Raw genomic sequence first — 115343 nt, forward strand, 5'->3', positions numbered from 1 at the left:
TCCACTAGTTCGCCACTTACGGTTACAGGTGAAAAAAGTAAACTTTCTCTATCATCTTCAATCATCTTGACAAATTGAGAATTTCCAGAAAGATAGGTTGATCTTCCATCTTTAAATTCACAAATATCTCCCGGTTGAAGAGAAAATATGTTTTCTCCTGCTTCTGGACAAACTTTTCCTATGTCTCTACAAAATTGTTCTTGAGTGACTGGAAACACAACTTGATTTAGCCAAGAAGATCCATCTATAAACTTGAAACCATTAGCACCAGGAGAAATTGCCTTTGGCTTAATCAAGCCAATCAGTTGGAGAATATGGCTATATCCCGGAAAAGGGAATGATAGGCTTTGATTGTATTGATACTCAGTTTCTAGCATAGGTTGCCAGCTCGCCAGTAAAAAATTTATTCTGGGATAGCGAGATTTGACAAAATTAATTGTTTTAGTATTGACTAATGAATCTACTTGATTCCAAAAAACTCCTGATGGATCGGCAAATAACATTCCATACTCAGGGACGCGATTCTCTGAGCGGGTTGCAATCAGAGTAGTCGAGCCAATTTTAACTTCATCAAAATCGCTTAAAGTGTAGATTTGAGAATATCCCAATTGCCGCAGACAAGTTTCTAATAGCTTATCTTTAGGAATTAAAACATCAACATTTTTGGGAAGATAAGCAAGAGAACGAATATCAAAGTGATCCAAATGCCGATGGGAAATGACTAACAAGTCAAACTCAGGAATTTGCTCGTGAATAACTTCTCGTCTGGGGCATATACTCGTTGTGACTTCACAAAATGGATCCCAAAGTACCGGATCCATCATTATTTTACAATCTTGTGTTTCTACAAATATGGAAGCATGACCAATCATGTGAATTTTCATAGTGTACCTCTAGGATTGAGTATTTTCCTTTGTTTGTAAACATCAATGACGACTGTTTGTTTTTACAAAAAAATGCAATATGTAGGCGCAATAGCTTAGTCCTAAGCCATTTGCCGAGCCATCAATTGAGCAAACAACCCTTCAACAGAAGCTAGCTCCGTAAAACTTCCTTGTTGTACAATCCTCCCTGCTTGGAGTACATAGATGCGATGAGCATTGCGGATTGTACTGAGTCGGTGAGCAATTACTATTCTCGTGACTTGCATCTTATCCAAACTTTCACTAACAATTGCTTGGGTTTTGTTGTCAAGAGCACTAGTCGCTTCATCAAATAGCAAAATGCGGGGTTTTAATACTAAAGCGCGAGCAATGAGCAACCGTTGTCGTTGTCCTCCCGAAAGATTACCACCTCCTTCACTAATCACAGTGTGCATTTCCATTGGCATAGCTGCTACATCGTCAGCAAAGCCAGACATTTGAGCTGCTTCCCAAGCTTCATCGAAGGTAATATTGGCACCACCAGCAATATTCTCAAAAATAGAACCTGAATTGAGCCGACCATTTTGCAAAACAACACCTAACTGTCGGCGCACTGCTTCTATATCTAACCCAGATAGGTCTTGACCATCGTAGTAGATGCTGCCACTTTCAGGAGTTTCAAACCCCAGTAACAATCGGAATATAGTTGATTTACCACTTCCAGATCCCCCTACAAGGGCAATAAACTCCCCTGGTTCTGCTGAGATACTCACGTCATCCAGTGTCAGTGGACCATCACTCCGGTAGCGAAACATAATATGGTCTACGACAATTTTGCCCATGAGTTTTCCCGGATCGGCTTTGCTCAAATCTACTTCCGGTATGGCTTGCAAAATTGGCTGGGTACGTTTCCAGTGAGGAGTAATTTGCACAATTTCAGTCACTACATTACTTAGATTTGTAGTTCCCCCAACAAATTGTTCAAAGGCGGCGTTAAAAGCGAGGAAAGTGCCGATGGTGATTACCATTGCTCCTGAAGTTTGAGCTTCTTTAAACTGGCTGATGGTCAGCCAAAAAAGGACTCCAGATGTGAATAAGGGCATCACCGTATTGAAAAGGGCAACAACGTCTTCTACTTGTTGTGTACTGAGTGTAAGCTTCAGTTGGCGAGTGTAGTTTTTACTCCAAGAAGCGAAGGCGCGTTCTTCGGCTCCAGCAATATGCAGTTTAGAAATCCCATTAATCATTTGTACTGTCTGGCCAAAAATATTTCCCTGCAATTCCAGCAGGGGGCGCACTCTACCAACGAGGAGGATACCAGAAATTATAGTGACAGCACCTGTTACTATAGCAACCGCAACTGCAAGTAGGGCTAATTTAAAGTTGTAGTTAAATAATTGCCCCAAATAAAACAATGCAAAGAAACTGGTAATCAGTTTGATGATAGTGTTAGCACTCAGTTCTCGACTGATTTCACCAACAGACGATGCTCGTGAGTGCAAATCGCCTGTCGTGTACTTGCGAAAAAAGGATACTGGTAAATTCAGCAGCCGATCCCACACTGCAACTTCCGTAGTAGTGGCTGCTGCTGTTTCAATTCGTAAAAGAGCAAATCCCTGTGCTAGCTGAAATAAAACTGTACCCAATGCAGCAACGAGTAGCCCTATTCCTATTTGCAGCAACAACCCGCGATTACTATCTGGAATTGCATTATCCATGATAATGGCGGTAGCTTGAGGCGTGAGCATCCCTAAAAGCGTGACGGCAATGCCAGTCAATAAGGTGAGTAGGATATCCAACCTACGTCCTTTGAGTGCAAACAGAAGTACATTATAAGTCTTGAGGACTCGATCGGGAAAAGATTGATAAAACATATAGGCTACGGGAGAGAGTGTCTCGGCTATAGGTTCATCTACTTTAATGCGGGTATGCTTAATTGGATCAAAGATTTCATAGCAATTAGTAGAAATTGGCAACAGTGCTACTGGTTGATTGTCCTTCTCAGTATAAGCAACTAAAGGACCACAATCCTTTTCCCACCATTCATCCCGCAACAGCACACGCCGCATCCGAATGCGAGAAGCTCGGACGATCGCTTCCAACGGTTCTTTGACCCGTTTGAGATTTTCTGAGCGTGCTGGAGGACAGATTTTCACCCCCAAAGCTCTTCCCACAGCACCAGCAGCCACTAATAAAGGTGTACCTTCTGTGAAAAAGTTTTCATCTTTGGAACTTAATGTTGATGCTAGCTCTCCTAACGCCTCAGATGTCATTTGACGATTGAGACGTTGGCGATCGCGCAACCGCATAATTTCTTCCTGCGCTTCTTGCCGATCTAAAAAATCAATACAGTGCAGGAGTTGAAGATGCATTTGAGACAACCCTGTCAGAAGATGACTTGAGTTCCAAAATTGGCTGGTTGTTTGAGCGGTTAGTTGAACCCCCTCAATGGCTTCTAGCCATGTTCTGTCAGTCAGAGGAAAATATCCGGTTGCAGTTGTCAGAGTCAATTCTTCAAACCCCAGAAAACAGACAGTCCCTTGCTGAATTTGTACCCAACAGGTAACCCCTGCTTCCGGCTGGAATCTTTGACCAAGCAGCAGAGACAATCGTGTTTCTCCCTCAGACTTAACCTCAATTGCTGGGATAGTAACGTGAGATAATACACTACTAAGTTGTAACAACCAAGCTTCTACCCAGGCGATCGCTCTCGAATCTGCACTAGCTATTAACTCCTGAAAACATTCTTGATGGACTTGTAGTAATTCAGTTTCCCCAATCGGCACAGCCAAGATCTGGTGTTTTTGATTAATATTATTAACAGCAGTGCCGAACAGTGCCTGTCCCTCACTAATACTAGATAAATAACGGCGAGTTCCTTCTATAACACCATCTTTAACTATCACGGCAAATAATGCCATAGAACCAGATTGGAGCACCCAAATTTTAGAGGGATCGTCCAGTAGTATCGGCTCATTACCTTGAAATATATAAGCTTGACCGCGTATTAAGATTTGGGATTTTGAGTTAGTTAATTGGTTATTTTTCCCTTTGTGCATCTTTATTCCTCCTCCAGGGCTTCCCCTTCTGTGCGGATTAATCGCGAGTACACTCCTTCAACTTGCCACAACTGTTGGTGAGTACCTCGTTGTACGACTTGACCTCGCTCTAGGACGATAATTTCATCACAGTCTCGAATCGTGCTTAATCGATGCGCCACAATTATGCAAGTGCATCCCCGCCGCCGGAGATTTTGGTCAATAATTCTTTCCGTCTCTGCATCTAAAGCACTAGTAGCTTCGTCCATGACAAGTATAGAGGGATTGTTCACCAAAGCGCGGGCTATTTCCATCCGTTGCCGTTGACCTCCACTTAAATTAGCAGCACCTTCCATGAGTTCTGCATCATATCCCCCATTCATTGAGAGGATGACATCATCAATCGCCGCATCCTGACAAGCCCGCTTCAAGTTTTTGTCAGATACAGTGTTATCCCAAAGAGTCAAATTCTCCCTAACTGTGCCACCAAACAACAAGATATCCTGTTCTACCATAGCCACAGAATTAGTCAGTCGTTGGTGAGGAATTTGTTCTCTAAGTTGACTATCAAAGAGAATTTTTCCCACCCAAGGTTGATAAAGTCCGCTTATCAGTTTGGCAATAGTGGACTTACCAGAGCCACTCCCACCTACCAAAGCGACTCGTTGTCCTGGTTTAAGTGAGAGATTAAAATTTTCTATCAAGGGAGGGTCTAAGCGGCTATAGCCAAATGTGAGGTTTTGTAACTCTATATATCCCTGCAATCTCGGCAAAGGAGTAGAGGAAGAAAGAAAATGAATATTTCTGTTGTTTCCATGACTATCACCTTTGTCTTCTGGTGTGCTGTTAACCAAGTTTTTCTGCTCTACTGATGTATCGGTTGGGTTGTCTAGTACATCATCAAGGCGAATCAAATTGCCCTCCAATTCTTGAAGAGTGCTACCGAAGTTGAGGAGACTACTTACAGGTGCTTCAAAACTTTTTACCAAACCTTGAAAAGCTACTAACATCCCGATACTCAGATACCCGTCCATAACCCGTAAACCACCGATCGCCAATAGCAACAAGGAAGAAATAGCTTCTAAGAGGGTGGGTAATATTGAGAATAATTGGTTAGTGACATCCATTTGTTGCTGGCTATTGATCGCCTTGGTATAATAACCAGACCACCGAGAAAAGAAATCTGATTCCAACCCTGATGCTTTGAGTGTTTCTATACTTTGGAGAGCAGCAATGGAAACGCCTTCAGCTTTACCAAAATCCAACATCAATCGTTGATTCAGATCGACACGCTGACGGGAAACCAAGCGCAAGGTGATGACGTTCACCACAGCTAAGCTGACGACAATCAAAGTTAGTAGCCAGTCATATTGAAACATAATCATGGCATAAAAAATTACCATGACAGCATCAATGATTGTTGTTGTCAACTGTCCTGAAAGCACATTAGCAACTTGGTCATTAAGACTCATGCGGCTAGTAATTTCTCCAGCAAATCGTTGGGCATAAAACCCAACTGGTAGACGCAGCATATGCCACAGAAAGCGACTGGACATCCCAACAGACAACTTAATTTTTAAGCGACGCAGGTAGCGCAACCGCAGTAGCGTTAGACACCCTTGGAGTACAGCCGCGATCGCCATTCCTACAAGTAGAGGATTTAGCCAGTCCAGCCTTTGCTCTACCAGGATTTCGTCTACAAATATTTGGCTGAATACTGGTACTGCCATTCCTACCAGAGTTAAGAAGAATCCAGCGACTATACAGTAAACTAAAGCACTTGTTGATCCCTGTAGGCGCTCCCACAAAGACCCCATCATACTAGGTTTACGTCCACCTTTTTTGAACTCTGTGCCTGGTTCCATCACCAGCACTACCCCAGTATAACCCTCGTCAAATTCCTGCAAAGACACACTACGGGGACCTGTAGCTGGATCGTTCAAATAAACCCTCTGTTTGCGAAATCCTTCCACTACTAAGAAGTGGTTAAAATCCCAAAAGATAATATAAGGAGGATGCAGCTGTTGTAGTTGCTCTAGTTCCTTTTTAAAACCCTTGGCCTGAAGACCATAATTTCTTGCAGCCTTCAACACGTTAGATGCCTTACTACCATCACGGGAAACACCACACTCTCGACGCAATTCTGGCAATGGAACAATTCGACCAAAGTAACCTAAAATAATTCCTAAAGCAGCAGCACCACATTCAACTGCCTCCATTTGCAGAAGAGTTGGTGTTTTTATCCGCTTGCTTCTGATAAACAGTAATTTTTGCAGGTACTGCCAAAAATTAATAGGTTGGACTAAGGCAGAATTAGTAAATACCACTGAAAGACCTCAAGATAGGTAGTACAAAAGTGATAGGAGCGCGTTCTTCCACCTGAACTCGCACAATGGTTGTCGTTCCAGAAGAGATTTTCATCTGTGGTCCAGTTGAAGAAGACCACTTGTAACCACTGAAAGTTGTAGAATCTTGTTCTATATCAGCGAAAACCTGTATTAATCCTTCTTGTTTTTGAGAAACTAGACCTTCCACAATTTCTGAATTACCCACGACACTAGCAGCAGCTTCTCTAGTGATGGGAAAAGGCGAGATATTTGTGACATCCCCAGTGATACCGCCGAAGCGTTCTCGCTTTACAGTACTAGGGGTAATTTGTAATTTCATTCCCGGTTGAATTTTCTTACCATCTCCAACTGGGAATAATGCAATACTAACTAGTTTGCTAGATGAAGTCTCTGCCTTGACACTTCCCAAACGGGTTCCAGTATCAATGACTTGCCCAGGAGCAATAGTAACTTCTAACACCTGTCCTGAGTACTGGCTGACGATCTTGCTGTTAGTACTTAACCGTTCTTCTATTTGAGCAATTTCTCGCTTGGCTTCTTGAATTTCTTTTTGTCGGTTAATTGTACTGCTTTGATCTTGTTCAGCTGAACTAGCTAATTTACTATCTAGTTCTTTAATCTGTGCTTGGTAGTTTTTAATTTCGTTGAGATTCTGAAAATATTTTTCTAATGTCTCTGTTTCCTGAACACCGAGTTTATCGAGTTGAGATTTGGCTTGATCGAGATTGGCGAGACTATCGAGATATTGCTGTCGTGCTTCTAACACTGTATCGTCAGAAACTGCTCCCTGCTGAAATAGTCTTTGGCGAACTTCCCATCTTTTTTTTAAGGTTGGAAGTAGCTCGTTCAAAGTCTTTAAGCGATTTTGGAGATTCTGGCGATCGCTTTTAATTGTCATCAATCCTTTCTCTCGCAAAATGGGAGTGAAATTCCTCAAATCTTGAAGAGTTCGCAATAGAAACTGGCGTTGTTCTTGAATAGTCTTTTTGTCTAAACTTTGTCGTTGATCTTGCAGTAAATTTACATCGCTATTCTGCTTTTCTAGTTGGGTTAATTTAGAACGCGATAGTTGCAACTGTTTGCGAAGATCGGCTTGTTCAAGCGTCGCTAGTATGTCTCCTTTCTTAACTCTATCTCCCGCCTTAACATTGAGGGCTAATATCTGACCGGCACTTGTTGACTGTAGTGGCACAACTTGGCGTGGATAAATCAATACTCCTTGTCCATCAATAGTAATAGGAATTTTACCATAAACACTCCAAATTACAGCCACCACTACTAAAGAGCTTAAAGAAGCCAAAGGCAACCAGCTTCTTGGACTAACTACCTGCATGAGTTGGTCTAGTCTTTCAGGAGAAGATAAACGTTCTACAGATTCTTGGCGAAATAGACGGCGCTTTTGCTCTAACATCGATATTCTCTTTATATATGTAAGTTAGCGGCTAATCAATAACGCTATTTTCTCTACCAGATTTTTCATGATAGTTCAATCAAAAAGGGTGCTGAGTTCAGCAATATCCAACATCCTTTTAGTTTTCAGCAGTACTTTTAATAAAGCTTTTTCATTCTGCACTAAAGTCATAACCGGCTGCTAAAATGATTGCTCGACGTTCTTCGAGATTAGATACATTTTCTACTTGGTCGAGAAATGTATCGTCAGTTTTCATTCTTGAGTAAAAAGCTTGAGCGTTTTCAATAGACATAACAATCTCCTTATTACAATTAAATTACAACTGCTATAAATATTTAAGCGAGATAAACAGGAAATTTCAATACACAATTATTAGATAGAACTCGCTGTTTTTTAGATTTAAAGTGTAATGTGTAAACTCAGTTAATTACCGTTCTCACTATTCTTTAATTTTTGAAAATTGCAAGATTCAGACCCCCGACTTCTTTAAGAAGTCGGGGGTCTATTTGTTCGCCAATAATTTAGGATTGCTACAGCACTCTTCCATCATTCTTATGAGAGAAGAATAAAACCAGAAACAATTATGCTTTTTAAGATAAATTACTCAAATCAAGCTATCTTGATTCGTTCTAGCATCCAATCAAATCTTTTTCCAGCTAATGTCATTTTATCTAAAATACCAAGATTCAACTCATCCTCATATTCAACATTTTTATCTAGTGATAGTCCTTGACTATAAACCCTTCGACCATATCCAATCTGACTTAGAATTTCTTGCAACCTATTAGAAATCAGCATAGCAATCACTCGATAGAAACGAGATGAAAATCCTAGATCTTGCTGTAATTTTACTGCTAATTGCTGTCGGGGAATTGACAAAGCTATTGAGTCTTCAATTGCCTTAACTGTTGTAGAGGGTAAGCGCCCATCAAGGAAAGGTGTTTCTCCTACTATTTCACCTTTCGATAATCTTGCTATTTCTCTACCGATGATTTCATTACCTTCAATAGCCGCAAAAGCACGAACTAAGGGATTACGTTCATCCTCAAAAACATACAAAGACATTTTTCCACCCAAGATAATATATAACGCATCTACAGAACCTGTTTCATAAATGACTACTTGATTAGCAGGAATTTTTTGGGGAACGCCACAAGCCATCATCCAGTCAATGTCACTATCATGTAGTTCTGCTAGAACGAATAGCATATCTTTCAAAGACTTACTTTGTGTAAGGTTACGCCTGCCCAACTGACTAATGATGCTTTGTAATCTGTCTAAAAACATAATTGCGATCGCTCGATAAAAGCGGGAAGAAAAACCAGCATCCTGTTGCAATTTTGTTGCCAATTTTTCTTGAGGAATCGACATGATTAATGATTTTTCTAAAGCCTTAATAGTAGTGACAGATGGACGAGTATTTACAAAAGGCACTTCTCCCACTACCTCACCTCTTGATAACCTATCAATCTCCCAACCTGAGTTGACACTACTATCAATAGCTGCAAAAGCCCGATTCAGAAGACTGTCACCGGATTGAGGAATGCTAACTGTCAACATCCCATCTAGTAATACATATAGAGAATCGACAGTTTTTCCTGATTGGATAAGTACGCTACCAGGCGTTAAATTTCTCTGATGACTATTAGCAACTATCCAATTAATATCGTTATTGCTCAATTCTTTTAACAAAACTTCTGTCATAATTCAATTATCCTCAGTTGTATTTATGTTGGACTGCAATAGACACCAAATCAAGAACAGGTAAACATACCAAACATTTATAGAACTCCTATCTTTTTCCTCCGTTCTCTCTGCGTACTCTGCGGTTCAAAAATCATTTATTTAACCACAGAGGCGCAGAGAACGCAGAGGTAAGAGGTGAGAAGGCTTGTTTAATCAGCAAGTTGAATCCTGGCTCTGCTAATTCTTCCAGCGTCAAATAAGATAATGCAATGAACATTTGGAGTTGGCGATCGGGATCTGTTAAATCATGAATATACTCTGTATGAAAGTGCTGCAAATTTATTGCAGCTGCCTTCACCAATGCTTGTAGAATTTTAAAAGCACCATTAGAAAGTGGAGGTTGACCCCGATAGTTTTGCAGTCTACCCCCCTCTCGGTAATCAGGAAAGGACTCCATGCCGATAAAATGTAAAAACCAATCGGCTCGATAATACCCTATGGCAGCTACAATACCCCTGTAGTCGGCAATAAGTTCGTCAAAGGCATTGTTTCGCATTGAGTTAAACAAGCGATGTGTGAAATAGTGGGTACATTCATGTTCCAGCCGAATTGTTACGGATAAATTTTGCCATACAGATTCCTTAAGACCAATTTCTTCGGCTGCAACATTGCTATAAGGGTTGTCGCTCAAAATAATGAATCTATCTTGATAGAGTTCTTTCTGTGGAGCTAGGCGTTGTAACTCCAACGCCCAATGACTCGCAGAGCAATGACTGGGATTTTGTAACTCCCATTGTTGGCGATACTGGCGAATTCTATCCCAGTTGTTGAATCCACTGACTATACAGGCTCCCATAGATGCAGGGACTGGTAGTGGTTCATTTCGCATTGTAAGAGCTTGTACCAGAGAAACAAAATCCTCACGGTTTCCAGCTAACAAAATCGGTATATTGCCAGCCAAGCTTGGATGTATTCTTAATTGGAGTTGCTCTGGTTGTTTCAAGACTAAACCAGTCGCCTCAACCATGTTATCGGCTAATACGCCCTTACGGGTAGCACGTCTATATGCCTGAGTCTTGCTAATACCCTCCTGGATGGGAAACTGAAATTGCACCAGTCGTTGCTTGAGGGCGGTAAATGCTCCGACAACTTTTGCTGCTGCAGCATATTCTTCCCAAGTAGCTAAATGAGCTTCAGGGGGTAAAGGCAATGTTATGGGATGGTTGAACTCGTGATGATGAAATACATTATGGTTGTATGCCAGTAACTCATCTATCTCTGAGGTATTAGCACCGTAGGAAGCAAGTATACCAGCACGAAATTGCTGTTGATTATTCATAGGTGATTAATTAAGCAATATCAGCAACTTGTTCAACAATTCTTTTGATAGCTTGGCTGATAGGATGATCGGGGTACTGCACAGAGAAAATATCTTTGCTGGCTAATTGTATCATATCTTCAGAGAAGGGCAAAATACCCGCTACGGGAGCGTTGTAGATACTCTCTACTTGTTGTTGCAAGTCAGCAAAATTTAAGCTTGGTAGTGCCTTATTAATCACTAGCAGCATTTTTGGGACTCGTAGCTTGCGAGCTACATCCACTGTGACAGCAGTTCCTTGAAAGTCTTGGTGGTCTGGACGAAGAATGACGATCAGAACATTAGAAATCCCAATGGAAACTAAAGTTTCTTCGTTCAAACCAGGATGAGTATCAATGAACAGATAGTCTAAGTTCAGACTACAGATGAGTTCTTGAAAGCCATCGTTGAGTCGAGCGACATCATATCCCTCACGTAAGATCCTAGCAATTTCACCAGCTTTAATACTAGAAGGAATTAAGTGAAGACTACCGTTGATTTTATTCGTATTCTCTTGTCTGCTTATAAGAGTATGAGTAACATCGTAAGCAGTATCTTTCATCTCACAACGTCCCCATAGGTAGTCATTGAGAGAATGTTCAATTTTGTCTTCCTTCAGACCAAAAATCACATGAACCCCAGGGGACTGGATGTCAGTATCAATAATAGCCACACGTTTGCCCTGTGCTACCATAATAGCCGCGACATTAGCAATAGTGTTTGATTTGCCAGTGCCACCACGGAATGAATGAACAGATATAATTTGTGCCATAATTAACCTCCTATTCAAAAATTAATCCTCGTTTGTTGTTTGCCAATCTCCCTACTCCCTACCCCCTACCCCCTATTTTCAAGACAGCGATCGCTCTGGAAATGTGAACTTTAACCAGCAATTCTCACTGATGAGAGGTAGCAAAACTTTGCCACTGGATAACCTTAAGTCAAACTGCATTTTTTTGTTGCCACTCTCAATTTCCACAAGTGTAGGTAAACTGTTAGATTTATCGTCATAGTTACTTCCATGTGTCCACACTCTCATTTCTTTTTCACTTTTGGTTGGTAGGCAAAAGATAGCATAACGCAGAGATGAGAGTACAGGAATATCCACAGTAGCGGCTTGGTGGTGTACTTCACCTTCGGCATACCCCAATAGCACCTCTGCGATCTTTGGTTGTCCACCAACAGTGATTGTGAAGACAGAATGCCCACCTTGTTGCTGGTCATCTCGCAGTTCTATAACCACACGGGAGGCAAAAGCGCCATAAAGTTTCATCACTACAGTTGCTCCTAGTGATAATAAGGCAATGCTCAATGCACTGATACGCGCCCAAGGATTTTGCCAGATGAACAGACCGTGAACAAACAAAATTCCTAAAAAAATGCTATATATGCCCACACTGAAAAACGGATGATTGAGGATCTTGAAGACCACTCCGGGCATAAGTTCACCTTTTTGCCGACTAGAAACCAATAGTAAAATTGGGAAAATACCACCAACAAGGGAGTTACCAAGTACGCCAGCAAAAGCGAGTATATTAGTGAATGATTGCGTACCAGCAAAGAATAGCCACTCAGTTAGCAAAAAGACTAAGACTAACGGGCTGATGGATAAAAAGAAGCGCCTCTGGTTCAGGAGATTCATCCAGGAGCGTGATATCTGACTCTTGCATTCAGGAGTCGTATTATTGAGTTCAACTTTCCAACTGGCTTCGTAGGCTAAGAGCATTGATGAAGTGATTTGCAGATATACACGATCGTGATTAGCTGACCGGATATCTAACATCAGGTGGGTATCCCATTGCCGTAGATCTGGAAATTGAGCCAATAACTCTTTAATCTCCCAATGCTCAGTAACTGCAATCTCTACATGATGGGTGTTACCTTTTAACTGAATATCTATCTGAAACTTTGGTTGAGCATCTACGATTCCCAAGTAGCTTATACCAATATAAAGAACACACGTAGAATTACCAGAGGGATGATGAAATATTAATGTTCCTCCCTGGCGAGGTAACATCAAAACAGGACGGTCTGGAGCAGGTAACCACTCCTTCGCTAAGTTGACTAAAAGACTTGAACTGCGGAGCCAAGCCATTCCCAAAAGCAGGGTAACTAAAACTGCTCCCAAGACTGAAACAATAGGACCAATTTGAAGAGCTAGTGGTTCTAAGGCAGTTCCTGACTGTCTAGCTAAAATTTGAGGTGCGATCGCTCCATTAACAACCAACACCCAGATGCAAAAAAGCAAAGTTAAAAAAGCAGTTCCCGCGACGCTACCCCAAATTAGAGACGAAGCGCTAGGGTCGCGGGGAAGTACAATTTTGGCACATTCCCCTACATAGACGTGTCCAAAGTAAAGCATGAGACTCACACCAAAAACCCTTTGTAATATCCAGGGTTGGAAAGGCTGACCATTGAGAAAGGGTAAGTTTACATATGAAAGGTTTTCTAACTGCATATGTCCCAATGCCAGCAGTAAAAGGATGAAAAGCAAACTCACATTGATTGCTGCTAGCAATACCAGCACCGCAACTGTAAAATTAAGGGATTTGCGCGAAAGTAGGTATAATCCAGCACCAAAAAATAATAGAGTCCAAAGTTCTGCTGGTATGTGGGTAAAGTTTGCCATCGTCGTTGACAAACCAATGTAACAAGCCAACGCTATGAAAAAAACCCGGATACCAACAGCGATCGAAAGTATGAATGAACCTGCTTCCCCTAAGTAATTAGATACTAACTGTTTGATAAAAGTATGACCATAGCGAAAGTCGCCACTACGACCAAAAGCTTCTGCCATGCAAGCCATAGTCAGACTGTTAATCACACCAACGATGAGTAAAAAGGCAACAGTGGCTAATGGTCCAATATCAACCACGGCAATGGGTAAGGCTAAGAAAGCTTGGGGTAGGCCAAGAGCAACTGTGAGTAAAGAGGCTAGCCAGAAAGGTGGTAAAGATTCAATTCTTTGTGATATTGCTGTCAACATCCAACGCAACTGTTCGATTAATGTGACGCTAGATGCAAAGATATTCAACAGCTGTGTTCTATACAGACGGGAGTAAGAGAATTGCACCGCTTTTTCATCCAAACCCAAAGTTGCCCGAATATTAGGCACTGCTTGATAGGTGAAAGTATACTTCCGTCCAAGAGCTTGGGCGATCGCAGCCTTCAGTCTGGGGTTCTCTGGCACTAGGAATGCCCACTGGCTAGCATGACGTTCCAGTTGCTGAATAGTAGGGTGCAGTAACGGCGTATTTCCTAAAGCAAAAGTTTCTAAGAAAGCCAAATCACGCTCGTTAGCAGATTGTTCTGTCAGAGAAAACTCTACACGCGATCGCGCTGCTATCTGGGCTGTTCGACTCTCGATTAAAAACAGTAGTGTGTTGGCTCGTCTGGCAGGTAAACCGACTAACACCTCCTCACGCGATATCAGTTCATCATCGGATGACATACTTATCACCTCCTGGCAGCTGTAATAGATTTAATCTTTCATTTAAGAACATTCAAAAATGAGGAGTAGGGAGTAGGGAGTGGGGAGTAGGGAAAGAGAAATTTTCATTGGTTCTGGTGTACGCAGTTCGTGATGGCTACTTATCTATCAACTGGGTAGATTCAAAGCCGAGCGCTCCTTAAGGGATTGTACTTGACTCTGCAATCGTTGGTAGTAATCCCTCTCACTTTCGCTAGCAGTTACTTGATTTTTTTGAATCTTTTGAATTTTTTTCTGTAACTTCTGAAAGTGTTCATTTCCTGTAATTTCCTCAACATATCTAGCTCTTTTCGTGTCGTCAATTTCAATGCGAAGTTCTTGCACTTGGATTTTCAGATTCTGATTTCGCATACTCACTTTTTTAGCCATATCTAAGTAGACACGAACTAATTGACCGATATCATCTTGGCTATTAGAGACTTTAACCAAGGAATTATGTGCTTCCTGATTAAAATCTTCATTTTCTAGTGCTTGTGCTGCTGCTGTCAGGGAGCGAATTGGTCGAGAAATTTTAGAACTTAGCAACAATGCAATAATTGCAGTAATTCCTCCCACAATAATTACACTACTAACATTGAACAATACGAGATGATTCAAAGGAACTTCAAACTGTTCTCTAGATTGACTTATTCCTAACACCCACGGCTCTATTTTCATGGGAGCAAAGCCCACAATCATTTGCTTTTTTCCAAAGTCAGAATAATAATTGGTATGACCTGTTTGCTTAGCTCTCACCATCACTTTCAACTCGGGAATATTTAAGCTTTTAATCGAAGCGAAATTATCTCCTCTATCAGATAATATCTGTTTATTTTTCTCTAGTGAGAGGGGGACAATAGTATTATATAAACGGGATTTATCGGGATGACTGACGATTACACCCTCCTTGTCAATGAGAAAAGCATAACTCTGATCAGCTAGTCTTAATGAATCAACTATCGTCCAAATACCTTGTCCTTTGATTTTGAGTACCATCACTCCTACAATTGCACCGCTTTCCGTTTTCACTGGAGAGGAAAAATACAATCCTGGTCGTCTGGTTGTTCTACCCATTAAGATGCTAGATACGTAAGCTCGTCCCTGAATGGCAGAACTGTAGTACTGGCGAAAGGTGTAGTTTTGACCAATGAATATAGGATCGGTGGCAGCAATACATTGACCTTTAATGTCTAAAATATAGGCAGCATCAAAATCTGGATTGGAACGGTAAATGTTTTCTAGAGTTTTTTCCAGTCTTGGACGTAAGCTTTTTCGTTGGTTAGGTGTGGTAGCAGACAGGAAATCCACTACATTGAGATCGCCACTAACTTGAATCACAAGATGTTGAATATCAACGATCAATTGATCGAGGCGACTAGCAGTACTAGTCGCTAGTAACTCTAGCTTACGGTATTCAGCCGTTTCCACACGATCTAAGCTCTCTCGCAGATTGTAATAAGCTGTAAAGCTCATCGGTATGAAAACTGCTGACATCAATGCTACGGAAATTTTAGTAGCGATCGGCCAAGCAGGTATGTAAAATAACCGATGGAGGTTTTTCATAGGTATAGATAGCCGTAACCTACTACTGGGGTAGCAGATTACGGACTTGAATAAAACTTTACCAAAATCACCTTGCACTTATAGCATTTCAATTAGTTAGTGAACGTTTCTACAGTTCGATCCGTTCCAAATATCAAAAATGTTCAAGTGGCAAAGGTGATACACAAGTGCAAGTAGCTCGATCTGGCACTATTGACATTAGATGATGCAATGTATAGCAGTCCTATTTGAGTTGTAAAAATTATTAACCACAAAGACGCAAAGAGCACGAAGAAAAGAGAGAAGTGAGAATTTTACAAATGATTTAGGATTGCTATATGTCATCTAACTGAAATTAGTACTTAATTAACCTCGTTATTTGTGGAATGGAAAGGTTTTAATAGGTCTTACTCCAACAAAACCGCGAAATTCGGGAGCTTGGCCTGGTTTACCACGGTATTCAAACTTTGGCTTTGCGCCACCAGCTATATCCTTTAAATCTTCTTCTGAAAACTCAACGGTGAACTCTTGATTGTTTTCTTGGGTATTGACGGACATGAATTTTTCTCCTTAGAATAGTTAGAAAGACAACAAAAGAAAGACAAAACAAAAGAAATAAACAAGAAGTTTGTTTGCTAGATTTTTGTTTCTTTTGCTTCGTTAATCTAATACTAATATCACTCCAAAAATAAGTAAATACGCTAAATAGAAGAACAAAAAATACTGTATTTTTACTGTGTGTTCTTTAGATACTTGATGAGAAATAGGAATTTGATATTCAATTAAGCTTTAGATAATGGTATTATTACTAATAGGACAATCTTATCTAATTTGTGATAAAGTATAAGTATTTGTAGTGGTGAGCATTGCCCACCCTACGTGTATTTCAAAAATCAAATAGGAGTGCTATAGCAATCCTAAATCATTTGTAAAATTCTCACTTCTCTCTTTTCTTCGTGCTCTTTGCGTCTTTGTGGTTAATAATTTTTACAACTCAAATAGGACTGCTATATGCAGGTTAGAATTCAATACTACTCGAATAAGCGGAAATTAGAACCCCGGTTTCTTAAAGAAACCGGGGTTCTGACACCTCAATTATCGTAATCCCTTGCAGTATTGTCACGGGTATTGAAATTAAAGCCAATTTCCTACCAAAACAAAAGTTGCCCAAAAATAAGGACGCTTTTCTTTTTTAAAGAGAGCTAATTGGGCTTTTTGAAGTGCTTTAGCTCTAGTCGCTCCTTTGTTTAATTCTTGGTACAAGTAATTCATGGTTTCACTAGTAGAAAAATCGTCTACTGACCATAAAGTTGCCACCGTACTTTCTGCGCCTGCTCTAACAGCAATTCCAGCTAATCCTAAAGCGGCTTGTCGATCGCCTGCAGCAGTTTCGCACGAACTCAGGACTAGTAATTCGATAGAATTAGAACCATTTGAGTTGTTTTTCTTTAGTAAGTCAACTAAATCTTCAATATTGAGCAATTTATCCCAAGTGAGAATAAAGGTTTTTTCGGGATTAGAACTAAATTGACTGTGAGTGGCCAAATGAACTACAGAAAAAGAAGCTGATTGCAGTTTATTTTGTAGATTGGTTTTGGTAAATTTACTATCCAGAAGTTGTTCACTCTTAGGTATCTCAACCTGGATGCGGGCTAATTCTTTCTTAACATTAGTCAATGGAGCAAATTCTTGACCTGCGACAGAGCGTTTTTCGCTCACTCCAGCCGCTAAAACCTTAATCTGTGAACTGCGTAGAGGTTTTGGTGCGACAAGTTGTAAACCAGGGACTAAAGCGATCGCATATTTCTCAACTAAATATTTCTGTTGTTGGGTATCATATAAAACTGCCATAGGAATGTTGCGTAAGGAACCATCTAGGACAAATACCAAAGTTTCTATGTTGCTGCTATTTAAATCAGCTTCTATAGGACGAATCAACCAATTGTATATCTGTTGGGATAAATGTTTAACTTGAGAAGTTCGAGTCACATTTGGTAGATCTTGTTGTAACTTAGTGACAGTACTTTCTAGCTGCTCCTGGGAGATGAGAGTTGCATAATAGCGAAGTTCTTCTTTCTGAGGCAACTTGAGAACAATCGCTAATTGGTTCTGCAGAATAATTGGATAGAGAATTGCTGTTGTTGAATCATCTTTATCAATAATTTGATCTATTGCAATTCTGGGTTTTAAACAGGCTTCTTGAAGAAAATTTTCTAGTTCTGCTAATTGTAAAGATTCAATCTTAATCCGGGCTTTTTGAAGACTATTGTTCTTTGTTAACCCAGAACTTCCCTGATTTTGCAAAAGCAATTCCACTAGTTGTCGATAGACAGGTTCGACTTTTTCTCGAAAGGAAAATTGCATCTGAGAATTAAGCGCATTCATCTCGCTCCGCAGAGATTGCAAGCTATCAGTAGCTGCATCATAAGCCGCGATCGCTCCTTTAATATCTCCTTGAGCTTTGAGGATATGTCCTAATTGCCATTGCCACTGATAGGCCACGTCTACTGCTTGGATTGCCTGAGCCTGAAAAAGTGCTTTTTGGGTAAGGGTTAGAGCTTGTGAAAACTGTTGGTTTTGTTCATAGAGCCAACCAAGATATCCAAAGGCATAAGATTCAGCACGCCGATCCCCAAGGCTTTTTGCTTGTTGAAGAGCTGTTGTTAACTCTTTGGCAATGTCATTCAAGTCAACAGTATTGATAGCAGAGTAGTGGTTGAGACAAACTAAACTTTCAGCAAAATTAATCCGAGCGGAAATTGTTGTTTGCGTGGTGGGTAAATCTTTGAGTTTCAACTCAATTTGAGGTACTAAACTCTGTGCTTTATCTAGCTCATTAATTTTGAGCAAAAGACTCAGGTGATTGAGTTGTGCTTGCACCCAATTCTCAACAGATGGAGATTGAGTTACTGCCTGCTGATAGAGTGAAACCGCTTGCTGATAAAACGAAATTTCTACACTATCTTTGGCTTGGTTACCACAACTTAAAGGACGTGAGTTTTGTGGATTGACTTTACCTTCTTGAATCTGTATTCTGTCACCTAGAGATCGTTGAGCATTCCCCAGGCTCAACAAAACAGCACTCTCGGTAGTTGGCGATGATAATTGGCGAGCGACTTGCAAACTTAAGTCTAAAACTTTTGTTGACAAATCTGGGTAATTAAGTTTTTGCAGAACATCACCAAGGCTACGCAAGCCATTAGCTTTAGTTAGGGAATTTGGTTTGGATTCAAGGGTTTGGAACCAAGAGTTTTGCAGTTTATATCTTTCATTGTCTTGGATTAATAGTCGGCAATCAGGCTGAGCAATGTTAAAGGCTTGTAATATCTGATGACAAGCTTTGAGATTCAATCCATTGGCTTGCAGGGCTTCAGCGACGTTAATCAAACTTTCAGTCTTGCCTTCCTCGTTTCCTGATTGTTTGTAAATATTAGCTGCTTTTTGCCAAATGTCTGCCGCTGCATCAAACTGTCCGGCTTCGTAGAGTTTTTTTCCTTCAATTGTTAATTTTGCAGCCTCTATTGCTAGTTCTTGTGCTGCTACTGGCTCAGGCAATAAAAGTGAGATTTTGACGAATAAAATTATACCTAATAAGATGAGGGAAATTGTTTTGAGCAGCTTTAATAACTTGCGGAGATTGCATTGCCAAGTCTTTTTCAACTTTAGTAAATGTTTAAGAACCATGGCACTCCCTTTGTTTTATCCCAAAACTATCAGATCCAGAAGTAGTAGAGGCGATTAAAATAACTTGTCCGTGCTCATCGAACCTCCAACCATTTGCCTCTACTAGGGGAGTGGTAGTTATGTCTGGAGATTGGTCTTGTTTTTCAGCAGCAATAGTGCTTCCATGAACAGCGATCGCTGGAATGCGTAACGCTTCTCCTGGCTGTGGAGGTAACCCGCCTCGTCCTGTAACAATAAATTGACTGTCTTGTTTATTTGTGGCAACTCTACCTACCGAACACCCTTGAGTAATTAGCCTACCAACATCGACTAGATTTATGGGCAAAGGGACTAACTCGCTGCTGATATCTGGATTTTCAATATTGATGACTATCTCGCCATTAAACTGGGGATTTTGTTGGGAAAAAGCGGTGATATCACTAAGTGGAGTTAGACTTTCGCGCTTTTTTAGACCAAAAATGCCCTGAGTACTAATTTTGATCAAACCACCTCTGCCTTCAAAAGCGTTAGCCGTAATATCGCTATTTTCCGAAGGAACGGCGACTAAAAAATTTGTGTTGATGTCAATATTACCACCATTGCCCCCTGCCTCCTGCTGTCCTGCTGTGGTTGAGATACCACTGTTATCCCGTAGCAATAGTATGTCTCGCACCTGCAATTGAATATTACCACCTTCACTACTAACTGTATCTGCCAATAAACGTGATCGCCCTTGGAGAGTTAGAGAGCCAGTTTGAATTCTCAAATCGCCAGCATCTCCTTGATCTTCACTGTTGACGGAAATTTCCGAGTTATTGGTAAGATTTATAAAGTTAGCAGCCTCTATTTCAATATTTCCACCTTTTCCTTGTCCTAAGGTATTAGCTGCGATCTCTCCTTGTGTTAGAGTTAGAGATCCTGCCTTAAGAATAATGTCGCCACCATTTCCAATTGCTGAGTCTGTGACTATAGTTGCTATGCCAGTATTAAAGTCTGTGTTGTTACCATCCACTATCACAGCACCCTTCACATCCACAGAGATATTTCCAGCATTTCCCCTACCTAAGGTAAAAGTATTCAAAACACCACTTTGTATTATTTTCAGCGACTCTGCTTTGAGATTAATGTTGCCACCATCTCCAATTGCTGACGATCTGACCACACTAAAGATACCACCATCAGCATTTATGGTTACAGCACCCCTAACATCCACAAAGATATTTCCACCATTGCCTCTTCCCAAAGTACTAGTATTCAATTCATTACCCTGTTCAAAAATGACGGACTCTGCCTTGATATTAATGTCGCCACTATTTCCAACTCCCGACGATCCCACTTGATTAGCGATACCACTGAAAAAGCCTCCGCCTTGTCCCTCAAGGATGACAGCACCTCTTACATCAATCAAGATGTTCCCACTATTTCCTCTTCCCGATAGAGTGGCATTTAACGCACTGCCCTGTCTTAGATTCAGGGATTCTGCTTTAATAATAATGTTGCCACTATTTCCAACTGCCGATAATCCCATTTGATTGCTAATTCTACTAGACAAGCCAACACTATTTGCCTTGTCTAAGGTAACAGCACCCCTTACATCAAGCAAGATGTTCCCACTATTTCCTTCTCCAAGAGTAGTAGCATCCAAAATACTTCCCCGTGTTAGAGTCAAGGACTCTGACTTGATATTAATGTCGCCACCATTTCCAACTGCCAAAGGTTGTACTAAATTGATAATTCCACTGGGAAGACCATTGCTACCCAAACCATCTAAGGTGACGGCACCACTTACATTCACAGAGATGTTGCCAGTATTTCCTTCTCCAAAGGTACGGGCACTCAAATCACTTCCCTCAGTCAAATTCAGTGAGCTTGCTTGAATATTAATATTGCCACTATTACCAGTAGCATCCTCACTGACTTGATTGATAACGCGGCTTGATTGAGTGAGGGATACGCCTTCTGTGGCATTTAAACTAATATCCCCTGCTGTGGTTTCTGGTGTTCCTAAACCTACTGCAATGCCAGCATTGAGAGAACTTCCTCCACTTATATCTATATTTTTGGCATGGAGAGCGATCGCGCCACCTCCATCAGCAGCAACATTAATAAAAGCCCCATTTGTCAGTGAAACATCGCCTCGCACGACTTGATTAGGAAATGTCAATGCGAGATTTGAGTCATCAACACTCAACCCTATCGTCCCTGGACTGGCGACACCTGCTAATTCCACTCGACCACCCAAAGCATTCAATCTCCCTGCATTGATGGCGATGTCCCCTCCCACTAATAGCAAGCTTTGTCCATTGGGAACTCTCAAACCAACTACAGGGTTGCTAGCGCTATCAACTCCAGCTGAAGCAATAGATCTGTTTTCGATTGACCCCGCACCAATTTGATTAAAAAACAAAGCAGAGGGATTGATTGTGAGTAAGGGCGGAGCTTCTGGGAAAGAGGCGCTGAAAAAGCCTTGCTCGCCAAACTGAATGGCATTCGCTGATGTAGCTATAAAAGAACCATTGACATCTAGACTGGCATTAGGTCCAAAGATAATTCCATTGGGATTGATGAGAAATAGGTTGGCATTGCCTAATACCCCCAGCTTTCCTAAAATCTGAGAACGATTCCTACCCGTCACCCGACTTAGAATGTTCTCAATTCCTGCTGGATTCGTAAAATAAACTGCGCGTCCTTCACCGACATTGAATTCTCGAAAACTGTGAAAAAGGTTGACCCCTCGCCGCGCTCCGCCTGCGATCGTCTCTAGAGGAGAACCATCCAAATTAGTTATCACACTGGAACTCTCGGTTCCTAGGGTATTGTCGGGGACAATATGACTTTGACTCTGGGCATAAGCACTTTTTACTGAGAGAATCATGATTGTTTCAAGCAGAGCTAACCAGATTACTAACTTAAACTTTTTCTTCCAATACCAATCGCCACTCATAGGGAACAAAATTTAGCTAAAGTCTGCTTCTGTTCATCCTATGACAACCAGAAAATTTCTTAGGTTAAGCTTAGGTAAACAACCCGAAGTTTCCTGGTAGAGCTATGACTTTCATAACTTAGTTTGCCAGATCGTTCTTCACGCTAGTAGGCGTTTAAAACCCATGGCACTCCCTTTGTTGTGTCCCAAAACTAGCAGATCCAGAAGTGGTAGCGGCGGTTAAAATAACTTGTCCGTGCTCATCGAACCTCCAACCATTTGCCTCTACTAGGGGAGTGGTAGTTATGTCTGGAGATTGGTCTTGTTTTTCCGCTACAAAAGTGCTTCCATGTACAGCGATCGCTGGAATGCGTAACGCTTCTCCTGGCTGTGGAGGTAACCCGCCTCGTCCTGTAACGATAAATTGACTTTCTTGTTTATCTGTGATGACTCTACCTACCGAACACCCTTGGGTAATTAGCCTACCAACATCGACTAGATTTGTGGGCAAAGCGACTAGCTCGTTGCTGATATCTGGATTTTCAATATTGATAACTATCTCGCCATCAAACTGGGGATTTTGTTGGGAAAAGGCGGTGATATCGCTGAGTGGAGTTAGACTTTCGCGCTTTTTTAGACCAAAAATGCCCTGAGTACTAATTCCGATCAAACCACCTCTGCCTTCAAAAGCGTTAGCCGTAATATCGCTATTTTCCGAAGGAACGGCGACTAAAAAGTTTGTGTTGATGTCAATATTACCACCATTGCCCCCTGCCCCCTGTTGTCCTGCTGTCGTAGAAATGCCACTCTTGTCGCTTAGCAGTAATATATCTCGCACTTGCAATTGAATATTACCACCTTCACTACTAACAGTATCTGCCAATAAACGCGATCGCCCTCGGAGAGTTAGGGAGCCTGTTGTAATTCCCAGTTCGCCTGCATTGCCTTGACCTTGGCTGTTCACTGAAATTTTAGCGTCATTGGTAAGATTTACAGAGTCAGAAGCCTCTATTTGGATATTTCCACCTTTTCCTTGTCCTAATGTGCTAGCTTGGATCCGCGCTCCATCACTAAGGATTAACTTAGAAGTAGGCATTGTTAAGTTAACCCTAATATTACCGCTATTCCCTTGTCCAGAGGTACTAGCACTCACAGTACCTTTCTGTGTTAGGGACAAGGACTCTGCCTTGACATTAATGTCGCCACCATTTCCGATAGCAGACGGTGCTACTTCAGTGTTGATTCCACTAGGAAAGCCATTGCTACCCTCACCATCCACTGTGATAGCACCCTTCACATCTACAAAGATATTCCCGCCATTTCCTTGTCCAAAGGTACTAGCAGTCAAACTACCTCCCTGTGTTAGGGACAAGGACTCTGCCTTGATATTAATGTCGCCACCATCTCCGACTGCCGACTCTGTCACTTGAGTGGCGATGAAACCACCAAAGCTATCGCTATTTTTACCGTCTACTGTAACAGCACCCTTCACATCCATAGAGATATTTCCGGCATTTCCTTTTCCAAAGATAGCGGTATTCAAAGTACCGTTCTGTTTTAAAGTTACGGAACCTGCTTTGATATTAATGTCACCACCATCTCCGATAGCCGACGGTAGTACTTGACTGGCGATTCTACTAGGATAGGTAACGCTGCTGCTATCTACACCTTCCAGGGTGAGGGCACCACTCACATTCACTAAAATATTCCCACTATCTCCTTTTCCAAGAGTACTGGTATTTACAAAACCGCCCTGTTTTAAAGTTAAGGATTCTGCTTTGATATTAATGTTACCACTATTGCCAATTGCTGACGGTGCTACTTCACTTCTAACTGCACTGACAAAGTCCTCGCCTTCTGCACCGTCTATGGTGACAGCACTCTTCACATCCACAGAGATATTCCCACTATTTCCTCTTCCCAAGGTAGCGGTACTCAAAAGACCTCTCCGTGTTAAAGTCAGGGATTCTGCCTTAATACTAATATCGCCACCATTTCCAACTGCTGATTCTTGAATTTGATTGGCGATTACACTATAATTGCCGCCTTTACCGTCTATTATGACAGCACCTTTCACATCAACCAAAATATTCCTACTATTTCCTTTTCCAAAAGTACTGGCAGTTACAGTACCACCCTGTGTTAAAGTTAGGGATTCTGCTTTGATATTAATATCGCCACCATTTCCAACTGCGAATGGTTGCACTAGACTCATGATTCTACTAGGAGAGCCATTGCTGTCTTCACCATCTATTGTGACAGTACCACTCACATCTACAAAGACATTCCCACTATTTCCTCTTCCCAGGGTACTAGCACTCACCAGACTTCCCCGTGTAAGAGTTAGGGACTCTGCTTTGATATTAATGTCGCCGCCATTTCCGATTGCCGATCTTTGAACTTGATTGATGATTCCACTAGGAAAGCCATTGCTGTCTTCACCATCTATTGTGACAGCACCACTCACATCTACAAAGACATTCCCACTATTTCCTCTTCCCAAAGTACGGGCGTTCAACTGGCTTCCTTCAGTTAAATTCAGTGAACCTGTTTGAAGATTGATATTCCCCGCATTGCCAGTAGCATCCTGACTGACTTGGTTGATAATACGGCTTGATTGACTGAGGGATATGGCTTGTGTAGCATTTAAGGTAACATCCCCTGCTTTTATTTCTGGTGTTCCCAAACCTGCTAATATGCCAGCATTTAGAGAACTGCCTCCAGAAAGATTAATGTTTTTGGCATGAAGAGCGATCGCGCCACCTCCATCAGCAGCAACATTAATAAAAGCCTTATTTGTCAGTGAAACATCGCCTCGCACGACTTGATTAGGAAATGTCAATGCGAGATTTGAGTCATTAAAACTCAACCCTATCGTCCCTGGACTAGCTGCACCTGCTAATTCCACTCGACCGCCCAAAGCATTTAATCCGCCTGAATTGAGTGCAATATCTCCTCCCACTAATAGCAAGCTTTGTCCATTAGGAACTCTCAATCCAAATACAGGGTTACCAGTGCTGTTAACTCCTGCTGAAGCAATAGATCTGTTTTCGATTGACCCCGCACCGACTTGATTAAAAAATAAAGCCGAGGGATTGATTGTGAGTAAGGGCGGAGTTTCTGGGAAAGAGGCGCTGAAAAAGCCTTGCTCGCCAAACTGAATGGCATTCGCTGATGTAACTACAAAAGAACCATTGACATCTAGACTGGCATTAGGTCCAAAGATAATTCCATTGGGATTGATGAGAAATAGGTTGGCATTGCCTAATACCCCTAGCTTTCCTAAAATCTGAGAACGATTCCTACCCGTCACCCGACTCAGAATGTTCTCAATTCCTGCTGGATTCGTGAAATAAACAGCGCGTCCTTCATCGACATTGAATTCTCGAAAACTATGGAAAAGATTGACACCTCTGTATGCACCTCCACTAATATTCTCTATAGGAAGACCATCCGAATTAGTTATAACTCTGGATGTCTCGGTTCCCAGGGTATTATCAGGAACAATATTACTCTGAGCTAAAGTACGTTCTACTGATGAAATCACAATTATGTCAAACAAAGTTAGGCAAATCGCTAATTTTGATTTTTTTCTGCAATGCCAACCGCTATAAGTCATGGTGCAAACTCAATCTTCATTAAAGCTAATTTTACATTTTAATGTCTACTTTTGATGATTTTATAGCAATAAGAAAAAATTTTAGGTTAATTTTAGGTAAACAACCTAGTTTGCTATATCTATCCCTGTTAAGGTAAAGGTTTTCCAACATATTAATAGGAGTTTTAGCCTTACACCTATTAAAATTCAAAAGCAAAAAAATAATTTTTGCGATCAATTTTAGGTCTAAGGGATAAGAACACAATGCAAGAATAAGCTTCCCGATTAGTACTTTCTTGGTACACCTTAACAGGGGTACTGAATGCCATTGAAGATTGTTCTACGCTAAAACACATTTAACTTGCATATTTTTAAGATTTGATAAAAAGCATCAAATTCTTCTCTCTCTTACTCTGCGCCCTCTGCGCCTCTGCGGTTTAATATGCAAATTAAATATGGAACAGCTTGCTAGATAAATTGAGCTTTTCTCCAAGCTTGAGGCGTAGTTTGATGATTCTGGCGAAACTGCCGGAAAAAATGCCCTTCATGTTGGTAGCCTACTGCCTCAGCAATCTGACTTACCGACAGGTTGCTTTCCCGGAGTAAAGTACGTGCTGCTAACATCCGGCGCTCGACAATCCAATGATTCACTGTTTTTCCTGTATGACGGCGTACCAGATTAGTTAAGTAAGCCGGACAGTAACCAACTGCTGTAGCTACATCACACAAGCTAATTGATTGATGATAACTTTCTTCAATAAAATTGAAGACTTGATTCAAAAGTGAGTCCAAAGGCAATATCGACAGAGGATATGCTGGTTCTGCTGTTTGAGTATCTGTAGATAGCTGATACTGCGAATTGTATGACTTCTGGGAGGAAGTCTGTTGTTGATTTTTTGGTAAAGCTAATGAGGAAGCCTGTTGTGACTTGATATGACAGATAAACAGATAACTATAGTTTTTGCCTTCGTACTCTACAGAGGTGACAGTGATCTCAACTGGTATACAATGACCTTCTTTTGTCTGATGTCGAGTCTCAAAGGATAAATAACGCTGCTTTTTAGCAGTGTTGCAGAAGGTTGACCAAACATTGATCAAGAAATCTAGGTTTAGGTCTTGTATACTCATAGATACCAACTCCTCATGAGAGTAATTAACCAAACGGCAAGCTGCATTGTTAACATATAAGAACTGTGCGTTTGGTTTTTGGTTTGGCTCTATCCAGAAAATTGGATCTGCTACACGATCCATCAAAAACTTAGTAAAGCGTAACTCTTCTTGTTGTAGTCGCAGTGTAACTTGAGAATTACTTTGCCTAGCAATACAGGTGCTAGAAACCATAGTTCAACCTCACTGTAAATTACGAGCTAAAGAGATTACAGCCATTTTCAGGAAAGAGACCACAGTCGTAGGGGCGCAAGGCATTGCGTCTTTACAGACGGTGTGGTTCATTTAGGTAAAAACTGCTGTAAATTGGTCAAATCTGGCCCAAAATCATACTTTGGGAAACATCAGCAAAATTCTGTTTATTACCTAGTTAACATAAAAGATTAACTTAGTTAATACAGCAGTCATGAATAAGGTTAATAAACCAAGGTTAAATTAAGTTTATGTCTTCAAAAAAATTTACAAATAAAGTTGGAATCCAATATTCTGATGATTTTTGACCTGAGTACTGAGTAAAACTAACAATCTCCTATCTTGCATAGCATATAGTCAAGCTGGAAGATGTTTTTAGAATGTATTTCGACTGAATAGAGTAAAAACTGTTTGTTTGTAATGTTTTTAGGTGGTAGCATAATATTTAAGACAATTTGTGATCCTCCTGTTTGAATAAAGTTAATACAAGAGTTAATCTGTAGGAAGTAACTTATGTATACTCTTGACCGTCGATGAATTTAGAAGAAGTCATAAAAACTATAGATAGTGTTATTCTCACCAACACGGGTCAGCATTTGAGAGATGTTGAGGCTGTTGTACTGCGAGGAGCTTGGCAAGCTAAAACTTATGAACAGATTGCAGAAACTTGTCAGTACAGCCTGGGTTACATCAAACAAGTAGCGGCTCCTAGACTTTGGAAGTTATTGTCAGAAGCCTTGGGAGAGGACATTAGTAAAACAAATTTTCGATTTATAATTGAGCGGCTGTGGGAAGGGCAACCAAAGAAAACGTTACCTTCCTCTGAATCGCTGAATTCTGTATCAGCAACAAGTATCAATAAGATTGATACAAGGCAATCTAGGGGTAGCAGCGATCGCTTAAGAAGCAGTCAGACAAAACTGCACCAAGATTGGGGTGAAGTACCGGAAATCAATATTTTCTACGGGCGCACTCAAGAACTCGCCATGTTAAAAAAATGGCTCGTAAATGACAGTTGCCGAGTAGTAGCAGTTGTGGGTATGGGGGGAATTGGCAAGACAACTCTGTCTGTACACTGCACTCGACAGATACAGCATGAGTTTGAGTTTGTGATTTGGCGAGATTTGCGAAGCACGCCATCAGTCAGCGAACTGTTGGCTGAACTAACCCGGTTTCTCTCACCTCAGTCAAACGACTATTTAATAGAAGAAGACATTGACGTTCAAATCTCTAATTTTATTAGTCTCTTACGCCGACATCGATGTCTAATCGTTCTAGATACAACAACGGGAATTCAGCAGAGTCATCATTTTTCCGGACATTATCGAGAAGGATATCAAAGTTACAGTAAGTTATTAAGACGATTAGGGCAAGAGTCTCATCGTAGCTGCTTGATGTGGATAGCTCGTGAGAAACCAAGAGAAATTGGTCTTATGGAAGGAGAAACTCGTCCAGTCCGCTCGTTATATCTCAAGGGGTTGGATTCACACGCTCAGGAAATCTTCAAAGAGAAGAATTTGTTAGATCCAAATAGTTGGGAAGACTTGATTCAACTTTATAGAGGTAATCCCTTAGCTTTAAAAATCGTTGCCAGTACGATTCAAGAATTGTTCGGTGGCAAGGTTTCTGCTTTTCTGAAACAAGAAACGATTGTTTTTGGCGAGCTGAACGATATTTTAGACGAACAGTTTGAGTACATATCGGCTCTAGAACAAGAAATTCTCTACTGGCTGGCGATTAAGTGTCAACCGATTTCCCTATCCCAATTGCGTGCAGAGATTTTAGCATCTGTGGCTCAAGCAGAATTAATCGAAGCCCTGGAATCACTTTTGAGGCGATCGCTGATTGAAAGAACTGTTGAAGAAGAAGAAGTGATATTTTCACTTCAGCAACCTGTAGTTTCTCAATACGTCCTCAACCAAATTTGTGAGCGCATTTGTACCGAGATTCGGGAATTCAGCAGAAATCAAAAAATTGAGAAAATTGAACTTTTGAGAACACTCGCCTTGGTTAACAAGACACAAACAAATAAAGAGATCTACGAAATGCAAGTCCGCTTAATTCTTAAACCCATTAAGAACCAATTATGTCATATTTTAAGAGATGAAAGTCTGATTGAGGAGCAGCTAACAAAAATTCTCTCATTTTTGCAAGGAAAAACTTCGCTAGTTGTCGGATATGCTAGAAGCAATATTGAAAGTTTGCTTTTAGAACTAAAATTGGAGCTAAGTAATATTAGCTATCGATAACAGGTAATCCCTTTTCCAAATCAAAATGTTGAAATATGAGCTACTGTATCAATCCCTGGTGTCTTTATCGCAAAAATCCCGACGATCAAGATTTTTGCCAGAACTGTGGCTCTAGCTTAATTATTAACGAGCGTTATCGTGTGATTAAGCCATTAAGAGAATTAAATCAAAATCACTATACAGAAATATTTGAAATAGATAACTTAGGAACAACAAAAGTTCTGAAAGTTTTGACCAGCAATCGCCACCGATTAGTTGAACTGTTTGAGCAAGAAGCTAGAATCCTTAAGCAGTTGAGACATCTAGGAGTTCCTCAAGTCGATACTTGTTTCTGTTTTTCTCTCAAAGATAGATGTAAACAATTGCATTGCTTAGTCATGGAGAAAATTCCAGGGCAAAATCTAGCTCATTGGTTAGAAGAAAATAGAAAATTATCTGAAGAATCAGCAATTGATTGGTTACTACAACTTGTTCAACTATTAGAAAAAATCCATAAAGAACAAATTTTACATCGAGATATTAAGCCATCCAATATCATGCTTCGTCCTGATGGGAAACTGGTTTTGATTGACTTTGGCACGGCGAGACAAGTGACTATGACTTATGTCGAAAAACTAGAATTAGGTGATATTACTCGAGTTTATTCTCTTGGATATACAGCACCAGAGCAAATTCAAGGTCAAGCCGGTTATCAGTCAGACTTTTTCGCTCTAGGACGTACTTTTGTGAATTTATTGACAGGTATACACCCCAATGATTTGCCGAAAAATCCTCAAAGCGATCGGTTAATTTGGCGAGATAAAGCACCTCATATTTCTACTGGTTTAGCAAATTTAATCGACGCTCTGATGATACCCGCGCCCCAAGAGCGACCTCTACAACCGCAGATAATTTTAGAGCAACTTAAGGTAAGCCGAAACCAAGACCTTCAGATTAATGAGTTAAGCGCAGGGAAAAAAGAGTCATTCTCGTCGAAAGCGAGAATTTTGGCTGCACGTGGCTCGATCAATACTTGGCGCAATCTTTATAAAGTAATTAGTGTGAGTTTAGCGATCGCCTTTTTTGTCATAGGGATTAGGTATCTGGGAATACTCCAACCCTTTGAGTTAAAAACTTTCGATCGCCTGATGGCGCTACGACCAATAGAACAACAAGATCCGCGTCTTTTGCTCGTAACTATCGATGAAGCTGACATTCAATATCAAAATCGGCTACAAATGCCTATTCGATGGTCTTTATCCGATCGAGCGCTTCTGCAACTTCTAGAAAAACTAGAGCAATATCAACCAAGAACTATAGGAATAGATATCTATCGTGATTTCCCCGTCAATCCTGAGTATCCCGATTTAGCAAATCGCCTGCGCTTCGACAGTCGCTTTTTTGCTGCTTGTAAAGTTCCTGCTCCTGAAGATGGTGTTCCAGATGGCATTCCCCAACCTCCAGAAGTGCCAAAATCCCGCTTGGGTTTTAGCGATTTTATTGCGGACGATGACGAAGTGGCTCGTCGCCATTTGTTACATTTAACTCTTCCCGTTACGTCTCCTTGTGCTGCAAAATATGCCTTAAGCCTCCAGTTAGCACTCCACTATTTAGATGCTCAAGGTATTAAATCACAAGTTACTGCTGATGGGCAACTACAAATTGGCAAAGTACTATTCAAGCAATTAACAACTCATATTAGTGGTTATCAAAACATAGATGCATCTGGTTATCAAATACTGCTTAATTATCGTTCTCTCCGCTCTCCTGTAGATATTGCCCAGCAAGTATCTCTTAGAGAAATTTTGGAGGATCGAGTTACCCCTGAATTAATCAACTTGGTCAAAGATCGCATAGTCATCATAGGCGTTTCTGCAGTCAGTGCTGTCGATCGCTGGAAAACCCCCTACAGTGCGACAGCAATCCCTAGTCGTAAAGAAATACCAGGAATGTTTGTGCAGGCTCAGGCGATCGCCCAAATTCTCAGCGCAGTTCTTGATGGGCGGTCTTTAATTTGGTGGTGGCCTAGTTGGCTAGAAGCCTTGTGGGTCTTTGGATGGTCATTGCTGGGGGGTATCCTTGCTTGGTGCATTCATCGTCCAGTATATCTGGGATTGGCAGTTGCAGTCGAACTTTCCCTTCTTTTCGGTATTTGCTGTATCATTTTAATCAATGCAGGATGGATACCACTAATTCCACCTGCATTAGCACTTATAATTGTCCCAGTAGTAGTTGTATACTTTAGTTCGACAGATCGCTCACCTTAATCTAGAAAATGCCAAAAATTTTAAGTTTTGAACTATGACTCAGAAAACATTGGCTAAGAAAAGATTACTTCTTACATTGATGAGCCTGAGGTACTTTGTTCCTTTGGCGATCCCTGGTCTGGCAAGTTTTTCTCTACCAATGCAAGCATCAGTTGTCAAATTAGTTACAAATTATCCCAACAGTCAGCAAAATCAGTCAGTGCAACAACCGCAATTACCTGATAATGGAGCACCTATTGGTCGCCGCAGAGGCGGTACTAGTCGCAATGATTGTCCAGCACTTAACATCCCTGTTACCGCGTTGGTTCCTGGTAAAGAAAAGTTGGATGATTTTCAAGACTCTGCATCTTTTTTGGCCTCAACTATTTCCAAACATCCAACCTTTTGGGTCTATATTCCAGAGCTACCAAACAATACTCGTAATGGAGAATTTCTTTTGCAAGATGAAGCCGGGGAAGATATCTACCGAACATTTTTAACACTACCTCCAACAGCAGCAGTAATCAGCATTAGCCTACCATCAAGTCCTAGCTATTCCCTAAAAATAGGTAAGAAATATCATTGGTATTTCAAAATCTATTGTGGAAAACAAGAAGCAAAAGCTAGATATTTTTATGTTGATGCCTGGATAGAAAGAGTCGCTTTGACACCGGAACTCGATCTCAAATTAAAGGTGGCAAAATCTCAGAAGTATCTAACTTATTTTGACCACAATATTTGGTATGACGCACTTACAAACTTGGGTGAACTACTTCGTACTAATTCACAAAATAAGAATCTAAAAACTGATTGGTTGAAATTTTTAAAATCTATTGATTTACAAGATATTGCTCAAGAACCTGTAACGATATTTAGTTGGGATAGAGGTTTGACTAGATAGCACATTGAACAGAATGCCAAGAACTACGAGGTGTTGTTTTTGGTGTATGTGCAACTAAAGATACCTCACCATTGCTGCTTTTCACCCATCCAGTTGCTTCAACGATCGTTTCTGGCAATGTAAATTTGGCGATACGCAAAGCGTCAAGTCTCCGGCTTACCACAGATGAAAAAGAGTTGGTTTGAGGCTCAGACTGGGGAGTTATCCAATCCACTTGCAAAGCATCAGCTATTAGGGGTTGGAAAGGACTACTCGCCATACCACCACGCTCCGTAACAACAAATGAACTGTTAGTTGGGTTACCCGCAGAATTGCAGCTTGTCGTAATCTGTTGTGATGCATCAACTAAATTTGTAGATAAAGCCACCAACCCACTACTGGGATCGGTATCAGGTTGATTGATTTCTACAAAACCATCTATCCCAAATTTAGAACTGGCAGTAATGTCTGTATCCCGATCTAGAAAAAGCCCTTGAGTGTAAAGGCGAATATTTCCGCCCCTTCCAGTAAAAGCATTAGCTGTAATATCACTATTGCCTAAGGAAACTAAGAACTTAGTATCAATATTTATATTGCCTCCATTCCCCCCTGTATTGTCAGTCCCTGCAGTAGCAGTTATGCTGCTGTTGTTACTTAGCAAAATACTTTGAGTCTTGAGAGTGATGTTTCCACCTTCACCGAACTTAGTCTCTGTTGTAATGGTTCCTTGGTTACTGAGACGCAGTTTGCTAGCCGTAACTTCTATGTTGCCAGCATTAGCCACTTGATTCCCTTGGATGCGAGAAAAAAAGCCACTATTAGAACCGTCATTGTCTATCAACTTCAAACCAAATTTCTCCAATCGAGTGATTAAAGTCGGATCGCTTCCAGAGATAGTCACAGTGTCAGTAGCATTGACTGTGATATTACCAGCATTCCCACTGCTAAAGCTACTGGTAACAAATTGTCCACCACCAGTCAGATCGAGGGTGTTGGTATTAACCTTAATATTGCCTCCAAAACCAGCACCCGTAGTTCTTGCGCTTAAAACGGCTCCTTTTGAGACTTGCAAGATAGGAGCTGTTACGCTAATATCACCACCTTGCCCTCCCGCTTCCCCTTCACTACTTGCAATCAATCCACTGATCAAATTGCCCGCAACTGGATTGACACCAGAAATGATAACGGACTCGGATGCATGGATTTGAATATTGCCTCCCTTCCCTTTTGCCAAAGTTCTGGACAATATTTCCGCACCATTGGTTAAAAATAAGGTTTTTGCCTTGATATTTATGGTGCCTCCATCGCCCGCTCCAAAAGTATCGCTAAAGATAAAGCTATTGTCAAAAGAGGCGGTATTTCGAGCTTCAATAATGACATTTCCAGCCATCGTTTGACCTACAGTGTCGGTTTCCAAACTTGAACCGTTGGTTAAGGATATGTTTCCTGTTTGAATATTGATATCACCAGCTTTGTTTGATGCTGCAATTCCTGCTTTAGCTTGGATAAAACTTTTTGCAATAGACTCAAAATTACTAACCCGTACAAAGACTCCTACCGTGTCTCCCTGTCCATAAATGTTGGCGCTCAATTTAGCACGATTATTTAAGGAAAGCGACTCGGCTTTAATATCTATACCGCCAGTACTGCCAACTGCTAGACGATCTACATCGCTGGTGATGGAACTATTATCGGCAATAGAAACGGACTCTCTAGCTTGAACAAACACTCCTGCAGTGCTTCCTTGACCATAGGTGTTGGTACTCAGGTTAGTGCTATCACTTAAGGACAGCGATCCAGTTTTGAGGTATATACCACCTGTATTGCCCACAGCTTGAGACGATGGTTTAAAGAAGCTCGTTGGGTCACCGACTTCATTCCAGATAAAGCTTCTTGCGATCGCCATCTTGCCAGTAGCATCAAGAGAAATATTTCCCGGTTGAGTACTAACTGAGTTTACACTAGCTGTTATGCTACTTCTTTGTAGATTCAGGTTGCGGGCTGCGATCGCAATACTACCACCATTCTGAGCTAAAACTTTTGCATCATCTGTCAGTGACACATCAGCTCGCTCCAAATTATCGGGAACAATGAAATGCAGATTCTTATTTTCAACAAGCCCTACTGTTCCATTGCTCGCCACACCTGCTAACTCGACGTTACCACCTTCTGCTTCCAAAATACCTCTATTTAAGTTCACATTCCCACCCAGTAGCAATAAACTTTCTCCCTGAGGAACTTTTAAACCTGCTGTCGATTGATTGATAATCGAACTTTGAGCCGCAATTTGATTGAATAAAATAGCAGAAGGTTGAACTGTCAGTAATGCAGGATTATTTGGCAAAGAAGCACTGAAAAAACCTTGATTGCCAAATGCGATCGCATTTGCAGTTGTTGCTACAAACGAACCACCTACATTCAAACTAGCTTTTGGTCTAAACACGATTCCGCTAGGATTAATCAAAAACAAGTTCGGATTAGAACCTCCAGTCGTAGCCAGAGACCCCATAATTTCAGAGCGATTTCCACCCGTTACCCGAACTAAAATATTCTCGATATTTGTGTTAGGGCTGATAAAATCAACTTTATCTCCTGCTTTAATGTTGAATTGCCTAAAGCTATGAAACAAGTTCTTACCTGCTTCTGTTCCTACAGTTACAGTATGGATATTACCTTGGGGTACGACAATGGAATTCTTGGGTAGAGTCCCATCTGGGATAATTTGAGTTTCTTGAGCATCAGTAGAGCCAGCACCAAGAGAACAACAGATGCTAAATCCGCTAACAATCCAAAAATGGAGAATATATCGTTTCATTCAGGTGGTTAGTGATTGCTAATTGCTAACAGCTAATTGCTAATTGCCATTAGCAATTCACAACTAACGATGAACTTTTAACATATCTTTATTAGAGTTTTAATTTTTACGCACAGCCTCCTACTATAATTTCATAACTGAGAAGATAATTCGTTTCATTCATTCCTAGAAACTGAAGTGGAGTCAAAGACGTGATATCTGTGATTGAAACTGTTTGACGATTAACAAATTGGGGTTCTCCTGAATTAATAGATTGAAAAAGAGAAAGGGTGAGTGAATTTTGCAAACATCTATCAATATTAAGTAGAGCCTGATTGCTAGAATTAAGATTATAGGGCCCGTTAGCGTTTATTTCATCAGCAACTCGCACGTACACAGAGATTGAAGAACCGTCTGCAGGAGGCGATAACCTCTCGATCGACTTCAAGCGTAATAAGCCGTTTGGTAGTACAATATCGGTTGAAGGGTTGCATATCGTGATATTCGGAAGTGTAGTGACTCGTAAAGTAGGTTTAACTTTCATATTAAAATATTCCGCTTACAAACTAAGAAAGTGTAGGTATGTTTAGGTAATTGCCGATAAATTGGCAATCGGCAAATAGTTAAAGCCACCCTGTATAAAAACAAAAATTCAAAAAATCATAGCCCGTGTTGGTATATCAAGTTAGTTTCAAACTTTTACGCAGCAATTCGACTAATTTTACAAAACTTGATGAATAAGGGCATTAGGGATTGGGAAATTGAGCATCCCCCTTGACCCCAATTTCTAATCTCCAGACCCCTACCTATGGCACAATAAAGACGGTAATAAGAAATATATAGATAGGGTAACAAGCGTGAGTCCAACTGCTCAAGCCACCGCAAGTGCGCGTCGTGTGGTATTTCCATTTACAGCAATTGTGGGTCAGGAAGAAATGAAACTGGCTCTGCTGTTGAACGTGATTGACCCGAAAATTGGCGGTGTCATGATTATGGGCGATCGCGGTACGGGAAAATCTACCACTATCCGGGCGCTGGCTGACTTGCTACCAGAAATTCCTGTCGTCGCCAATGACCCATTTAGCAGCCATCCCAGCGATCCCGATTTGATGAGCGATGAAGTTCGCCAACAGCTAGAGCAAGGGGCGGATATTCCCACATCTCGAAAAAAGGTGATAATGGTAGACTTGCCATTAGGAGCCACAGAAGACCGAGTTTGCGGCACTATTGACATCGAAAAAGCTTTATCAGAAGGTGTTAAAGCCTTTGAACCGGGATTGTTGGCAAAAGCCAATCGGGGTATCCTCTACGTAGATGAAGTGAACTTGCTAGATGACCACCTTGTAGATGTGCTTCTTGACTCTGCTGCAAGTGGTTGGAATACGGTAGAACGGGAAGGGATTTCTATTCGACATCCAGCGCGTTTTGTGCTAGTGGGTTCTGGTAACCCAGAAGAAGGTGAACTGCGTCCTCAACTCCTCGATCGCTTTGGTATGCATGCTGAGATTCATACAGTGAAAGAACCAGCCTTACGCGTGCAAATTGTTGAACAACGGGCAGAATTTGACCAAAATCCTCCGGCATTTTTGGAAAAGTACAAATCTCAGCAGGAAGAACTACAGCAAAAAATCGTCAATGCCCAACAGCTTTTACCAACTGTTACAATTGATTACGATTTACGAGTGAAAATCTCTGAAGTTTGTTCTGAACTGGATGTGGATGGATTGCGGGGCGATATAGTGACCAACCGCGCGGCTAAAGCAATAACCGCTTTTGAAAGGCGAAATGAAGTCACAGTTGATGATATTCGTCGCGTAATTACTTTGTGTTTGCGTCATAGATTGCGGAAAGACCCCTTGGAGTCCATTGATTCTGGCTACAAGGTAGAAAAAGCTTTTGGTCGCGTTTTTGGCGTAGAAATCCCTGAAGATACCGCACAAAAAAACGGTACGGGACAAAAAGTTAGAAGTTAGTCGTTTGTCATTGGTCATTTAATCAGTGACCAGTGACCAGTGACCAGTGACCAATAACAAATGACTTCTTATGAGATTTTGGCGCTTTTGGTTTAGTACGTTTATTTTATCGAGCCAGTACAACCCTCCTCGGTTTGTGGAGATGATGATGGTTTTGTTGGCGATCGCATTGCTAATAGTTTGGCAGATTACATTCGAGTCGCCATACATGATACTTGGCTGGAGTTTGGTAGTTGGAGCATCAATTTCTATATTGGTACGAGAAGCCATTGCTCCTACACCGGAGACACGCATTAATCAATTAGCAGCATTTTTATTTTTGATAATTAGTGGCTTTGGGTTTTTGTACGTTTTTCAAACTTTATAAATCAATCGCAAGTGAAAATGCACAGAACGCTAATCATATGCTTGCTAGAATCCGCCGTCTTTTAAGACAATTTTTTACTAAGTCCAGGACAATCAACAATGAGCCTCTTAATAAAGTGAGTTTGATTGTCATTATTTTAATCGATCTCTTTATCTTAATCAATGTTTTTACAGGGTTAGATGATATTAGTAGATGGCATATTAGTCCTTCGCAAGCTTACCCATGTTATTTTGAGTGGAACAATTACCGAACACAAACTGCTAAAGATAAAGAGTACGAAATTATTGAGTTGTCATTGGCTGACACAAACAATGCTCCATCATTTCAACGGAATTACCAGCAAATCCAAGAAGGACATTTAGGTAAAGTTACTGAACTTTGTTTGAACTATGCTGGGTATAAAGATAAAATTTACAACTCTGAAAATAGACAAACTATAAAAACTATTGACCAAAAACAAGCAAAAATAAGTACACTCGAACAAGCCAATCGTAACATTCGCGCTCAATATGACTCCACGCTTTTAGAAAAACTTGCAGGTCAACCTCGCTCTGAATCTATTAATTCAGTTGGTGCTGAAAAAGCCAAGCAGACTTTAGAGCAAAATACTAACAATATATCTACACTTGTCCGGGAAATTTCTAATTTAAAAAATCAACTGCTTGCCAAATCAGAAAGTGTTAATTTTATAAATTTTCTTAAAGATGAGGTAAAATTTAGCTTTGTTGAAAAAGGTTATCAACAAGCATCCTTTTGGTATCCAAGCATCCAATTGGCTTTTCAGTCTATCTTTCTCCTACCATTAATTCTCATCGCTTTATCAGTGCATAGATTTGCAGGAGCGAGAGGATACGGGCTAATTTCGTTAATTAGTTGGCATTTGTTAGTTATCTTTTTTATTCCACTGATTCTAAAAATCTTTGAATTTTTACAAATCGGTGCTATATTTAAATTTCTTTTTGATATCATTAGCGCTATTTTTGGAGGATTGCTTTTCCTTATCAGTTATGTTTATATCTTGCTGATTCCACTGATTGGTTTTGGGCTTATCAAAGTTCTCCAAAAGGTTATCTTTAATCCCAAAGTTCAAGCAGCTAATCGAGTCCAAAAATCTCGTTGTATCAAGTGTGCCAAAAAAATTCGTCATCATGACATTCACTGTTCGCATTGCGGTTACCATCAGTATACTGAATGTCCCAACTGTCATAATTTCACATACAAACATTTGCCGTACTGTAAAGAGTGCGGGTATGCTCAAAATTCCCCTCATTTGTAATCGCTCATCTCAAGCATCGGTACAGTAATCCCAAAAACCCGGTTTCTTGTAGTTTTTCCTATGAGATAACGAGCTTTGCATTGATATCTCCCCCGGTTGAAACACGGGGGATTCTACATGGATCTTCGTCCGTGGGCTAAAGCCACACTCCGTAACGTATTACGAAATGAATTCTTTAGACTTTGGAATAAATCATACCGATGCGGGGCTATCAAAGACCCTCTACCCACCTTGACTAAGACAAGTCCTAGCTGTGTGGCTACTTTCTTCATTATGTTTGCTGCCGCGTTGCAGTCAGCATTGATTAAAAAACCTTTTTTGGTTTTGTACAAACCGCGTTCAATTCTTTCTCCTGAAGGCTCCCATCCGTTGGGTTTCTCACCAAAAGTAGGTAGGAAATCATCATCTAGAAATGACGCTTTTGATGTATATGATTCTTCCGTAATTGTTAAAACGATTCCGTATTCAGAGCAAAGTTGTTTAAGGCGTTCAATCAATCTACCTGTTGGAATGGGTACAAAATTTTGATTGTTGCGTTTACCCATGTCAGAACCATTTTTCTGCCCTTCATTCCAACCAATAATAAGATTGCCAATGCCATCAGCAAGGCATCGATTAATAATGAATCTTGCTGCTTTATTGATGGCATCTCGCATCTGGTTATTGCGCTTGCGTTGAATCCTATCAAGGTTAGAATCCCAGTAGAAATCAGACTTACCCTGCTTATATTTGGCAACTAAACGGCAATAACCTTGGTTCATTGAACGTAACTTTCTACCATCAATAATTAAGCTTTGTCCCAGTGTTGAAACACCCGTTAGCCAATTATTACCACCGTGGTCAAAGCTCCATGCTTGTGTGTAATCAAGATTTGGATTAACTTCAATTACTTGTTTACCGTCATCAATTACCCAATCAATCCACAACTGACCGTAGCAAGGTCGCACTGTCACTTCCTTAACCCAATCCGAATCAATGAATTCTGGTAATGGTAAAGCAATTTCAGTTAACAAATGTGGTTTAGTTTCTCTACTGACAGATGGATAAAAACAACCATCTTTGTAGGTTAGTGCTTGTCGTGGGAACGTAACTGCTGCAAGTCCACCACTTTTTCTGTATTGTGGTAACGACGGTTTATCAACTTCACCTCTGTAATAAGCGTTAACCAAGGAGTTGTAAGAAGTGATTGACTCACCTACAGATTTCAATGTTTGCTGTGCGGCTTGTGCAGCCAAAGCTTTGTAATGTGGATTGTCTTTTAAGATTTTATCTAGTTCTGGATAAGTCGCAAAACATTTGTAAGTTTTCCACCCATGCCGCAATTCATCACCACGCCAATAAGTTGTAAAAGCATTACCCGACTCTTCCAGCCTTGAATAATGAGTTTGACGAACGTGATAAAGAGCACAATTAATCAAACTGTTAGCGTGTTGGCACTGGTCTAACCAAAATGCTTCTTCAATATCTGTAAACTTTGCTTTAACTGGTAAAGTTTTGTACACCTTGTCACGGGAGTCTTACACGTAGAAAAAGGGAAGCCTTCCAAGGCTGACAATCTCAACTACAGCACGAACAATCTCGTTATTAAGGCTTCCCTTTTTTTGGGGACAATGCGTCGTCATTACCTCTTTTTGTTTATTATATTAGTTACTACATATTATGTCAACATAAATCCGGGAAATGGCGAAACTCTCTAAAGAAGACTACGACTACCGAAGAACGGAGAATTCCGTGTCCTCAATCAATTATCCCGATCGTGTTTGTACCAAAACGTAGAAGACCCGTCTTGGTCACTGATGTCGCAAGAAGACTGCAAGAAATTATTTTTGAACTAGTGCAAGAACACAACTGGAGACTGATCGCATTAGAAATCCAACCTGACCACGTGCATATGTTTATCAATGCACCCACAGATGAAGCCCCGTCACAAATTGCACTCCGGGGTCAAAGGCAGAGCATCTCATCACCTAAGAAAAGAATTTCCTGACTTAAAAAAACTACCTGCTTTATGGACTCCGACCTACTTTGTAGCGTCAACAGGTCAAGTTAGCACAGAGGTAGTAAAAAAGTACATTGAAAATCAGCGTGGGAAATGAAACAACAGGTTAAAACCTGTTGAGTCGCGCTTCATCCCCTGGTTAAAAACACAGGGGTTCTCGCGCTCCCATGATGCTCTGATAGAAAGAAACCGGGTTTTTTGCTCCGTCACTGGTCACTGGTCACCAGTCACTGGTCACTGGTCACTGGTCACTGTTGGCCGACTTTTGTTACTTCCCTTGTCTGTCCCCCTGAGGGTGTGGAAATACAAACCGCCAACAGTCAGTAAAAACACAGTATATCCGAGAGCTTGTATAAAATAGAGATGTTGGGTATAGCCAAACAAAGCATTCAGAATCATTCCAGGAAACTGTTCATCAGGCAAGATATTGGAGGTATTCCAAACCATTGGTCCGAGAATACAAGAGTGGATTCTAGTAAACCGTTCGTAGTAAAAACACAAGCTTTCTGACGCACGATTGCTGAGGGAAAGGGTAGCAATAGCTTGGTCGAATTTGTCTAAGGCTGTTACAACTAATCCGGCAACAATCAACACCAATAAAATACCCATGACTTGAAAAAACTGCCGGATGTTGATTTTGATCCCCCATTTAAATAAAAGCACACCTATTGCAACTGCAACTGAGATCCCAGCAAGAGCACCAATAGCAGGCACTAGTCCTTGCTGAAAATTAGCAGCAACGAACAGAACAGTTTCAAAACCTTCGCGCACAACAGCAATAAATATCAGAGTAAAAACGCCCCAACCGGTGTTTGAGTTTTGTTTTAAAGCACCTGTGACTGCTCCTTCAACCTGAGCTTTCATGACTTTGGCTTGTTTCGTCATCCAAAGAAGCATCCAACTGAGCATGACAATTGCTAGGATGCTGAAAACTCCTTCTAGAAGTGGCTCCACTACAGATGAGTATTGGGGATTCAGGGCGCTAACGGCTTGGATAATCCAAGTGAACAGAACACCTATTAACGCACTAACTGCAATCCCAACACCAATTCCAGCATATACCCAAATGTTGAAACGGGATTGTTTAGCTTTTTTGAGCAAAGCTAGTACAATACCGACAACAAGAGCAGCTTCTACTCCTTCTCGGAGTGTAATGACAAAAGTAGGTATGGCAGCACTAAAATTCATTGTTATTCATTAATGGGCATTGGGCATGGGGCATGGGGCATTTGTCAATAGTCATGAGTCAATAATACTGTTTTTAGTGTTGACTTTGAACGATTGACTCTTAACTAATGCAATGCTTTTCAATCCAAAATCCAAAATCTAAAATCCAAAATCTAAAATCCAAAATCGATATGACTTATCGTTGTGCTCGATCGCTAGAACTATCAATCACTTTTTGGGAATTTTGCTCAATGGTTTTTACTAGCTTGGTGACATCATCAGGCGATTTCACAAGTTTAGTGGGTGGAATGGCAGAGGGCCAAACTGTGACTAGTTCAGTCATATTTGTTTCAATTGCTTTGTGTTCTTGGGGATGCTCTTTTGCCATTTGGCTAGAAATCCCTTTGTACAGTTCGTTGGCGTAGTTAACGAAGCCACGGGAGTCTTGATACTCAATGGCTGCAGAAATTTTTCCATCTGCAACTGCTGCACCATATTCTGAATTGGATGCATCTAACAACCCATTAATGACTTGTAGAACAAAGCGGGGTTGCGTGCGTTGTTCTGCGGGTAAAGCTGTGATCGCAGTATCAATAGACTGCATCGAAGAGGCAAAATCAGTTTTAACTTTGGCGTCTTTTGGTTTGGCTTTCACAAAGTCTTGCAGGCTGACCAAACTTGTTTTAAATTCTTTAACTTTGCGCTCGTTTAATTGGTCTTCTACATCCACATAAATCTCTTCAACTGGATGTCCGATATGAGGTTCTGCCTGTTTGGGTTCATTTTTATCTAACAGTTCTTTTGCTACCAAAAGATGCCCTTTCATCAATCCCAGCTTGGTCATGTAATCAACATCTTTTGCCTCACCCGTAAGTACTATTTCCTGAACAGTCACCTGGTCTTTAATTTGGTTGAATTGCTCTTGACTGATAACTTTTTTAGCGACTAAGTCTTCAGGGCTGGCGTAGGGGCGATTTGCTTGAATTTTATGTGATAGCGCGGGAACGCCTAGCTGTGCTTCAAACTTATCCAATTCTGAGAGGATAGCATTGTTGATGTTGATTTGCTTTTTGCCACCATGTCCGCTGTGACTGACTGCCTCTGTCTTTTGGGAACTCGTGTTAGTTGCTGGTGCAGGTGAATTTTCTGTGGTTTGTGTTGGTGTGCCGTCACAAGAACTTAATGTGACTATGGCGGCGGCGGCAACAGCTAAACATACGTATTTATATTGTCTCATTGAGTGCTCCTCTGAGGATGTTTTAGGGGGGTTGGCTCGGTCAGATCCCCGACTTTTTAGAGAAGTCGGGGATCTTAATAGCGCAAACTCATCTATGTAATCTCCCATAAATGAAACTTTTTATCAACTAGTTACTGAATTTTTATTCTTTATGTAAATTTAATACCATTCTTGTTGACAATTGAAGCAATTAAGTCATCTAGGGACTGGGGATTGGCGATTGGGAATTGATTTCCTAGTCCCCAGTCCCCAAGCCGCTATGTATTCTTCCCTATGACTTCAAACGATCCCATACAGCCGTTTTCTGCAATCCAATCTTGATGGGGGTGAAACATATACTTACCCGGATAGCGAAAGGAGAATTCCAAGATATGCCTTTCTGCTATGCCCATCGTAATAACATCAGTTTTCTCACTAGGAGTCAGGCTCATTCCAGATCGATAGACATCAAAGAAGTTGGCATGGAGATGGAACGTCACTGCGGGATCGAATTCAATAATGTTGAGAACATAGAGCCGAATTAACTGATTCTGGTAGATAGGGATAGGCGAATCCATGTAGTAGTGAGGCAAACCGTTGAAGGCGTAATACTCGTTACGGTTGTCATCATTCACGTCGTACCCAGCCATGACTAGTACAATCTCATCGGCTGGGGGGCGCTGTGTGGGTGGATCGATAATAAACATCCCGTACAGCCCTTTGGCAATATGACGGGTGACTGGTTCAATATGGCAATGATAAAGGTGAACGCCATAGGGTTCTGCATCGAATTCATAGATAGTTGCTGAACCATGACGAACTGGGCGAATACCATCCATATCCGCAGGGTGAGTACCGTGAAAATGCAAAGAGTGAGAATGCCCTGCTTGATTGTAGAATAAAACCCGGATGCGATCGCCTTGTTTTGCTCTGAGAGTCGGTCCTGGTATACGACCATTGAGATCCCAGATATTGAAAGAGACAGCATTATTGAGGCGAATGACAGAAGTATCTGCAGTTAACCGAAATTCTCGTATAGTGCGTCCATTTTCTTGCTTGAGAGTGCCGTAATCAAATTCCCGTACCATCTTCATAGGGTTAGCAACTTCAGCAGTTGCTTTTATCTCCAAGGGAGGTACTTTAACAGTGGACTTGCCTTGTACATTAAAGCTGTGCCATAGCAACCCTGCACCAGTTATACCAGCACCTGCCAATCCCATCTGTAGCAATCGACGGCGACTCCAGATTTTTTCTTTGTCTAAAACAAAATTATTGGGCATAGCATTAACGACAGTTAGCTGCAAGAACTTAAATCTAGAAAAATTGCTAATAATTTTCAACTAGAAATAACTTCTTATACTATCTTTATATAAATTAGTAATTATTGTCAATAAAGAGTCGTTACTCAGGAAGCGAGAACATGGCTATATCCCAGCATAGAGGCGCAAAGTTTTTCCCTTAAGTTGTACTTAAAGCTAACCTCACGCCTCCATCCGCTTAACAGTCTACTAATTCCGGTGTTTGGTTGAGAATTTGACTTTCAATTGAAATAAAATTTAGGTAAGCAGGAGAATCTAGATTTTCTGGTCGGAAAACAGCAAGGTTATGGCAGTTTTGAAATGCTAATTTTACTCCAAAATAACGCTCAACTGCTCCACGGATTGCATCTCCACCGATCATTCTTAATAATTGCGCCCTATGCTTTTCAGTGGGAGGTGCAACACAATGGTTAGCCCATTCTTCTCCTCTTGCTAGACGTTCTGCAAGACCTTCTATAATTTCCCAAGCATAAGGTAATGATTCCCTGATGGTGTCAACAAATTCTGCTTCATTGACTTTACCTACTTCGGCTTGAGCAACGAGATGCACGCTAACGTTCAGTGACATTTGATTTTCCTTACTAATATTTAGCGATCGAGTTCGATCAAATTTCTGTATAGAAGTATAATCATTTTTATTGAAGCCATTTACTAGATTGCAAGAAAAAGTAATATTTAGGCTTTTTTGGTTATTTCATGAAAATAGCTCTTCATTTATGAGTAGTGAGTGCACTTCCATAGAAAATATATTGCTTGTTAATTAATTTTGCAATGTATAATCAGGAAGTTCAAATCGCATACATCATAATAATTACTCAACCAAGCGTGAGGGAGTTTGATTGGCAAAGTTTCTGTCCATCAATTCTGTACGCGAGTTCGCCCGCACAGCGCGGAACATTCCAAATCGGCACAGCCCTACACCAAACGCCAAACGCATCAGCAACAACGTTGGCACCTCACGCACAGACTTGACGAAACCAGATCGCTCGGAGGATTTCTAGCTCAACTCATGGTGCTCAAGCATCCTCAACGGGTCAAAAGTCTAACGTTAATCGCTTCGGAACGCTTGGCTGAAACCGATCCGACAATGCCAGGGATCGATCCATCTGTCCTTGAATACCATGCGAAAGCCAGTGAACTGGATTGGGCAAACCGTGAGGCAGTGATTGAGTATCAGATTGGTGCGTGGCGATTGATTTCCGGTTCAGCCCATCCGTTTGATGAATCAGCGATCCGCGAATTAGCTGAAGCTGACTTCGATCGCACTCCTAATCTCATGACAACCTTTAATCATGCCTTGCTTCAAGGCGGAGAACAATGGGTTAACCGAACCCTTGCCTAGAATCCATTCTGGACGCTGATATTTTCATCAGACTTGACAAAATGACACTTAGTCTTCTCGCAAAAATTCCATTTTTATTGAGAATGAACAACGAACGAATCCGGGTTAGAAAAAACGTGAGTGATTACTCTCGCAAATGTTGAGAAAGATCCGGGTAATGGATAGCCGATGCCTTGGGGGGATGAAAGGGGGGTGTACCTCATGAGACTGAGAAAGGCTATATATCGATTTGGCTCGGCGAGTGGGATTGAATGACTTTAAATTATAGATAATGGAAATTTTATTTGTAAGGGAGGCAGTCATGTCAATGCAGTATCTTCTGTTGCTAAATTCTTCCATTATCCACGCTGCCTCGTGTGCGATCTCGCTTCATTTCATGCACAAAGTCAGATTTAGCAGCTAGAAAATCCTTCCTTTATAGCGGCGAACCTTGACTAGAAATAGCGTCTAAACGGTTCCACAAGAATACCCAGGATTTTATCAAGTTGAATAATAAAGTACTCAGTCAAATCAATTTTGACTAACTGGTTCTCTAACATTAAAAATTTCCAGTTTGTACCCGTTGAAACAGCACCATAAACAACTTGTTGTTCCTTTCCCTTACGGGTATTAAATATTTGCGCCGCCACCATTTGCGCTATACACTGTCCTAACCCAACTCGGATATCATTATCTTTTGCCTCTACTATAGTCAGCACCGGAGCTGTAATCAGTGATTGATTGGCTGTAGCACTAAGTATAAAGTCACACGCTCCTGTTAAACCTTTAGAATCATCTACATTAAAAGTATTACCTGAGAAGTAACCTAGTTGATTATTAAAAATACGTCGGACTTCTAGCAAAATTGGTGTAATAATCAATTCAGACCTAGCCTTTTCTGTACTAATGCTAGCAGCTAAGTCCAAAGTCTCATCAAGAGTTTGCCTGAGACGCTCTGATGGTTCAACAGGTGCGATCGCACTAAACAGATGGGGAATATCTTCAACTGTCAACTCCAGAGCGGAGACTGCTTGCTCAATGTTTTTAAAGTCACTATATGACATACATATTGGGCTTTGAGATGGGCAATACTGCCTATTTTAGTACAACTAACTGGTGCTGGAGGGGATTTTATTGCTTAAATGACACCTTGCGATACGGCTGTCTTCTGTTAAGCTTCGCTTATCGCCTGCTCTCTAACTAGCTACTTGGGTTATTACACTTTACTCGTTGCACTTGCTTTTTCTTTATCCCATTTTTCAATAACTTTCTTGTATATCGAGCTTTTTGTCCAGCACGGTCATGATAGTTAAACAATCGAGGGGCGTTAACTCTGAGATAAACAACATCTACTGTTTCATTATCATAACAAGCATCAAAGTCAACTGGGTTTGATTTTATTGTGGTAAAGCTGCCATTTATATAAATTACTCTACACCCTGCTGCTTGTAAATCCAACATTGCCATTTCTCAGCCATCTATTAACAGCCTGCGACGCCTATTGTAACCGAATCTTTCTTTAAACTCCTTCCATTCAACTCAATACACTCCTGGTGGTAAATTACCATTGTCATCAAATTCAGGAATCATTCACTCACACCTTAACAAATATATTAATTATCTGCTATTAAAGTAAATCTTTTAAAGAAACTACAAAACTGTGATATTGTGAAAAAACGATTCGGTTCTAGTGGGGGTCAGCCACTAGAGGTAACGGGGAAAGTTCGGTGCAAATCCGGCGCTGTCCCGCAGCTGTAATAAAGGTTTTCCTTTTTAGTCAGAACGCCCACCGATTGGTTAACTTCTATTGATGCTCATCTACGAGGTATAGATGAAAGTGCAACATATGATGTTTGTTTGTACCACTTGCGTTAGTGTATGGCAAGGTGGAAAGCGAGTTGGCGTAAGTGGTGGTGAAAAATTCTTACAGCGATTGCAGGAATTGTACTCTGATTGGGAATTACAGTCAGAGTTTGAAATTCAGCCTGTAGAATGTATGAGTGCTTGCAATCGCTCTTGTGTTATTTGTTTTGCAGCAAGTAGTAAATACACTTATCTTTTTGGTGATTTATCACCAGATTTGCCTCTTTCAGCAATACTGAGTGTGTTGGAGTGTGCCAGTAAGTATTACACTCATCCGCAGGGGTTGTTGCCTTGGGCAGAAAGACCGGAACCTCTCAAAAAAGCGATCTTGGCAAAAATTCCTCCGATTGCTATGATAACAATTATTATTTTACAAGTGGTCGCTTTCACATCGGCACCCTCAATTCTTCTATAGTTCGTTGATAAATGCACTGTAGGGATTTGTCTACGGTAAAACTTTGAAAGACCAATTTAGACGCATTGGTACTTAGTTACAGCCATTTTCAGGTAAATAGACCACAGTCGTAGGGGCGCAAGGCATTGCGCCCTTACAAACGGTGTGGTTCATTTAGATGAAAACATCTGTAATTTACCTATTCAGCACAGAGAGTGGCTTCTAAAATAGTTGAATCAATGAGGAGAGAAATAGATACCCTGCGTGTTCTCAGTTGGAGAATTCAACTTATTATGTCTATTGAAGTGACTTGGGGGATATTTTGTAAGAGCGAGTATGCGAGCGCACAAAGTTCTAAGCTAACGGCGATCGCCCTTGGCGCAAGCCGTACCTGGCTTATCGCAAGCTAACATACTATCATAAACTTTCCTAACTTCCAAACTCTCTTTCTTTCTTCGCGTACTTCGCGCCTTCGCGGTTCATATAATTAAAATGCCATTTTTAAAAACCTCAAAAAATCTCCCCATACCACTACTCCTCTTCTCCACATTACTCCTAACCCTCATTCTCGCCTTCCTACTCGATATAGCCCTAGGTTCAGTTCAAATCCCCCTCAATCAAGTCATCAGAATCCTACTAAGACAACAACCAGAAAAAAACACTTGGACTAACATCATTCTCAACTTTCGCTTACCCAAAGCATTGACTGCAACCCTTGCAGGTGCAGCATTAGGAGTCAGTGGCTTGCAAATGCAAACCTTATTTAGAAACCCCCTAGCAGGACCCTTCGTCCTAGGGATCAGTTCTGGAGCAAGTCTAGGAGTAGCATTAGTTGTCCTCACAGCTACCGCTACAGGTACACCAACATTATTAAAAGATTTAGGCATAATTGGCGACTTTGGTTTAGTTATATCAGCCAGTCTTGGTGCAGCATCAGTTTTAGGAATGATGTTAGTTGTTGCTCGCCGAGTCCGCGACACAATGACACTGTTGATTTTAGGCTTATTATTTGGCTACGCTACCAGTGCCATTGTTAGTATTTTACTAAACTTTAGCTCCCAAGAACGCATTCAAACTTACCTCATGTGGACTTTTGGCAGTTTTGCGGGTGTGACTTGGACACAAATGATTATTTTAGCGCCTGTCATACTTTTGGGTTTATTGATGGCGCTATTGCTGTCAAAACCACTCAATGCACTGTTACTTGGGGAGTCTTATGCGCGTAGTATGGGGTTAACAGTACAAAAAGCCAGATTTTCGATTATTACTAGTGCGTCTGTCTTGGCGGGAGCAATTACTGCTTTTTGCGGTCCGATCGCCTTTTTGGGTGTCGCGATTCCTCACCTATGTCGCAGTTTGTTTAACACTTCAGATCATCGCATCTTAATTCCGGCAGTTACGATGATGGGTGCTATCTTAGCATTAATTGCAGATTTGATTTCTCAACTTCCAGGGAGTCAAATCGTTCTACCGTTAAATGCTATTACCGCCTTAATAGGAACTCCTGTGGTCACCTGGGTCATTTTAAAACGCAATTCGCAAAAATCTTTTCCTACATGAGTGATGCAATTCTTACAACCCACAACCTGACTATTGGTTACAAAACATCGCGAAGAACGTTCCGAAACGTTGCATCCAATATTCACCTATCACTCCAAGCCGGAGAACTCGTTTGTTTACTCGGTCCCAACGGAGCGGGTAAGTCAACCTTACTGCGAACACTGGCTGGAATGCAACCCCCTATACAAGGTGAAGTGCGACTGTTCGGAGAAAATATTTATAAATTACCACCACAAGAATTAGCAAAAAGTCTCAGCTTGGTGCTAACCGAGAAGATAGATGTCGGAATGCTCTCAGCTTACACCTTTGTGTCTTTAGGACGCTATCCGTACACGGATTGGTGGGGAAAATTAACACCACAAGACGAAGAGATCGTCACTTGGGCAATAAAATCTGTAGGTGCAGTACACTTGATACAACGCCATGTTAGCGAACTTAGTGACGGAGAACGACAAAAAATTGCGATCGCACGTGCTTTAGCACAATCACCTATTGTCATGCTACTGGATGAACCAACAGCATTTTTAGATTTACCCAGACGTGTAGAGATTATGCAATTGCTGCGCCAGATTGCTTGGAAAAATCACCAAGCCATTCTTTTATCCACCCACGATCTCAATTTAGCTTTACGTTTAGCAGACAAAGTTTGGTTGTTAGCAAGCAATGGAACTTTGCATGTTGGCGCACCGGAAGACTTAGTTTTAAGTGGAGCATTTGCCGAAACTTTCCGCAGTGAAGGAGTGGAATTTGATATCGCTTCTGGAGAGTTTCATCTCAATTCACCAGTACGTGGTGTAGTTGATTTGGTAGGTGAGGGTATAGAAGCGATATGGACAAAACGCGCCTTGCAACGAGCCGGATTTTGCGTTCAGGCTAATAGTAATTTAGCACCAATTTGTGTGGAAGTCATATCCACAAAAGAACAAGTTGTTTGGCAGGTTATAAGTGATAATAAAAGACTTTTATATTATGATATACAAACACTTGTGAGAGTGCTTACTCACGAACAATCAAACCTTTATGCCTTCGTGGCTAATTCTCAGTAAAAATCATTTTTTCTTAAGAAGAGTCCCGCTTTTTTTCCTGTTTTTGCTTGTCATGTGAACTCAATGTCCTTCCACGGTCAATGTTGTTTTTTCGCTTTTTGGAAAATAACTTTGTAGATAGTTCAACATTAATCGTTTTGTTTCTGCTACCAAACGTTGCCGGAAGATTGGCTCTTGGCTGAGTGATAGCCATAGTAGTGTGCCAATCGTCTTCACCAATACAAAGGCGATCGCCTTATAATCAGCAGGGTTTAACTCTGAATAGCGTCGAGATAGGGAAGTTGCCAAATCCTCAATCAGTAGAGCATCAGCAGTGGTTTCGATCTCCTCTAGTTCTGGCATTGTACCCTGCACCTGCATGAAAATGGCGTGACAACCCGGATAATCAGTGAAAAATTGATCTGTAGCATCAATCATCCGATCCACGTAGGTTAGTAAGGACAGTTTTGTCATTTTAGCACTGTCTAGCTCCGCAAACCGTTGGTGGAGTACCTCCATGTAGCGTCTGGCTAACGCTTGCAAAATTGCCGTCTTGTCAGGGAAAAATTGGTAGAGCGATCCGATCGGTACTTTAGCGCGAGAGGCAATCGCATTGGTCGTGGTGGCGTTATAGCCCTCCGTAATAAACATTTGTTCCGCCACATCCAAAATCTGATTTACCCGTTTCTGGCTGCGGGCTTGTCGCGGTTGTCGCCTCATTCTAGACGAGTTTGATGAGCTTGCAGCCATTTTAGAAATCTCCCTTGACAAAACATGAGCATCACTCATATTTTATAAATATGAGCGATGCTCATATTTTAGCTTGTCAATATTACTCTTAAGACATTTTTAAGGAGAAAAGTTCCATGAGCCAAGATTTGCTGACCTTGCCCAGTCCCCAAGTTCCTGCGGCTCTAGAGGAATATAGTCAAGACCCACTGGGCTTTATGATCCGGTGTGCTCGTGAATTTGGAGAGATTGTCCCCTTTCAGTTTGAGGAGGAACTATTTTGCCTGCTCACCAACCCCGACCACATCACCGAAGTCCTCAAAGATCGTCTGTTGTTTGTCAAATTTCCTGATTTTATATCGAGCGTTTGATATCCAATTGTCTGATGCTCACGTCTTTGGAGATGAATGATGAGTTGTCTGTGTTTTATCCGGTACTTCTATATTTGGTTTCGTTTTTTGCGCTACAAGTTTTATCCCTGGACTACCTTAGCGACCACGCCGCTTAACCTGTTGATGGTGTCAGGTATTCAGCGCACCCACACCAAAATTCGCTATCTGAGCGCAATGAGCAAAATTGACTTTGCAAGTGTTTACGGATTGCTGAACGATTTGATTTGGTAAACAGGCAATTCCTATGAGTTGGTGAGGACATTATCCTTGCTAGTGATGAGGAATTCCTGTAATTGATGAATCCTGCTTACTTAATTTAGTTCTTCTTAATTCTCTGGAAATTTTTATCATGAAACTAATGAATATGTTTAAGGCTAATCAACCTTCAGACGCTGAAATTCAACAGCAAAATCATTTCCAAATGCTGCTGATTTTCAAGTCTTTTTTTGCTATGCTGGTTGGTGAAGAAAGCCTGCAATCAGTGGGTGAGATGTCTTCCGCTTTGGTTGAAACACGTGCGTTTGATTTAGCTGCACAGCATCTGAAGCGCAATTCTGACTGCGCTGCACTCATTCGCGATCGCTATATTCCCCCTGCTCACAACCTTGACAAATTACTTACTTATCCTCAAAATTCCTTAGGCTATATCTATGCTGCAACAATGAAAAAAGCAGGATTAGACCATAACTTACATATCGGTATGACCGCTGTATCAGATGCTCAGTATGTGGAATTACGACTGAGCCAAACCCACGATATCTGGCATATTGTGACTGGATTTGATACATCAGCGATTGGTGAAATTGGCTTGCAGGCGTTTCACCTACCTCAATTTCCTTATCCCTTAGCAACGATGTTGGTTGCGAATAGTTTGATGTCTAGTACACTACTAGCTCCTGAAGAGTTATCTCAATTGCTAGAAGCGATCGCACAGGGATGGCAAATGGGCAAAACAGCCAAGCCCTTGTTTGCTCAAAAATGGGAAGAGGTATGGGATAAGCCCCTCGCGCAATGGCAAGCGGAGGTAAACATTCAACCTATCCAGAATCGGTAATTTTTAACGAACCAAAAACTAGGGATCGCCCAAACACCTATTCTTCGATCCCTTTATATTTGCTCATGTTTTCCTGCATTTTCAGGGAAAGTTGGCAAACGGTTTTCACCGTAAAATTCTATCGGGAAAACTGTTGTGTTAAACCTCACAAAAGTAGCAGAAATGAAACCCATCAAAGCCAATCCAAGCAAACTGTATGAAAGAATTTCATCACTATTTCATTGTTTTTCTCTTAATCTTTAGCAGTGAACGTTAAAGGGGTATCCAGTCGCCATTGTTTACCCTTGTAAAACAACATCTGATAGACATGCAGACCGCCATATCGAAATGAGGCTTCAAACGATTGTAGATAAAGATACCACATCCGGAGAAATCGCTCGTCATAGGTTTGATCCAGTGACGCAATTTTGGCTCGATTGCTCATAAAATTATATGACCACCGCTTCATGGTTTCGGCATAGTGAGGCTTCAGGTTCTCACAATGGGCAATCGATAGTTTTGCAGCCCATAGTTCCTGGGTCAATTCATGAAGCTGTGGCGCATACCCACCTGGAAAAATATATTTATCCACCCAAGCTCCATTGCGTTCATTGCTCTGGGTAACGATCGTGTGCAGCAGTCCTACTCCATTCGGCGTTAACAGTTCGGATGTCTTTTGCATGAATGTACTAAAATTTCTTTTACCTACATGCTCAAACATACCGATGCTGACAAATTTATTGAACTGTCCTTGTACTTCTCGATAATCGGCAATGATGATTTTAATGCGATCGCTCAACCCTCTCTGCTCAATCAGTTCTTGCGCCAGCTTTGCTTGCTCCACACTCAACGTAACCCCTGTTCCTGAAATGCCATAGCGCTCAGCCGCATAGATTAGCATTCCACCCCAGCCACAGCCGATGTCAATCACGGATTCTCCGGGCTGCAACGCCAGTTTTCGGCAAATTAACTCATACTTTTGAAGTTGCATTTGTTCCAGGGAGTCGGCCTCTCGAAGACGATAGCCACAGGAATAGGTCATTGTGGGATCGAGAAAATGCCGATAAAAATCGTTGCCTAAATCGTAGTGATGCTGGACATTTTTGCGACTGTTTTGGATGAGAATGGGGAGTGTTCGCAGACGTTGAGTGATGACTTTGAGCGCAAGGGGGATTGTTACCTTATTACGAGCTTTGTTGGATACATTGCTGCGATACAACAATCCAATGAGTTCAACGAGATTATTGTTTTCTTCGTCCCACCAAGAGTCCATATACGCTTCACAAAACCCCAGTGCTCCAAACGTTAGAATGCGATTGTAGGTGTTGGGGTTGTGAATGTTCATACGGAGTGGCTCTTCAGAACTCGCCAAGCCAAAGTGGAATACTCTGCCCTCTGGGTTCGTGACCGTCAGATTTCCGGCTTCAATTAGACTAAAAAGCTGATAGAGATAGCGTTCTCCATTGGGTAGATTACTGAAGCGATCGCTCGAGGATAGTGCAAGAGAACCATTGCCCAATTTTGCGGTTGCGGGTTGAGCAAACGTATTTTCCTCAGACGTATCATGTCTCACCATAAGTTCAATTCCTTAAATTGAATGTCGAGTTTGTCGTCTTGCCGTTCGTAGCTAACCTCAATTTCTCTAGAAGTCGAATGGTGAGCCAAACAATATCCACTTCCCACCAGCGCCAACCAAACCGTGCTGATGATTGGAATGCATGATGATTGTTGTGCCAACCTTCGCCGAAGGTCAGCAATGCCACCCACCAGCAATTGGTAGAGCGATCGTCCACCTCATGGTTACGATAGCCAAACTTGTGACAGGCACTATTGACAAAGCAAGTGCTGTGAAACCCCACAAATAAGCGAACAAAGATTCCCCACACTACAAAGGGCATTCCGCCCAGTCCGTATAGTAAAACCGCCAGCGCGACTTGCAGAGCAATATAGTGCTTGTGGCAAAACTGATAAAACGGATCATCCGCAATGTCTTTGGTGAAGCGGCTGAGTTTTGTTCGATTCGGAACCTCGTGCATCAACCAGCTAATATGACTCCACCAAAACCCCAGAGTGGAGTCATGGGGATCGTCGGGGAGATCGGCGTATAAATGGTGCATCCGATGATAGCCCACCCAGCCTTTGACAGCACCCTGACCTGCTAAAGTGCCGCACAAAATAAAGAAGTACTCCAGCCATTTGGGAACTTTGAAACTGCGATGTGTGGCGAGCCGATGGAAACCAAGGGAAATCCCCAGTCCCACTGTCAGCCAGTGAAGAAATAGGGCAACTCCAACGGCTGACCAGCTAAAATTAGTAGGAAGAAATGCCAGTAATACTCCTAGATGCAGTGCCAGAGTGAATATAATCACATCCCAACGAGGACGAGGCGGATTTAACCGAATATCAATCATATTGTTTTTGTTTCGATAACTGAGTGGATTGCGGTTGAAATTCTGTCCACTCTTTGACAGACCTGTTCGTAACAAATGAAACTGCGTAGCATAATTTGAGGAGATGCCACGTAAACGATTCCTGCAATCAATTCAGCTTTCTTGACATCGGGCATAGCACTATATCGCCGCTCGAATTCAGGACGAGTGAGGCGAGCGCCACTTTCCAAAGATGGTATCCGCGAAGTAAAACTGGCTGGTGTCGTTGTTTGGGAGGGATGGTTGACCATAGTCGCGGTTATTTTTGCTGACAAGCTCCCATTGTATCGTGTAGATGGAGCGAGCCGATAAGTTTGGGGCTGATTAACCTCTAAAACTTGGTAATGACGCCTTTCGTCTGCCTTTTTGGGTAGCATTACAGGAAGTCGTTTTCACCTCAAAGTCGATACAGCCGAGCGCTTCCGGCGAGCAAGCTTTCTGAGGATGCACCGTACATTTTAATCGATAGTCATTGGTGAAATACTCACAACCTGCACAAGGAATTTGATGCAACATCTTGACATAATTTGTCCCTTTGCTCAAAGTTCGCCACACACTGCAAATCATGAAAAGTAAAATTGCCCAAGCAAAAAAGGCACAAAAGATTGTAGTCACGATTATTTATCCTCATCTTTCAAAAAAAGTGCCTGCAGCCAACTGCTTTTAACTACAGGCATGAGATAATACTTAGCTAATGTTGAATGAACTCAATTAAGGGTTAACCTCTTGACGCGATCGCCAAAAGTGCCAGATGAAACCCAAGAAAGCCAATGCACCCAAGAAGAACTGGATATCTGCCATTACCAAACGGTTTTCACCGTAAAATTCTATTGGGAAAACTGTTGTGTTAACCCCCACAAAAGCAGCAGAAATAAAACTCATCAAAGCCAATCCAAGCAAACTGTATGAAAGAATTTCATCACTATTGTCGATGGGGAAAATTTTTCGTACCCAACTAAAAGGCTGCACAACAATGTGCCATATGCCCCCTGCAACTAGGATTAACCCCACCCAAATGTGACCGCCAATCGCATCTTCTAAATTATCAACACTTGCCATTCCTAAAAGAGTCCAACTACCATCTTTCATGCCAATCAAATAACCAAAGATGGTTGCGGGGTCTAGAGTAGGATTACTAATCAGACGGACATCCCCCAAGTGAGTGTCATAAATTCCCCCAAAAAACATTGCTTTTAGAACGAGCAAAAAAGCACCAAAACCAAGAACAATTAAGTGATGTCCTAAGATTAAACTCAACTTTTTGGAATCGTTCCATTCATAATGGAATTTTGCAGCCCTTCCGCCAATATTATACAAAAGTGCCGAACCTCGAAAAACATGAAAAAGCCCTCCTGCGCCTAAAACAGCAGACGCAACCAAGTGCAAAATCCCAATGACAAAATAGGGATAAGTATCAACAACTTCCCCCCTGAAACCTACACCCCATCCCAGGGTTGCTAAATGGGGTAACAAAATGAGTCCCTGCTCGTACATTGGTACATTAGGGATAAATCGTGTCACTTCAGAGACGGTTATTGCACCCGCCCAAAACATAATCAAACCTGCGTGAGCAATATGAGCACCTAAAAGTTGTCCGGACAAATCAACGAGACGAGCATTGCCAACCAACCAAGGCAGATCGGTGTTTGCAGCGAAGGTTTTATCAGTAGAAATTGTCACAGTTAAACACCCTTTCGTTATCAAGAGGGAAAAAAGGTAGTGAATTCGGGGGACATATCCCCCAAATTCCTATTTACGACTCGCCACTGATGGCATTGAGTGACCTTTCTACTTGCTTAAAGTCAACGCCAATAGCTCGTAGTGCATGCCACAAATGACCTTGCAGGAAGAAAAAAGCCAAGAAGAAGTGGGCATTTGCCAACCAAGCTCTAGACGTATGCTCTGCTAAGGGTAATTTGATGGTGTCAGCAAAATACGGAGAAACTCCGAATTTGAGTTCTAAGATAGGTCCGTAAAATTCCACAGGATAGGCTAAGGTGTTAACCGCACAGAAGTAGGCAGCTACAAACCCGGCTAAAGCGATCGCACCCAAAGAATAGGACAGAATTGCTTCACCAGAGAAAATCAAAATCTTCTTAGCCCAAGGCAAAGGTTCTGTCAGAATATGCCAGACACCTCCAGCAATCAGAAACAAGCCTACATAAATATGACCACCAACTAAATCTTCCAAGTTGTTAACACTAGCAAAATGAGTTTGATAGCCGTAGATGGTGAATGGGTTGAGGGTGGGATTAGTGACTACTCGAACAGCGTGAATTGTTGAATCGTAAAGCCCGCCCCAAAACATAGCTTTCGCGACAAGCAATAAGGCACCTACTCCTAAGAAAAGGAGGTGATGTCCTAAGATAAAGCTAAGTTTTTTTGGCTCGTCCCATTCAAAGTGAAATTTACGAGCCTGTCCTCTTGCATCTCTCAAGCTTTTTGGACTTTTGAATGTATGGAATAGCGCTCCTGCACCAAGGACGGCAGACGAGATCAAATGTAAAGCTCCAATCACAAAATAGGGATAAGTATTTACAATCTCACCCCCTGCTCCCACGCCAAAGCCTAAAGTGGCTAAGTGGGGTAGCAAAATCAGCCCTTGTTCTCCCATTGGAATTTCAGGCTTGTAACGAGAAATTTCAAACCAGGTAAAAGCCCCAGCCCACAAAGTCGTCAGTGCTGCTTGCGCGATATGAGCGCCAAGAAATAAACCGGAGAGATTGGCAAAGCGAGCGTTTCCTGCCCACCAATCGTATTTAATACTGGAATCACCGTATGTCTGCATTTTGTAGCTTTTGCCTCCTTAGTCAAGACTATATACATGGAAGGAAATCATTCCTAGATCTGCGTTCTAGGAATGAGCAGATGCATGGATGAGAGTAACAAAAAATCTAAATGTTGCGGTACTGTTCTAATATCATGTTCGGCTAATGACTTATAAAATCATTAGCTTGTAGTTGCGCTTTAGCGCTAAAACGCAACTACAAACGTAGTATCAGTACTTATCCGAACATGATATAAATTGTTAACTAACAAGAGATTCTTAGTTTTCTAACAGTTTTGCGTCTCCGTATGTTCCCAAGTCGTTTCTCCAAAGACACGTTGTCAGCATTCTTTTACAGCGATTTTCAGATTAATAGAACACATGGAGTGGGGTGGGCGTCCTCGCCCGCTCTCTCGTCTAGAAAGGGCGGGGACGCTCGTACCACAAGAGCATAGTGTGGTTCTAGACCTTGAAAACTGCTGTAAAACGGGGTAACTGTAAAGAGTACAGCTAAGCAACGGGAATTGCATAGATGCCTTACAAAAACCCTTTTACACCTTTTTAGAGAGCGGTGGATAATCTCTTGAGTTTATTCAAACACTAATGAAAATAGTTATCAACTAATTTAGGTAAAATAATAAAGTAGGCAGCTTAATGCCATGCAAGATCCTTGACTTCTTTGAGGAGATTGCTGGCGATTCCAGGGTATAGCAACGATAAAATAACAACAAATAGACCAAAGGGAGTGTATATGGCAACCCAACTCGGTGAAACCAAATTAGTCAATGAACTGGTAATATCGTGGGAAGCGTTGCCCAAGGATTTTCAATTAGAGGATGAACCAGTGGAAAATACAGGTCAGCCGCTCTTGGCTGGTGCGTTGCGTGAAAGTTTAGAAATCAGTGGTTTCATCCAACCTCAGATGCTGATGGCTTCCAATTTTGGTCTGTGTGCCACAGTAAACGGACAAGTGATTGTGAAAGCACCAGATTGGGTTTATGTTCCCTCAGTCAATCAAGTCATAGGAGAGCGCAGAAGCTACACACCCAATTTAGAAGGGGATGTACCTGCGGTGGTGATGGAATTTTTATCTGAGACTCAGGGGGAAGAATATTCAGTAAAGAGAACCTATCCGCCGGGAAAATGGTTTTTTTACGAGCAAATTTTACAGGTTCCGGTGTATGTAATTTTTGACCCAGATGGCGGGTTGTTGGAATTTTATCAACTGGAAAATAGACGCTACGAATTGAAGCAACCAGATGAAAATGGTCGTCATTGGATTGATTCAGTCGGTTTATATTTAGGAACATGGCAAGGCACAAAAGAAGCCAGAACAGGTTATTGGTTGCGCTGGTGGGAGGGGACAGGAAATTTGTTACCTTGGGCAGTGGAAGTGATTGAACAAGAACGTCAACGCGCCGAACAAGAACAGCAACGCGCTGAACAAGAACGTCAACGCGCTGAACAAGAACAGCAACGCGCTGAACAAGAACATCAACGCGCCGAACAAGAACGTCAGCAAAAAGAACGGCTGATCGCTTATTTGCAATCTCAAGGCATTGACCCGAATAATTTGCCCACAGACTAAGGAGCAATGCGAAACTCAAGAATAAATTAGCTCAAAAACTTAGACAGTTTCGGTAACAATGGAAATTGCCAGATGGTTTCAAGGCAGAAATCACTAGCCCAAACTGTTGGCTAATGGCGATCGCATCAAGAGGTGGCAACGATAAAATAACAACAAATAAACCAAAGGGAGTGTTTATGGTGACCCAACTTGGTGAAACCAAATTAGTCAATGAACTGGTAATATCGTGGGAAGTGTTGCCTAAGGATTTTCAATTAGAGGATGAACCAGTGGAAAATACAGGTCAGCCGCTCTTGGCTGGTGCGTTGCGTGAAAGTTTAGAAATCAGTGGTTTCATCCAACCTCAGATGCTGATGGCTTCCAATTTTGGTCTGTGTGCCACAGTGAACGGGCAAGTGATTGTGAAAGCACCAGATTGGGTTTATGTTCCCTTTGTCAATCAAGTGATAGGAGAACGCAGAAGCTACACACCCAATTTAGAAGGGGATGTACCTGCGGTGGTGATAGAATTTTTATCGGAAACTCAGGGGGAAGAATATTCGGTAAAGCGAACCTATCCGCCGGGAAAATGGTTTTTTTACGAGCAAATTTTGCAGGTTCCGGTGTATGTGATTTTTGACCCAGATGGTGGGCTGTTGGAATATTATCAACTGGAAAATAGACGCTACGAATTGAAGCAACCAGATGAAAATGGTCGTCATTGGATTGATTCAGTCGGTTTATATTTGGGGACGTGGCAAGGAACAAAAGAAGCCAGAACAGGTTATTGGTTGCGATGGTGGGAGCGGACAGAAAATTTGTTACCTTGGGCAGTGGAAGTAATTGAACAAGAACGCCAACGCGCCGAACAAGAACGTCAGCAAAAAGAACGGCTAATCGCTTATTTGCAATCTCAAGGTATCGATCCGAATAATTTGCCCACAGACTAAACATCATTCAAATCCCCTACTTTTAAGTACGGGGATTAACTGGTCACTGGTTACTGGTCACTGGTCAAAAACTGGCGCTGTGTTGTGGCACATTCTCAGGCTCATTCCCCAGACAACTCGGCAAAGGCTTTGACACTCACTCACCTAAAGGTTATTACTGAGTACACTTGTCTTAACGGAATAGTATCGCTTAGGCTGCTGTCACCCACAACGCTCGCTATGAAAATCCCTCTTCCCTACTCCCTACTCCCCACTCCCGACTCTCTACTCCCTACTCCCTGTTTTCAGGGTAGTACAAACTGAATTTGATAGGTGTAAAGATTTCCAGAAGTGAAGAACTTGCTCTGCTACAAGCTGAGGTTGAAAGAAATGAAAGAAATGCTTCCCAAATGGGCATTTCCACAAGCGATCGCCCTCTTTCAAATAAGGTTGCCATCCGCATAGATCGTCAGTTTCTATAATGATGTCGTCTAAACTCCCACAGACCATTAAAGGAACTGGAACTGAACTTGGAGGTAAACTAAGTCTTTGAAATAGCGAGTGGGGTGAAAGTGAGGAATTCAAATCTTGCCTTAGGATTTTTGTTAGACGTTTATTGGTATCTTCTGTGTGGTAACCAAACAAATTATAAGCCATCGCTCTAAGAATTTGCTGGCGACTAGAAAATGGGCGATGAGCATAGTAATGTACTTGCCAATCAACAGCAACATCAACACCCACAGCTAATAGAGTAAGAGATTTTACTTTTTCAGGATATTGACGCGCATAAAGTAGTCCTAGCAATCCTCCCGTACTATGACCAATAAGATGTACGGGTTGAGTGCAGGATTGGAGATAATCATGCAACAACAGCACTGCAAATGAAAGTGGACTTGCTTCGTCTTGAGTTTGAGAGTAATCCCAACTAGCAATTGTCATTTGATGTGACAAATAAGATAGCAGTGGCTGAGAAAAGCATTGCAAACTAGGACTTGTATTTAACCAAACGACATCTGGCGATTGAAACATTAAATTTGCCTGCAAGTAAATTATTACAAGGATTGTTAGTAGTTAGTCGTTAGTTGTTGGTTGCTAGTTATTCCACTAACCAATAACCACTAACTACTAACCACTAACCATTACATACCAAACTCTTTTTTCAGTTGACCTACCCAATCTTTAATACGCTGGTCTGTCATGTTAGACTGGTTATCCTCATCAAGAGACAAACCGACAAATTTACCGTTTCGCAATGCTTTTGATTCATTGAAGTCATAGCCTTCGACAGACCAATATCCAACGGTAGTTCCACCACGTTCAGTAATTTTCTCTTCCAAAATACCTATTGCATCCTGAAAGTTATCGGCATACCCAATTTGATCGCCTGTTCCAAAATATGCTACTTTCTTACCACTGAAATCAATGTTATCTAACTGGGGAAAGTAACCTTCCCAATCACTTTGTAGTTCACCTATATCCCAAGTCGGACACCCGATGATTATGTATTGATATTCTTCAAACTCACTATCTTCTGTATCTGCAATGTTATGTACTGTGACAACACTTTTCCCACCAAATTCTTTCTGAATTGTTTCTGCTACATATTCAGTTTTACCTGTTGTAGAGCCAACAAATAGACCAATCTTTGACATAAATTGCTCCCAGATAACATGAAATGAAAATTTATAAAGACATACGTTGCGTCTTCAATCAAATTGATGCATCGCCCAGATGTTGCCGAATCTGTTCTGGAAGAACAGATTCGGTCAAAGCAGAGCTTAGTTGGGCAACAGAGCACGCTACGCGATCGCAGTTAAAACATTCAGGCTATTCAACACGAGATAGACGAAGATAGCTCCACCAATTCCACCAATCAAAAAGCCTGCGGTAAATTGACTCCATCCTTGAGTAGTTTGAAGAGCCTCTGGCATACTCGGAACTGTTTTCACTGAAGTGAATTGCGAGGCTGTTTGCATTTGCTCTTGATAAGAAGCAGTACCGTAAATCGATAAGCCAATAGTCAAAATCACAATCAGACCACATGCAGCTAACAAACCTATTAAATTAGCCGCCTCTGAATCCCGCAGTGGACCTAACTTTGCAAAAGGACCAATCAACCAGTAACCATGAGCCATACCAATTTCCAGCCCTCTTGATAGAGAAGACAATCCAGAACGGTAAATTGGCAAATTCTTCAGAAAATTCAAGGTTAAGTCAGAAGAATTGACTGGGGTTGCGAGATTGCCATCTTCAGGATTACCAGCGGGCTGAATCATATCACCATTTTGAAAATCAAAGCCTGCTTCTACTGCTCTTGCGTGAATGGCATGCCAAATATGACCGAAGAGGAACAATACTCCAAAAACAAAGTGGAACACTGCTAACCAACCACGAGGTGAGACATGGCCAGTTGAAGTGTCTAAAATTTTAAGTGAACCATAAAAAACTTCAGGATAGACCGTGTTGTTAACACTGATAAAATAAGCAGCCAAAAAAGCCATATATGCCACAGCACCAATGCTGTAGGATAAATAAGCTTCTCCTGAGAATAGGAGAATTTTTTGCGCCCAATCAAAGGGTTTGGTCAAAATGTGGAAGATACCGCCACTTATCAAGATTAAACTAACCCAAATGTGACCGCCAACCACATCTTCTAAGTTATTAACAGCTGCCATTCCTTCCGATCCCCAAGCACCAAAAAGGTAGCCAAAAATTTTAAATGGATTCAATGTTGGGTGAGCAATAACTCGCATATCCCCACCAACACCAGCCCCAGGATCGAAAAGCCCACCCCAAAACATTGCTTTGGCAACTAGAAGTAAAGCACCGACGCCCAGCAATGTCAGGTGAATCCCTAAAATTGTGGTCATTTTGTCCTTGTCTTTCCAGTCGTAGCCAAAGAAGCCAGCAAAGGTAGGATTATCTTGTAGCACTTCTGGTCCCAGCAGAGAATGATAAATTCCACCAGCACCTAGAACTGCTGAAGAGATAAGATGCATTACCCCAATAACTAGATAGGGATAGGTGTCTACAATCTGTCCGCTAGCCCCTACGCCTAAGCCTAATGTTGCTAAATGGGGTAACAAGATGAATCCTTGTTCGTACATTGGGAGGTCAGGATTATAACGAGACAACTCAAATAGTGTCATTGCTCCTGCCCACAACACTATTAAACCTGCATGAGCTACATGAGCACCTAATAATTTACCAGATAAGTTGACTAAGCGAAAATTGCCAGCCCACCAACCAACATTCGGTATTATTTCCTTGTAGGGGCTGTCAGCAGTTACTGCTGTCATTTGCTATTCTCCTTAAGAAACTTTTGCGTTACTTTAGTACTCAGAGTTGTGACTTTGACAATAAATTATGTCATTAAACTGGCTGTGGAATGACTGCATTTTTACTTAAGCGACCTTTGCGGAAATCAAATCCACGCGATCGCAGTGCATGCCAGATGTGACCTTGCAAAAAGAAAAAACCTAACCAAAAGTGTGTATTAGCTAACCAAGTCCTAGATGAAACAAAATCGGGAGCGATCGAGGAAAAGTAAGGCAAAATATTCTGTTTAATGACCAGTGCTGGTCCGTAAAAGACTTCGGGATAAACTGTTGTGTTGACTGAGACGAAGAATGTAGCAATAAAGCCCATTAACGCTAAAGCACCTAAACTGTAAGACAAGTAGGCTTCTCCAGACCAAACAAATAAAGAATGCGTCCAACCAAACGGTTTCGTTAATATGTGGAAAAGGCCCCCAAATATCAGCATTCCACCGACCCAAATATGACCGCCAACTACATCTTCTAAATTATCAACACTAGCTATCCAGTTTTTTCCAATAGCACCAACTAGATATCCAAAAATGACTGCTGGATTGAGTGTTGGATTGGTAATGACTCGTACATTTTCGATGTTTGGATCGTACAAGCCACCGTAGTACATTGCTTTAGCTACCAGAAGAAATGCTCCGAATCCCAGCAAAATCAAATGGATTCCAAGGATTGTGGTCATTTTGTTAGTATCAGCCCAGTTGTAGCCAAAAAGAGGAAACCGACCTTCGAGAATTTCTGGATCTCGTAGGGAGTGAAAGATACCTCCAAAACCTAGAAAAGCTGATGAAATGAGATGCAAAGCTCCAATGACAAAATATGGGTAAGTATTAACAACCGTACCACTCGCAGCCACACCCCAGCCCAGAGAGGCTAGGTGAGGTAGTAAAATCAAGCCTTGCTCGTACATTGGTTTTGCTGGATTAAAGTGAGCTAGCTCAAAAAAGGTCATAGCTCCTACCCATAAGACGATGAGACCAGAATGAGCGACGTGAGCGCCTAATAATTTTCCTGATAAATTTGTGAGTCTTGCATTCCCAGCCCACCAAGGATTGTCGGTGAGGTCTTGCTCCACCGACAGCGGACTTGTAGAGGTGATCGCCATTTTACCTGATTTACCTTTATTGAGAATTTAGTTCAACAACTATGAGTAACAGCTTACTATAAAATCTCTATTGATGAAAGATATTTTCAATAAGATTTTGGAGTAAGAGCGATTGACTCTCACCTTGTCTCAAAAATAAGATAGACTTTACTGAGAAGAACGAACTAGGAAAGCCATCTCAGAAGTCAGGTCGATACTTGCGGTACAAACGATAGAAATGGCAGAGGTTAGTCACTGTAAGTTAAATTCTATTAGTCTCTTACCTGAAAATGGCTCTAAACAAGTAAGTCGTTCATAATATGTAACATTAGAAGAACGCTTGAAACCACATAGTTTATTACGAAGATTCTACCAATTGCATCTCTGGCAATCAATTGGTAAGATATGATGTATGCAAGAAAACCCAAACTATAAATGTCTCACCTGCCCTAAAGCATAAATACGGGAAAAAGGTACATCTCAGTGACCTTAATTTCCCGCATGGTGAAGAGTGGCTCTTAGATTGTATTAGTACGCCGACCCTACTAGAAATTACCTGGGATAAATATGCTGTCTGGGTGCTATCCCTGGATTGACGATCGCAGCTAACTCTTCTTCAGACAACTTGCTTAGCTCAGTGTGCAGTTCTTCAACTGTGAAGTCATAGCCACGGTCTTTAGCAATTTTAATAAAAACTTCTGGCTCAGATGTGGCTTTGAGTCTTTCCTTTAATGCTCGATCTTGTTTGACGATACCCAAAAATCGGGTAGCATTGTTCTGTGTCATGACAGTCTATACCCTGTTTGAAATTTTATATTTCCTTGAGCCACACCCACACTTACCGCTTTGCGGAAGTCTGTGGAGTCGTCACTTGGATTGAACTACTAGCTGAAATGTGTATACTTTAATCTTTAACCAAAAAAGCGAATGTATGATTGATGCGTGACAAAAGTTCACCTATTTCCTGCAAGAGACCATTCTACCAGAAAAAATTTGGTTTCATTTTAGAAGTTCCTTAAAACCATTTATAGAAACGTAAAAATAGTACAGAATAAGCCAATAAAAACTTGTAACGAGGTGCATAAAATGAAACTGCGAGAATTATTAGCGAGTGTTGATAATGTTGTACTAACATCCGAGCATCCAGCCATGGATGCTGAGATTCAGGGCTTGAAAACAAATTCCCACGCTTGTGGTGCGGGAGATTTGTTTATTGGAATGCCAGGAACACGAGTTGATGGTGGAGATTTTTGGCCTAGTGCGATCGCCTCCGGTGCGGTAGCTGCGGTCATTTCATCCCAAGCCATACAAAAACATCCTCCCACGCCAGAATCTTGCGTTATCGCAGCCGAAGACATGATTAAAGCTTGTGCTCAGCTAGCCAGTACTTTTTATGATTATCCCGGACAAAAACTCAAACTTGTGGGTGTTACGGGTACAAATGGCAAAACCACAACGACTCACCTTATAGAACATTTCCTCAATCAAGCCAATTTGTCAACAGCTTTAATGGGTACACTATATACTCGTTGGAAGGATTTTTTACAAACTGCCGTTCACACAACACCTTTTGCTGTAGAACTGCAACAGCAGTTAGCTTCAGCTATAAATGCTGGAAACGATTATGGAGTGATGGAAGTCAGTTCTCACGCTCTAGCGCAGGGTCGAGTGATGGGTTGTCAGTTTGAAGTAGGAGTTTTTACTAATTTGACCCAAGACCATTTAGACTTCCATCGTGACATGGAAGATTACTTTGCTGCCAAAGCGTTATTATTTAGCCCTAATTATCTTAAAGGTCGAGGAGTCATTAATGCTGACGATTCTTACGGTCAGCGATTAATTGCATCACTCAATTCAGAACAGGTTTGGAGTTACAGTGTTAGCGATCGCAATGCAAACTTGTGGATGAGTGACCTGAACTACGAACCCAATGGAGTGAGCGGTACGCTGCATACACCAAAAGGCGAAGTCGCTTTTCGTTCACCACTTGTCGGTCAATTCAATTTAGAAAATTTATTAGCAGCAGTTGGAGCAGGTTTACACTTGGGGTTAGATTTACAATTAGTAGCATCGGCAATAACTGAGTTTCCTGGAGTCCCTGGAAGAATGGAAAGGGTGCAAATTAGTTCTCAGCAAGACATTAGCGTAATTGTTGATTATGCCCATACTCCAGATAGTTTGGAGAACTTGTTGAAAGCCTCACGTCCCTTCATCCCAGGTAAGATGATTTGCGTCTTTGGATGTGGGGGAGACCGCGATCGCACCAAGCGTCCGAAAATGGGTAGAATTGCTGCCGATCTATCTGATGTAGCAATAGTCACCTCAGATAATCCCCGAACTGAAGAGCCAGAAAAGATTTTACAGGATATTTTGGCAGGGATTCCAGAAACAGTTAATCCAATCGTCATAGGCGATCGCGCCACTGCTATCCGGACTGCTATTTTACAAGCAGAACCAGGTGATGGAGTTTTGCTTGCAGGTAAAGGTCATGAAGATTACCAAATTTTGGGAACGGAAAAAATTCACTTTGATGACAGAGAGCACGCACGCGATGCTTTAAAAGAAAGGATGATAAGGCATTAGAACAGAAAATGAAGGGGAGGAAATACTCTATCAAGGCATAATGGGAGCGCGAGAACCCCTGTGTTTTTAACCAGGGGATGAAGCGCGACACAACAGATTTTAACCTGTTGTTTCACGAACCACGCTGATTTTCAATATACTTTTTAACTATCATCATACTAACTTGACCTGTTGACGCTACAAAGTAGGTCGGAGTCCACAAAGCAGGTAGTTTTAAAAGTTCTGGAAATTCTTTTCTTAAGTGATGAGACGCTCGACCTTTCACCCCGGAGTGCAATTTGTGAAGGTGCTTCATCTGTAGGAGCATTGACAAACATATGTACATGGTCGGGTTGAATTTCTAATGCGATGAGTCTCCAGTTGTGTTCTTGTACCAATTCAAAAATAATTTCTTGCAGTCTTCTAGCCACATCAGTTACTAGAACAGGTTTTCGTCGCTTTGAGACAAATACAAAATGATCATTGATTGAAGACACAGAATTTTCGGTTCTTCGGTAATCGTGGTCTTCTTGAGAAAGTTTTGCCATTTCCCGGCTGTTGTTGACATTATATGTAGTATCTAAGATAATAAACAACGAAAGGTGATGACGACGCATTGTCCCCATATCAATGGGCAACCTTCAAACCTCCTGACTCATGGAGTGGTATTAGGTGATATCCTAAACAAGGTTGCCCATTGATCTACGTGTAAGACCCCCGCAAAAGTGTACAAAACTTTACCTGTTAAAGCCTGGTTTACAGATACTGAAGCAGCGTTTTGGATTGACCAGTGCAAACACGCTAACAGTTTGATTAATTGCGCTCTTTATCATGTTCGTCAAACTCATTATTCAAGACTTGAAGAGTCGGGTAACGCTTTCACGACTTATTGGCGTGGTGATGAATTGCGACATGGGTGGAAAACTTACAAATGTTTTACGACTTATCCAGAACTAGATAAAATTTTAAAAGACAATCCGCATTACAAGGCTCTTGCTGCACAAGCATCTCAGCAAACACTGAGAGCTGTCGGTGAGTCAATTACTTCTTACAATGGATTGGTTAGTGCTTACTATAAAGGTGAAGTTGATAGACCATCTTTACCAAAATATAGAAAAAGTGGCGGACTTGCATCAGTTACATTCCCACGTCAGGCACTGACTTATAAAGATGGTTGTTTTTACCCCTCAATTAGTAGAGAGACTAAGCCACATTTGTTAACTGAAATTGCGTTACCCTTACCAGAATTCATTGATTCGGATTGGGTTAAGGAAGTGACAGTGCGTCCTTGCTACGGTCAGTTGTGGATTGATTGGGTGATTGATGATGGCAAGCAAATAATTGAGATTAATCCGAATCTTGATTACACACAAGCTTGGAGTTTCGACCACGGTGGCAATAATTGGCTAACAGGTGTTTCAACACTGGGACAAAGCTTGATTGTTGATGGTAGAAAGTTACGTTCAATGAATCAAGGTTATTGTCGTCTTGTTGCCAAATATAAGCATGGTAAGTCTGATTTTTACTGGGATTCAAATCTCGATAGAATTCAACGCAAACGCAACAACCAGATGCGCGATGCCATTAACAAAGCTGCCCGATTCATTATTAATCGATGCCTTGCTGATCGTGTTGGAAATCTTATTATTGGTTGGAATGAAGGACAAAAAAATGGTTCTAACATGAACAAACGTGGGAACCAAAATTTTGTACCAATTCCGACTGGTAGACTTATTGAAAGATTAAAACAACTTTGTCCAGAGTCCGGAATTGTTTTAACCATTACTGAAGAGAGCTACACTTCCAAGAGTTCATTTCTGGATGATGATTTCCTACCGAAATACGGTGAAAAACCCGACGGATGGAAGCCTTCAGGAGAAAGAATTGAGCGTGGTCTTTACAAAACCAAGAAAGGTTTTTTAATCAATGCTGACTGCAATGGAGCAGCCAACATCATGAAGAAAGTAGCCACACAGCTAGGACTTGTCTTAGTCAAGGTGGGTAGAGGGTCTTTGATAGCCCCGCATCGGTATGATTTATTCTGCGATCTAAAGAACACATTTCGTACAAAGTTACGGAGTGTGGTTTTAGCCCACGGAGTCACATCCATGTAGAATCCCCCATGTTTCAACCGGGGGAGATATCAAACTTCATTCAGACTTGACAAAAGTGTCCTTACTTTACCTTAAACTTTATTGCTTTTGCCTTCAGTTCATCCTTAAAAGGCTTTACTCATGAATGTTTCTTTACCTCAGGATCTGTCTGTATATCAGTTGGCTTTAAGTGTGGAAGCACCTCCCCAACCACTGTCTCTGGGTCTTGGGACTTTACTATCAATGGTGAGGTCACAAATTGATTTGCTAATTGAACAACAGATTGCAGCTACATTATGGGTAAAGCTACCACCAGGAAAACTTTGGTACTCAGAAATTCAACGTTATTATCAGCAAGGAATATCTAATGCTATATCTATTAACAAAATTGAACTGACTGATAAAGAAGACGACACGGAGACAACCAATATTTTGGATCGAGTTTCCGCGTTTTCTGAATCTGTATCCTCGTATATTCAAGTAGAAAGCTTACCAAATAGCAAGCTGCGGCGAGAATACTTTGTCATGGTGTTATCACCAAAGTTCTGTAGCTTGATTTTAGCTTATAGACCTTTAAAAAGACGTAAAAATCTGACACCAGGAAAGGCGAACAGCCGAAAAAATTTTCTCTTACCTGCTATAACTTCTTTCGATGGAAAAGTCATTCAGCAAGTCTTAGATCGATTAAAACAATCAATAGTACCTCACTCGCCCTCACTAGTTTCTACCAATCTGATTTGTCCTCCAATTTCTGAGCCAAATCTCATCAATCAACTTTTGACAAAACAGATTCAGCATCAAGATAGAATGAACCGTCAAATAACAACAAAGCGTCTGATTAAAGTAAAACAACAAAATCGAAAACTTCATGAAACAGCGCAACTCAAAGATGAATGCTTGAGCCATGTTTGTCAAGAGTTGCGTACACCAATAACACATATGAAAACAGCTCTCTCGCTTTTAAATTCCCCCAATTTAAAAGTCCCCCAACGACAGCGTTATTTACAAATGCTCAATACTCAATGCGATCGCCAAAATGCTTTGATATGTGGTGTATTGGACTTAGTGCAGCTAGAACGCCAATTGGAAAGACTGCCACTAGAACCAGTACGCCTTGCAGAACTTGTACCTGGAGTCGTGAGTACTTATCAACCCATAGCTAAAGAAAAAGGTATTATGTTAGCCTACACTGTACCTACAGACATTCCACCTGTTTGGTGCGTTAGTGGTGGGTTGAGACAAATCGCAATTAACTTACTTTCCAACAGTATCAAGTTTACTCCCAACGGAGGAGAAGTTTGGGTGCGAGCACGAGTTCACAACGAGTCCGTTCAATTAGAATTTCGCGATACTGGTATTGGTATTGCCGAAAGTGAAATTTCTAAAATTTTTGACCGCTTTTACCGAGTCCGCTCAGTTGCCATAGACGATTCTAGTGGAGTTGGTTTAGGTTTAACAATGGTGCAACTGTTGCTATCGCGTAGCGGTGGCTCTATTTCTGTCAAAAGTAAGCTGTATGAAGGTTCTACTTTTACAGTGCAGTTTGCTATTGCTTCTGAAAACAATCAGTTAATAACTCCCATTGCCTGACAGGGGGAGCGAGGAGGATTCTGTTGACCATTAACTTCCAATGGCAGAAAGATGGTCAAGACCTCGCCATGACGGGGACGTTCGCGGACAATTAATTTGCCACCAATAGCTTGAAACAAATGCTTGGTTGCATAGAGGTTCAGACTAATTGTACCTGTTTCCGGTTGAAACATCAGCAGTTGACCGAGAGCTTTTCGGATCGGTGGAGTACATGGGGAGGTGGAAGTTTTATCATTATTTGCCATTAGGGGTAGGGGCAATAATTGCAACTTCAGTTGGTCGCCTGCGGGAATAACTTGCACTTGAATATGGCTACCTGCAGGTAAACTGCGGGTAAAGTTTTCCATTAACCCTGTCAGCACTCGATCTAACATATTGGGATTGCTGACCACCATTGGTAGTTCTTGAGGTAGAACAACATCCAAAGTTAAGTTTCTCCGGTCTGCTGCTTGTTGCCAACGGGGGATACTTTGCTGCAAGACTCGATCCAAAGACATTGCTGTCAGCTGGGCGTTAGTAGATTTTTCAGAAGCGGATGTTTCCAGTTCTGCTGCTCTAAACAATAACTCCATGCGATCGATTTGCTCGGTACATTCGCGATCGATAAGTTCTAAACGCTTGATAACGTTAGAAGGTAAATCGCGCTGTTTTAATAACAGACGCGTTATGGTGCGGATGGTTGTCAGTGGTGTACGGACTTCATGAGCAAATGCTTGCAACAATTCTACATCGCTACGGTGGCAAGGAGAAGGAGAGGGGGAAGCGGAGATAGGGGGAGGGGGAGAAACACTTTCTACCTGTTCTTGTGGTTCTGGTAAATGTGTTAGCAACAAGCGGCTAAACTCCATAACCGTGCGGTAGTCCGGCTGGCTTGGATAATATTTTTGTACTATTTCTTCTAAATCAGCAAACAAGTCAGGATTACTTAACATGACTCGCGCACCCAATGCTCGCCATGCTTGTTCGACAACTTCAGAATCAAATGAAAAACAAAAAGTTTTATTACCGTTTTTATATTCTGCTAAAACCAGCACTAGTCTAAAATTTTCTGTAAAAACTAAGCAAAACTGCTCTCCAGTGAGTGGATCTGCTTCTAGTAAAGGTAAAATAGTTTCCTGATAAGCAGTTTCATCTACTACAGCCATAGTAGCAGCCATTCCAAAGGGCATAAGAGCCAAAGGATTAAACGGCTTCGCTGTAAAAGTGACTCTCTGCAAGCTTTGAGCCAGTTTTGGTTCACTAAGTATGGGTGCAGGTCCTGATAAGACTAATCCTTGGCTAATTTCAGGGGAAATTGTTGCCAAACTCTTTAACAGCAGTTGTTCTGTCGCTGCTATGCTTACACGCCATTGCTGTTCGGCTTTGACAGATGAGCATTCAGTTGCACCGGGTTGACTGTTAACTAATATTTCGCTCAGACTCGGCAAGATCCATTGGTACACAAGTTTTCACCCCTTTCAAGAGCGACTGACACATTTGAGGACTGGCATTGACTATTACCTATGAGGTTATACTCATTTGTATATTGATGAAAGTCGTATAACCGAACAACTCAGGGGCAATTTCCAATCATTAGTCAATATTTCGTGACGACTCTACATACGTCCATTTTTTTGTCGTTAATCCTTCTATTAAACTTTGATTATGTTTGGTGATGCAATTATTCAACCTGAATTATTAGATAGTCAAGCCCAAAAACTTCCCAACGCCCGTCAGATTCTGAGTGTAAAAGAATTAAGTATTTTGAACGATCGCTCCAACACTGCTGGGCTGGTTCATTTAACTGGACATCTGACTATCCTCGGATGCAGTGGCTACCTCTGGGCAACAAACTCTTGCAATTGGTTAGTGGCGATACCAGCACTGGCTATTTATGGCTTTAGTATTGCGTCCATGTTTGCACCGATGCACGAAGGTGTTCACCGAACTGCTTTTGCTAACAATCGTTTGAATGAGGTTGTGGCTTGGTGTGCGGGAGTACTCTCTTTTTATAACAGCACTTTCTATCGGCACTACCACAAATGGCATCACCTTTATACTCGGGTTCCTGGCAAAGATCCGGAACTGACCGACCTCACACCACGCAACTGGGGTGAATATCTCTTGGTACTGAGTGGTTTACCTTGGTGGGTGGACAAAATACGCGGGCATTGTCGCGTTGCTCTAGGTCAACTTGACGATTGCCCATTTATACCAGTTGCTAACCGAGCCGAAGTCATTAGCTCCACCCGTTGGCAATTAGCTGTCTATGCAGCTGCGATCGCTCTCTCAGTCACATTCAAGCAACCTTGGTTTGTGCTTTATTGGCTGCTGCCACTAATTATAGGTCAACCTATTCTGCGTTTTATTTTACTGGGAGAACACACAAATTGCTCGCTTGACGCTAATCCTTTGACAAATACGCGGGTAACACTGACCTTATGGCCTGTGCGATTTTTAATGTGGAATATGCCATTTCACGCAGAGCACCATTTATATCCATCAATTCCTTTCCACGCACTGCCTAAAGCCCATCAGCAGTTGAATTCATACTTTACCCACATTGATCGGGGCTACATCAAAGTCAACCGGGATATTATAGCTAAATTGGGACAATTAGAGTGATTACTTTTTCGGTCATGTGTAGCTTAATCGCAGATCGCCAAGGATGCTTGTGTCAGATTAAGCTAGGGACTTCCAAGAAATAAATTCTCCATCTTGTGGGGCGGGCGTCCTCGCCTGCCCTTCCTGCTGACGGGTGCCTGCCCTTCCTGCTGACGGGCGAGACGCCCGTACCACAAGAGATATCAATACTGTTCGGTTCTAGCCCTAAAGATTAGCTCCTCTTATGGATACTATTTATTTTTCTACGTCAAGTACTCTTGATGTTTTGTAACAATATTGTTATATTTATTTACATAAGATAATAAACAAGGAAACGAGCTATGTATACCACTGTTAACGAAGACGGTATCCTCAATAACTACCCAACCGAGCCAAAAATGCAATTTGCTGAATACCCCGCTATTTGGGAGCAGCGTCAATATGTTATTCAAGGCGTGTTTGCTACGTTACTTGTCACGACTTTAGTTCTGGTTGCTTTTGCAGCTGGTTAAAACGAGTGGATTTCGCTATCAAAAACTTTGATCGACATTTGGGCTTCCCATTCTCACCCTGGCTTGATTGCTGGGGTTTTTCCATTGAAATGTCACCCGAACGGTAGTTTGTCCGAATGACAGATGCGACTAATGATAGATTAACTGCTGAAGATTTATTTATAAACACTCAAACGAAGACTTAACCTTTTGCTTGTATGCGCCACTGTTTTTGAGTAAAAACAAACATGATAAGACCCAGCAACACATAAGGTATTACTGTTGATGGTTCTGGAACCTGCTTCACCTCTGGAGGTTGGGTAACAACTGGAGGTATAGTTACATCAGGAGGTTGAGTTCCTAAAGGAGGCGTTGTTTCTCCAGGAGTTTGAGTTCCTACAGGAGGCGTTGTTTCTCCAGGAGGTTGGCTAACATCGGGTGTAGGAATAAAATTAGTCGCTGTCCCAGAAGAGTTATCTCCAGCGCCTCCCAATAGAAAAGGAAGTAGAGCTAGCAACCCAAGTAAATATGTGTAATTAAAACCACCACCTTGTTTAACAACTTCTCCTGCGGATAGGAAAGAAACAACTTCTCCTCCTAAATCTGGATCTAATGTCACTACCGAAGACGGGAAGTCAACAACGTCTCCTAATAGACCTTCTCCATCATTTGAAGCAATTAATGTGTCAATTAAAGGTGGACGCCCCATGTTTTCGCCACCACCTTCACCAAAGTAAGGCATGGAGAGAACTTGGAGAAGGTTTTGTTGGAGCTGCACTTCATCTCCACTGTTTAAAGCATGCATTGCATGAGAAATGCGCGTCCAGTAATAATTTTCTGCTTGTGGTTCTAGCCCTAAAGCTTTAAACTGCTGCTTAAGATTTGGGATTTTAGCGGCTTCCTCCATCAACAAACGTCCATAGGATTGTTTGAGATTCAACAATCCATTGCGAGGACTTAAAGAATCATCTTTTCCCTGCAAGGGTGCCCAGTAAAATTTCTTGGTAATCTGTCCCAGACCCTGTACGGGTTCTCTGCCAGCTGCATATCCCAAAAGGTATCGATGCCCATCCATGATGAAAGGGTTATCATCTTGCCAAAATGAGGCGAAGGGAATCTGTTCGAGACGTTCGGGCTTGTTGCCATAATGACTTGCAAATAGGCGGAAATTCTCTTCTCCCCCGGCTGCACGCATAACCAATTGGCGAGCATTAGGTCCGTTATTAGATTCCACTAATTGCTGGAGTATGGCTCCCGTTTTGTTACAGGAAGGACCAAATCCCACACTACATTCAGCAATGCCTTGCATTTTGCTTAAGTCTTGTCCGGAAAGTTGGTATTGGAGATAACTTCCTTCTAAACCATTTTGAATTCCATAAGGTCCAACGTTTAGCTCGGCTGAGGCTTCTTGGGGTGCAGTCACGACTGCTGCTAACGATGAGACCGCAAAAGCGATTGATTTAACTGTTGACTGTTTCAAGGACATTCACCTCTATTAAGCAATTAAGATCCAGTTGAAGAGACTGTGGAAGAATTTAGATTTTGGGGGGAATTAATATTGATTGTGATTCCCGTACCCTTAAGTTTTTCCCCTTTAACAGGGTGGTATAGAACAAATGCACGATTGGGTTGATCGAAGAGATAGCCACGAGGTGAGGCTTGTACCTTACCTTCTTTGATTAAAGAAATAAAAGTTCCTATATACCTCTGAATACTCTGGAGATTCGCCTGTTTTGCTTTCGTATGATTTTGAATGAGGAGCATAAATAGCTCCAAGCTGCGGTTTTCTTGTCCCTCCATAAGACTGCCTTCTTCTAAAAAGGAAGTGGCTACTAGCTTTCCATCTACTTGCTGAACCTTTAAGAGAGTGTAGTAGCGCCCTTGCTTCCGAGGATCGCTTGCATAACAAGACCAAGAACCGTCAGCGTTCTCTGTAAAGCCTTGTTGTGCAAGGTAAGCAAGTGTGGACGGGATCTGCTGGCTTTGTATAGGAGGCAACAAATTTTCTACCGTATCAAAGGCACAAATCTTTTGTGCTGTTTTTTCTTGAGGAGTTGCTGTAGCCTCTTGTGCTATTGAAACATTACACATAACAGCTAATGTAGATACTGAAAAAACAAATGTACTAAACAGATGAACAAATATATTATTCATGTGTATTTTTTCCTTATAAATAAATTATTTGCAGGTAACCTGCTGTTTTTTTGTGAGTAAGCGTTCATATTTGGTTTCACATTTCTTGATCCAATTATGCAGATTCTGTTTCCGGATTTACATGAATTTCCATATAAATCTTTAAAAAGAATGTATAAATTAAAGCTAGCTTCATAAATATAGTGTAGCATTTTTAATATTTTGTATCCGTATAAAAAAATTTGTTTTTTCAGAAATATAAAGTTTATTTCATATAGTTCACTATTTTGCGACTGAAAATAAAGCTTTCTAGATTTTTATTTTTAACTAAATTAATTATAGCTTTAAATTCATAAGTATTTTTACTTAAAAAAGTTTTGTCAAATTACTGCTACGTAAGGCTTTGGAAGTAAAGTGCCAATTATAAAGTCAATTTTGACCTACTGACACCAAGTTTAAAGTTAACTTTATAAATAATTTCTACACAAGCTTTTTTAACAAGCTAATAACTTTATTGTTATTTCTTGGAACACATGAAATCATATTATGGTGTGATTTCAATCACACTGATTATGTGAATTTATTTGTTCAAAAAACGCCTTTCTATTATTAACCAATATTTTGCAATAATAGAAAAATATGGTCACTGGTCACTGGTCACTGGTTACTGGTCACTGGTCACTGGTCACTGTCAAAGCTTCTACTAATTTCTGGATATGTTCGACTTTGTGAGTTGCCATCACAGAAATCCGTATCCGACTGGTGGGAACGGTAGGGGGACGAATAGCAGGAGCAAAAATGCCATAAGATTTAAGATGCTCTCCTACTTTCAGTGCATCGGCTGCATTGGGCAACTGAAAGCACAAGATGGGTGATTCAGAAGGTAGCAATTTCAAGTGGGGAATCTGTCGTTCCATGAATTGTTTGAGATAAGCAACGTTCTGCCACAACTGGATGCGACGTGGCGGTTCCTCCAACACTATTTTTATTGCTGCTAGCGCTGCTGCAGTATCAGCAGGTGACAGTGCTGTAGTATAAATCCAACTTGGGGAGCGGTTTCTCAAGTAATCGATTAAAGTTGCACTTCCTGCTACATAACCGCCCAAACTACCCAAAGCTTTACTTAAAGTGCCAATTTGAATTAACTGCTTTCCACTACACCCAAAATGTTCAACACAACCCGCACCCGTGTCTCCGAGCACTCCTGTGGCATGGGCTTCATCTAAAAGCAACATACAACCAAATTGGTCAGCTAGTTCTAAGATTGCAGGTAAAGGACACAAATCGCCATCCATGCTAAAGACGCTATCGCTAAGAATTAGGCAACGTCGATAGTTTTGCCGATGTTCACTCAATTGAGTTTTTAAATCTTCAACATCACTGTGACGGTATTCTATGATGGCAGCACCACTGAGGGTTGCCCCATTTTTTAGACTGGAATGGTTGTATTGATCGGATAAAATTAAATCTCGCTTGCCCACTAGCGCTGTGATAACGCCTAAGTTCGTCAAATAACCCGAACTGAAAACTACTGCATCCTCTGTTTGTTTGAGGGATGCGATCGCTTGTTCCAAATCTCTATGCAGTTGGCGATGTCCGCTAAGTAACCTCGAACCCGTGCTACCAGTACCAAATTCTTTTACTGCTGCTGCTGCTGCCATTACGAGGCGATCGTCACCTGCTAGTCCCAAATAATCATTACTAGCAAAATTTATCACCTCTCGTCCTTCCAAAAGAACTGTCGCACCAGGGCGACTTTGGATAGTTTGTACAGTACGATACCAGTCAGCTCGGTGAATGGTTTCTAGAGATTGTTCCAACCACGTATAGGGGTTACCGGACATCTTAAACAGAGGTGTGTTTTGTTTTCCCCTCCAAGATAAGATAATATTGACGCTAATTACGACACAAAACCGAGTCAAACCAGGGTTGGAGGACAGTAGCCCAACCCGTTGATAAACTGTTGTCGGAATGCTTCAATGTCCTCGCGTTGCGGACTGCCATGAGAAACGACAGCAACTTGGTATTTATGCATAACATTAACTGGAGAGTGTCCAGCTGCCAAACTTTCCAAAGCCATGCTGACGCGCTTTGACGGTGAGTGAGGAATGCCTAATTCATTCAAGAATGCCTTGATGTCTCCATCTAGCTGGGGATTAATGAGAGATTTCAGTTTAATTTTGATCACCCAACCATCAATTTGACTAATTACAGTGATAAAGCTGACAGGGATTTGAGGTTTGCCACGTAGGAATTCAATGAGCCGCAGTGTGAGGCTAGTATTCGCTAAATAGTAAAGATATTCCATATCAGTTCCTAGGAAAGAAACCAATTCGCCGTTTGACTGGGGTGAATTGGGGTTGGTCAACTTTAAAGTTAGGACAACAATTTGAGGAACTTGTGGGGATTGTCAATCCTCGAATAGAAGGATAGTCATTTGTGAACTAGCCCATTCCATAGGAACTGAAGCCATATACTTAGCACATAGCGTCTCTGCACTTGATGTGGCTAGTATCACCCGATCGCAAAGCTGACTTGTAAAGAAATTTCGTTTAACTTTCTGTTTCAGATTTTTGAGAATTGTGAAGAGCAGGAGAATTCTTAGAGGAAATAGAATAAGGGTATTCAGGTGACGCATCTAAGTGGGGTTGGGGAGACTGTTCTAAAGTTGCTTCACCAATCGCATTATTAAAGTAGGATTCAAAAAGTTTGTCGTAGTTGGATGCAACAGCTAAAAATGCCCCCCCTAGAATATATATAGGTAGAGGCAACTGAAATTCTTTGATCCAGTCGAAAAACTCTGCTAAAGCAAACAGTACCAGAAAGCAAGCCAGCCAAACTCTCATCCCTCTATCCCAAAATTACAACAACTTTAACCTATTGTAATTGAAGGTTTGCTGAATCTCGTGCATCAGTAGTTATGTAATATAAACTACAAGTATTGCTGTAGCAAACCAATCACTATCTCTGGTACTTCTAGATGGGGCAAGACTCCTGCATCTGCGATCGCGTGAAAACCCCGAATTGAAGTAGGATTTAACTTGACCAAACGCTCTCCCAACTTAATACTTGTAAACTGTGCTTCTTCTCCCCAAAAAATCACCGTTGGAATGGTCAGTTGTTGAATATACAAGCTCAAATCAAAGTATAAGTCTCCCCGTAAAAATGCCAATGCTGCAAACTTAGCATTAGGCTGTTGTGCAGAAGCTAAGTAAGCCTGTACCATCTCTTGAGAAACACGCTGTGGATTTGCAAAGAGAAAACTTTGCAAAAAATTGCGTACAGCCAACTCATTTTCTGCACCTAAAATGTAAATTAAATTATCTAACAGAGGTGTATTGATGATTTGCAGGGGTAGCCTGCGTCCCGCACCTTGTCCAAAGTCATCAAATCCTGATGGGCATACCAAATACAGTGCTTGGAATAAAAAAGGTTGGGCAATGGCAAGACGTATCGTTAAAGCTGCTGTTAATGAAGATGCAACCACTGTCACGGGTGTGGGACAAGTTTGTCTGATAAACTCAGCTAAAATACTCAGGTAATCTTTAACTTGATAATCCCGCACGGGATGAGCCGATTCACCCCAACCAATTAAGTCGGGAGAAAATATGTGGTGAGTCGTTGCAAACGCCGGGTAAACTTTAGACCATTCATAGGCAGAAGCCCCGCCACCAAAATTGTGCAGAAAAACAAGGGTTGGTAAATCTTCAATCTCGGACGTTATCCAGGGTACAGCCGTTTGGGTGTAGTAAACCATAAACCCCAAGGATGTATTGATGACTTTCTGACCAAAACCAGGGGGTTGAAATTGAAGCATAAATTAATCCCGCATAATTCGTAATTTGTAATTCGTAATTCGTAATTTTGTTATTATGGACTACAAACTCTTTCTAAATATTAAGCACGGTTAGCTTAATCCAAGAGAAGCCTCTCATTCACTCTGTACTCAGAGGAATGATGAGATGAATCTTGGGGCAATGACGAATTGACTTCCGACTTATGTTAACCGTAGGTTAACGCGGGAGTGAAGTCGATGAGGAATTGCCAATTACGGCACGATTTGACATAAACCAGATCTCCTTTTAACAGGATTGACTTTATTAACGTTAACCACCTTATTTTTGACACCAGGATAGTTTTTCAACTTCACACCAGTACCTAAGTTTTGCATTCCAATAACTTCGTATACCTGACCTTCAAATTGAACTAAATCCTTGGGTTGGTATCGGTAACGGTATTTTTTAATTCGACGTTGCCCTTTTGATACTTTGTGTTTCCGGTAAAGTCTCAAGTTTTCACCATTTTTTTGTTTGTTGCGAGTTCTCCTACCTGAGGATAATTCCGAACCAGATTTAGTTGAGCCGTCTCTACTATCAATATATTTGGCATCATAGAACTGCTCCATCGAGCGCTTATTTCGCCTAATTTGTTCTAGGATTAATGATTCTACTCTTTTCTGAATAGTACCACCTGCAACAACAAATGCATCGTTGTGATGAGATTTTTCTATTTTAAATTCTCTTCTAATGCCTTTGGTGATGTAGCCATAAGTTGAACTATATCGTCCATCATTAGTCAAACGCCATCTAACTGTTGTCATAAAGGTTTCACCTTTAAATGACTTCAGCTTTGGCTCCCATCCACAAAGGAAACCACTCTTTTTATGATTTTTGGATGCATGGCATTTATTACATAAGGTAATCAGGTTGGCAGGTCTATCTGTTCTGTCTTCTTTCCAAAACCCTAAGTGATGTACTTCTAATATTGGATTGACATCTTTATTTTTACAATTGGGGTTTTGACATTTATGCCCATCTCTGTGCAAAATGTATTCACGTAAATTATCAAAGCCATATTTTTCTCCCTGTTGATAACCCACACCTTGGATTTCAGCATCCTTTATTCTCTGAATGTCAAAACTAGCTACTTCAATCGTAATTTTTTTGACTGGAACTATTTTCTGAATTTTATCAATGATTTTGTGATGAGTATCTAGTTTGTGCTGAATACTTGGTGCTAGCCAATTGTCTTTACGCCTACGATTATCAAATCTTGGCGCACGATATCTTTTTCTATTTCTTCTTTGCTGACGGTATTTTTTTCGTTCTGTCAATCGTTCAGACACACCTTTTAACATCTGAACTTCACCACCAATTAATTCTTCTTTCTCGTTGACTACACTGTACCCAATATTTTGATAACCTGCATCAATCCCTAAATTTCCTGGTTGAGTATAACCACTAGAACCATAAATTAATTGAATGGTAAATGGAGCGCGACAATAAATTTTGGCTTTCCCTTCCTTCAAAAGCAACCGAGCTTTACGGGGAGTCGTAGGCATTAACGGTTTGCCGTGTTTGTTGACAACGTAGACTTTCATGATTTGTATTCCTAATAAACAGGTAATCGCCTTACAGCGTGGTTCCCTTTGCCAATGTTTATCCAGGTTTTATACCAGCAACACTTTTCCTCTTCCTGTAGAAATGTTTAATCACTGGTCGTAGAGTTCAGAACTAGGGATCGAGACGCTACTCTCTGTATTCTGAAGTACCTATATATTCTGGTTAAACGTGGTGATTTCTTGCGTAACGAACCACCTAGGCTAATGACGTACTTCCTAATTTCTTAAGAAGCCCACATTCACCCTGTACCCAGGGGAATGTGTGGAGTCGTCACCGGAAGATAAAAGACTCAGAGGTAGTTTCTTGTAGTGGGAAACGTACATTATTATAACTTAATTGGGGAATAATTAATATATAGAGTTAAAAGTACTGCTTATGCCCTTAACAACCTCTGCTTGTTGTGCGGTTACCCTGAATCAACAACAGGAGCAAAATATTCAGCTTCACAAGCAATGCGCTGATGCTTCAGCCAACAACAGTAAGTGTACATCAAAAACTTGCACTGTGACTGTTGTTGAAAATGGTCGAGTTGTCGTCAAACCAGCACCAGCACAACCTCAAGAAGATTCTACGACTCGGCTTTTAGGACTGATTTAATTCTTCACCACAAAGGTGCGAGATATTGGTTGCTGTTTTCTCCTAAAATGTTTGCAACCAGTACAGTTTGGCTATTTTGTTAGGTAGAAGCTTAAGAATGTGAAAACTATGCGATATTATGTAATGATGTTTAAAAAACTAATGTACTCGCATCCCAAGCCCTCCTTACCTCTACCTTTGTGCTTGTAACATTCCAGGCATCTCTCTAACGAATGCTGACTTAACTGTTTTGCTGAGGGTTTCAAAAATTTCTTGACTAACTAGCTGTCTCATGAATCCAGTGATATTGGCAAGGTTGCAAAACTTATGTCGAGATGAAGCAGCATTTCAAATGCTCAAGCAGATTCTGGCGGAAGAATTTCAACAATTGCAGCAAGAGATCGATCGAGCACATTTCCTCGTAGAGCAACACAAAGCATTGTTCCGGGTGATTACTCGTCTGCGGGAACCTCTAAATACGGACAAGATTTTTCAAGCCACAGCGACTGAGGTTCGCCAACTCTTGAAAGCAGATCGTGTAGGGATGTTTCGCTTCTACCCAAACTCAGGCTGGAATGATGGAGAATTTGTTTCTGAAGATGTAGATCGAGCTTTTGGGTCAGCTATGGCGCAAAAAATCCACGACCACTGCTTTGGAGACCAATTTGCAGTTCATTATCAACAAGGCCAAATTCAGGCAGTGGCAGATATTTACAATTATGGGCTGAGCAACTGTCACATCCAGATTCTTGCCCAATTTCAGATCCGAGCAAACTTAGTAGTGCCGCTATTACAGGGTCAGAATCTTTGGGGATTGCTTTGTATTCACCAGTGCAGTAAACCGCGAGAGTGGCAAGCAACAGAAATTGAGTTCGCCACTCAAATAGCCAGTCATTTAGGAGTAGCCCTCCAGCATGCAGAACTTTTGGCTGACTTACAGGCAGAAGTGGTAGAACGCCAGCAAGCAGAGCAATCAGTTAAATTGGTGAACCAGGATCTGCAACGAGCGATCGTTGAACTACAAGCAGTCAATAAAGAGTTGGAGGCTTTTAGCTATTCTGTCTCCCATGACTTGCGTGCTCCTTTACGCAGTATTGATGGTTTCAGTCAAGCTTTGCTAGAAGATTGCTACGATATGCTGAACAGAAATGGGCAAGACCATTTGCGGCGAATTCGGGCAGCCACTCAACGGATGGGGCAATTGATCGACGATCTCCTTAACCTATCTCGTGTCACGCGCAGCGATATGTGTTTGGAACTTGTAGATCTGAGTCGGTTAGCGAGTGATATTTGTACCGATCTACAGCAAAACCAGCCACAACGGAAAGTAGAGTTTGTAATTCAAACAGGACTAACAGCCCAAGGAGATAATCATCTACTGCGAGTGTTGTTAGAGAATTTACTGAATAATGCGTGGAAATTTACCTCCAAGCATACTCAAGCACGGATTGAGTTTGGAGTGATGTCCAGCGAAAGCAGCATCCCAGTATACTTTGTTCGAGATGACGGTGCGGGCTTTGATATGACCTACGCCAACAAGTTATTTGGACCCTTCCAGAGGTTGCACAATATGAACGACTTTCCAGGCAATGGGATCGGACTAGCAACAGTTTATCGCATTGTATATCGCCATGGTGGTCGGGTATGGGCAGAAGGAGAAGTGGAACAGGGAGCTACTTTTTACTTCACATTAGTCGCAGAGGGGGTAAAGAAATGAGCGAGAATCACAAAACAATTCTTTTAGTGGAGGATAATCCGGATGATGAAGCGTTGACAATCAGAGCGCTTCAACGCAGTCATATCAGCAATGAGATCGTGGTGGCTCATGACGGGGTTGAAGCTTTGGATTACTTGTTTGGCATTGGCATTTATGCCGAACGGGATATTAGCGTCAAGCCTACGGTGATTTTACTAGATCTAAAACTGCCTCGTGTTGATGGCATAGAAGTTTTGCGCCGTTTGCGAGAAGATGAACGCACTAAATTGCTACCCGTGGTGGTTCTAACCACCTCTAACGAAGAACAGGATATGCTCGATAGCTACAGCCTGGGATGCAACAGTTACATCCGCAAACCTGTGGATTTTCTTCAGTTTTCAGAGGCAATCCGTCAATTGGGGATGTATTGGCTCTTGATAAATGAACCACCACCTGACTTGAAAGAGCAGGGGGCAGGGCGCATGGAGCAGGGGGAAAATCAATAAATTTCATCCGTTCTGGTGTACGCAGTTTATGACGGCTATTTAAGGAGTTGGCGAAGATGATCTCTCACCTACGCGTTCTCATTGTTGAGGATTCGGAAGATGATGCTTTCTTGGTCTTAAGAGAATTGCGTCGGGGTGGCTATACTCTGGACTATGTTCGAGTAGATACTCCGGTTGCAATGCGTGCAGCTCTCGATCGCCAACCATGGGATATCGTAATTGCAGACTATAATATGCCTGCTTTCAGCGCCCCAGAAGCTCTTAAACTTCTCCAGAGTCGGAAGGTAGATTTACCATTTATTATCGTCTCCGGCGCAATTGGAGAGGATATTGCCGTTGCTGCAATGAAAGCAGGAGCGCATGACTACTTAATAAAAGGTAATCTAACTCGCTTAGTACCCGCAGTGGAGAGAGAGTTGCGGGAGGCTATTGAGCGGCACAAACGGCACAGTGCAGAACGAGCTTTACAGGAAGCACAACAACAAATCCGCGAACAAGCTGCGTTGTTAAATGTTACAACTGACGCAATTTTTGTTCAAGATTTGGAGTACCACTTCTTATTCTGGAATAAAGGTGCCGAACGCTTGTATGGATGGGAAGCAGCAGAAGCCCTTGGTAAGCGTGCTACCGAACTTCTGTACGAATCTGAGGAAACTTTGCCCCAATTTGAAGCAATACAGACAACGTTAGCCAAAGAGGGTCAATGGCAAGGTGAATTGCAGCAAGTCACAAAAGACGGCAAAAATATTATAGTCGAAAGTCGCTGGACACTTGTACTTGATGAAGTTGGCAACCTTAAATTTATTCTCACTGTCAGTACTGATATTACTGAAAAAAAACAACTCGAAGCACAATTTTTCCGAACTCAAAGGTTAGAAAGCTTGGGTACTCTCGCTAGCGGAATCGCTCACGACTTTAACAATATCCTCACTCCCATTTTAGCAGTTGCCCAATTACTGTCTCTCAAATTTCCCAACCTTGATGAGAACACTCAGCAATTATTGAGGATGTTGGAAGATAGCAGTAAGCGTGGTGCTGATTTAGTCAAGCAAATTTTGTCGTTTAGTCGAGGAGTGGAAGGGAGTTATACCGTTGTCCAGATTCGGCATTTACTTTTAGATGTCACCCAGGTGGCTCAACGAACTTTCCCAAAATCCATAGAAACTCAAACTCACATAGCGTCAGATCTTTGGACTGTTTGTGCAGATGCTACTCAACTTCATCAGGTATTGATGAACCTTTGTGTCAATGCTCGTGATGCTATGCCTAATGGCGGTACGCTCAACATTAGCGCCGAAAACCTTTGGATTGACGAAAACTATGCTCGAATGTATGTCGATGCTAAAGAAGGTCCTTACGTTGTAGTGACTATTGCGGATACCGGAACAGGCATTCCACCAGAAATTATAGACCGCATTTTCGATCCTTTTTTTACTACTAAAGAATTGGGTAAAGGGACTGGATTAGGGCTTTCCACTGCCATGGGTATTATTAAAAAACACGGTGGTTTTGTGAATGTGTACAGCCAGGTAGGAAAAGGAAGTCGCTTTCAGATGTATTTGCCAAGTAGCCAAGTTACGGAAACTCCAGCAGTAACTGATGTAGATTTACCTCACGGTCGTGGCGAATGGATTTTGGTGGTAGATGATGAAACCACAATTTGCGAGATTGCTAAAACGACCCTGGAGAGCTATAATTACAACGTTTTAACTGCCAGTGATGGAATTGAGGCACTTGCACTCTACGCTCAGTATAAGGGTAAAATCAGCGCGGTGTTGATAGACCTGATGATGCCCGGTATGGATGGTTCCACCACAATTCTCACGTTGCAACGCATGAATCCACAGGTACGAATTATTGCAACGAGCGGGCTGATGAGCAATTGGACAACAGCTCAAAAGAAAAGTCTTGGATGCCAAGACTTCTTGCCAAAACCTTTCACAGCTAGGACATTGCTAAATACCTTGCGAGATGTAATCCGCTCTCATTGAGAATGAATTGGTAAAGAAATAGTAAACTCAGTACCTTTATCTAATTCCGACTTGCAAGTGATTTTGCCACCATGTTTTTCCACTACAATCTGATGAGTAATGGCTAAACCCAACCCAGTACCAACGCCTCGGGGTTTGGTTGTAAAAAATGTTTCAAATATTTTACTCTGATTTTCTAAGGGAATGCCCAGACCGTTATCTGCAATTCGCACAAGAATCCAATTTTGCTCGTAAATTTCGGTTGTTATGGTAATTTCAGGTTGAAATTGCGAATTGACAGCTAATTTTTCCTCTAAAGTGTCAATAGCATTGCTTAAAAGATTCATAAACACCTGGTACAGTAATCCCATATAACCTGCGATCGCAAAAATATCACCGTAGTTGCGAACGACTTTAATGTTCTGTTTTAACCGACTGTTAAGAATCGATAAAGTGCTGTCAATACAGGGGTGTATATTCACTGGCTGTGCATCACTTCCATCAAGACGGGCAAAGTCTTTTAAACTCCCAGCAATTTCTCTGGTTCGGATAGCTCCAAATTCTATCGAATTTAAAAGTTTTGGTAAATCATCTTTAAGAAACTCTAAATCGATTGTCTGTGCAAGTACTTGCGTATCCGCAGAGGGGTTTGGAACTTCTTCTTGGTAGGCTTGTAACAATGCCAACAAATCGTCAATGTATGTTTTTGCGTGTACTAAGTTGGCAGAGATAAAACTCACGGGATTGTTAATTTCATGAGCAACTCCCGCAATCATTCTTCCCAAACTGGACAACTTCTCACTTTGAACTAATTGTGCTTGGGCTTCTGCTTGTTGTTCTTTTAACAGCTGCTTGACTTGTTGGATGAGCAAGTTTAAGGAGATAGCTAACTTGCCAACCTCATCTGTAGTCGTTACAGGTGTTTGCAAATCAAAGTTGCTTTCCTGGGTAACGCGTTGAGCAACATTTGTGACTGTCGTTAGAGGATGGGCAATGGCGCTACTTGTATAGAAAGCCAGGATAGCAGCCAACGCGGTTGAGAATAAAATACTTCCAATAATGAGCTGCAATCGCAGTCTTTCTGCAAGCAGCACATTCTTTTCTGCTTGAGTGCGATCGCGATACGAAGCTTGAATAACTTCAGTTAGATCGTCTGAGAAGCTATCAAATTTCAGTGCGATCGGGCTATTTGTAAAGTTTAATAAAACTTGCTGGGCAGTTGTCATCTCCTCTAACTTGAAAGAGGACATTTGAAGTTGTCCCATAAGTTTCTCTATTTGCTCCCAGTATTCTTCGGGTACACCTTTGTAAGTTTCTAACAGATCCGGTATACCGTCAGTATGCTTTTCTCGTTGATAACTTGTACGACTTACATAAGATGTTATTTTTGACAACAACTGATTAATTTCAGTTGTATGCTCTAGAAAATGAAAATGCTCTTCTTGTAAGAGTTTTGAGTTCTGAATCAAAGGAATAAACTGTTGTTGGTGAGTTCGCGTTTGCAGGATAGCATTTTGCAAGCGACTCAGAAGTTCTATTTCTTGGATGGCATGGTCGTGCTTTTCTTGGGCTTGGCGATGATAATACTCTCCAATTGTGATTCCTGCAATCGTTCCGACAATTGCTACACTAAGAGCAAGAGCATAGCCATATCCAATTTTTTGACTAATGCTCAGATGACTCAAAAACCGTTTAAACAAGTTATAAATAGAACTATTTTTTGAGGGCAAGCGTGTATTTTGCGTAACAGTCATAATTTTTGCCCTTAACTAAATATTTAAGCTATGTTGCAAAAAAATATAAGTGAGTCGATGCTCATAATTATCATTAGTTTGTAGTTGCGCTTTAGCGCTAAAGCGCAACTACGAACCAAATCCAAAGATTTTACTTTTCGTTACATAGTATGAATTTTTCTTACCGACTGACTTATGCAGAAAATATAACTTGATTTCTCAAGCCATACCATAGTGTTTCTACGTAAGAATGATTTATAAAAATTCACTTGTCTAATATAGAGATAACACAATGTGCGGCAAATAAGTTATTATAAAGAGTTGGGAGACTTTTTAGCGCTTTGCATGAGTTTATTTAGAATGAATTGGTAGAAACACTGTAAACTCAGTGCCTTTATCTAATTCCGAGTTGCAAGTGATTTTGCCCCTATGTTTTTCCACCACAATCTGATAAGTAATCGCTAAACCCAAACCAGTACCAACACCTCGGGGTTTGGTTGTGAAAAATGTTTCAAATATTTTGCTCTGATTTTCTAAAGAAATACCGGAGCCGTTATCTCCAATTCGCACGACAACCAAATTTAAATCGCCCAGTTCAGTTGTAATTCTAATTTCAGGTAAAAATTGAGGATTGTCTGTAGTTTTTTCTTCTAAAGCATCAATGGCATTAGATAATAAATTCATAAACACTTGATATAACAATCCGGGATAGCCTGAAACATTTGGAATGTCTCCATAGCTACGTACAATATTAATGCCTTTTTTCAAGCGATTTTGCAAAATTAAGAGCGTGCTGTTCAAACAAGCGTGTATATCTACAAACTGGATTTCACCTTCATCTAATCGAGAAAAATCTTTTAAACTTCGAGCAATTTCACGAGTTCTATCAGCACCAAATTCTATAGATTTCAAGAGTTTTGGCAAATCTACTTCTAAAAATTCTAAATCTATCTCCTCAGCTAGTACTTGGATGGAAATGGGGGGGTTAGGTATTTCAGTTTTGTAAGTTTGCAACAGGGTGAGAATATCATCAATATAGTTTTTTGCATGGACAAGATTGCCAGAAATAAAATTAACAGGATTGACAATCTCATGAGCAACTCCCGCAAGCATCCTTCCCAAACTACACATTTTCTCACTTTGAATAAGTCGAGCTTGGGTTTCCGCTTGTTGTTCTGCCAAAAGTTGCTTGACCTGTTGAATGAGTTGGTTGAGAGAGATAGCTAACTCTCCAACTTCGTCTTCTGTAATGACGGGTGCTTGCAAATCAAAATTGGCTTCTTTAGTGACTCGTTGAGCAACTGCTGTTACCGTTTTGATAGGGCGAGCAATAGTACGACTTGTGTAGAGAGCCAGAATTGTAGCAAGTGCTGTAGAGAACAATATACTGCCAATGGTAATTTGAACTTGCAGTGTAGCTGCCTGATTTTTAGCGATATCCGCTTGTTCTTGACGCTCGTGAATTAATATGGTAAAAGCCGTTAATTCATGAATAAATTTATTAAATCGAATTGCAGCAGAATTCTGGTAAAATTGCCAGATGAGCGATCGCGCTTCCAACTCTTCCTGATATTTTCCATTAGATACCAATTTTTCCAGCAAAAGTTTAAACTGTTGAAAATATTCTGTTACTGTCAGCTCGTGCTTTTCTAGAAAAACTTGTAGATCCTTTTGAGAATGCGTTTGACTAAATTCTTGCAACTGAGCAAGCAACTTTTCGGTTTCCTTTACATCAATCAATAAATCAGATTTTTCTGTTTGCAAAATCTGGGGTTGTTTCAAAAAAGGGATAATTTCTTGCTGATGGCTTTGGATTTCTAATAAAGCGCCTTGCAGTTCACTTAACAATCCTTCTTCTTCATCTGTGACTACCATTTGATATCTCACTTTTTGATAGTAGAGATCGCCAATTTCTAATCCTGCTATTATCCCCAAAACAGCAATTCCCAGAGACAGCCCATATCCCACGACAATTTTTTGTCGAATACTGAGTCGGTGGAATGCTCGTTTAACTAAGCTAGAATAGCTGGCTTGAGGTGTCGAAGTCATGCTGCACTCGATATGAATCTTTTTTAGCAAACGGTAGAGCACTAGAAACGAGGAACTAGTCTGGAAGGATTATACGCTAAATTTTATACAAAATATTTAATGATTTAGTAAATTACCATGCCACTACCCTGGGGAAAAATACGGAACCATCCTCAAACTATTAAGATCGAAGTATCGGAATATTAATAGCCCTTTTCCAGTATGCCTCTTCCCCGCGCGATCGCCTTGATTGTTGGTCTTATTATCATCCTGGGACTCAGCCTGTGGTTGATCAATTCTCTTATTCAGCTTTACTGGCAATTATCTTGGAGTTCTCCGTTACTGGGCAACTTACTCTTGATATTAGTCGTTATTTGTATAGCAGCGTTAATCGCTGGATTTGTTTACTATATACTAGTGATTCAGGCAGGAGAGCAGCGTCAACGCCGCAAGCGCAGACAGCAAGCAAACGTTCAAGTTCCAGACGCCAGACCCGAAGCGGCTTCTTCAACTTTACAAGCTGTGCGACAGCAGGTGGAACAAGTTCAAGATGAAGTCACCCGCCAAGCTTTACTGAGCAAATCGCGAGAAATTGAAGCTAATCTAGCTCGTGGTGAAATTCAAGTTGTGGTTTTTGGTACGGGGAGTGCGGGGAAAACCTCCCTAGTGAATGCCATCTTGGGACGCGTAATTGGCAAAGTTGATGCGCCCATGGGAACCACTCAAGTTGGGGAAACTTACTGTTTGAGGTTAAAGGGATTAGAACGCAAAATTTTAATTACGGATACACCAGGAATTTTAGAAGCAGGGGTAGCGGGAACAGAAAGGGAACAGCTTGCACGAGAACTGGCGACGGAAGCAAATTTACTATTATTTGTCGTAGATAATGATATTCGGCGCTCGGAATACGAACCGTTGCGAGCTCTGGCAGAAATTGGCAAGCGATCGCTTGTTGTCCTAAATAAAATAGATATCTATACAGATGAGAATAAAGAAGCTATTTTGGCACGTTTGCGCGAACGAGTGCGCGGATTTATTGCACCAAGTGATGTTGTGGGAATTTCTGCCAATCCTCAAGTGGTAGAGTTAGAAAACGGTGGCATCTTTCAACCAGACCCGGAAATTTTACCATTACTCAAACGGATGGCAGCAATTTTGCGAGCAGAGGGTGAAGATTTGGTGGCTGATAATATCCTCCTGCAATCCTTGCGCTTGGGAGAAGAAGCCCGAAAAATTATAGATGCCCAACGTCGCCGACAAGCTAATAAAATAGTTGATCGATTTCAATGGATTGTTGCTGGTGTAGTTTCAGTGACACCTATACCAGTGGTTGATTTACTAGCAACGGCTGCTGTGAACGCCCAAATGGTTGTAGAAATTGGCAGAGTTTACGGTTGTGACCTAAATTTGGAACGAGGAAAGGAATTAGCTCTGTCTTTAGGGAAAACGCTTGCTAGTTTGGGAATAGTTAAAGGAGCGTTGCAGTTAATTTCTGTGGCATTACAGACAAATCTTGGTACTTTTATTATTGGTAGAGCCATTCAAGGTGTGACAGCTGCCTATCTTACGCGGATTGCTGGGAAAAGTTTTATTGAGTATTTTCGCAATGACCAAGATTGGGGTGATGGAGGTATAACTGAGGTTGTGCAGCGTCAGTTCCAACTGAATCGTCGAGATGAATTTATGAAGTCATTCATTCAAGAAGCGATTGCACGAGTGGTTAAACCAGTGACCAGTGACCAGTGACCAGTGACCAGTGACCAGTGACCAGTGACCAGTGACCAGTGACCAGTGACGACCCCATTACAATATGAACATAACTATTAGGGAGTAATAATTATGCCTTATCGAAGGTAGATGAAGCTTGGGCTGATACATGGTTGCAGGGAAAGGAACTAAGGTAAACGATGAAACACGCTATTATTCTTTTTATACTCTAAATTTCTGTTATTATCCTTCAGTATTACTTATATTCCGATCAAAAAAAGTAATACATAATACTATTTTTGAAAAAAGTATCCGTAAAAATGACTAAGATATATGTTATTGTTAAATTAGAGCACTACTTTGTTCATTTATTTACACGGCATTCCGGAAACAGGGGGCAAAAATAGAAAACCTATATAAGCAGTGACTCAGTAACTAGCTAATGACAAACTATATGATAGGCAAGGTACTACAAGGACGTTACCAAGTTGTCCAGAGCTTGGGGGCTGGGGTATTTGGTGAAACATACGTTGCTGTAGATATTGAAAATCCAGAGAACCCCAAATGCGTTGTTAAACAACTAAAGGTTACTAGTACACAACCTAGTTACTTACAAATTCTTAGATTGCGGTTTCTCACAGAAACCGAAACACTAAAACATCTCGGACATCACAAGCAAATTCCCCAACTCCTCAGCTGTTTTGAGGAAAACGAACGGTTCTATTTGGTACAGGAGTTTATTGAGGGGCATTCAGTGGCAGCAGAATTGCCTATTAATCCAGAATTGGGTTATCTGTGGCATGAAAGCGAAGTTGCTGAGCTTTTACAAGAAGTTTTGCGTATTCTGGATTTTGTTCACTCTCAAGGCGTCATTCACTGTGATGTCAAGCCAGAGAATTTAATCAGACGTGCTTGTGATGGTAAGCTAACACTGATTGATTTTGGGTCGATTCAGCCGATTGATTTTGGGTCAGATACAGTACTGCCCATTTATAGGATACCTGTCACTTCGTTGGGCTATATACCACCGGAGCAATTTATCGGTCAGACGCAGCCCAATAGTGACATTTATGCTTTGGGTATGATTGCTGTACAGGCTTTGACAGGACAAACACCACTCCAATTAAAGGTCGATCCCAGTACGCAAGAGATTGTTTGGCGTTCTAGCACCACCCCAGTGAGTGATTATTTGGCTGCGGTTATTAGCCAAATGATTCGCCACAACCACAAAAACCGCTATCAATCTGCTAGTGAAGTCTTGCGATCGCTGACTCAAATGCCAACTGACACTTGGGACTCGCAGACAGTAGTAGATGTGCAATATAGTGTTTCAGATACTGATGACAATAGTCAACCAAGAGTCAGTACCAACAGCAGTCGTTCTTCACCGAAGTCGTCTCCTCTTTTAACGGGGATGAAGGTGGGGTTAGCAGCTAATTCTTTGGTAGTAGGTTTTGGTGTTTATTCGATTATTTACAACACGCCTGCATACTCAGAAACAGAAACTTTATACAAAGCAACCGAGGAATTTCAATCTGGTGACTTGCAAGAAGCTATTGCTTTAGCTAAGTCTATTCCCTCAAACAGTAATGTTTATCCTGAAGCACAAACTAGTATTGATGAATGGGAACAACAATGGCAAACGGCTGACGAACAGTACAAAATAGCCGAAAAAGCCTTTCATCAAGGTCGTTGGGCTGAAGTTCTTCGCGCATCCTCTAAAATTCCTGATAATTTGTATTGGCAATCAAAAACTGACAAATTAGTCGAGCAAGCACAAGCACGCATTGAAGAACAAACCGAAGATTTACTCTCTAAAGCTTATGAAAAGGCAAGATTAAAAGACTTTACCACTGCGTTAAACTATCTCCGCCAAATTCCTGAAGAAACTTCCGCAGGATCGCTTGTGCAACAGAAGTTAGCTGAGTACAATCGGAAGAAAGAAGTTCGAGCTTCTTTCTTGTTACAGAAAGCTTATAACAAAGCTTCAGAGCACGATTTTGTAGGAGCTGTTCAATTTCTCCAACAGGTTCCCAAAGATACCCCTGTCTATGCTACAGTTGAAGTGAAATTACTTGAGTACACACAAAAACAGCGAGCACAATCTTACGGTCAAAAGATAGCTTCCTCGAAGTTAACAAATACTTCTTTAGATATGGTTCAGCCATTTATAGATAGTGGCTCCACAACAAGCTTACAAAATTTTGACCTGGGCAATGAGTTGCATGAAGTGAATATAAGATAGTCAATGGTCAAAAAAACTTCCGATGTAGAGACGGTAATGCTGCGTCTCTACTGTGGAGGCGAGCTAGTGCGCGTCTCTACAGGATTTGCTAATGGTAATAATAACTTTTCCCGTGCTCGTTCGCGAGAATCGATTGCTGGTTGATAATCTGGCTTCAGTTTAAGCGCCTTACTATATGCTGAAATAGCTTCTTGATACAGTTTCAAGTTTAACAAAGCATTACCTTTGCTGTACCAAGGTTCGTAATGGTTTGGTTCTTGACTGATGGCTCTATTGTAAGAGGCGATCGCATCTTGATATCTTTTCAAGTTATACAATGAATTTCCCCGTCCATACCAAGCTTGATAGTTACCGCGTCTGAATTGAACAGCTTTATCATAAGATATCACTGCTTCTTCATAACGTTGCATTTGATGAAATGACCAAGCCCGTCCATACCAAGCTTGATAGTTACTGGGGTTGTATTTAATGACTTGCTCAAAAGAGTCTATCGCTTCTTGATAGCGTTGCAAACTGTTGAGTAAATTCCCTCTAGACAGCCAAGCCAAGTAGTCATTTGGTTTGTATTGCACTGCTTTCTCATAGGATGCGATCGCATCTTGATAGCGGCGTAAATTCACCAAGACATTAGCGCGACTGTACCAAGCGCGATCATAAGCTGGTTTGAGTTCAGTGACTTTATCATAAGCCACAAGTGCCTCATCATAGCGTCTCAAATTATTAAGAACTAACGCCTTATTATACCAAGCCTCATAATAGTCTTGCCTTAATTCAATGGCGTTATTATAAGAGTCAATAGCTTGGTCGTATTGTTTTATTTTTGTTAATACTTCTCCTTTTTCATTCCAAATTTCCGGCTGTTTTTTGTCTAACAATAAAACTTTATCCAAAGAAGAAACAGATTCTTGATATCTTTGCAACTGACTCAAAGCAAAGCCACGACCGCGCCATGCTTCCAAATAATCCGGCTTCAGTTGAATGGCTTTATCGTAAGCCGCAAGTGCTTCTTGATATTTTTTCAACTCATATAATGTTTTCCCTTGACCATTCCAGGCTTTCGCATAATCCGGTCTGAGTTCTAATGCTCTGTCATAAGTTGAGAGAGCATCTTTGTAGCGTTGCAGATCGTAAAGTGTATTTGCTTGCTGATACAATTCTATAGCATTTGTAGAATTAATAGCATTGACAACGTATATAGAACCTGCTATACCTGTGCCTATTAAAGTAATTGCTGCTAAAAGTTTTAGGAATATGTTTTTACGAGGTTTACTACTAGTTTTTATGTGATTTTTTGGATTTGGTTTATTTATTAAAGGTGGTATCAATGCTATAGTTTGAGACTGATCTTTTTTTAATTCTTTGAGTGCCTGCAAAGCAACAGACGCTGAAGAATAGCGCTGTCGAAAATCGTAGCACACCATTTTATCCAAAACTTTTGCAAACTCTTCGCTGACGGAGACGCAATCTCGCCATATAATTTCGCAAGTGTCTGCGTCTTTCTCTAATTCCTCAGGAGATAATCCCGTCAATGCTTGAATACCCAAAATTCCTACAGCATAGATATCGCTGCTAAATTTTGGATTTCCCTGCGCTTGTTCGCTAGGAATATAGCCAGGAGTTCCAATAGCGACAGTAAATTTTGTGTGGCGATCGGGGCTAACAACTTGAGTAGCGATTTGTTTAACTGCACCAAAATCGATTAAAATTAACTTCCCATCAGAACGGCGTCTGAGGATGTTATGGGGATTGACATCGCGGTGAATGACCTTTTGTTGGTGAACAAACTCTAAGATTGTCAAAATTTCTTCTAAAAGGGCAATAACTTGGTTTTCAGGGAGAGGTTTTTCAGGTACAATTTCGTAGCTAAGATCCGATCCTTCAATAAAATCTTGTACAAGATAAAATTCCTCCTTTTCCTCAAAGTAAGCTAAAAGTTGCGGAATACTGTCGTGAATTCCCAATCTAAACAAAACTTGAGCTTCCGTATCAAATAAACGTCTTGCTGTTTCTAAAGTTACAGGGTCATTGGCTTGAGGTTTAAGTTTTTTAACAACACATTGCGGAGAACCGGGTAAATGGGTATCACTAGCGATAAAAGTTTCGCCAAATCCTCCTCCTCCCAAGTGACTGATAATTTGGTATCTTCCAACAAGTGTGTTTCCTAGCATTCGGTTTACCCAGCCTAGTCCTGACGATTCTGATTTCATTTTAAGAGGGAGTGGGGAGTAGGGAGTAGGGAGTAGGGGGAGTGAGGGAGTGAGGGAAGTAATTATTACTAACTACTAACTACTAACTACTAACTACTAACCACTAACCACTAACTAACTACTAACCACTAACCCAAAATCAGCATGATTCCTATTGGTGATAACGTTTTCTTTTTCACGCGCCGAAAGCCAATCATTGTTTATTTGCTGATTGGCATTCATCTTGCTTTGTTTTTGTGGGAACTGAAACTAGAGTTAAGCGGTGAGTTGGGTGCTTTTGTCAATGCTTGGGGTATTGTACCCGCACAGATAAATGGTGCGATCGCATCAGCACTATCTGGTAACCCAGCCGCTTGGATAGTTGTCCTGATGCGTGGGACTTTTCTCCTGACGGGAATGTTCCTGCACGGTAGTTTTAGTCAAATTTTGGGTAATTTAATCTTTCTCTGGGTTTTTGGTAGAACGGTTGAAAGTGTTCTGGGATATGGGCGATTCTTGTTACTTTACTTAGTTTCCGGTCTTTTGACTGGGCTTTTACAAGTGTTAGTTGAACCTAGCTTAACAATACCATTGATTGGTGCAAATGGAGCTATTGCATCTATTTTAGGAGCTTTTGTTCTGAAATTCCCCCAATCTAAAATTTACACTATTTTACCTTTATTGATTATCTTTATTCCTATAGAACTACCAGCCTTTTTCTATCTATTTTGGTGGTTTGTGCAGCAATTATCTTATGGCATTGGTAGTTTAAATATTCCTGGTGGTGTTAATTCCTTTAGCATTGGTTATTGGGCGCATGGTGCGGGAATAGTTATCGGTGCAGTTTTTATGAAGTTATTATCACAGAAAGGCAGAGGGCAATGACTCAAAAAATGGAATATTGTAGGTTGGGTTGAGGAACGAAACCCAACATCGACTTGAGGAACGAAACCCAACATCGACTTGAGGAACGAAACCCAACATCGACTTGAGGAACGAAACCCAACATCGACTTATATAAGTTGGGTAACACGAGCGTTCAACCCAACCTACAAAAATTATGGTTGTTCTGAATCTAAAAGCGTTCCTTCTAAATTAGCTCTTTCCAAATTAGCTCCATTCAAATTAGCATCTTGAAGTTCCGCTTGGCTCAAATTTGCATCTGTTAAGTCAGCAACAACTAAATCCGCGCCACTCAAGTTAGCTCTATCCAAATTTGCAGCCGTTAGATTCGCTTCATGTAAGTTAGCCTCGTTTAGAGTTGCAGTTATTAGTTTAGCAACAGTCAAGTCAGACTGAGTTAAGTTAGCATTATCGAGTATGGCTCCGTCTAAAATTGCCCCATCTAAAATGGCTCCACTTAAGTCGGCTCCACTCAAATTTGCCTGCGCTAAATTTGCTCCATTGAGATCTGCATTTGTGAGACTGGCTTGGCTGAGATTTGCCCCATTCAGATTCGCTCCATCTAGTAAAGCCCTGTCTAAAATAACTTCACTGAGATTGGCTCCTTCGAGATTCACCTCACTCAGTTCGGCTTCTGTAAAATCTCTAACACCTGCTGCATATTGTGAGAGGAGTTCTGTTGCTTTCATAACTGTTACCTAACTCTATTCTAAGTGAAAGAACTTAGCTATCTAACTCAAATGACTCACAACTACTGATTTTTTAGAAAACTGCTAGTACTAACTCTTTTTTCATCAAAATTCTAGTTTTCCTTGAATAGACACCCACAATTGTTCTAAACTACCAAAATTAGATTCTAAAATATGTCTATCTAAAGTCAGAAATACTCTCTGCATATAGATAGGCAAAATAAAGAGGCGCGGAGAAAATAGGGAAAATTTTATTTAAGAATATGACACAGTTATTGGGCAAAGTTGTATGGATAACTGGTGCTTCTTCAGGTATAGGAGAAGCACTAACTTATGAAATGGCACGACAGGGGGCTAAAATTATTTTATCGTCACGCAGAGAAAACGAATTACATAGAGTTAAGAATAATTGTCTGGGAGAATCAGAGCATTATAAAATTCTTCCTCTTGATTTAACTAAAGTAGAAACATTAAAATCATCCGCAGAACAAGCCGAAAGCTTTTTTGGTCAAGTCGATATTCTCATTAATAATGGAGGAATTAGCCAGCGATCTCTGGCTACCAAAACTAGTATAGAGGTTGAACGAGAAATTATGGAAGTCAATTTCTTTTCTGCGATCGCTTTAACAAAATATGTTTTGCCAAGAATGATAGTCAGACAATCGGGACATCTTATTGCTATCAGCAGTCTTGTGGGAAAATTTGGTACACCATTTCGTTCCACATATGCTGCTTCTAAACACGCATTGCATGGTTATTTTGATTCTTTAAGAGCAGAAATATGGAAAGAAAACATACAAGTTACGATAATTTGTCCTGGCTATATTCAAACCAATGTCTCCCTTAATGCATTAACAGAAACAGGAGACAAATATAATATAATGGACAAAAATCAAGCAGAAGGATTGCCCGCTTCTCAATGCGCCAAAGCAATAGTCGAGGCTATTCAATCAAATAAAGAAGAAATTTATATTGGTGGAAAAGAAATTGCCGGAGTGTATCTCAAGCGATTTTTTCCAAATTTATTGTCAAAAGTTGTACGTCAAATACAACCTTAAATCTCTAAGGTAAAACGTCAAAACTGTCATAATTCCTAACAGCGGTCATTTCTTGTTACTAGATAGACCAGAGCGAGGTCGCGATCGCTTTGTTACTGAGACAATCTCATTTCTTAAGTAAATATTAGGAGAAGAGTTATGTTAGACTTAAATTGGAATATTAGCAATGAGGGGCGTGCTTGGAGTGGTGAGGAAGCCCGCAGTCGTTACGAACTGGCACCCGAAAAGATAGAAATGATACAGGGAAAACTATTTTGGACAGACGAAGAAAGAATAACTATGTTAGCTTTGCTACTAGAGAACGTCGGAGCTGATCGAGCAGTACAGCTTGGCAACTCTGAAGTGTGGCGAAATGCTGTTGCTAAGTTAGACAACGAGAGGAATAAACAATGAATATTGGGATTGTTCTGAATGTAGTTGGATGGATGATACGGTTTGAGGTGCGATAGAGCGATCGCTTAGTGACGTGGAAGCCCGGTTAAGTTTGACATTTTGTCTTTTGACACTAGCCGCCATTTCCGGACATACTAATGACAAAATTTCTGAAATCGTACCTATGTACAGTAACGAACTTGATCGATGGAACCAGAGGTACTCAAGTAGCGAATATTTTTTTGGTCAGCAACCGAATGAGTTCTTGCGTTCTCAGAGTTACAGGTTGAGACCGGGGCAAAAAGTGCTGGCGATCGCTGATGGAGAGGGACGTAACGGAGTTTGGCTTGCTTCCTTGGGACTTGATGTTTTGTCTATAGATATCTCACCAATTGCTCTTGAAAAGGCACAGCGTTTAGCAGCGAGTCAAGGCGTAACAATTACAACAGAGGTTGCCGATCTCGCCACCTGGGATTGGGCAGTAGAGCGGTTCGATTGCGTAGTAGCAATATTCATCCAATTTGCCGGCTCCGATCTCCGCACGCACATTTTTGAGCAGATTCAGGCATCTCTAAAAACTGGAGGCTTACTACTTCTACAAGGTTATACACCCAAGCAGTTGGAGTTTAAAACTGGAGGTCCACCATATATAGAAAATATGTATACCGCCCAGTTACTTCAAGAATCATTCCATAATATGGAAATTCTACATCTGGTGGAACACGATGCTATCTTATCCGAAGGGGTAGGGCATAATGGAATGTCCGCACTTGTGGATCTGGTATGCCGTAAATGATGCGGTACAAGTGAGCGATCGTACTATCCAACAGCCATATTCAGTGTGTTACCGGAAACATTTGCTTACTCAAGATTGGACAAATTTTTAGCTCACTTGTGACGCAAAATGAGTGCTACAGTAAGCAGTGTTATAAGTTTAGAGATAGAAAGTACAACTTAAAAAGTTAATTAATAATGGTTTTTAGTTGTTTGTTGTCTTTGCCGATCGCCACGAAAACAACAGTTGAGAAATTCTTTGACTTCCATTGAGAAACAGTAATGATTTAGTCCTCGTCCTCATCTTCTTCATCCCCAAGAATGTTGAACATTGTACCCATGCCTGCAACTAACTGTTGTGCAACATTCATCAACTGTCGTGCATCTTCTTCTGAAGCGATGTTGACGTAGAGGCTTTCAGTATCTAAGCCTGCATACATGGGGTGATATATAGCAAAAACTCCATGACTCTCGTTTTCGTACAATTCGATCTCCGTGTAACCTAATGCTTCTCGGTTAATCAATTCATAACTATTTTCAAGTAGCCAGCTTGACCAATTTCCCTCACCAGTACGAGGTAATTCAAATAACTGCTTGGTTTGCCAGTCCATGACTTTCATTGGCTTCATGCGTTGATTTCCTTTGCCGAGCGATCGCATTTTATAAAAATAGCTAGTGAAATACCACCGCTTCCAAACATCTAATTCCCTGTCATTATCCACTCGCGTCCAGCTTTTTCTGCGGCTTCAGGAGCAAAGTAGAGCTTGCGTTCGCCAAAGACAACTCCACCAGAGCTAATGACTCGAAACTGCCAACAATCAGTTTCGGTGTAAAAAATGACTAGTATATAATTGTGGATACCAACAACTGCGTGAACGAGAGTATTAGTCATGTTGTAGCAGACAGAAGCATAGTCTTTAACATCAAGTATAAGAACACTCTGGGGAAGCAAAATCCTTCGCAAGGGGAATTTTGAAGCAGAGTGAAAACAAGTTATTATTTATGGTATAATATATTTTACTCAAAAACAAATTCTGCGGTATTTTGTCCGCTCTTAGTTATGCATTTTAGAATTTTAGTTATAGGAAGCGAGATGGCTTCCCAAAAGGAGGATGACCGGCGCTAAATGTTCCGGTCACAGTCGGCTCGACGTAGAGGCTGCGTTAGCCGAAGTCAAAAAGCTTCAATTTGACCGCAAATATCGTGATGCCTCTGGATTGTTTTTCATCGAAGGTGTACGGAACTTCGTACAAGCAATTGACAACGGCTTTGATGTCTCAACAATCCTGTTTAGTGAAAAACTGCTGACAGCACCCCTAGCACGCAAGCTAGTTCGCCAGACTCGGCGCAAAGGTGTGAATAGCGTCTCCATTACACCAGAACAATTCCGACAGATTTCTCATACCGAGCGTGCTTCAGGTGTTGCTGCGATTGTGCGTCAGCGCTGGTTTAAGTTGCATGATGTTTCTCCACAAGCTGGTTTGTGCTGGGTAGCTATTGAAACTGTGCGATCGCCGGGAAACTTAGGAACGTTGATTCGTACTTCTGAAGCTGTGGGTGGTGCTGGATTCATCTTTATTGGTGGGAGAGCAGAGCCATTCGATCCTGACGTTCTTCGAGCAGCTATGGGCGCACTCTTCCGTCAGAAATTTGTACGCACCGGATTTTCTGCACTGAATGAGTGGATACACCGCCACTCCTGTCATGTCATAGGTGCTTCACCAGACGGAACTATTGACTTTCATCAATTTGATTATCCTGGTTCAACTGTTCTGTTCTTAGGTGAAGAACGTCAAGGTCTGACCCAACAACAGAGAGATTTGTGCCAGCATCTTATAAGGATTCCAATTGTAGGGATTGCTGACTCTCTCAATCTCGCTGTAGCAGGTAGCCTTTTGATGTATGAGATTTACAGGTCAAAAGTTTTCAAGGTCTAGAACCACAGTGTTGTAGAACAGGTATCCCGCGCCCGTTCTTACTAGAAAGGGCGGGTCTTGACGCCCCGCCTTCGCCTCAATCCTGTTTAGTTAAGAAGCGGACATTGGGTCTGGTCGTGCAATTCCTAATTCTTCTAACTTAGTTTTAACATCCTCCCATTGAGTGCCACAGTAATAGTATTTTTTATCTAATAAGTTTGCTATGTAATAGCCCTGCTTACCCCCATTAATTCTAAAAAGCTCTAGAGCCACCTTTTTCATAGAAATGCCAAAAGCGGCAAATAAATCTTGTTGAGGAAGCCAAGGTGCATTAAACCAATTAATAAACGGTTCGCCCTTCGTGAAAGCCCAACCATTGCCACGACGTTCGACAATTCGGTAATAAACAGGATAAAAAATTGTTGTATCTGTGTTTGACATAGCTTAATTTTGACTAAAATATCTAAGATAGCCCTTAGTGGCAACTAAGGGCTATTAAAAGTTAGTTACGGTCGTCTTGAGATTCCTCGTCTTGTGGTTGGTCAGCCACATCCTCTAGGTCTTTTTTTAGAACCTCAGAGTCTACGAGGTATATCTCGTCGCTGACTCTATCGCGCTTTTCCCACTGATTGAGTAAAGTGCGGATAAAAATTTTGACGGGATTAAAAAAACCTCGACTACCGTTACCTTTTCCATTCAATAATTTCACCTCCTTTAATTTTATCAGGTTGGTAGGGAAGATAAAAAATCTTCCCTATTTATTATTTAATCATGAAAGAAAATCTAAATTTATATATAAATAATTTGAACTATTTATATATAAACTTGTTTTTTATGTAAAAAATTAACTCAATCGAATCAAAAAGTTAACCTTACGGCAAGAGTTATCGACTTATCCTGATTTTAATATCTCTAAAGCAGATTCCAATTCATAAGAACTATACCAAATTACCTCTCCCATTTATACCTGTTAATAAATTTAGCTTTTTCAAAGGAAAACTTACTTCTTCCTGAAAATACTTAAAGTTCTTTAAATTTATCTGTCTTAGCATTTTATACACTACCCAAAATTTCTTGTGCTATTTTGAATCTGCTAATCACCTTAGCCTTACTACTAGTAGCATACTTCACTGAATCAAGATATTCTTGATTCTCTAGCAATTTTATAAAGTTTTGTTGTATGGTTTCTTTATGCGCTGTCAAAAATTCATCACTATTCAAGGAAAAAAAGTAAGATACAGAATCGAATATAGCAATATTGATTCTTCCTCTACTCTCGCCAGAGGGTAAGCGAAAATTTTTCTTACCGAAAAAATCATATGTCCAAATCATTACACGCTCAAAATCCTTCTTAAGTTGCTCTATTTTTTCATTGGGCATCTTATTAATTTTTTTCATAGCGTTTTCTACAAAATCACTCAGATCGCCTTGGTAATCATTTTCGTATTGAAAAATTTTGAAGGCTAAATATCGCAAAATAACTTCTCTGTCTTTCATCCTTTTTGGTGAAATTCCCTTATCAATAGCATTTTTAAAAAAATCTTTTTCTGATAATTCCTTTAAAAGCTTTGTAGATTTTCCTGAAAAGATACAATTTCTGACTTCTTGACGCTCAAGTTTTGTGCCTCCAGTATTAATTCTATTGAAAATATCATAAACAATTTTTATCGGTACAGAAGGTTTGATAATGTAAATGTTTAGTTTTTTATCTTCTACTTTGGTTTGATAATCTCCTGGTAATTGTTTCAATTCCGAGAAATTATAACCATTTAACTTAGTAAGAGCCTCTAAACCAGTTAGTTTAAACTCATCATTAACAAATTCGTGTAGTGTGGATGTGCGCTGTAATCCGTCTACAATAAGATATTTACCTTCCACGGTTTGATTCACATACCAAGGAGGTAAGGGAAAGTTAAGAATAACAGATTCAATAAATTTACTTTTCTGTTCCAGTTGCCAAACTAAATTACGTTGAAAATCTGGATCTATAATAAGTTTTCCATTATCATATTTTCTCATTAACTCAAAAACTGTTTGAGGATCTTCTCTAATGTCAATATCTGCCTTAGTTGGATCATAAGGATACAAACCTCCATTATCACCTCTATCTTCTTCAGCAGTGTCTTCATCCGTCATGATGACATCGCTGTCCTGCACTTCACTATCCATTTTTGCTTGCTCCTTCTCCAAATTTATATACACGATATAATTAGAACTTACTGTAGATTTTTAACTATCTGATAATTAAATTATGACATCTCGAACCAGTCTCAAATGCCTTTCCGTTATATTCACTCCCGCCTAACCTCTCGTCAAGTCCCCTACTTGCTGGCATTTTTCCAGAAGGACGAGCAATTTCCCCGTTGCGAGTTTCTACCGTTATATTGTTGTTTACTAGAACTGTTGGTGCTAAGTACACAAGGGGGGATGCAGATTTAATATTGTTTAATGAGCTAGCCGTTGCTCTCTTATCCTTGGGAATGGACGGAACCAAATATATTGCAATCATAGACTACGCTTTAGAACTTTGGCAGAGGTTTGCTGCTCCGAAAAAAGTTGATTGGCTACTTGACTTCATTGATGTGTTGGTATTGTATCCTTGCCCAGCCAAAGAGAAACGCGAACAACTCCTATTTGCAGCAGCTGACACTTTACGTCGATTTGCAGGACGTATTGATGAAACACAATGGAGAATCTTTCGTTCTTTAATTAAAGACTTAACATAGGTTGTCTTCAAAAATCTCTCCTGATACCGATTCTCGCATTGCCGCAATCAATAGCAAGGGAAAGTTTACCATTTAGCAGGAAAGTTTCTTATTCTTATTGGATCGAGTTTTAAACATTGTTGTTATGATTAATGATGAATGATGCGCGTATTGTTATCAGCATTTTAGAACATAATTTATGTCGGAAATCACAATTAACTTACCCGAAGAAGTTTTTAGCGCACGCCGCCTTCCTCCAGCAGAATTTGTGCGCGAGATGCGTTTAGCTGCGGCAATTTATTGGTATCAAAAGCAGGAAATGTCAATGGAAAAAGCTGCTTCCGTTGCCGGATTAAACCGTAGAGACTTTCTTGACGCCTTGAACCGCGAAAAAGTCGATGTTTTTGCTGTTGATTTTGAAGATTTACAACGTGAGTTAAACCGTGACTGAAGTTCCTGCTATAAACACATCTCCTCTAATTTTTTTACCAAAGGTGGCTTTGAAAGCTTGTTACAAATAGTGAGTTCACAAATTATTGTACCTGCTGCTGTAGCAGTATTTTGCTGAATCCAGATTTTTTCATTTTTGATGTCTAAATGCATGATTGGTCTATAAACTCGATTGTTTTTGTTCCACCCTACACTGATAATTTGATAGCGATCGCGTTCCGTATCAAAAATTTCTTCGACCTCAACCTCTCCTTAACTGGGCTTGTATTGCTGTGAGTATTTAGTCAGTAATTTCTTGATTATGTCCCGATATTTCTCTAAGGTAGCCATTGCACTATTTCCTCCCGCTCAACGTTATAAATCATAATAATAAAGCATATATGTATTTGGAGCTAGCAATGCAAACTTTAGGGAAAGCCATCGTTCCGACAATGCCAAAGGTAATTGTGATTGGGGGTGGAATAGGTGGTTTGACTTTAGCCCGTGCGTGTCTTGACGTGGGAATTGAAGTTAAGGTGTACGAAAAGCGCCAACTTGATACCATGTTATCTGGACCTGGAGGTATATTTATTCAGCGTAATGCCATGCGGGTTTACCGCCTTCTGTGGGGAGGCAAGATTTTCAACCGTTTTTACGAACAAGGAGGCAAAATTTTAAAGGGCGGATTCTCTAGTAAAACAGGAGATCCTTTATACATTAACTCCCCAGAATTTGTTGGCGAACAAGATTTAGGTGTATGTCTTCTCAGACCCGAACTGCAACAGATTTTATATGAAGCTTTACCTCAGGGAACAGTGCAAACTGGTATCGCCTTTAAAAGCTTTGAAGATACTGGGGATAGTGTAAAGATTTACTTTCAAGATGGAAGTACAGAGATTGGAGACATTTTAGTAGGTGCTGATGGTTTGTACTCAAAGGTGCGTGCTTGTCTTGACGGTAAAGAGCTTCTAGAAGATCCGGTTTACAGTGGGATGTGTTGTTGGAGGGGATATTTTGACAGAGGGAACATACCGCTAGATCCACAATATAGTTGGATGGAATACTGGGGTCGGGGAAATCGTTTTGGCTATTTTGATGTTGGAGGAGGTCGATTTTCCTTCTATGCTTTTAACAACAGCAAAGTTGCTGTTAATGATGATGCAGTTGGCGGCTCCATCCAAGCGTTACGGCAAATTTTTTCTGATTATGCCCAACCAGTACCAGCTATTATTGAGACTTTAGATAACAAGAAGATTTACCGAGATGATATTTTTGACAGGGAACCTTTAAGTACTGAGTGGGGAAAAGGTCGGGTGACCTTAATTGGAGATGCGGCTCATCCGGTACAACCAAATCTAGGTCAGGGTGGCTGTATGGCAGTGGAAGACGCTTTTGAAATCGCTAAGTTACTAACTCTCAGTGTTAACCACGAGCAAATTCCTTCTCTACTGCGTCAGTATGAACGCAGCCGCAGCCAAAGGGTAACTCGCGTCTTCAATGTATCCCGCCAAGTAGGTACGCTTGGTCAAACTAACTCTTCTATAGGATGTTTTTTTCGCAACTGGGTTTACAAGCTCACTCCTAGGTGGTTAGCTGATTTGCAATTTAAATGGTTATTTGATTACCAACCTTCATGGGAAAAGGTAGTATCTCAACCTGATATATAATTTTTAGGTTTTTAAGGGGGATCGGAATTTGCAACTGAAATAGACAGTAAGCACCCGCTCGCTCTCCAATCCCCATACGCGATCGCCTATTATAATGCGTGCGAGCGATCTCCAAACTAGGAACAAGATACGAGGTGACTGGGTTCCTTTTTTGTACGAACCAATACATTAGTTTCCTTCAAATTTTGTCTGTGTTGATCCCAAGCTTTTGGCATTTCATCCCAAATTTGCCCCTCCAGAAGTCGCCCTCCAGCTTTAGGTGTCCGACCACCAACTTGCTTAAAGAAAAATGCTACTTCAGCAGCTTTGCACTGATCTCGAATGCTTTGCACCCACTCTATTTTCATAGGGCGGTGTTTTGTTCCTGATTCTCCCCCAACAATGACCCAATCAATATCAGTTAAATCAATTGTTAAAGAACTTAAGAGAGGTTCACATGATAAAAACCGCACTTTGGCTGGTACTTGTCGTAAGTAGTCAACACGGTGAACATAATGCTGATTTTCTACGGACACTCCCATCCATACATTATCAAACCATTCTAATTCAGGTGCTAGCTGCAGTAATCGTTCGTGCCTTTTAGTCAAGATTTGATATATATGTCTTGGTGTTTGTCGAATGACTTCAAAAATTTCTTTAATAAATGAAAGTGGTACTTCTTCATGAAAAAGGTCACTCATGGAGTTGACAAAAATACGGCTTGGAGTACGCCAATGAAATGGTTCTTGCAAACGATTGGGGTGCAGCGTTAATTCAAATCCTTGAGGAAAATTTTTACTAAAACGTTTTGTGAGTGCTTCAGCATAACAGTGCGTACACCCTGGACTTACTTTGTCGCAACCAGTTGTGGGATTCCACGTTCTATCAGTCCACTCTATACCTGTGTTTGTACTAGCCATATAATCAGCCTGCTATCAGATGGTTAAACAAGTTTATTTTTTGGAAAAAACATATTCAAGTAGATGCGACGAATCTAATAAACTTATCCGAGAATTAGGTTTTCATCCTTGATTTACAAATCTTCTAGGTTAATTAACAGATAAGTCCTATCTTGAATTCAGAACATTAGTACTATACTGTATAACTTACCTTATGTAACTCAGAAATACAACAAACTTGATTTACGTTGCGAGCGCTAACATCAAAGTTTTTGAAATGAAAATTTGTCTCAAGGATAAGCGGTTGATAGACGGCACTATAGGATTTGGAAGAGTTGCTCGAACGTTTTTGGATTTGGAAGAGGTTCGCCATTTTCCAAAGCTGTTTCGATTAACAGATCTAGCACTTCTCGAGCATTTTTAAGAGCTTCTTCGTAAGTATCTCCATGAGTGCAAGGCTGCATAACGTTAGTAAACTCTGCCAGTAAAACTACATAGCATTGGTCTTCCTCTGACCATTGAACGGCGATCGCGTATTTCATGTTTCAGTCTACAGTACGGGAACAGTATAGCAGCGAATCCCATACACTTAAAATTTTTTAAATATCCTCTCGAATGCGTTTAGACATCTCCAGAAATTACAGCGATTTTCAAATTAATAGACCATATCTTGTGGAGCTGGCGTCCTCGCCTGCTCTCTTGTCTAGAACGGGCGGGGACGCCCGTACCACAAGAGCATAGTATGGTTCTAGACCTTGAAAACTGCTGTAATTGTGCATCATCTACAACCTTTGTAGAGACTAAGCATGGCGCGTCTTTACATTGTTTTTTGGTCACTGGTCACTGGTCACTGATCACTGCTAACCCATCATATTTAAGGGATCGACATCAATTGTGAAACTGACTGACTTTTGACGGCAAAGTTTATCTATTTCCTCCCAGTATGGTAGATATGGGGGTGTTTCAGGAGCAAGCTTTAGCAAAATTTGCCAACGGTAACGGTTGGCTACTCGTAAAATAGTGGCTGGGACTGGTCCTAAAATCTCTAACCCTTCTTGTTGGGGCAAAATTGCTGCTACGACTTGTGCTGTATTCTCAACTTGAATTGGGTCGGTACTGCTTAAGCGTAATAAAATTAACCTTCCATAGGGTGGATAATTCAGCGCTTGCCGTTGTTCTAGTTCTTCATTTATAAAGGAATGGTAATCGTGATGTTTTACTGCTTCAATTACGGGATGTTCTGGGGTGTATGTTTGAACAATGACTCTTCCCGGTTCTTCTCCCCTACCAGCACGCCCTGCAACCTGAGTCAGTGTTTGAAATGCTCGTTCGCTGGCGCGATAATCTGATAAATGTAGCAACCCATCTGCAGAAACAACTCCCACGAGTGTGACTTGAGGCAAATCTAAACCTTTGGTTAGCATTTGCGTACCTACCAACAAATCTGCTTCTCCATTGGCAAATTGGGTGATGAGGGTGCGGTGTGCGCCTTTGTTTCTCGTTGTGTCGCTATCAAAGCGGATGCAGCCCAAGTCTGGAAATTGTTTGGCTAATTCTTCCTCTACTTTTTGGGTTCCACTCCCAAAGTATTTCAAATAGGGAGAACTGCATTCCGGACAGCTTCGGGGATGCGATCGCGTGTAATTACAATAATGACACCGCAAGACTTGCATTGTCTCTTCTGTGTAATGGTACGCCAGCGATACATCACAGTGAGGGCATTCCATAACGAATCCACAACTCCGACAAGACACAAAAGTACTGTGTCCCCGTCGATGAATAAATAAAATTCCTTGTTGGTTGCGTTCTTTCAGTTGCTGGAGCGCTTTTTGCAAGGAACGACTAAATATGGAACGATTTCCCTCTTGCAATTCTCGCCGCATATCCACAACTTCCACGGGTGGTAAAGGGCGGGCGTTGATACGTTGGGGGAGGGAGAGGTAGTGGGTAGGGAGTGGGGAGTGGGGAAGGTGGGGCCCCCTCTGGGGATAAGGGGTAATGGGGAGTAGGGGGGGAGGGGGGGACAATTCTACCTTGTCTCTAACATCTACCCAAGTCTCTAAAGAAGGTGTTGCGGAACCGAGAATGAGGGGACAGTTTTCTAATTCTGCTCTCCAAGCCGCGACGGTGCGGGCGTGGTAGGTTGGGGCGGGAGAATCTTGCTTGAAACTGCTGTCGTGTTCTTCATCTAGGATGATTATGCCTAAGTTTGGCAATGGGGCGAATATGGCGCTTCTCGTACCTATGACAATTTGGGGTACTCCTGCTAGCATCAGCCGCCAAGTGTCGTATCTTTCTCCTGCAGAAAGAGCGCTATGGTAAACGAGTACGGGTGAAGCTCCGTTGACTCCTACACCAAAACGAGCGCGAAAACGGTCGGTTAACTGCGGCGTGAGTCCAATTTCAGGGACTAAAACAAGGGCTGATTTTCCCTGCGCTAATAAAGGAGCGATCGCCTGCAAATAAATCTCTGTTTTTCCGGAACCTGTGACTCCGTGTAGGAGTACTTTAGCATATCCGTTCAAACGAGCGATCGCCTCTAACGCTTTTGACTGATCGGGTGTTAATATCTTACTTTGTTCTTTTCCTAGCATCCCCCCTGGCGTAGAAGAACTTTCTGTTCGCAATACCTCCCTTTCTTGGATGACAACGTAGCCTTTTTGTTCTAGATTTTTTAGGATTGTAGAGCTTGTGTTACAAAGTCGCAACAATTCATTTTGCCACAATTCGCCCCCTTGCCTTCGCAGGACTTCCAGTACTTCTCGTTGGCGAGGGGTTAAATCGCGGTCAAACAGATTTCCCACTAGGGTCACTGCTTTTTCGTATTTGGGTTTAGCTAACTGTGGAGGTTCTAAATAACTTTCTACCAGACCTCGTCGCAACAATTCTTGGACTGCCTTGTGGGCGCTGGGGACTTGACGCTGAAGATATACAAAGCTATAGTCTCCATCTATTTGTTCTTGAAGAAGTTGTAATATTTGATTTGCCGTTTTATTACTGATTTTACCTACTGACTGTTGAAAGATTAATAATGTCAGCAAGTCTTTATTCTCAATAACCTTTAGTAAATAAAAATGGAGCAGGAAAGAATGAGACTTTTGTACATTGGTAAAAGTCAGAATTGGACGGGAAATATCTATCGGGTATTTTTCTACTAAAGTGTTTGTTTTGGTAGAAACCCCTGCACCAGCAACAGTTAAGCGAATGCGTCGCTGCGATCGCCCTAATAAGCCTGGTGGTAGAGTCATGCGAATCACTTCAATCAATCGCGTACAATAGTAAGATGCAACTCGATTCACCAGTTCTGTATATGCCAACGGAAAAAAGCCTGCGCTCACTACTTCTTCGATATCGCGAATTTTTTCCAGTGGTACATCTGCTGGAGGTTGTGTTAGAAAACGAATGGCAACTCCTCCTATCAATTGAGAACCGAATGGCACACTTAAAATATCCCCAGGTTTTACTGCCAATTGTTCTGGCACTCTATAAACGTAAAGCTCTGAACCGGATGGACTATCTACCAACACTTCTATCCAGCGATGCCTATTTATTTCTGCGTTATAGGATTTGCCTGGTTCAGCAACTGTCATAGGGAGCAAACTGACGCCATTCATATACATAATCTTTGCCTGGGAGGAGTATCGATATATTTCATCCATTTGTTTGTCTATCTTAACCTTGCCAACTGACTTTAACTGTTTGCTACCCTTTCATCAAAAATGTAATTAGCAATACTGTCCTAAGACATAATACTTGATAAGTTTCCTCTTATGTAATCCGGTAGATAAATTCATCTCAACTTTAGATAGCGGTAAATAAACGGATGCCAGTTCAGATAAAAATAGGCAATCTCCACTTTTTTCGCTTAATTTTCTCCGGATACTAAATGGAAAAGAAGCCTTTTCCCCCTATTGATAGATATTCAACCCATGGAGTCTGTGAGATCCTTTATCAGAGAAGACATTGCTAAAGTTTTTACCTGTCAATTTGGTGCCATCTGGGGAAAACTAACAGCAATGTATAACCCCGCAGCAAGAAGTTAGATATCTGATGGTGGCTACCAGTGCATAAAAAGTCAACATTTTTAGAAAATCATATGAAGATTTAAGGATTGACGTGCAAAAGATAAATTATGTAAAAATAAAAAAAATTTAATTGAGAGGGGGTTTGAAATAGCTTCTTTTTAAGAAAAGATAAGAAAGATATATGTCACTGGTCTGACGGAATATCTATAAAGGGCAATAGCGAAATAAGTTGAAGAAAGTATCTATTTGTAACCAAAAGATGAAGACAACTCTAGGGTTTAAGTGTTAAAGATGAAGTATGAAATAAGCGTTGTCAATTCAAAAAACAGTTTGTATGCTAGTGTTCCCTATATATTCTTCATACTTCAACCTCGTTCCCTACCTCTGACGCCCCTGCTAGAGTTTTGATCTCAAACACTTTAACTAAAGAGGGAAGTTTTGGTAATGACAAGTAGATACTTAACTTTTACCAACGATATAGATACTGGTAAGGCTATATATTTTGCACTTAAAACTCCCCCTAAGTGCATATCTCACTGAAAAAAGAGAACAAGCATTTCTAAAGCATCTGTCACTATCACGCTAATTATGTACCTATGTACCAAACAGAGCAACAATCCCTAATGGAAACTATGACTATTGCTGACCTAGGCACTATCGAATTGGAAACTACTGCTGATAATGAAGAATTAGCTTTCAATTTAGATGCAGTGGTAGATGCCGCAATAGATGCAGCAATAGAAGAATCTGGAATCACAGACAATTTAGAAACCGAAGAGCGAGACGGAGACGGCATGGCAGCAGCACGTCCTTCGGGGTATAACAAAACCGAATATGACGATGCTGTAGGTGCATTTTTTAAAGAAATGGCGCGTTACCCCCTGCTTAAAGCAGATGAAGAGGTAGAATTAGCGCGTCGAGTTAGATTTTTAGAAGAATTTAGAGAATTACAAGCTTCTTTACATAACAAACTGGGATATCAACCGGGTAAGTCACTAGTCGCATCTCAGCTAGGGATGACAGAAAAACAACTGGAAAATCGCCTGTATCAAGGTCGAGTAGCGAAACGCAAAATGATTCGCTCAAACCTCAGATTAGTTGTTTCCATCGCCAAACGATACTTAAATCGCGGAGTCCCTTTCCTGGATCTCATTCAAGAAGGCGCAATGGGATTAAATCGTGCGACAGAAAAATTCGATCCCGACAAGGGATATAAGTTCTCCACTTACGCCTACTGGTGGATTAGACAAGCAATTACGCGAGCTATTGCCAATGATGCAAGAACAATCCGCTTACCAATTCATATTGTTGAAAAACTTAATAAACTCAAAAAAGCCCAAAGGGAACTCAAACAAAAACTTGGTCGCAATCCAACAGAGTTGGAGATGGCGGAAGCTTTAGAAATTCCCGCACCACAACTACGCCAGCTTCAGCAATTACGACGTCAAGCCCTTTCCCTCAATCACCGTGTTGGTAAAGAAGAAGACACGGAACTCATGGATTTACTGGAAGATGAAGACAACCAGTCTCCAGAAGCAAAAATGAACGAAAGCATGATGCGCCAGGAGATATGGGAAGTGTTGGGCGATGTACTGACTCCAAGAGAAAAAGACGTTATTTCTCTGCGGTATGGGTTAGTTACCAGCGAACCCTGCACTTTGGAAGAGGTAGGCAATATGTTTAACCTCTCCCGTGAAAGAGTCCGACAAATTCAAAGTAAAGCCATGCGGAAGTTGCGCCGTCCTCATATTGCTAAACGTTTGAAAGGGTGGTTGATATGATAAGTCATTAGTCATTGGTCATTAGTCATGAGTCATTTGGCGAATATGCTAAGGATAAATGGCAAATGACACATGACAACGGACAAATAACAAAGGACAAATCACGAATGACTGCAAATAGCAAACTTATCTTACGTTTTGCTGAACCAACTGATTGCGATGGACTGTTTGAATTAGTCAAGGCGCTAGCAGAATACGAAAAACTATCTCATGCCGTCACAGGCAATGCTTCCTCATTAAAAGAACACCTGTTTGGAGTGCCAAAATACGTAGAAGCAATAGTAGCAGAATATGCAGGGCAAACTGTAGGGTTTGCCCTATTCTTTTATAATTACTCAACATTTTTAACAAAGCCAGGAATATATCTAGAAGATTTGTTTGTTCTACCAGAATACAGAGGACAGGGTATTGGTAAATCTCTGCTAACAAAAGTTGCTCAGATAGCTGTAGAAAGGGGTTGTGGACGATTGGAATGGAGCGTTTTAGATTGGAATGAGCCAGCTATTGCATTCTACCGCCGCATGGGAGCAAGCATTTTAGATGATTGGCGAATTTGCCGTGTCACGGGAGAAGAGTTAACTCAGTTGGGGAGTTAAGTAAAGGCGTGTTTTCAAACTCGTATAGCACATTGCCCTCAGAATAGAATTCTCTTGCTATACAAACAAAGTCCACCTACGTGGACTTAATATAGAAGTCCGCCTGCGCGGACTTAGCTTGTATAGGCGCGATTACGAACATCTCGGGCGTGTTTTTTCCAAATTGGGATGCTCCCCTTGCTTGCATCGCTTTAAAAAAGATGAGGTCGTCTGGGTAAAGCTTTCTCAATCCAAAATCCCAAATCCCAAATAGGTTAAGATGGTAAATAAAGCTATTTATTTCATGTGGCAGTCTTTGCAAATTGCTTTTGTCACCGGATGCTTAAGTGCGATCGCATCTCTAACAAATATACCGATTTCCACGGCTGGGCTGTTTGATAGTACTGTGGATCGATTGCCAACGAATGAACGGGTTGCCCTGAGAAAGGGACAGTCGCTTGTAACAGGAGACAAAGGGAAGTATACTGCTAGAGTTCTTGTCACCACTTCATTAGACACGGCATGGGAAGTTGTTACAGATTACAACAATTTTTATAAATTTCTACCAAATGTGGTTTCTAGCAAAGTCATTAGTGCAAACAAGAATCAAAAAGTGATAGAACAGGTTGATTCGCGTCAGGTGTTGTTGCTCAGGGTTAAATCCCGTATTCGCTCAGCTATTACAGAAACAGAAAAAAGCCGTGTGGATTTTCAACTCGTTGAGGGCGACCTCAAAAGTATGAAAGGTTACTGGTTAATCGAACCAATTGCGACCTATAAGGGTGCAAAAGCAACACAGGTTTTGATTACACAAGTGGTGGAAGCTCAACCCAAGTCAGGAACGCCAGCAAAAGTCTTTTACGGTATTTTCAAAGATTCTTTGAATAACACGATGGGTGCAATTAAGCAAGAAGTTGAAAAGCGATCTT

The 115343-nt window shown here is 41.2% G+C and carries 93 protein-coding genes, 5 pseudogenes and 1 riboswitch (2 of these 99 only partly in view); of the genes and pseudogenes, 37 read left to right on the forward strand and 61 right to left on the reverse strand.

What is annotated here, in order from left to right:
* The 15 genes from WA1_RS13350 to WA1_RS13415 form a co-directional block, all read right to left on the reverse strand.
* Nucleotides 1–884: the 5' portion of an MBL fold metallo-hydrolase gene (locus WA1_RS13350; RefSeq protein WP_017745252.1), read on the reverse strand. The gene continues 598 nt to the left of window position 1, outside the view; 884 of the gene's 1482 nt are visible here — the first part of the coding sequence; the start codon lies at nucleotides 882–884; its stop codon lies beyond the left edge, outside the window.
* A gap of 101 nt (nucleotides 885–985) precedes the next feature.
* The gene (locus WA1_RS13355) at nucleotides 986–3922 is read right to left on the reverse strand and encodes an NHLP bacteriocin export ABC transporter permease/ATPase subunit (protein ID WP_017745253.1); all 2937 of its coding nucleotides are present in this window, start codon (nucleotides 3920–3922) and stop codon (nucleotides 986–988) included.
* Nucleotides 3923–3924: 2 nt separating this feature from the next.
* On the reverse strand, nucleotides 3925–6228 hold the full coding sequence (locus WA1_RS13360; protein ID WP_017745254.1) for an NHLP family bacteriocin export ABC transporter peptidase/permease/ATPase subunit: 2304 nt from the start codon (nucleotides 6226–6228) through the stop codon (nucleotides 3925–3927).
* Nucleotides 6215–7660, reverse strand: coding sequence for an NHLP bacteriocin system secretion protein (locus WA1_RS13365; protein ID WP_017745255.1), 1446 nt, complete (start codon nucleotides 7658–7660; stop codon nucleotides 6215–6217). Before WA1_RS13365 ends, WA1_RS13360 begins: the two co-directional genes overlap by 14 nt.
* 151 nt (nucleotides 7661–7811) lie before the next feature.
* Complete coding sequence (locus WA1_RS52725) at nucleotides 7812–7952, reverse strand: Nif11-like leader peptide family natural product precursor (RefSeq protein ID WP_017745256.1); 141 nt, start codon at nucleotides 7950–7952, stop codon at nucleotides 7812–7814.
* A gap of 317 nt (nucleotides 7953–8269) precedes the next feature.
* Nucleotides 8270–9364 carry a cyclic nucleotide-binding domain-containing protein gene (locus WA1_RS13370; protein ID WP_017745257.1) on the reverse strand — a complete coding sequence of 365 codons (1095 nt, stop codon included), beginning with the start codon at nucleotides 9362–9364 and terminating at the stop codon, nucleotides 8270–8272.
* A gap of 133 nt (nucleotides 9365–9497) precedes the next feature.
* Nucleotides 9498–10685 carry a DUF7005 family protein gene (locus tag WA1_RS13375; RefSeq protein ID WP_017745258.1) on the reverse strand — a complete coding sequence of 396 codons (1188 nt, stop codon included), beginning with the start codon at nucleotides 10683–10685 and terminating at the stop codon, nucleotides 9498–9500.
* A 10-nt stretch (nucleotides 10686–10695) separates the two neighbouring features.
* A complete protein-coding gene (locus tag WA1_RS13380; protein WP_017745259.1) occupies nucleotides 10696–11475 on the reverse strand; it encodes a MinD/ParA family ATP-binding protein in 780 nt (259 codons plus the stop codon).
* Between the two features lie 78 nt (nucleotides 11476–11553).
* Complete coding sequence (locus WA1_RS13385) at nucleotides 11554–14154, reverse strand: amino acid permease (protein ID WP_017745260.1); 2601 nt, start codon at nucleotides 14152–14154, stop codon at nucleotides 11554–11556.
* A gap of 147 nt (nucleotides 14155–14301) precedes the next feature.
* Nucleotides 14302–15735 (reverse strand): HAMP domain-containing protein, encoded by a 1434-nt coding sequence (locus WA1_RS13390; protein WP_033335724.1) that lies wholly within the window; start codon nucleotides 15733–15735, stop codon nucleotides 14302–14304.
* 354 nt (nucleotides 15736–16089) lie between these two features.
* Nucleotides 16090–16272: a hypothetical protein gene (locus tag WA1_RS13395; RefSeq protein ID WP_017745262.1), complete on the reverse strand. Its 183-nt coding sequence runs from the start codon at nucleotides 16270–16272 to the stop codon at nucleotides 16090–16092.
* 576 nt (nucleotides 16273–16848) lie between these two features.
* Nucleotides 16849–19398, reverse strand: a complete 2550-nt coding sequence (locus WA1_RS13400) for a CHAT domain-containing protein (protein ID WP_017745263.1) — start codon at nucleotides 19396–19398, stop codon at nucleotides 16849–16851.
* Nucleotides 19388–22321: a two-partner secretion domain-containing protein gene (locus WA1_RS13405; protein ID WP_017745264.1), complete on the reverse strand. Its 2934-nt coding sequence runs from the start codon at nucleotides 22319–22321 to the stop codon at nucleotides 19388–19390. Before WA1_RS13405 ends, WA1_RS13400 begins: the two co-directional genes overlap by 11 nt.
* A 154-nt stretch (nucleotides 22322–22475) precedes the next feature.
* Entirely contained in the window at nucleotides 22476–25847 is a 3372-nt protein-coding gene (locus tag WA1_RS13410; RefSeq protein WP_272819129.1) for a two-partner secretion domain-containing protein, read from the reverse strand.
* 519 nt (nucleotides 25848–26366) lie between these two features.
* Nucleotides 26367–27239, reverse strand: a complete 873-nt coding sequence (locus WA1_RS13415) for a helix-turn-helix domain-containing protein (RefSeq protein WP_017745267.1) — start codon at nucleotides 27237–27239, stop codon at nucleotides 26367–26369.
* Nucleotides 27240–27790: 551 nt separating this feature from the next.
* Between WA1_RS13415 and WA1_RS13420 the strand changes: the two genes are divergently transcribed.
* Genes WA1_RS13420 through WA1_RS13430 form a run of 3 tightly spaced genes read left to right on the forward strand, consistent with a single transcriptional unit; the run spans nucleotide 27791 to nucleotide 32632 of the window.
* On the forward strand, nucleotides 27791–29506 hold the full coding sequence (locus tag WA1_RS13420; protein WP_017745268.1) for a helix-turn-helix domain-containing protein: 1716 nt from the start codon (nucleotides 27791–27793) through the stop codon (nucleotides 29504–29506).
* A 35-nt stretch (nucleotides 29507–29541) separates the two neighbouring features.
* Nucleotides 29542–31752 (forward strand): CHASE2 domain-containing protein, encoded by a 2211-nt coding sequence (locus tag WA1_RS13425; RefSeq protein ID WP_017745269.1) that lies wholly within the window; start codon nucleotides 29542–29544, stop codon nucleotides 31750–31752.
* A 34-nt stretch (nucleotides 31753–31786) separates the two neighbouring features.
* On the forward strand, nucleotides 31787–32632 hold the full coding sequence (locus WA1_RS13430) for a DUF928 domain-containing protein (protein ID WP_017745270.1): 846 nt from the start codon (nucleotides 31787–31789) through the stop codon (nucleotides 32630–32632).
* Here WA1_RS13430 and WA1_RS13435 read toward each other — a convergent pair.
* Together WA1_RS13435 and WA1_RS13440 are read right to left on the reverse strand one after the other, a co-directional pair.
* The gene (locus tag WA1_RS13435; RefSeq protein ID WP_066612871.1) at nucleotides 32625–35426 is read right to left on the reverse strand and encodes a beta strand repeat-containing protein; all 2802 of its coding nucleotides are present in this window, start codon (nucleotides 35424–35426) and stop codon (nucleotides 32625–32627) included. The two genes, WA1_RS13430 and WA1_RS13435, sit on opposite strands and share 8 nt — an antisense overlap.
* A 106-nt stretch (nucleotides 35427–35532) precedes the next feature.
* Nucleotides 35533–35949: a hypothetical protein gene (locus tag WA1_RS13440; RefSeq protein ID WP_017745272.1), complete on the reverse strand. Its 417-nt coding sequence runs from the start codon at nucleotides 35947–35949 to the stop codon at nucleotides 35533–35535.
* Nucleotides 35950–36262: 313 nt separating this feature from the next.
* Between WA1_RS13440 and bchI the strand changes: the two genes are divergently transcribed.
* The 3 genes from bchI to WA1_RS13455 all read left to right on the forward strand — a co-directional run bounded on the left by bchI (nucleotide 36263) and on the right by WA1_RS13455 (nucleotide 39021).
* On the forward strand, nucleotides 36263–37378 hold the full coding sequence (bchI, locus tag WA1_RS13445) for a magnesium chelatase ATPase subunit I (protein WP_017745273.1): 1116 nt from the start codon (nucleotides 36263–36265) through the stop codon (nucleotides 37376–37378).
* Nucleotides 37379–37448: 70 nt separating this feature from the next.
* Entirely contained in the window at nucleotides 37449–37745 is a 297-nt protein-coding gene (locus tag WA1_RS13450; protein WP_017745274.1) for a hypothetical protein, read from the forward strand.
* A 37-nt stretch (nucleotides 37746–37782) separates the two neighbouring features.
* On the forward strand, nucleotides 37783–39021 hold the full coding sequence (locus tag WA1_RS13455) for a hypothetical protein (protein WP_017745275.1): 1239 nt from the start codon (nucleotides 37783–37785) through the stop codon (nucleotides 39019–39021).
* A gap of 113 nt (nucleotides 39022–39134) precedes the next feature.
* On the opposite strand, the gene WA1_RS13460 is transcribed toward WA1_RS13455, so the two are convergent.
* Nucleotides 39135–40523, reverse strand: coding sequence for an RNA-guided endonuclease InsQ/TnpB family protein (locus WA1_RS13460; RefSeq protein ID WP_017745276.1), 1389 nt, complete (start codon nucleotides 40521–40523; stop codon nucleotides 39135–39137).
* Between the two features lie 254 nt (nucleotides 40524–40777).
* On the opposite strand from WA1_RS13460, the pseudogene tnpA (WA1_RS59700) reads away from it, so the two are divergent.
* Nucleotides 40778–41117, forward strand: a pseudogene (gene tnpA / locus WA1_RS59700) (IS200/IS605 family transposase).
* A gap of 137 nt (nucleotides 41118–41254) precedes the next feature.
* On the opposite strand, the gene WA1_RS13470 reads toward tnpA (WA1_RS59700), so the two are convergent.
* From WA1_RS13470 to WA1_RS58665, 7 genes and pseudogenes are all read right to left on the reverse strand, one after another.
* On the reverse strand, nucleotides 41255–42208 hold the full coding sequence (locus tag WA1_RS13470) for an FTR1 family iron permease (protein ID WP_017745277.1): 954 nt from the start codon (nucleotides 42206–42208) through the stop codon (nucleotides 41255–41257).
* Between the two features lie 175 nt (nucleotides 42209–42383).
* Nucleotides 42384–43424: a ComEA family DNA-binding protein gene (locus WA1_RS13475; RefSeq protein WP_017745278.1), complete on the reverse strand. Its 1041-nt coding sequence runs from the start codon at nucleotides 43422–43424 to the stop codon at nucleotides 42384–42386.
* Nucleotides 43425–43681: 257 nt separating this feature from the next.
* Complete coding sequence (locus WA1_RS13480) at nucleotides 43682–44683, reverse strand: multicopper oxidase domain-containing protein (protein WP_017745279.1); 1002 nt, start codon at nucleotides 44681–44683, stop codon at nucleotides 43682–43684.
* A gap of 217 nt (nucleotides 44684–44900) precedes the next feature.
* Nucleotides 44901–45290 carry an SCO5389 family protein gene (locus tag WA1_RS13485; RefSeq protein ID WP_017745280.1) on the reverse strand — a complete coding sequence of 130 codons (390 nt, stop codon included), beginning with the start codon at nucleotides 45288–45290 and terminating at the stop codon, nucleotides 44901–44903.
* A 243-nt stretch (nucleotides 45291–45533) separates the two neighbouring features.
* Nucleotides 45534–45701 (reverse strand): annotated as a pseudogene (locus WA1_RS54905) (SAM-dependent methyltransferase); the annotation flags it as partial.
* 797 nt (nucleotides 45702–46498) lie between these two features.
* Complete coding sequence (locus tag WA1_RS13495; RefSeq protein WP_017745282.1) at nucleotides 46499–47107, reverse strand: hypothetical protein; 609 nt, start codon at nucleotides 47105–47107, stop codon at nucleotides 46499–46501.
* 136 nt (nucleotides 47108–47243) lie between these two features.
* Nucleotides 47244–47510: a DUF6932 family protein gene (locus WA1_RS58665; RefSeq protein ID WP_017745283.1), complete on the reverse strand. Its 267-nt coding sequence runs from the start codon at nucleotides 47508–47510 to the stop codon at nucleotides 47244–47246.
* Between the two features lie 198 nt (nucleotides 47511–47708).
* Nucleotides 47709–47851, forward strand: a riboswitch (cobalamin riboswitch).
* Nucleotides 47852–47874: 23 nt separating this feature from the next.
* Here WA1_RS58665 and WA1_RS13505 point away from each other — a divergent pair.
* From WA1_RS13505 to WA1_RS13515, 4 genes are all read left to right on the forward strand, one after another.
* Nucleotides 47875–48321, forward strand: a complete 447-nt coding sequence (locus WA1_RS13505; RefSeq protein ID WP_017745284.1) for a DUF1636 domain-containing protein — start codon at nucleotides 47875–47877, stop codon at nucleotides 48319–48321.
* A 218-nt stretch (nucleotides 48322–48539) separates the two neighbouring features.
* Entirely contained in the window at nucleotides 48540–48710 is a 171-nt protein-coding gene (locus tag WA1_RS56905) for a hypothetical protein (RefSeq protein WP_158516637.1), read from the forward strand.
* An 82-nt stretch (nucleotides 48711–48792) separates the two neighbouring features.
* Nucleotides 48793–49860 carry an iron ABC transporter permease gene (locus WA1_RS13510; RefSeq protein WP_017745285.1) on the forward strand — a complete coding sequence of 356 codons (1068 nt, stop codon included), beginning with the start codon at nucleotides 48793–48795 and terminating at the stop codon, nucleotides 49858–49860.
* Nucleotides 49857–50906: an ABC transporter ATP-binding protein gene (locus WA1_RS13515; protein WP_017745286.1), complete on the forward strand. Its 1050-nt coding sequence runs from the start codon at nucleotides 49857–49859 to the stop codon at nucleotides 50904–50906. The genes WA1_RS13510 and WA1_RS13515 overlap by 4 nt, the downstream gene beginning before the upstream one ends.
* 60 nt (nucleotides 50907–50966) lie before the next feature.
* On the opposite strand, the gene WA1_RS13520 is transcribed toward WA1_RS13515, so the two are convergent.
* On the reverse strand, nucleotides 50967–51635 hold the full coding sequence (locus WA1_RS13520) for a TetR/AcrR family transcriptional regulator (RefSeq protein ID WP_033335726.1): 669 nt from the start codon (nucleotides 51633–51635) through the stop codon (nucleotides 50967–50969).
* Nucleotides 51636–51751: 116 nt separating this feature from the next.
* Here WA1_RS13520 and WA1_RS13525 point away from each other — a divergent pair, with 116 nt between their 5' ends.
* Together WA1_RS13525 and WA1_RS13535 are read left to right on the forward strand one after the other, a co-directional pair.
* Nucleotides 51752–51985 carry a hypothetical protein gene (locus WA1_RS13525; RefSeq protein WP_017745288.1) on the forward strand — a complete coding sequence of 78 codons (234 nt, stop codon included), beginning with the start codon at nucleotides 51752–51754 and terminating at the stop codon, nucleotides 51983–51985.
* 370 nt (nucleotides 51986–52355) lie between these two features.
* Nucleotides 52356–53060: a Coq4 family protein gene (locus tag WA1_RS13535; RefSeq protein WP_017745290.1), complete on the forward strand. Its 705-nt coding sequence runs from the start codon at nucleotides 52356–52358 to the stop codon at nucleotides 53058–53060.
* 95 nt (nucleotides 53061–53155) lie between these two features.
* On the opposite strand, the pseudogene WA1_RS54910 reads toward WA1_RS13535, so the two are convergent.
* From WA1_RS54910 to WA1_RS13560, 7 genes and pseudogenes are all read right to left on the reverse strand, one after another.
* A pseudogene (locus WA1_RS54910) lies at nucleotides 53156–53278 on the reverse strand (chlorophyll a/b binding light-harvesting protein); the annotation flags it as partial.
* A gap of 14 nt (nucleotides 53279–53292) precedes the next feature.
* Nucleotides 53293–54615 carry a class I SAM-dependent methyltransferase gene (locus WA1_RS13540; RefSeq protein ID WP_017745291.1) on the reverse strand — a complete coding sequence of 441 codons (1323 nt, stop codon included), beginning with the start codon at nucleotides 54613–54615 and terminating at the stop codon, nucleotides 53293–53295.
* 4 nt (nucleotides 54616–54619) lie between these two features.
* Nucleotides 54620–55450: an acyl-CoA desaturase gene (locus WA1_RS13545; RefSeq protein ID WP_017745292.1), complete on the reverse strand. Its 831-nt coding sequence runs from the start codon at nucleotides 55448–55450 to the stop codon at nucleotides 54620–54622.
* 98 nt (nucleotides 55451–55548) lie between these two features.
* A pseudogene (locus tag WA1_RS54915) lies at nucleotides 55549–55719 on the reverse strand (Uma2 family endonuclease); the annotation flags it as partial.
* 73 nt (nucleotides 55720–55792) lie between these two features.
* Nucleotides 55793–56086, reverse strand: a complete 294-nt coding sequence (locus tag WA1_RS52735) for a hypothetical protein (RefSeq protein WP_081402886.1) — start codon at nucleotides 56084–56086, stop codon at nucleotides 55793–55795.
* A 93-nt stretch (nucleotides 56087–56179) separates the two neighbouring features.
* Entirely contained in the window at nucleotides 56180–57148 is a 969-nt protein-coding gene (locus tag WA1_RS13555) for a chlorophyll a/b light-harvesting protein pcb (protein ID WP_017745295.1), read from the reverse strand.
* Between the two features lie 73 nt (nucleotides 57149–57221).
* On the reverse strand, nucleotides 57222–58256 hold the full coding sequence (locus tag WA1_RS13560; RefSeq protein WP_017745296.1) for a chlorophyll a/b binding light-harvesting protein: 1035 nt from the start codon (nucleotides 58254–58256) through the stop codon (nucleotides 57222–57224).
* 730 nt (nucleotides 58257–58986) lie between these two features.
* On the opposite strand from WA1_RS13560, the gene WA1_RS13565 reads away from it, so the two are divergent.
* On the forward strand, nucleotides 58987–59823 hold the full coding sequence (locus WA1_RS13565) for a Uma2 family endonuclease (protein ID WP_017745297.1): 837 nt from the start codon (nucleotides 58987–58989) through the stop codon (nucleotides 59821–59823).
* Nucleotides 59824–59999: 176 nt separating this feature from the next.
* A complete protein-coding gene (locus tag WA1_RS13570) occupies nucleotides 60000–60752 on the forward strand; it encodes a Uma2 family endonuclease (protein ID WP_026134865.1) in 753 nt (250 codons plus the stop codon).
* 264 nt (nucleotides 60753–61016) lie between these two features.
* On the opposite strand, the gene WA1_RS13575 is transcribed toward WA1_RS13570, so the two are convergent.
* From WA1_RS13575 to WA1_RS13595, 5 genes are all read right to left on the reverse strand, one after another.
* Nucleotides 61017–61760, reverse strand: coding sequence for an alpha/beta fold hydrolase (locus WA1_RS13575; protein WP_017745299.1), 744 nt, complete (start codon nucleotides 61758–61760; stop codon nucleotides 61017–61019).
* Nucleotides 61761–61870: 110 nt separating this feature from the next.
* Nucleotides 61871–62383: a flavodoxin FldA gene (gene fldA / locus WA1_RS13580; protein ID WP_017745300.1), complete on the reverse strand. Its 513-nt coding sequence runs from the start codon at nucleotides 62381–62383 to the stop codon at nucleotides 61871–61873.
* A 147-nt stretch (nucleotides 62384–62530) separates the two neighbouring features.
* Complete coding sequence (locus tag WA1_RS13585) at nucleotides 62531–64030, reverse strand: chlorophyll a/b binding light-harvesting protein (RefSeq protein WP_017745301.1); 1500 nt, start codon at nucleotides 64028–64030, stop codon at nucleotides 62531–62533.
* Nucleotides 64031–64103: 73 nt separating this feature from the next.
* Nucleotides 64104–65162, reverse strand: a complete 1059-nt coding sequence (locus WA1_RS13590; RefSeq protein ID WP_017745302.1) for a chlorophyll a/b binding light-harvesting protein — start codon at nucleotides 65160–65162, stop codon at nucleotides 64104–64106.
* Nucleotides 65163–65693: 531 nt separating this feature from the next.
* Nucleotides 65694–65927, reverse strand: a complete 234-nt coding sequence (locus WA1_RS13595; RefSeq protein ID WP_017745303.1) for a Nif11-like leader peptide family natural product precursor — start codon at nucleotides 65925–65927, stop codon at nucleotides 65694–65696.
* 300 nt (nucleotides 65928–66227) lie between these two features.
* Between WA1_RS13595 and WA1_RS13600 the strand changes: the two genes are divergently transcribed.
* On the forward strand, nucleotides 66228–67724 hold the full coding sequence (locus tag WA1_RS13600) for a UDP-N-acetylmuramoyl-L-alanyl-D-glutamate--2,6-diaminopimelate ligase (RefSeq protein WP_017745304.1): 1497 nt from the start codon (nucleotides 66228–66230) through the stop codon (nucleotides 67722–67724).
* A 112-nt stretch (nucleotides 67725–67836) separates the two neighbouring features.
* On the opposite strand, the pseudogene tnpA (WA1_RS61675) reads toward WA1_RS13600, so the two are convergent.
* A pseudogene (gene tnpA / locus WA1_RS61675) lies at nucleotides 67837–68251 on the reverse strand (IS200/IS605 family transposase).
* A gap of 177 nt (nucleotides 68252–68428) precedes the next feature.
* On the opposite strand from tnpA (WA1_RS61675), the gene WA1_RS13610 reads away from it, so the two are divergent.
* Both WA1_RS13610 and WA1_RS13615 read left to right on the forward strand, forming a co-directional pair.
* Nucleotides 68429–69817, forward strand: a complete 1389-nt coding sequence (locus WA1_RS13610; protein ID WP_017745305.1) for an RNA-guided endonuclease InsQ/TnpB family protein — start codon at nucleotides 68429–68431, stop codon at nucleotides 69815–69817.
* Between the two features lie 120 nt (nucleotides 69818–69937).
* Nucleotides 69938–71386 (forward strand): DICT sensory domain-containing protein, encoded by a 1449-nt coding sequence (locus WA1_RS13615; RefSeq protein ID WP_017745306.1) that lies wholly within the window; start codon nucleotides 69938–69940, stop codon nucleotides 71384–71386.
* On the opposite strand, the gene WA1_RS13620 is transcribed toward WA1_RS13615, so the two are convergent.
* Entirely contained in the window at nucleotides 71362–72828 is a 1467-nt protein-coding gene (locus WA1_RS13620; protein ID WP_017745307.1) for a sensor histidine kinase, read from the reverse strand. The two genes, WA1_RS13615 and WA1_RS13620, sit on opposite strands and share 25 nt — an antisense overlap.
* 202 nt (nucleotides 72829–73030) lie before the next feature.
* Here WA1_RS13620 and WA1_RS13625 point away from each other — a divergent pair, with 202 nt between their 5' ends.
* Both WA1_RS13625 and psb34 read left to right on the forward strand, forming a co-directional pair.
* Nucleotides 73031–73990, forward strand: coding sequence for a fatty acid desaturase family protein (locus WA1_RS13625; protein WP_017745308.1), 960 nt, complete (start codon nucleotides 73031–73033; stop codon nucleotides 73988–73990).
* 320 nt (nucleotides 73991–74310) lie between these two features.
* On the forward strand, nucleotides 74311–74481 hold the full coding sequence (gene psb34 / locus WA1_RS54925; protein WP_017742138.1) for a photosystem II assembly protein Psb34: 171 nt from the start codon (nucleotides 74311–74313) through the stop codon (nucleotides 74479–74481).
* 181 nt (nucleotides 74482–74662) lie between these two features.
* Here the strand turns inward: psb34 and WA1_RS13630 are convergent, their stop codons facing one another.
* From WA1_RS13630 to iscB, 7 genes are all read right to left on the reverse strand, one after another.
* Nucleotides 74663–75946, reverse strand: coding sequence for a hypothetical protein (locus WA1_RS13630; protein WP_017745309.1), 1284 nt, complete (start codon nucleotides 75944–75946; stop codon nucleotides 74663–74665).
* Nucleotides 75947–75963: 17 nt separating this feature from the next.
* Nucleotides 75964–76614 (reverse strand): hypothetical protein, encoded by a 651-nt coding sequence (locus tag WA1_RS13635; RefSeq protein WP_017745310.1) that lies wholly within the window; start codon nucleotides 76612–76614, stop codon nucleotides 75964–75966.
* 650 nt (nucleotides 76615–77264) lie between these two features.
* Nucleotides 77265–78437, reverse strand: a complete 1173-nt coding sequence (gene bioF, locus WA1_RS13640; protein WP_017745311.1) for an 8-amino-7-oxononanoate synthase — start codon at nucleotides 78435–78437, stop codon at nucleotides 77265–77267.
* A gap of 74 nt (nucleotides 78438–78511) precedes the next feature.
* Nucleotides 78512–78901 carry a hypothetical protein gene (locus WA1_RS13645; RefSeq protein WP_017745312.1) on the reverse strand — a complete coding sequence of 130 codons (390 nt, stop codon included), beginning with the start codon at nucleotides 78899–78901 and terminating at the stop codon, nucleotides 78512–78514.
* 244 nt (nucleotides 78902–79145) lie between these two features.
* Nucleotides 79146–79439: a hypothetical protein gene (locus WA1_RS13650; protein ID WP_017745313.1), complete on the reverse strand. Its 294-nt coding sequence runs from the start codon at nucleotides 79437–79439 to the stop codon at nucleotides 79146–79148.
* 86 nt (nucleotides 79440–79525) lie between these two features.
* On the reverse strand, nucleotides 79526–80410 hold the full coding sequence (locus WA1_RS13655) for an alpha/beta fold hydrolase (RefSeq protein WP_017745314.1): 885 nt from the start codon (nucleotides 80408–80410) through the stop codon (nucleotides 79526–79528).
* A gap of 231 nt (nucleotides 80411–80641) precedes the next feature.
* Nucleotides 80642–81973: an RNA-guided endonuclease IscB gene (gene iscB / locus WA1_RS13660; RefSeq protein WP_017750198.1), complete on the reverse strand. Its 1332-nt coding sequence runs from the start codon at nucleotides 81971–81973 to the stop codon at nucleotides 80642–80644.
* Between the two features lie 397 nt (nucleotides 81974–82370).
* On the opposite strand from iscB, the gene WA1_RS13665 reads away from it, so the two are divergent.
* The 4 genes from WA1_RS13665 to WA1_RS13680 all read left to right on the forward strand — a co-directional run bounded on the left by WA1_RS13665 (nucleotide 82371) and on the right by WA1_RS13680 (nucleotide 86764).
* On the forward strand, nucleotides 82371–82592 hold the full coding sequence (locus WA1_RS13665; protein WP_017747801.1) for a hypothetical protein: 222 nt from the start codon (nucleotides 82371–82373) through the stop codon (nucleotides 82590–82592).
* A gap of 271 nt (nucleotides 82593–82863) precedes the next feature.
* Entirely contained in the window at nucleotides 82864–84288 is a 1425-nt protein-coding gene (locus tag WA1_RS13670) for a GAF domain-containing protein (protein ID WP_017747799.1), read from the forward strand.
* On the forward strand, nucleotides 84285–84773 hold the full coding sequence (locus tag WA1_RS13675; protein WP_017747798.1) for a response regulator: 489 nt from the start codon (nucleotides 84285–84287) through the stop codon (nucleotides 84771–84773). The genes WA1_RS13670 and WA1_RS13675 overlap by 4 nt, the downstream gene beginning before the upstream one ends.
* A gap of 56 nt (nucleotides 84774–84829) precedes the next feature.
* Nucleotides 84830–86764 carry a hybrid sensor histidine kinase/response regulator gene (locus WA1_RS13680; protein WP_017747797.1) on the forward strand — a complete coding sequence of 645 codons (1935 nt, stop codon included), beginning with the start codon at nucleotides 84830–84832 and terminating at the stop codon, nucleotides 86762–86764.
* Here WA1_RS13680 and WA1_RS13685 read toward each other — a convergent pair.
* Complete coding sequence (locus WA1_RS13685) at nucleotides 86758–88497, reverse strand: sensor histidine kinase (protein ID WP_017747796.1); 1740 nt, start codon at nucleotides 88495–88497, stop codon at nucleotides 86758–86760. The genes WA1_RS13680 and WA1_RS13685 overlap by 7 nt on opposite strands.
* Before the next feature lie 330 nt (nucleotides 88498–88827).
* Nucleotides 88828–90525, reverse strand: a complete 1698-nt coding sequence (locus WA1_RS13690) for a sensor histidine kinase (RefSeq protein WP_017747795.1) — start codon at nucleotides 90523–90525, stop codon at nucleotides 88828–88830.
* A gap of 201 nt (nucleotides 90526–90726) precedes the next feature.
* On the opposite strand from WA1_RS13690, the gene WA1_RS13695 reads away from it, so the two are divergent.
* Together WA1_RS13695 and WA1_RS13700 are read left to right on the forward strand one after the other, a co-directional pair.
* Nucleotides 90727–92250 carry a YcjF family protein gene (locus tag WA1_RS13695; RefSeq protein ID WP_017747794.1) on the forward strand — a complete coding sequence of 508 codons (1524 nt, stop codon included), beginning with the start codon at nucleotides 90727–90729 and terminating at the stop codon, nucleotides 92248–92250.
* Between the two features lie 403 nt (nucleotides 92251–92653).
* Nucleotides 92654–94456, forward strand: coding sequence for a serine/threonine-protein kinase (locus WA1_RS13700; protein ID WP_017747793.1), 1803 nt, complete (start codon nucleotides 92654–92656; stop codon nucleotides 94454–94456).
* Nucleotides 94457–94503: 47 nt separating this feature from the next.
* Here the strand turns inward: WA1_RS13700 and WA1_RS13705 are convergent, their stop codons facing one another.
* Nucleotides 94504–96624 (reverse strand): serine/threonine-protein kinase, encoded by a 2121-nt coding sequence (locus WA1_RS13705; RefSeq protein ID WP_017747792.1) that lies wholly within the window; start codon nucleotides 96622–96624, stop codon nucleotides 94504–94506.
* 183 nt (nucleotides 96625–96807) lie between these two features.
* Here WA1_RS13705 and WA1_RS13710 point away from each other — a divergent pair, with 183 nt between their 5' ends.
* Complete coding sequence (locus WA1_RS13710) at nucleotides 96808–97527, forward strand: rhomboid family intramembrane serine protease (RefSeq protein ID WP_017747791.1); 720 nt, start codon at nucleotides 96808–96810, stop codon at nucleotides 97525–97527.
* A gap of 173 nt (nucleotides 97528–97700) precedes the next feature.
* Here the strand turns inward: WA1_RS13710 and WA1_RS13715 are convergent, their stop codons facing one another.
* Nucleotides 97701–98234 (reverse strand): pentapeptide repeat-containing protein, encoded by a 534-nt coding sequence (locus WA1_RS13715; protein WP_017747790.1) that lies wholly within the window; start codon nucleotides 98232–98234, stop codon nucleotides 97701–97703.
* Nucleotides 98235–98497: 263 nt separating this feature from the next.
* Here WA1_RS13715 and WA1_RS13720 point away from each other — a divergent pair, with 263 nt between their 5' ends.
* From WA1_RS13720 to WA1_RS13730, 3 genes are all read left to right on the forward strand, one after another.
* Entirely contained in the window at nucleotides 98498–99292 is a 795-nt protein-coding gene (locus tag WA1_RS13720; RefSeq protein WP_017747789.1) for an SDR family oxidoreductase, read from the forward strand.
* A gap of 138 nt (nucleotides 99293–99430) precedes the next feature.
* On the forward strand, nucleotides 99431–99685 hold the full coding sequence (locus tag WA1_RS13725; protein ID WP_017747788.1) for a hypothetical protein: 255 nt from the start codon (nucleotides 99431–99433) through the stop codon (nucleotides 99683–99685).
* Nucleotides 99686–99791: 106 nt separating this feature from the next.
* Nucleotides 99792–100460 carry an SAM-dependent methyltransferase gene (locus WA1_RS13730; RefSeq protein WP_017747787.1) on the forward strand — a complete coding sequence of 223 codons (669 nt, stop codon included), beginning with the start codon at nucleotides 99792–99794 and terminating at the stop codon, nucleotides 100458–100460.
* A gap of 265 nt (nucleotides 100461–100725) precedes the next feature.
* Here WA1_RS13730 and WA1_RS13735 read toward each other — a convergent pair whose 3' ends face one another.
* Nucleotides 100726–101160: a hypothetical protein gene (locus WA1_RS13735; protein WP_148662680.1), complete on the reverse strand. Its 435-nt coding sequence runs from the start codon at nucleotides 101158–101160 to the stop codon at nucleotides 100726–100728.
* Complete coding sequence (locus WA1_RS13740; RefSeq protein ID WP_017747785.1) at nucleotides 101139–101330, reverse strand: hypothetical protein; 192 nt, start codon at nucleotides 101328–101330, stop codon at nucleotides 101139–101141. Before WA1_RS13740 ends, WA1_RS13735 begins: the two co-directional genes overlap by 22 nt.
* 220 nt (nucleotides 101331–101550) lie before the next feature.
* Here WA1_RS13740 and WA1_RS13745 point away from each other — a divergent pair, with 220 nt between their 5' ends.
* A complete protein-coding gene (locus WA1_RS13745) occupies nucleotides 101551–102375 on the forward strand; it encodes a TrmH family RNA methyltransferase (RefSeq protein ID WP_017747784.1) in 825 nt (274 codons plus the stop codon).
* Between the two features lie 90 nt (nucleotides 102376–102465).
* Here the strand turns inward: WA1_RS13745 and WA1_RS13750 are convergent, their stop codons facing one another.
* The 4 genes from WA1_RS13750 to WA1_RS58670 form a co-directional block, all read right to left on the reverse strand.
* Nucleotides 102466–102795, reverse strand: coding sequence for a hypothetical protein (locus WA1_RS13750; protein WP_017747783.1), 330 nt, complete (start codon nucleotides 102793–102795; stop codon nucleotides 102466–102468).
* A 61-nt stretch (nucleotides 102796–102856) separates the two neighbouring features.
* Nucleotides 102857–103054 carry a hypothetical protein gene (locus WA1_RS13755; RefSeq protein WP_017747782.1) on the reverse strand — a complete coding sequence of 66 codons (198 nt, stop codon included), beginning with the start codon at nucleotides 103052–103054 and terminating at the stop codon, nucleotides 102857–102859.
* 353 nt (nucleotides 103055–103407) lie between these two features.
* A complete protein-coding gene (locus WA1_RS13760; protein ID WP_017747781.1) occupies nucleotides 103408–104523 on the reverse strand; it encodes a DUF262 domain-containing protein in 1116 nt (371 codons plus the stop codon).
* A gap of 64 nt (nucleotides 104524–104587) precedes the next feature.
* The gene (locus tag WA1_RS58670) at nucleotides 104588–104773 is read right to left on the reverse strand and encodes a hypothetical protein (protein WP_148662681.1); all 186 of its coding nucleotides are present in this window, start codon (nucleotides 104771–104773) and stop codon (nucleotides 104588–104590) included.
* Nucleotides 104774–104795: 22 nt separating this feature from the next.
* Between WA1_RS58670 and WA1_RS13765 the strand changes: the two genes are divergently transcribed.
* A complete protein-coding gene (locus WA1_RS13765) occupies nucleotides 104796–105080 on the forward strand; it encodes a hypothetical protein (protein WP_148662682.1) in 285 nt (94 codons plus the stop codon).
* 178 nt (nucleotides 105081–105258) lie between these two features.
* Nucleotides 105259–105510 (forward strand): UPF0175 family protein, encoded by a 252-nt coding sequence (locus tag WA1_RS13770; RefSeq protein ID WP_017747779.1) that lies wholly within the window; start codon nucleotides 105259–105261, stop codon nucleotides 105508–105510.
* 8 nt (nucleotides 105511–105518) lie between these two features.
* Here the strand turns inward: WA1_RS13770 and WA1_RS59715 are convergent, their stop codons facing one another.
* Nucleotides 105519–105740, reverse strand: coding sequence for an element excision factor XisI family protein (locus WA1_RS59715; protein WP_336389842.1), 222 nt, complete (start codon nucleotides 105738–105740; stop codon nucleotides 105519–105521).
* A gap of 149 nt (nucleotides 105741–105889) precedes the next feature.
* Between WA1_RS59715 and WA1_RS13775 the strand changes: the two genes are divergently transcribed.
* On the forward strand, nucleotides 105890–107155 hold the full coding sequence (locus tag WA1_RS13775) for an FAD-dependent monooxygenase (RefSeq protein ID WP_201789091.1): 1266 nt from the start codon (nucleotides 105890–105892) through the stop codon (nucleotides 107153–107155).
* Nucleotides 107156–107271: 116 nt separating this feature from the next.
* Here the strand turns inward: WA1_RS13775 and WA1_RS13780 are convergent, their stop codons facing one another.
* From WA1_RS13780 to priA, 3 genes are all read right to left on the reverse strand, one after another.
* A complete protein-coding gene (locus tag WA1_RS13780; protein WP_017747776.1) occupies nucleotides 107272–108054 on the reverse strand; it encodes a DUF5131 family protein in 783 nt (260 codons plus the stop codon).
* Nucleotides 108055–108350: 296 nt separating this feature from the next.
* Nucleotides 108351–108575 carry a type II toxin-antitoxin system HicB family antitoxin gene (locus tag WA1_RS13785; RefSeq protein WP_017747775.1) on the reverse strand — a complete coding sequence of 75 codons (225 nt, stop codon included), beginning with the start codon at nucleotides 108573–108575 and terminating at the stop codon, nucleotides 108351–108353.
* A gap of 318 nt (nucleotides 108576–108893) precedes the next feature.
* On the reverse strand, nucleotides 108894–111653 hold the full coding sequence (priA, locus tag WA1_RS13790) for a primosomal protein N' (protein WP_148662683.1): 2760 nt from the start codon (nucleotides 111651–111653) through the stop codon (nucleotides 108894–108896).
* Nucleotides 111654–112654: 1001 nt separating this feature from the next.
* Between priA and WA1_RS13795 the strand changes: the two genes are divergently transcribed.
* From WA1_RS13795 to WA1_RS13810, 3 genes are all read left to right on the forward strand, one after another.
* Complete coding sequence (locus WA1_RS13795; RefSeq protein WP_017747774.1) at nucleotides 112655–113839, forward strand: RpoD/SigA family RNA polymerase sigma factor; 1185 nt, start codon at nucleotides 112655–112657, stop codon at nucleotides 113837–113839.
* A 107-nt stretch (nucleotides 113840–113946) separates the two neighbouring features.
* The gene (locus tag WA1_RS13800; RefSeq protein WP_017747773.1) at nucleotides 113947–114435 is read left to right on the forward strand and encodes a GNAT family N-acetyltransferase; all 489 of its coding nucleotides are present in this window, start codon (nucleotides 113947–113949) and stop codon (nucleotides 114433–114435) included.
* A gap of 259 nt (nucleotides 114436–114694) precedes the next feature.
* Nucleotides 114695–115343, forward strand: partial view of an SRPBCC family protein gene (locus WA1_RS13810; protein ID WP_272819132.1) — the 5' portion only. It continues 23 nt past the right edge of the window; only the first 649 of its 672 coding nucleotides appear in the window; its start codon is at nucleotides 114695–114697; the stop codon falls past the right edge of the window.

This window comes from Scytonema hofmannii PCC 7110 (assembly GCF_000346485.2).
In the GTDB taxonomy this organism is placed as follows: Bacteria; Cyanobacteriota; Cyanobacteriia; order Cyanobacteriales; family Nostocaceae; genus Scytonema; species Scytonema hofmannii.

Excerpts from the sequence above, each read along its gene's own strand:
- WA1_RS13570 (WP_026134865.1), top strand. The coding sequence starts at position 60,000 with ATGGTGACCCAACTTGGTGAAACCAAATTAGTCAATGAACTGGTAATA.
- WA1_RS13780 (WP_017747776.1), bottom strand. The coding sequence starts at position 108,054 with ATGGCTAGTACAAACACAGGTATAGAGTGGACTGATAGAACGTGGAAT.
- WA1_RS13485 (WP_017745280.1), bottom strand. The coding sequence starts at position 45,290 with ATGTCACTGAACGTTAGCGTGCATCTCGTTGCTCAAGCCGAAGTAGGT.
- WA1_RS13365 (WP_017745255.1), bottom strand. The coding sequence starts at position 7,660 with ATGTTAGAGCAAAAGCGCCGTCTATTTCGCCAAGAATCTGTAGAACGT.
- WA1_RS13435 (WP_066612871.1), bottom strand. The coding sequence starts at position 35,426 with ATGAAACGATATATTCTCCATTTTTGGATTGTTAGCGGATTTAGCATC.
- WA1_RS13625 (WP_017745308.1), top strand. The coding sequence starts at position 73,031 with ATGTTTGGTGATGCAATTATTCAACCTGAATTATTAGATAGTCAAGCC.
- WA1_RS13450 (WP_017745274.1), top strand. The coding sequence starts at position 37,449 with ATGAGATTTTGGCGCTTTTGGTTTAGTACGTTTATTTTATCGAGCCAG.
- WA1_RS13355 (WP_017745253.1), bottom strand. The coding sequence starts at position 3,922 with ATGCACAAAGGGAAAAATAACCAATTAACTAACTCAAAATCCCAAATC.
- WA1_RS13715 (WP_017747790.1), bottom strand. The coding sequence starts at position 98,234 with ATGAAAGCAACAGAACTCCTCTCACAATATGCAGCAGGTGTTAGAGAT.
- WA1_RS13585 (WP_017745301.1), bottom strand. The coding sequence starts at position 64,030 with ATGACAGCAGTAACTGCTGACAGCCCCTACAAGGAAATAATACCGAAT.
- WA1_RS13525 (WP_017745288.1), top strand. The coding sequence starts at position 51,752 with ATGAGCCAAGATTTGCTGACCTTGCCCAGTCCCCAAGTTCCTGCGGCT.
- WA1_RS13565 (WP_017745297.1), top strand. The coding sequence starts at position 58,987 with ATGGCAACCCAACTCGGTGAAACCAAATTAGTCAATGAACTGGTAATA.
- psb34 (WP_017742138.1), top strand. The coding sequence starts at position 74,311 with ATGTATACCACTGTTAACGAAGACGGTATCCTCAATAACTACCCAACC.
- WA1_RS13575 (WP_017745299.1), bottom strand. The coding sequence starts at position 61,760 with ATGTTTCAATCGCCAGATGTCGTTTGGTTAAATACAAGTCCTAGTTTG.
- WA1_RS56905 (WP_158516637.1), top strand. The coding sequence starts at position 48,540 with ATGAGGAGAGAAATAGATACCCTGCGTGTTCTCAGTTGGAGAATTCAA.
- WA1_RS13750 (WP_017747783.1), bottom strand. The coding sequence starts at position 102,795 with ATGTCAAACACAGATACAACAATTTTTTATCCTGTTTATTACCGAATT.
- WA1_RS13740 (WP_017747785.1), bottom strand. The coding sequence starts at position 101,330 with ATGACTAATACTCTCGTTCACGCAGTTGTTGGTATCCACAATTATATA.
- WA1_RS13440 (WP_017745272.1), bottom strand. The coding sequence starts at position 35,949 with ATGAAAGTTAAACCTACTTTACGAGTCACTACACTTCCGAATATCACG.
- WA1_RS52725 (WP_017745256.1), bottom strand. The coding sequence starts at position 7,952 with ATGTCTATTGAAAACGCTCAAGCTTTTTACTCAAGAATGAAAACTGAC.
- WA1_RS13430 (WP_017745270.1), top strand. The coding sequence starts at position 31,787 with ATGACTCAGAAAACATTGGCTAAGAAAAGATTACTTCTTACATTGATG.
- WA1_RS13545 (WP_017745292.1), bottom strand. The coding sequence starts at position 55,450 with ATGATTGATATTCGGTTAAATCCGCCTCGTCCTCGTTGGGATGTGATT.
- bioF (WP_017745311.1), bottom strand. The coding sequence starts at position 78,437 with ATGTCCGGTAACCCCTATACGTGGTTGGAACAATCTCTAGAAACCATT.
- WA1_RS13420 (WP_017745268.1), top strand. The coding sequence starts at position 27,791 with ATGAATTTAGAAGAAGTCATAAAAACTATAGATAGTGTTATTCTCACC.
- WA1_RS13415 (WP_017745267.1), bottom strand. The coding sequence starts at position 27,239 with ATGGTTTCTAGCACCTGTATTGCTAGGCAAAGTAATTCTCAAGTTACA.
- WA1_RS13455 (WP_017745275.1), top strand. The coding sequence starts at position 37,783 with ATGCTTGCTAGAATCCGCCGTCTTTTAAGACAATTTTTTACTAAGTCC.
- WA1_RS13470 (WP_017745277.1), bottom strand. The coding sequence starts at position 42,208 with ATGAATTTTAGTGCTGCCATACCTACTTTTGTCATTACACTCCGAGAA.
- WA1_RS13795 (WP_017747774.1), top strand. The coding sequence starts at position 112,655 with ATGTACCAAACAGAGCAACAATCCCTAATGGAAACTATGACTATTGCT.
- WA1_RS13745 (WP_017747784.1), top strand. The coding sequence starts at position 101,551 with ATGACCGGCGCTAAATGTTCCGGTCACAGTCGGCTCGACGTAGAGGCT.
- WA1_RS13655 (WP_017745314.1), bottom strand. The coding sequence starts at position 80,410 with ATGCTTCAATTTCAACCCCCTGGTTTTGGTCAGAAAGTCATCAATACA.
- WA1_RS13400 (WP_017745263.1), bottom strand. The coding sequence starts at position 19,398 with ATGGTTCTTAAACATTTACTAAAGTTGAAAAAGACTTGGCAATGCAAT.
- WA1_RS13670 (WP_017747799.1), top strand. The coding sequence starts at position 82,864 with ATGAATCCAGTGATATTGGCAAGGTTGCAAAACTTATGTCGAGATGAA.
- WA1_RS58665 (WP_017745283.1), bottom strand. The coding sequence starts at position 47,510 with ATGGCAATGTTGGATTTACAAGCAGCAGGGTGTAGAGTAATTTATATA.
- WA1_RS13495 (WP_017745282.1), bottom strand. The coding sequence starts at position 47,107 with ATGTCATATAGTGACTTTAAAAACATTGAGCAAGCAGTCTCCGCTCTG.
- WA1_RS13695 (WP_017747794.1), top strand. The coding sequence starts at position 90,727 with ATGCCTCTTCCCCGCGCGATCGCCTTGATTGTTGGTCTTATTATCATC.
- WA1_RS13480 (WP_017745279.1), bottom strand. The coding sequence starts at position 44,683 with ATGCCCAATAATTTTGTTTTAGACAAAGAAAAAATCTGGAGTCGCCGT.
- WA1_RS13700 (WP_017747793.1), top strand. The coding sequence starts at position 92,654 with ATGACAAACTATATGATAGGCAAGGTACTACAAGGACGTTACCAAGTT.
- WA1_RS13785 (WP_017747775.1), bottom strand. The coding sequence starts at position 108,575 with ATGAAATACGCGATCGCCGTTCAATGGTCAGAGGAAGACCAATGCTAT.
- priA (WP_148662683.1), bottom strand. The coding sequence starts at position 111,653 with ATGTATATGAATGGCGTCAGTTTGCTCCCTATGACAGTTGCTGAACCA.
- WA1_RS13685 (WP_017747796.1), bottom strand. The coding sequence starts at position 88,497 with ATGACTGTTACGCAAAATACACGCTTGCCCTCAAAAAATAGTTCTATT.
- WA1_RS13380 (WP_017745259.1), bottom strand. The coding sequence starts at position 11,475 with ATGGCACAAATTATATCTGTTCATTCATTCCGTGGTGGCACTGGCAAA.
- WA1_RS13590 (WP_017745302.1), bottom strand. The coding sequence starts at position 65,162 with ATGGCGATCACCTCTACAAGTCCGCTGTCGGTGGAGCAAGACCTCACC.
- WA1_RS13630 (WP_017745309.1), bottom strand. The coding sequence starts at position 75,946 with ATGTCCTTGAAACAGTCAACAGTTAAATCAATCGCTTTTGCGGTCTCA.
- WA1_RS13505 (WP_017745284.1), top strand. The coding sequence starts at position 47,875 with ATGAAAGTGCAACATATGATGTTTGTTTGTACCACTTGCGTTAGTGTA.
- WA1_RS13600 (WP_017745304.1), top strand. The coding sequence starts at position 66,228 with ATGAAACTGCGAGAATTATTAGCGAGTGTTGATAATGTTGTACTAACA.
- WA1_RS13770 (WP_017747779.1), top strand. The coding sequence starts at position 105,259 with ATGTCGGAAATCACAATTAACTTACCCGAAGAAGTTTTTAGCGCACGC.
- WA1_RS13475 (WP_017745278.1), bottom strand. The coding sequence starts at position 43,424 with ATGAGACAATATAAATACGTATGTTTAGCTGTTGCCGCCGCCGCCATA.
- fldA (WP_017745300.1), bottom strand. The coding sequence starts at position 62,383 with ATGTCAAAGATTGGTCTATTTGTTGGCTCTACAACAGGTAAAACTGAA.
- WA1_RS13775 (WP_201789091.1), top strand. The coding sequence starts at position 105,890 with ATGTATTTGGAGCTAGCAATGCAAACTTTAGGGAAAGCCATCGTTCCG.
- WA1_RS13395 (WP_017745262.1), bottom strand. The coding sequence starts at position 16,272 with ATGTCCGTCAATACCCAAGAAAACAATCAAGAGTTCACCGTTGAGTTT.
- WA1_RS13615 (WP_017745306.1), top strand. The coding sequence starts at position 69,938 with ATGAATGTTTCTTTACCTCAGGATCTGTCTGTATATCAGTTGGCTTTA.
- WA1_RS13665 (WP_017747801.1), top strand. The coding sequence starts at position 82,371 with ATGCCCTTAACAACCTCTGCTTGTTGTGCGGTTACCCTGAATCAACAA.
- WA1_RS13720 (WP_017747789.1), top strand. The coding sequence starts at position 98,498 with ATGACACAGTTATTGGGCAAAGTTGTATGGATAACTGGTGCTTCTTCA.
- WA1_RS13645 (WP_017745312.1), bottom strand. The coding sequence starts at position 78,901 with ATGGAATATCTTTACTATTTAGCGAATACTAGCCTCACACTGCGGCTC.
- WA1_RS13370 (WP_017745257.1), bottom strand. The coding sequence starts at position 9,364 with ATGACAGAAGTTTTGTTAAAAGAATTGAGCAATAACGATATTAATTGG.
- WA1_RS13520 (WP_033335726.1), bottom strand. The coding sequence starts at position 51,635 with ATGGCTGCAAGCTCATCAAACTCGTCTAGAATGAGGCGACAACCGCGA.
- WA1_RS13515 (WP_017745286.1), top strand. The coding sequence starts at position 49,857 with ATGAGTGATGCAATTCTTACAACCCACAACCTGACTATTGGTTACAAA.
- WA1_RS13680 (WP_017747797.1), top strand. The coding sequence starts at position 84,830 with ATGATCTCTCACCTACGCGTTCTCATTGTTGAGGATTCGGAAGATGAT.
- WA1_RS13390 (WP_033335724.1), bottom strand. The coding sequence starts at position 15,735 with ATGAAAAACCTCCATCGGTTATTTTACATACCTGCTTGGCCGATCGCT.
- WA1_RS13595 (WP_017745303.1), bottom strand. The coding sequence starts at position 65,927 with ATGACACAGAACAATGCTACCCGATTTTTGGGTATCGTCAAACAAGAT.
- WA1_RS13760 (WP_017747781.1), bottom strand. The coding sequence starts at position 104,523 with ATGGATAGTGAAGTGCAGGACAGCGATGTCATCATGACGGATGAAGAC.
- WA1_RS13385 (WP_017745260.1), bottom strand. The coding sequence starts at position 14,154 with ATGTCATCCGATGATGAACTGATATCGCGTGAGGAGGTGTTAGTCGGT.
- WA1_RS13800 (WP_017747773.1), top strand. The coding sequence starts at position 113,947 with ATGACTGCAAATAGCAAACTTATCTTACGTTTTGCTGAACCAACTGAT.
- WA1_RS13725 (WP_017747788.1), top strand. The coding sequence starts at position 99,431 with ATGTTAGACTTAAATTGGAATATTAGCAATGAGGGGCGTGCTTGGAGT.
- WA1_RS13375 (WP_017745258.1), bottom strand. The coding sequence starts at position 10,685 with ATGAATAATCAACAGCAATTTCGTGCTGGTATACTTGCTTCCTACGGT.
- WA1_RS13535 (WP_017745290.1), top strand. The coding sequence starts at position 52,356 with ATGAAACTAATGAATATGTTTAAGGCTAATCAACCTTCAGACGCTGAA.
- iscB (WP_017750198.1), bottom strand. The coding sequence starts at position 81,973 with ATGAAAGTCTACGTTGTCAACAAACACGGCAAACCGTTAATGCCTACG.
- WA1_RS13425 (WP_017745269.1), top strand. The coding sequence starts at position 29,542 with ATGAGCTACTGTATCAATCCCTGGTGTCTTTATCGCAAAAATCCCGAC.
- WA1_RS13710 (WP_017747791.1), top strand. The coding sequence starts at position 96,808 with ATGATTCCTATTGGTGATAACGTTTTCTTTTTCACGCGCCGAAAGCCA.
- WA1_RS13540 (WP_017745291.1), bottom strand. The coding sequence starts at position 54,615 with ATGGTGAGACATGATACGTCTGAGGAAAATACGTTTGCTCAACCCGCA.
- WA1_RS13675 (WP_017747798.1), top strand. The coding sequence starts at position 84,285 with ATGAGCGAGAATCACAAAACAATTCTTTTAGTGGAGGATAATCCGGAT.
- WA1_RS13635 (WP_017745310.1), bottom strand. The coding sequence starts at position 76,614 with ATGAATAATATATTTGTTCATCTGTTTAGTACATTTGTTTTTTCAGTA.
- WA1_RS13510 (WP_017745285.1), top strand. The coding sequence starts at position 48,793 with ATGCCATTTTTAAAAACCTCAAAAAATCTCCCCATACCACTACTCCTC.
- WA1_RS13560 (WP_017745296.1), bottom strand. The coding sequence starts at position 58,256 with ATGCAGACATACGGTGATTCCAGTATTAAATACGATTGGTGGGCAGGA.
- WA1_RS13705 (WP_017747792.1), bottom strand. The coding sequence starts at position 96,624 with ATGCTAGGAAACACACTTGTTGGAAGATACCAAATTATCAGTCACTTG.
- WA1_RS13690 (WP_017747795.1), bottom strand. The coding sequence starts at position 90,525 with ATGACTTCGACACCTCAAGCCAGCTATTCTAGCTTAGTTAAACGAGCA.
- WA1_RS13405 (WP_017745264.1), bottom strand. The coding sequence starts at position 22,321 with ATGAGTGGCGATTGGTATTGGAAGAAAAAGTTTAAGTTAGTAATCTGG.
- WA1_RS13650 (WP_017745313.1), bottom strand. The coding sequence starts at position 79,439 with ATGAGAGTTTGGCTGGCTTGCTTTCTGGTACTGTTTGCTTTAGCAGAG.